108 protein-coding genes, 1 tRNA gene, 1 other RNA gene and 2 pseudogenes (1 of these 112 running past the window's edge) are annotated in these 110,762 nt (G+C 68.7%); 61 read left to right on the top strand and 51 right to left on the bottom strand.

Annotation, left to right across the window (positions count from 1 at the left end):
• Positions 1-190, top strand: the 3' portion of a protein-coding gene (locus OR37_RS04465) for an NrsF family protein (RefSeq protein ID WP_004616298.1). It extends 476 nt beyond the left edge of the window; only the last 190 of its 666 coding nucleotides appear in the window; its start codon lies beyond the left edge, outside the window; its stop codon occupies positions 188-190.
• Here the strand turns inward: OR37_RS04465 and OR37_RS04460 are convergent.
• The 6 genes from OR37_RS04460 to gap all read right to left on the bottom strand — a co-directional run bounded on the left by OR37_RS04460 (position 150) and on the right by gap (position 6,780).
• Positions 150-1,757, bottom strand: coding sequence for an FAD-dependent oxidoreductase (locus OR37_RS04460; RefSeq protein ID WP_004616296.1), 1,608 nt, complete (start codon positions 1,755-1,757; stop codon positions 150-152). The two genes, OR37_RS04465 and OR37_RS04460, sit on opposite strands and share 41 nt — an antisense overlap.
• Positions 1,758-1,864: 107 nt before the next feature.
• Positions 1,865-2,716, bottom strand: coding sequence for an SDR family NAD(P)-dependent oxidoreductase (locus tag OR37_RS04455; RefSeq protein WP_004616293.1), 852 nt, complete (start codon positions 2,714-2,716; stop codon positions 1,865-1,867).
• A 105-nt stretch (positions 2,717-2,821) separates the two neighbouring features.
• The gene (fba, locus tag OR37_RS04450) at positions 2,822-3,913 is read right to left on the bottom strand and encodes a class II fructose-bisphosphate aldolase (RefSeq protein ID WP_004616291.1); all 1,092 of its coding nucleotides are present in this window, start codon (positions 3,911-3,913) and stop codon (positions 2,822-2,824) included.
• 146 nt (positions 3,914-4,059) lie between these two features.
• Positions 4,060-5,250, bottom strand: coding sequence for a phosphoglycerate kinase (locus OR37_RS04445; protein WP_004616289.1), 1,191 nt, complete (start codon positions 5,248-5,250; stop codon positions 4,060-4,062).
• Positions 5,247-5,660: a hypothetical protein gene (locus OR37_RS04440; RefSeq protein WP_165570571.1), complete on the bottom strand. Its 414-nt coding sequence runs from the start codon at positions 5,658-5,660 to the stop codon at positions 5,247-5,249. Before OR37_RS04440 ends, OR37_RS04445 begins: the two co-directional genes overlap by 4 nt.
• A gap of 112 nt (positions 5,661-5,772) precedes the next feature.
• Positions 5,773-6,780 carry a type I glyceraldehyde-3-phosphate dehydrogenase gene (gap, locus tag OR37_RS04435; RefSeq protein ID WP_004616284.1) on the bottom strand — a complete coding sequence of 336 codons (1,008 nt, stop codon included), beginning with the start codon at positions 6,778-6,780 and terminating at the stop codon, positions 5,773-5,775.
• Between the two features lie 214 nt (positions 6,781-6,994).
• Here gap and OR37_RS04430 point away from each other — a divergent pair, with 214 nt between their 5' ends.
• The 6 genes from OR37_RS04430 (at position 6,995) to OR37_RS04405 (ending at position 10,328) form a co-directional block, all read left to right on the top strand.
• Positions 6,995-7,426, top strand: a complete 432-nt coding sequence (locus OR37_RS04430) for a hypothetical protein (RefSeq protein ID WP_004616282.1) — start codon at positions 6,995-6,997, stop codon at positions 7,424-7,426.
• A 3-nt stretch (positions 7,427-7,429) separates the two neighbouring features.
• Complete coding sequence (locus OR37_RS04425) at positions 7,430-7,756, top strand: cell division protein ZapA (RefSeq protein ID WP_004616280.1); 327 nt, start codon at positions 7,430-7,432, stop codon at positions 7,754-7,756.
• A gap of 178 nt (positions 7,757-7,934) precedes the next feature.
• Complete coding sequence (locus tag OR37_RS20925; RefSeq protein WP_131368808.1) at positions 7,935-8,531, top strand: NYN domain-containing protein; 597 nt, start codon at positions 7,935-7,937, stop codon at positions 8,529-8,531.
• Positions 8,532-8,680: 149 nt separating this feature from the next.
• A non-coding RNA gene (gene ssrS / locus OR37_RS20645) (6S RNA) lies at positions 8,681-8,842 on the top strand.
• Between the two features lie 33 nt (positions 8,843-8,875).
• Complete coding sequence (locus OR37_RS04410) at positions 8,876-9,484, top strand: 5-formyltetrahydrofolate cyclo-ligase (RefSeq protein WP_004616277.1); 609 nt, start codon at positions 8,876-8,878, stop codon at positions 9,482-9,484.
• 22 nt (positions 9,485-9,506) lie between these two features.
• Entirely contained in the window at positions 9,507-10,328 is an 822-nt protein-coding gene (locus tag OR37_RS04405) for a TIGR00282 family metallophosphoesterase (RefSeq protein ID WP_004616275.1), read from the top strand.
• Positions 10,329-10,335: 7 nt separating this feature from the next.
• Here OR37_RS04405 and OR37_RS21765 read toward each other — a convergent pair whose 3' ends face one another.
• A complete protein-coding gene (locus OR37_RS21765; RefSeq protein ID WP_165570570.1) occupies positions 10,336-10,491 on the bottom strand; it encodes a hypothetical protein in 156 nt (51 codons plus the stop codon).
• Positions 10,488-11,003, bottom strand: a complete 516-nt coding sequence (locus OR37_RS04400; RefSeq protein WP_004616274.1) for a hypothetical protein — start codon at positions 11,001-11,003, stop codon at positions 10,488-10,490. Before OR37_RS04400 ends, OR37_RS21765 begins: the two co-directional genes overlap by 4 nt.
• Positions 11,004-11,128: 125 nt before the next feature.
• On the opposite strand from OR37_RS04400, the gene OR37_RS04395 reads away from it, so the two are divergent.
• The 4 genes from OR37_RS04395 (at position 11,129) to OR37_RS04380 (ending at position 14,450) form a co-directional block, all read left to right on the top strand.
• Positions 11,129-11,542: an organic hydroperoxide resistance protein gene (locus OR37_RS04395; protein ID WP_004616272.1), complete on the top strand. Its 414-nt coding sequence runs from the start codon at positions 11,129-11,131 to the stop codon at positions 11,540-11,542.
• A 98-nt stretch (positions 11,543-11,640) separates the two neighbouring features.
• Entirely contained in the window at positions 11,641-12,396 is a 756-nt protein-coding gene (locus OR37_RS04390) for a YebC/PmpR family DNA-binding transcriptional regulator (protein WP_004616269.1), read from the top strand.
• Positions 12,397-12,574: 178 nt separating this feature from the next.
• The gene (locus tag OR37_RS04385) at positions 12,575-13,507 is read left to right on the top strand and encodes a nucleoside hydrolase (protein ID WP_004616267.1); all 933 of its coding nucleotides are present in this window, start codon (positions 12,575-12,577) and stop codon (positions 13,505-13,507) included.
• 115 nt (positions 13,508-13,622) lie between these two features.
• On the top strand, positions 13,623-14,450 hold the full coding sequence (locus tag OR37_RS04380) for a DUF4118 domain-containing protein (protein WP_035016947.1): 828 nt from the start codon (positions 13,623-13,625) through the stop codon (positions 14,448-14,450).
• Here OR37_RS04380 and OR37_RS04375 read toward each other — a convergent pair.
• The 3 genes from OR37_RS04375 to OR37_RS04365 form a co-directional block, all read right to left on the bottom strand.
• Positions 14,447-14,851, bottom strand: coding sequence for a GFA family protein (locus OR37_RS04375; RefSeq protein ID WP_004616262.1), 405 nt, complete (start codon positions 14,849-14,851; stop codon positions 14,447-14,449). The genes OR37_RS04380 and OR37_RS04375 overlap by 4 nt on opposite strands.
• A 52-nt stretch (positions 14,852-14,903) precedes the next feature.
• Positions 14,904-15,185, bottom strand: coding sequence for a hypothetical protein (locus OR37_RS04370; RefSeq protein WP_004616261.1), 282 nt, complete (start codon positions 15,183-15,185; stop codon positions 14,904-14,906).
• Between the two features lie 126 nt (positions 15,186-15,311).
• The gene (locus OR37_RS04365) at positions 15,312-16,748 is read right to left on the bottom strand and encodes a M20/M25/M40 family metallo-hydrolase (RefSeq protein ID WP_004616259.1); all 1,437 of its coding nucleotides are present in this window, start codon (positions 16,746-16,748) and stop codon (positions 15,312-15,314) included.
• Positions 16,749-16,868: 120 nt separating this feature from the next.
• Between OR37_RS04365 and ruvC the strand changes: the two genes are divergently transcribed.
• From ruvC to OR37_RS04285, 17 genes and pseudogenes are all read left to right on the top strand, one after another.
• Positions 16,869-17,390 (top strand): crossover junction endodeoxyribonuclease RuvC, encoded by a 522-nt coding sequence (gene ruvC, locus OR37_RS04360; RefSeq protein ID WP_175582092.1) that lies wholly within the window; start codon positions 16,869-16,871, stop codon positions 17,388-17,390.
• A complete protein-coding gene (gene ruvA, locus OR37_RS04355; RefSeq protein WP_004616254.1) occupies positions 17,387-18,004 on the top strand; it encodes a Holliday junction branch migration protein RuvA in 618 nt (205 codons plus the stop codon). Before ruvC ends, ruvA begins: the two co-directional genes overlap by 4 nt.
• 151 nt (positions 18,005-18,155) lie before the next feature.
• Positions 18,156-19,196, top strand: a complete 1,041-nt coding sequence (ruvB, locus tag OR37_RS04350; protein WP_004616252.1) for a Holliday junction branch migration DNA helicase RuvB — start codon at positions 18,156-18,158, stop codon at positions 19,194-19,196.
• A gap of 63 nt (positions 19,197-19,259) precedes the next feature.
• Positions 19,260-19,712: a tol-pal system-associated acyl-CoA thioesterase gene (gene ybgC / locus OR37_RS04345; RefSeq protein WP_004616250.1), complete on the top strand. Its 453-nt coding sequence runs from the start codon at positions 19,260-19,262 to the stop codon at positions 19,710-19,712.
• Positions 19,713-19,827: 115 nt separating this feature from the next.
• Positions 19,828-20,526 (top strand): protein TolQ, encoded by a 699-nt coding sequence (gene tolQ / locus OR37_RS04340; protein ID WP_004616249.1) that lies wholly within the window; start codon positions 19,828-19,830, stop codon positions 20,524-20,526.
• Positions 20,527-20,529: 3 nt separating this feature from the next.
• Positions 20,530-21,051, top strand: coding sequence for an ExbD/TolR family protein (locus OR37_RS04335; protein ID WP_035016946.1), 522 nt, complete (start codon positions 20,530-20,532; stop codon positions 21,049-21,051).
• Between the two features lie 6 nt (positions 21,052-21,057).
• Positions 21,058-21,912, top strand: coding sequence for a cell envelope integrity protein TolA (tolA, locus tag OR37_RS04330; RefSeq protein ID WP_004616245.1), 855 nt, complete (start codon positions 21,058-21,060; stop codon positions 21,910-21,912).
• 32 nt (positions 21,913-21,944) lie between these two features.
• Entirely contained in the window at positions 21,945-23,243 is a 1,299-nt protein-coding gene (tolB, locus tag OR37_RS04325; protein WP_004616244.1) for a Tol-Pal system beta propeller repeat protein TolB, read from the top strand.
• A gap of 200 nt (positions 23,244-23,443) precedes the next feature.
• A complete protein-coding gene (gene pal / locus OR37_RS04320) occupies positions 23,444-24,013 on the top strand; it encodes a peptidoglycan-associated lipoprotein Pal (RefSeq protein WP_035016945.1) in 570 nt (189 codons plus the stop codon).
• Positions 24,014-24,091: 78 nt separating this feature from the next.
• Positions 24,092-24,970, top strand: a complete 879-nt coding sequence (gene ybgF / locus OR37_RS04315; RefSeq protein WP_004616240.1) for a tol-pal system protein YbgF — start codon at positions 24,092-24,094, stop codon at positions 24,968-24,970.
• Positions 24,961-26,178, top strand: a complete 1,218-nt coding sequence (tilS, locus tag OR37_RS04310; protein WP_004616238.1) for a tRNA lysidine(34) synthetase TilS — start codon at positions 24,961-24,963, stop codon at positions 26,176-26,178. Before ybgF ends, tilS begins: the two co-directional genes overlap by 10 nt.
• A 76-nt stretch (positions 26,179-26,254) precedes the next feature.
• Positions 26,255-28,135, top strand: coding sequence for an ATP-dependent zinc metalloprotease FtsH (ftsH, locus tag OR37_RS04305; protein WP_004616235.1), 1,881 nt, complete (start codon positions 26,255-26,257; stop codon positions 28,133-28,135).
• Between the two features lie 267 nt (positions 28,136-28,402).
• Positions 28,403-28,660 carry a DUF6289 family protein gene (locus OR37_RS21620; RefSeq protein ID WP_131368806.1) on the top strand — a complete coding sequence of 86 codons (258 nt, stop codon included), beginning with the start codon at positions 28,403-28,405 and terminating at the stop codon, positions 28,658-28,660.
• Between the two features lie 86 nt (positions 28,661-28,746).
• Positions 28,747-30,946: pseudogene (locus OR37_RS04300) on the top strand (ATP-binding protein).
• Positions 30,947-31,041: 95 nt separating this feature from the next.
• Positions 31,042-31,890, top strand: coding sequence for a dihydropteroate synthase (gene folP / locus OR37_RS04295; RefSeq protein ID WP_004616228.1), 849 nt, complete (start codon positions 31,042-31,044; stop codon positions 31,888-31,890).
• A gap of 9 nt (positions 31,891-31,899) precedes the next feature.
• Positions 31,900-32,703 carry a bifunctional hydroxymethylpyrimidine kinase/phosphomethylpyrimidine kinase gene (gene thiD / locus OR37_RS04290; protein ID WP_004616226.1) on the top strand — a complete coding sequence of 268 codons (804 nt, stop codon included), beginning with the start codon at positions 31,900-31,902 and terminating at the stop codon, positions 32,701-32,703.
• On the top strand, positions 32,700-33,284 hold the full coding sequence (locus OR37_RS04285; protein ID WP_004616224.1) for a nucleotidyltransferase family protein: 585 nt from the start codon (positions 32,700-32,702) through the stop codon (positions 33,282-33,284). Before thiD ends, OR37_RS04285 begins: the two co-directional genes overlap by 4 nt.
• Positions 33,285-33,297: 13 nt before the next feature.
• On the opposite strand, the gene OR37_RS04280 is transcribed toward OR37_RS04285, so the two are convergent.
• Complete coding sequence (locus tag OR37_RS04280; RefSeq protein ID WP_004616223.1) at positions 33,298-34,893, bottom strand: ATP-binding cassette domain-containing protein; 1,596 nt, start codon at positions 34,891-34,893, stop codon at positions 33,298-33,300.
• A complete protein-coding gene (cydD, locus tag OR37_RS04275) occupies positions 34,890-36,521 on the bottom strand; it encodes a thiol reductant ABC exporter subunit CydD (RefSeq protein WP_004616221.1) in 1,632 nt (543 codons plus the stop codon). The genes OR37_RS04280 and cydD overlap by 4 nt, the downstream gene beginning before the upstream one ends.
• 123 nt (positions 36,522-36,644) lie before the next feature.
• On the opposite strand from cydD, the gene OR37_RS04270 reads away from it, so the two are divergent.
• The 4 genes from OR37_RS04270 to OR37_RS04255 all read left to right on the top strand — a co-directional run bounded on the left by OR37_RS04270 (position 36,645) and on the right by OR37_RS04255 (position 40,113).
• The gene (locus OR37_RS04270; RefSeq protein ID WP_004616219.1) at positions 36,645-38,210 is read left to right on the top strand and encodes a cytochrome ubiquinol oxidase subunit I; all 1,566 of its coding nucleotides are present in this window, start codon (positions 36,645-36,647) and stop codon (positions 38,208-38,210) included.
• Positions 38,211-38,224: 14 nt separating this feature from the next.
• Positions 38,225-39,376 (top strand): cytochrome d ubiquinol oxidase subunit II, encoded by a 1,152-nt coding sequence (cydB, locus tag OR37_RS04265; protein WP_004616217.1) that lies wholly within the window; start codon positions 38,225-38,227, stop codon positions 39,374-39,376.
• Between the two features lie 19 nt (positions 39,377-39,395).
• Entirely contained in the window at positions 39,396-39,515 is a 120-nt protein-coding gene (gene cydX / locus OR37_RS04260) for a cytochrome bd-I oxidase subunit CydX (protein ID WP_004616215.1), read from the top strand.
• Positions 39,516-39,660: 145 nt separating this feature from the next.
• Positions 39,661-40,113, top strand: a complete 453-nt coding sequence (locus OR37_RS04255; RefSeq protein WP_004616214.1) for a chemotaxis protein CheW — start codon at positions 39,661-39,663, stop codon at positions 40,111-40,113.
• 225 nt (positions 40,114-40,338) lie between these two features.
• On the opposite strand, the gene OR37_RS04250 is transcribed toward OR37_RS04255, so the two are convergent.
• From OR37_RS04250 to OR37_RS04225, 7 genes are all read right to left on the bottom strand, one after another.
• The gene (locus OR37_RS04250; RefSeq protein ID WP_004616211.1) at positions 40,339-40,908 is read right to left on the bottom strand and encodes a DUF3035 domain-containing protein; all 570 of its coding nucleotides are present in this window, start codon (positions 40,906-40,908) and stop codon (positions 40,339-40,341) included.
• Between the two features lie 97 nt (positions 40,909-41,005).
• On the bottom strand, positions 41,006-41,503 hold the full coding sequence (lspA, locus tag OR37_RS04245) for a signal peptidase II (RefSeq protein WP_004616210.1): 498 nt from the start codon (positions 41,501-41,503) through the stop codon (positions 41,006-41,008).
• A 142-nt stretch (positions 41,504-41,645) separates the two neighbouring features.
• Positions 41,646-44,675, bottom strand: coding sequence for an isoleucine--tRNA ligase (gene ileS / locus OR37_RS04240; RefSeq protein WP_004616208.1), 3,030 nt, complete (start codon positions 44,673-44,675; stop codon positions 41,646-41,648).
• A gap of 79 nt (positions 44,676-44,754) precedes the next feature.
• Entirely contained in the window at positions 44,755-44,799 is a 45-nt protein-coding gene (locus OR37_RS21955; protein ID WP_175582077.1) for a hypothetical protein, read from the bottom strand.
• A gap of 163 nt (positions 44,800-44,962) precedes the next feature.
• Positions 44,963-45,904 carry a bifunctional riboflavin kinase/FAD synthetase gene (locus OR37_RS04235; protein ID WP_004616207.1) on the bottom strand — a complete coding sequence of 314 codons (942 nt, stop codon included), beginning with the start codon at positions 45,902-45,904 and terminating at the stop codon, positions 44,963-44,965.
• Positions 45,904-46,329, bottom strand: coding sequence for a MaoC family dehydratase (locus OR37_RS04230; RefSeq protein ID WP_165570569.1), 426 nt, complete (start codon positions 46,327-46,329; stop codon positions 45,904-45,906). The genes OR37_RS04235 and OR37_RS04230 overlap by 1 nt, the downstream gene beginning before the upstream one ends.
• Positions 46,330-46,357: 28 nt before the next feature.
• The gene (locus OR37_RS04225; RefSeq protein WP_004616203.1) at positions 46,358-47,218 is read right to left on the bottom strand and encodes a TIGR01459 family HAD-type hydrolase; all 861 of its coding nucleotides are present in this window, start codon (positions 47,216-47,218) and stop codon (positions 46,358-46,360) included.
• A 172-nt stretch (positions 47,219-47,390) separates the two neighbouring features.
• Between OR37_RS04225 and OR37_RS04220 the strand changes: the two genes are divergently transcribed.
• Positions 47,391-47,957 carry an NnrU family protein gene (locus OR37_RS04220; protein WP_004616200.1) on the top strand — a complete coding sequence of 189 codons (567 nt, stop codon included), beginning with the start codon at positions 47,391-47,393 and terminating at the stop codon, positions 47,955-47,957.
• 173 nt (positions 47,958-48,130) lie between these two features.
• Here OR37_RS04220 and OR37_RS04215 read toward each other — a convergent pair whose 3' ends face one another.
• The 3 genes from OR37_RS04215 to tipF all read right to left on the bottom strand — a co-directional run bounded on the left by OR37_RS04215 (position 48,131) and on the right by tipF (position 51,075).
• Positions 48,131-48,832 (bottom strand): 2OG-Fe(II) oxygenase, encoded by a 702-nt coding sequence (locus OR37_RS04215; RefSeq protein ID WP_004616197.1) that lies wholly within the window; start codon positions 48,830-48,832, stop codon positions 48,131-48,133.
• The gene (locus OR37_RS04210) at positions 48,829-49,554 is read right to left on the bottom strand and encodes a methylated-DNA--[protein]-cysteine S-methyltransferase (RefSeq protein ID WP_004616195.1); all 726 of its coding nucleotides are present in this window, start codon (positions 49,552-49,554) and stop codon (positions 48,829-48,831) included. The genes OR37_RS04215 and OR37_RS04210 overlap by 4 nt, the downstream gene beginning before the upstream one ends.
• A gap of 246 nt (positions 49,555-49,800) precedes the next feature.
• Positions 49,801-51,075 (bottom strand): flagella assembly cyclic-di-GMP phosphodiesterase TipF, encoded by a 1,275-nt coding sequence (tipF, locus tag OR37_RS04205; protein ID WP_004616193.1) that lies wholly within the window; start codon positions 51,073-51,075, stop codon positions 49,801-49,803.
• A 189-nt stretch (positions 51,076-51,264) separates the two neighbouring features.
• Here tipF and OR37_RS04200 point away from each other — a divergent pair, with 189 nt between their 5' ends.
• From OR37_RS04200 to OR37_RS04185, 4 genes are all read left to right on the top strand, one after another.
• The gene (locus tag OR37_RS04200; protein ID WP_004616192.1) at positions 51,265-51,588 is read left to right on the top strand and encodes a FeoA family protein; all 324 of its coding nucleotides are present in this window, start codon (positions 51,265-51,267) and stop codon (positions 51,586-51,588) included.
• Between the two features lie 85 nt (positions 51,589-51,673).
• On the top strand, positions 51,674-53,518 hold the full coding sequence (gene feoB / locus OR37_RS04195; RefSeq protein ID WP_054508507.1) for a ferrous iron transport protein B: 1,845 nt from the start codon (positions 51,674-51,676) through the stop codon (positions 53,516-53,518).
• Between the two features lie 49 nt (positions 53,519-53,567).
• Complete coding sequence (locus OR37_RS04190) at positions 53,568-53,855, top strand: hypothetical protein (protein WP_004616188.1); 288 nt, start codon at positions 53,568-53,570, stop codon at positions 53,853-53,855.
• Positions 53,852-54,244, top strand: coding sequence for a type II toxin-antitoxin system VapC family toxin (locus tag OR37_RS04185; RefSeq protein WP_004616186.1), 393 nt, complete (start codon positions 53,852-53,854; stop codon positions 54,242-54,244). Before OR37_RS04190 ends, OR37_RS04185 begins: the two co-directional genes overlap by 4 nt.
• 11 nt (positions 54,245-54,255) lie before the next feature.
• Here the strand turns inward: OR37_RS04185 and OR37_RS04180 are convergent, their stop codons facing one another.
• From OR37_RS04180 to epmA, 6 genes and pseudogenes are all read right to left on the bottom strand, one after another.
• On the bottom strand, positions 54,256-55,134 hold the full coding sequence (locus tag OR37_RS04180) for a 3-hydroxybutyryl-CoA dehydrogenase (protein ID WP_004616184.1): 879 nt from the start codon (positions 55,132-55,134) through the stop codon (positions 54,256-54,258).
• Between the two features lie 164 nt (positions 55,135-55,298).
• Positions 55,299-56,333 (bottom strand): lysine-2,3-aminomutase-like protein, encoded by a 1,035-nt coding sequence (locus OR37_RS04175; protein ID WP_004616181.1) that lies wholly within the window; start codon positions 56,331-56,333, stop codon positions 55,299-55,301.
• Positions 56,334-56,398: 65 nt separating this feature from the next.
• The gene (locus tag OR37_RS04170; protein WP_004616179.1) at positions 56,399-57,100 is read right to left on the bottom strand and encodes a VIT1/CCC1 transporter family protein; all 702 of its coding nucleotides are present in this window, start codon (positions 57,098-57,100) and stop codon (positions 56,399-56,401) included.
• A 78-nt stretch (positions 57,101-57,178) separates the two neighbouring features.
• On the bottom strand, positions 57,179-57,565 hold the full coding sequence (locus OR37_RS04165) for a TerB family tellurite resistance protein (RefSeq protein ID WP_004616177.1): 387 nt from the start codon (positions 57,563-57,565) through the stop codon (positions 57,179-57,181).
• Positions 57,562-57,838, bottom strand: a pseudogene (locus OR37_RS04160) (hypothetical protein). Before OR37_RS04160 ends, OR37_RS04165 begins: the two are co-directional and overlap by 4 nt.
• Positions 57,839-57,966: 128 nt before the next feature.
• Positions 57,967-59,013, bottom strand: coding sequence for an EF-P lysine aminoacylase EpmA (gene epmA / locus OR37_RS04155; RefSeq protein WP_004616174.1), 1,047 nt, complete (start codon positions 59,011-59,013; stop codon positions 57,967-57,969).
• 120 nt (positions 59,014-59,133) lie between these two features.
• On the opposite strand from epmA, the gene efp reads away from it, so the two are divergent.
• Positions 59,134-59,700, top strand: coding sequence for an elongation factor P (gene efp / locus OR37_RS04150; protein ID WP_004616172.1), 567 nt, complete (start codon positions 59,134-59,136; stop codon positions 59,698-59,700).
• A gap of 143 nt (positions 59,701-59,843) precedes the next feature.
• Here efp and OR37_RS04145 read toward each other — a convergent pair whose 3' ends face one another.
• The 3 genes from OR37_RS04145 to OR37_RS04135 all read right to left on the bottom strand — a co-directional run bounded on the left by OR37_RS04145 (position 59,844) and on the right by OR37_RS04135 (position 67,521).
• Positions 59,844-62,330: a TonB-dependent receptor gene (locus OR37_RS04145; protein WP_004616169.1), complete on the bottom strand. Its 2,487-nt coding sequence runs from the start codon at positions 62,328-62,330 to the stop codon at positions 59,844-59,846.
• Positions 62,331-62,442: 112 nt separating this feature from the next.
• Positions 62,443-66,465, bottom strand: coding sequence for a hypothetical protein (locus tag OR37_RS04140; RefSeq protein ID WP_004616168.1), 4,023 nt, complete (start codon positions 66,463-66,465; stop codon positions 62,443-62,445).
• Positions 66,466-66,606: 141 nt separating this feature from the next.
• Positions 66,607-67,521: a LysR family transcriptional regulator gene (locus OR37_RS04135; RefSeq protein ID WP_004616166.1), complete on the bottom strand. Its 915-nt coding sequence runs from the start codon at positions 67,519-67,521 to the stop codon at positions 66,607-66,609.
• A 92-nt stretch (positions 67,522-67,613) separates the two neighbouring features.
• On the opposite strand from OR37_RS04135, the gene OR37_RS04130 reads away from it, so the two are divergent.
• Positions 67,614-68,582 (top strand): NAD(P)H-binding protein, encoded by a 969-nt coding sequence (locus OR37_RS04130; RefSeq protein ID WP_004616164.1) that lies wholly within the window; start codon positions 67,614-67,616, stop codon positions 68,580-68,582.
• A gap of 24 nt (positions 68,583-68,606) precedes the next feature.
• Here the strand turns inward: OR37_RS04130 and OR37_RS04125 are convergent, their stop codons facing one another.
• The 3 genes from OR37_RS04125 to OR37_RS04115 form a co-directional block, all read right to left on the bottom strand.
• Positions 68,607-70,319, bottom strand: a complete 1,713-nt coding sequence (locus OR37_RS04125) for an ATP-binding protein (protein ID WP_004616162.1) — start codon at positions 70,317-70,319, stop codon at positions 68,607-68,609.
• A 255-nt stretch (positions 70,320-70,574) separates the two neighbouring features.
• Entirely contained in the window at positions 70,575-71,516 is a 942-nt protein-coding gene (locus OR37_RS04120) for an electron transfer flavoprotein subunit alpha/FixB family protein (RefSeq protein ID WP_004616160.1), read from the bottom strand.
• Positions 71,516-72,262 (bottom strand): electron transfer flavoprotein subunit beta/FixA family protein, encoded by a 747-nt coding sequence (locus tag OR37_RS04115; RefSeq protein WP_004616157.1) that lies wholly within the window; start codon positions 72,260-72,262, stop codon positions 71,516-71,518. The genes OR37_RS04120 and OR37_RS04115 overlap by 1 nt, the downstream gene beginning before the upstream one ends.
• A 204-nt stretch (positions 72,263-72,466) precedes the next feature.
• Here OR37_RS04115 and OR37_RS04110 point away from each other — a divergent pair, with 204 nt between their 5' ends.
• A complete protein-coding gene (locus OR37_RS04110) occupies positions 72,467-72,730 on the top strand; it encodes a hypothetical protein (protein ID WP_004616155.1) in 264 nt (87 codons plus the stop codon).
• 1 nt (position 72,731) lies between these two features.
• Here the strand turns inward: OR37_RS04110 and OR37_RS04105 are convergent, their stop codons facing one another.
• Together OR37_RS04105 and OR37_RS04100 are read right to left on the bottom strand one after the other, a co-directional pair.
• Positions 72,732-73,310, bottom strand: coding sequence for a cob(I)yrinic acid a,c-diamide adenosyltransferase (locus OR37_RS04105; protein WP_004616153.1), 579 nt, complete (start codon positions 73,308-73,310; stop codon positions 72,732-72,734).
• A gap of 34 nt (positions 73,311-73,344) precedes the next feature.
• On the bottom strand, positions 73,345-73,551 hold the full coding sequence (locus OR37_RS04100; protein WP_004616150.1) for a twin transmembrane helix small protein: 207 nt from the start codon (positions 73,549-73,551) through the stop codon (positions 73,345-73,347).
• Between the two features lie 343 nt (positions 73,552-73,894).
• Between OR37_RS04100 and OR37_RS04095 the strand changes: the two genes are divergently transcribed.
• From OR37_RS04095 to OR37_RS04085, 3 genes are all read left to right on the top strand, one after another.
• Positions 73,895-74,125, top strand: a complete 231-nt coding sequence (locus OR37_RS04095; protein ID WP_004616148.1) for a hypothetical protein — start codon at positions 73,895-73,897, stop codon at positions 74,123-74,125.
• Entirely contained in the window at positions 74,122-74,769 is a 648-nt protein-coding gene (locus tag OR37_RS04090) for a TetR/AcrR family transcriptional regulator (protein ID WP_004616145.1), read from the top strand. Before OR37_RS04095 ends, OR37_RS04090 begins: the two co-directional genes overlap by 4 nt.
• Positions 74,770-74,848: 79 nt before the next feature.
• Entirely contained in the window at positions 74,849-75,457 is a 609-nt protein-coding gene (locus tag OR37_RS04085; protein ID WP_004616144.1) for a TetR/AcrR family transcriptional regulator, read from the top strand.
• 22 nt (positions 75,458-75,479) lie between these two features.
• Here OR37_RS04085 and OR37_RS04080 read toward each other — a convergent pair whose 3' ends face one another.
• Positions 75,480-77,087, bottom strand: coding sequence for a serine hydrolase (locus tag OR37_RS04080; RefSeq protein WP_004616142.1), 1,608 nt, complete (start codon positions 77,085-77,087; stop codon positions 75,480-75,482).
• A gap of 131 nt (positions 77,088-77,218) precedes the next feature.
• Between OR37_RS04080 and OR37_RS04075 the strand changes: the two genes are divergently transcribed.
• A complete protein-coding gene (locus tag OR37_RS04075; protein WP_004616140.1) occupies positions 77,219-77,731 on the top strand; it encodes a hypothetical protein in 513 nt (170 codons plus the stop codon).
• 3 nt (positions 77,732-77,734) lie between these two features.
• Here the strand turns inward: OR37_RS04075 and OR37_RS04070 are convergent, their stop codons facing one another.
• Positions 77,735-79,429: an acyl-CoA dehydrogenase family protein gene (locus OR37_RS04070; RefSeq protein ID WP_004616138.1), complete on the bottom strand. Its 1,695-nt coding sequence runs from the start codon at positions 79,427-79,429 to the stop codon at positions 77,735-77,737.
• Positions 79,430-79,551: 122 nt separating this feature from the next.
• On the opposite strand from OR37_RS04070, the gene OR37_RS04065 reads away from it, so the two are divergent.
• Positions 79,552-80,178 (top strand): glutathione S-transferase family protein, encoded by a 627-nt coding sequence (locus OR37_RS04065; protein ID WP_004616136.1) that lies wholly within the window; start codon positions 79,552-79,554, stop codon positions 80,176-80,178.
• A gap of 1 nt (position 80,179) precedes the next feature.
• Here the strand turns inward: OR37_RS04065 and OR37_RS04060 are convergent, their stop codons facing one another.
• A complete protein-coding gene (locus OR37_RS04060) occupies positions 80,180-81,235 on the bottom strand; it encodes an alpha/beta hydrolase (protein ID WP_004616133.1) in 1,056 nt (351 codons plus the stop codon).
• A 287-nt stretch (positions 81,236-81,522) separates the two neighbouring features.
• On the opposite strand from OR37_RS04060, the gene OR37_RS04055 reads away from it, so the two are divergent.
• Complete coding sequence (locus tag OR37_RS04055; protein ID WP_004616130.1) at positions 81,523-82,086, top strand: SH3 domain-containing protein; 564 nt, start codon at positions 81,523-81,525, stop codon at positions 82,084-82,086.
• Positions 82,087-82,184: 98 nt separating this feature from the next.
• On the opposite strand, the gene OR37_RS04050 is transcribed toward OR37_RS04055, so the two are convergent.
• Both OR37_RS04050 and OR37_RS04045 read right to left on the bottom strand, forming a co-directional pair.
• The gene (locus tag OR37_RS04050; RefSeq protein WP_004616128.1) at positions 82,185-83,273 is read right to left on the bottom strand and encodes an aromatic ring-hydroxylating oxygenase subunit alpha; all 1,089 of its coding nucleotides are present in this window, start codon (positions 83,271-83,273) and stop codon (positions 82,185-82,187) included.
• Positions 83,274-83,894: 621 nt separating this feature from the next.
• The gene (locus tag OR37_RS04045) at positions 83,895-85,373 is read right to left on the bottom strand and encodes a M20 family peptidase (protein WP_004616126.1); all 1,479 of its coding nucleotides are present in this window, start codon (positions 85,371-85,373) and stop codon (positions 83,895-83,897) included.
• 342 nt (positions 85,374-85,715) lie between these two features.
• Here OR37_RS04045 and OR37_RS04040 point away from each other — a divergent pair, with 342 nt between their 5' ends.
• Together OR37_RS04040 and OR37_RS04035 are read left to right on the top strand one after the other, a co-directional pair.
• Positions 85,716-86,012 (top strand): hypothetical protein, encoded by a 297-nt coding sequence (locus OR37_RS04040; RefSeq protein WP_035016964.1) that lies wholly within the window; start codon positions 85,716-85,718, stop codon positions 86,010-86,012.
• A gap of 155 nt (positions 86,013-86,167) precedes the next feature.
• Positions 86,168-86,479: a hypothetical protein gene (locus OR37_RS04035; RefSeq protein WP_004616124.1), complete on the top strand. Its 312-nt coding sequence runs from the start codon at positions 86,168-86,170 to the stop codon at positions 86,477-86,479.
• A gap of 89 nt (positions 86,480-86,568) precedes the next feature.
• Here OR37_RS04035 and OR37_RS20615 read toward each other — a convergent pair whose 3' ends face one another.
• Both OR37_RS20615 and ccrA read right to left on the bottom strand, forming a co-directional pair.
• Positions 86,569-87,357 carry a hypothetical protein gene (locus OR37_RS20615; RefSeq protein WP_004616121.1) on the bottom strand — a complete coding sequence of 263 codons (789 nt, stop codon included), beginning with the start codon at positions 87,355-87,357 and terminating at the stop codon, positions 86,569-86,571.
• A 112-nt stretch (positions 87,358-87,469) separates the two neighbouring features.
• Positions 87,470-88,738, bottom strand: coding sequence for a crotonyl-CoA carboxylase/reductase (gene ccrA, locus OR37_RS04025; protein WP_035016939.1), 1,269 nt, complete (start codon positions 88,736-88,738; stop codon positions 87,470-87,472).
• Between the two features lie 237 nt (positions 88,739-88,975).
• On the opposite strand from ccrA, the gene OR37_RS04020 reads away from it, so the two are divergent.
• A complete protein-coding gene (locus OR37_RS04020; RefSeq protein ID WP_004616117.1) occupies positions 88,976-89,707 on the top strand; it encodes an enoyl-CoA hydratase/isomerase family protein in 732 nt (243 codons plus the stop codon).
• Here the strand turns inward: OR37_RS04020 and OR37_RS04015 are convergent.
• Positions 89,694-90,164, bottom strand: coding sequence for a MarR family winged helix-turn-helix transcriptional regulator (locus OR37_RS04015; protein ID WP_004616115.1), 471 nt, complete (start codon positions 90,162-90,164; stop codon positions 89,694-89,696). The genes OR37_RS04020 and OR37_RS04015 overlap by 14 nt on opposite strands.
• A gap of 96 nt (positions 90,165-90,260) precedes the next feature.
• On the opposite strand from OR37_RS04015, the gene OR37_RS04010 reads away from it, so the two are divergent.
• The 5 genes from OR37_RS04010 (at position 90,261) to OR37_RS03990 (ending at position 94,088) form a co-directional block, all read left to right on the top strand.
• The gene (locus OR37_RS04010; RefSeq protein WP_004616113.1) at positions 90,261-90,707 is read left to right on the top strand and encodes a hypothetical protein; all 447 of its coding nucleotides are present in this window, start codon (positions 90,261-90,263) and stop codon (positions 90,705-90,707) included.
• Positions 90,708-90,881: 174 nt separating this feature from the next.
• Positions 90,882-92,870 carry a protein meaA gene (locus tag OR37_RS04005; RefSeq protein WP_004616110.1) on the top strand — a complete coding sequence of 663 codons (1,989 nt, stop codon included), beginning with the start codon at positions 90,882-90,884 and terminating at the stop codon, positions 92,868-92,870.
• An 88-nt stretch (positions 92,871-92,958) separates the two neighbouring features.
• Complete coding sequence (locus OR37_RS04000; RefSeq protein WP_035016938.1) at positions 92,959-93,408, top strand: hypothetical protein; 450 nt, start codon at positions 92,959-92,961, stop codon at positions 93,406-93,408.
• A gap of 40 nt (positions 93,409-93,448) precedes the next feature.
• Positions 93,449-93,739, top strand: coding sequence for a nucleotidyltransferase family protein (locus OR37_RS03995; RefSeq protein WP_004616106.1), 291 nt, complete (start codon positions 93,449-93,451; stop codon positions 93,737-93,739).
• Positions 93,732-94,088, top strand: a complete 357-nt coding sequence (locus tag OR37_RS03990) for a HepT-like ribonuclease domain-containing protein (RefSeq protein WP_004616103.1) — start codon at positions 93,732-93,734, stop codon at positions 94,086-94,088. The genes OR37_RS03995 and OR37_RS03990 overlap by 8 nt, the downstream gene beginning before the upstream one ends.
• Here the strand turns inward: OR37_RS03990 and OR37_RS03985 are convergent.
• Both OR37_RS03985 and OR37_RS03980 read right to left on the bottom strand, forming a co-directional pair.
• Positions 94,085-95,458, bottom strand: a complete 1,374-nt coding sequence (locus OR37_RS03985; protein WP_081612874.1) for an MFS transporter — start codon at positions 95,456-95,458, stop codon at positions 94,085-94,087. The genes OR37_RS03990 and OR37_RS03985 overlap by 4 nt on opposite strands.
• A gap of 84 nt (positions 95,459-95,542) precedes the next feature.
• On the bottom strand, positions 95,543-96,025 hold the full coding sequence (locus OR37_RS03980; RefSeq protein WP_004616099.1) for an SRPBCC family protein: 483 nt from the start codon (positions 96,023-96,025) through the stop codon (positions 95,543-95,545).
• A gap of 184 nt (positions 96,026-96,209) precedes the next feature.
• On the opposite strand from OR37_RS03980, the gene OR37_RS03975 reads away from it, so the two are divergent.
• Together OR37_RS03975 and OR37_RS03970 are read left to right on the top strand one after the other, a co-directional pair.
• Positions 96,210-96,974 carry an SDR family oxidoreductase gene (locus OR37_RS03975; protein ID WP_004616097.1) on the top strand — a complete coding sequence of 255 codons (765 nt, stop codon included), beginning with the start codon at positions 96,210-96,212 and terminating at the stop codon, positions 96,972-96,974.
• A gap of 162 nt (positions 96,975-97,136) precedes the next feature.
• Entirely contained in the window at positions 97,137-99,695 is a 2,559-nt protein-coding gene (locus tag OR37_RS03970; RefSeq protein ID WP_004616095.1) for a hybrid sensor histidine kinase/response regulator, read from the top strand.
• Positions 99,696-99,722: 27 nt separating this feature from the next.
• Here OR37_RS03970 and OR37_RS03965 read toward each other — a convergent pair whose 3' ends face one another.
• Positions 99,723-100,874: an aminotransferase gene (locus OR37_RS03965; protein WP_004616093.1), complete on the bottom strand. Its 1,152-nt coding sequence runs from the start codon at positions 100,872-100,874 to the stop codon at positions 99,723-99,725.
• 139 nt (positions 100,875-101,013) lie between these two features.
• Here OR37_RS03965 and OR37_RS03960 point away from each other — a divergent pair, with 139 nt between their 5' ends.
• The gene (locus OR37_RS03960) at positions 101,014-101,262 is read left to right on the top strand and encodes a GlsB/YeaQ/YmgE family stress response membrane protein (protein ID WP_004616091.1); all 249 of its coding nucleotides are present in this window, start codon (positions 101,014-101,016) and stop codon (positions 101,260-101,262) included.
• An 84-nt stretch (positions 101,263-101,346) separates the two neighbouring features.
• Here OR37_RS03960 and OR37_RS03955 read toward each other — a convergent pair whose 3' ends face one another.
• Both OR37_RS03955 and typA read right to left on the bottom strand, forming a co-directional pair.
• The gene (locus OR37_RS03955; protein WP_004616089.1) at positions 101,347-104,910 is read right to left on the bottom strand and encodes a TonB-dependent receptor; all 3,564 of its coding nucleotides are present in this window, start codon (positions 104,908-104,910) and stop codon (positions 101,347-101,349) included.
• A gap of 219 nt (positions 104,911-105,129) precedes the next feature.
• Positions 105,130-106,962, bottom strand: a complete 1,833-nt coding sequence (gene typA, locus OR37_RS03950) for a translational GTPase TypA (RefSeq protein WP_004616087.1) — start codon at positions 106,960-106,962, stop codon at positions 105,130-105,132.
• Positions 106,963-107,236: 274 nt separating this feature from the next.
• Here typA and OR37_RS21760 point away from each other — a divergent pair, with 274 nt between their 5' ends.
• Entirely contained in the window at positions 107,237-107,431 is a 195-nt protein-coding gene (locus OR37_RS21760) for a hypothetical protein (protein WP_165570568.1), read from the top strand.
• 71 nt (positions 107,432-107,502) lie between these two features.
• Here the strand turns inward: OR37_RS21760 and OR37_RS03945 are convergent, their stop codons facing one another.
• Entirely contained in the window at positions 107,503-108,429 is a 927-nt protein-coding gene (locus OR37_RS03945) for an N-formylglutamate amidohydrolase (protein ID WP_004616085.1), read from the bottom strand.
• A 140-nt stretch (positions 108,430-108,569) separates the two neighbouring features.
• Between OR37_RS03945 and cpdR the strand changes: the two genes are divergently transcribed.
• From cpdR to OR37_RS03930, 3 genes are all read left to right on the top strand, one after another.
• Positions 108,570-108,926, top strand: coding sequence for a cell cycle two-component system response regulator CpdR (gene cpdR, locus OR37_RS03940; protein ID WP_004616083.1), 357 nt, complete (start codon positions 108,570-108,572; stop codon positions 108,924-108,926).
• A gap of 133 nt (positions 108,927-109,059) precedes the next feature.
• Positions 109,060-109,134, top strand: a tRNA-Val gene (locus tag OR37_RS03935).
• A gap of 108 nt (positions 109,135-109,242) precedes the next feature.
• Complete coding sequence (locus tag OR37_RS03930; RefSeq protein WP_081612863.1) at positions 109,243-110,370, top strand: LysR family transcriptional regulator; 1,128 nt, start codon at positions 109,243-109,245, stop codon at positions 110,368-110,370.
• The last annotated feature ends 392 nt before the right edge of the window (positions 110,371-110,762 follow it).

Raw genomic sequence — 110,762 nt, 5'->3', positions numbered from 1 at the left:
GGCGCTTACGGGCCTGGCCTGCGGCCTTTTCTGCGGCGGGATCGCCGGCGCGGTGGATATCCTGCACTGCGGACGAACCACCTTCGCCTTCGTCGGCCCTTGGTTCACCCTGGCCCTGCTGATCACCGGCGCCCTGGGGGCCGGCGCGGTCAGCCTGCTGGCGCGCCGCCGGCCGCTGGCCCCGGAATAGAGGCGCCCAGCCGGGCGATCAGATGGTCGCCGACGCGCATGGCGTTGGCCACCGTCGTCAGGGTGGGGTTCACCGCGTTCGACGACACGAAGAAGCTGGTGTCGACCACATAGAGATTGTCCAGCTCGTGGGCCTTGCAGTCGCGGTCCAGCACCGAGCTGGCCGGATCGGCCCCGAACCGCGTCGTGCCGCACTGGTGGGCCGTGCCGTAGAGCGGCAGCAGCGAGTCGACCTGGAAATGGTGCTGCGAGATCGGGTGGGCGTGGTCGACGAAGCCGTCCAGCGACTGGCGAAGGATCTTCACCAGCCGGTCATGCCCCTCGAGGTTCGAGAAGGTGTAGTCCAATGAGATCTTGCCGTTTCCGTCGACCCGCACCCGGTTGTCGGGCGAGGGCAGATCCTCGGAAATGACCAGCATCGACAGCATCCGCTCGGCCGCCGCGCCCGCCAGCGGGTCGGGCACCAGGGCCGGCGGGAGCCAGTCCTCGACCTGGCCCTCCAGCGTTTGGCCGGACATGTATTCCAGCAGCTGGATATGGCCCATCGGCAGGTCGTAGCCGCCCTTGGGGTCGCCGTAATAGAAGTCGTTGACCGCCAGGGTCTTGGGGAAGGTCACCGACTGCCGCGCCGCGGTGACGCTGACCATGGCCGACGAGTTGTGGAACATGTAGTTGCGGCCGACCTGGTCCGAGCCGTTGGCCAGGCCGTTCGGATGGGCGGCGTTGGCCGAGGCCAGCAGGATCACGGCGGTGTTGGCCGCGCCGGCCGCCAGCACCACGATGTCGCCGCGCCAGCGCTCCTCGCCGTGCTCGGTCTGGCAGACCACGTCGGTGACGCTCTTGCCCGGCCCGTCGGTCTCCAGGCGCAGCACCTTGCGGCCGGGCAGCAGGGTGACGTTGGGCATGTCCAGCAGCGGCTCGACGGCCAGGGTGCGGGCGTCGGACTTGGCGCGCAGCAGGCACGGATAGCCGCCGCAGGTCTTGCACTTGATGCAGGTCGAGGTCACGGGCCGGGCCTGATCCAGCTTGACCCCCAGCGGCAGCGAGAACGGCCGCCAGCCTTGGGTCTCCCAATGGCCCTTCAGCGCCGCCACCCCGGCGTCGTGCTGGACGGCGGGATAGAAATAGGGCGGCTCGTCGCCGTTCTCGGTCGGGTCCTCGCCGCGCGTGCCGTGCACCTGCCACAGGCGCTCGGCCTCGGTGTAGTAGGGGGCCAGGTCCGTCAGGCTGATCGGCCAGGCCGGCGAGATCCCGCCCGCGTGCTGGACCTCGGTGAAGTCCCGCGCGCGCATCCGCATCAGGGCCGCGCCGTAGAAGCTGGTGTTGCCGCCTACCCAATAGTGGGTGTTGGGCGTGAACGGATGGCCGTGCTTGTCGAACCAGCGGTCCTGGGTGCGATAGCGGCGCTGGATGAAGACCGCCTTGGGGCTCCAGTTCTCGGCCTCGCGCGGCAGGTGGTCGCCGCGCTCCAGGATCAGGATCGACTTTCCGGTTGGGGCAAGCCTTTGGGCCAGGGTCGCCCCGCCCGCGCCGGAGCCGATGATCACGATGTCGAAGTGATTGGCCATGTCGTCGGCTCCGTCTAGAGCATTTTCCGATAAGTGTGGAACGGTTATCGAATCGAAAAATGCTCTAAGCTTTTGAAAGAGAGCCCTTTTTATCCGATCTGATTGGGTCAATCAGATCGGAAAGGGCTCTCGTCGGCGGCGAGGTGATATTTGGCCGAGCCGCGCATCAGGATGGCGCGGACCAGGCCTTCGGGGATCAGGCGCATCAGGGCAACGGCCAGGGCGTTCCACCAGCCGGGAATGACCACGACGCGGCCAGCGTCATTGGCCTTCAGCCCGGCCTCGGCGACCTGGGCCGCGGTCTGGAAAAGCCGCCGCGGCGCCTCGGCCATCACCTTGTCGGTGCCGTTGGCGTGGGCGAACTCGGTCAGGGTGAAGCCGGGGCAGACGGCGGTGACCTTGACGCCGGCGGCGCGGTACTCGGCGTCCAGGGCCTGGGACAGCTTGACCATCAGGCTCTTGGCGCCGGGATAGAGGGTGTGGCCCGCCACGCCGGGGGCGAAGGCCGCCAGCGAGGCGATGTTGACGATCCGCCCCCGGCCGCGCGCGGCCATGCCGGGGATCACCGCATGGGCCAGGCCGCAGGCGTTGACCACCAGCGTCAGCAGGAAGTCGCGCTGCTTGCTCCACGGAACGTCGGTGAAGCTCTGGGCGATCGAGAAACCGGCGTTGTTGACCAGGATGTCGACATGGCGGCCCCGCGCGGCGATGGCGGCCAGCAGCCCCTCGTGGGCGTCGAGAACCGCCAGGTCGGCGGGAACCGCGAAGGCCTGGACGCCATGGCGGGCGGAAAGCTCGGCGGCCAGGGCCTCCAGCCGGTCGACGCGGCGGGCGCTCAGGGCCAGGTCGCAGCCTCGCGCCGCCAAGGCGCGGGCGAAAGCCTCGCCGATGCCGGAGGAGGCGCCGGTGACCAGGGCCAGCGGACGGACGAAACCGGAAGCTTCAGAAGGCTCAGTCATCGTCCCCCGCGCGCGCCGCGACGCGGTGACTATAGCCATCGGCCCCGAACGCAAAAGGCCCCCCGGAGCGATCCGAGGGGCCTTTCGTCGGTTTGGCTTAAGCGCCTATTCGGCGGCGGCCTTGGCCGCGCCGGCGCCGAACTTGGCGTTCAGCTCGCCGGCGGCGTAGCGCTTGGCCATGGTCGCCATCGACAGCGGCTTGATCTTGTCGGCCCAGCCGGCCGAGCCGAACTCGGTGAAGCGGGCCGCGCAGACCTTGCGCATGGCTTCCTTGGCGGGCTTGAGATAGGCGCGCGGGTCGAACTCGGCGGGCTTTTCCATCAGCACCTTGCGGATCGCGCCGGTGATGGCCAGGCGGTTGTCGGTGTCGACATTGACCTTGCGCACGCCGTGCTTGATGCCGCGCTGGATTTCCTCGACCGGCACGCCCCAGGTCTGGGGCATGTCGCCGCCGTACTGGTTGATGATGTCCTGCAGCTCCTGCGGCACCGACGAGCTGCCGTGCATGACCAGGTGGGTGTTGGGCAGGCGCTGGTGGATTTCCTCGATCACGTTCATGGCCAGGACGTCGCCGTCCGGCTTGCGCGTGAACTTGTAGGCGCCGTGGCTGGTGCCCATGGCGATGGCCAGGGCGTCGACGCCGGTGGCCTGCACGAACTCGACGGCCTGGTCCGGATCGGTCAGCAGTTCGTCGTGGCTGAGCTTGCCCTCGAAGCCGTGGCCGTCCTCGGCCTCGCCCATGCCGGTTTCCAGCGAGCCCAGCACGCCCAGCTCGCCCTCGACCGAAACGCCGCAGCTGTGGGCCATCTGGACCACCTTGCGGGTGACCTCGACATTGTACTCGTAGGTCGCCGGGGTCTTGGCGTCCTCCATCAGCGAGCCGTCCATCATCACCGAGGTGAAGCCGTACTGGATCGCCGTGGCGCAGGTCGCCGGACCGTTGCCGTGGTCCTGGTGCATACAGACCGGGATGTTCGGATAGAGCTCGACCAGGGCGTCGATCAGGCGAGCCAGGACGACGTCGTTGGCGTAGCTGCGCGCGCCGCGCGAGGCCTGGATGATGACCGGCGAATTGACGGCCTCGGCCGCCTCCATGATCGCCAGACCCTGTTCCATGTTGTTGATGTTGAAGGCGGGCAGCGCGTAGTCATGCTCGGCGGCATGATCCAGCAACTGTCGCAGCGTAATGCGAGCCACGTCGTTTCTCCTGCAAGCGTGAAGTAAGGTTTAGTCGTTTCTTGTTGTTGGGGCCGTGACGCTTTTGCGTTCTCTGCCCTGGGTCATTCAGTATGGCACGTGCTGAACGCGAATCTGCACGATCCGCGCCAGCCGAAGTCATAATCTTATTGTTCCAGCGCCGCGACGCCGGGAAGGACCTTGCCTTCCATCCATTCCAGGAACGCGCCGCCGGCGGTCGAGACGAAGGTCATGTCGGCCGCGACGCCGGCGTGGTTCAGCGCCGCCACCGTGTCGCCGCCGCCGGCCACGGCGACCAGCTTACCCGATTTGGCGCGTTCCGAGACATGTTCCGCCGCCGAAACGGTGGCCTTATCGAAAGGCGGGACCTCGAAGACGCCCAGCGGACCGTTCCAGATCAGGGTCTCGCATTGGTCGATCGTGGCGTTCAGCGTGGCGACGGTCTCGGGACCGGCGTCGAGGATGCGGTCCTCGGGCTGGACCTCGTAGACGTTGCGAACGCTGGACGCGACGCCCGGCTTGACCTCCTGGGCCACGACGACGTCGGTCGGCAGCAGCAGCTTGCAGCCGGCGCTGCCGGCCAGGTCGATGATCTGGCGGGCGGTCTCGGCCATGTCGGGCTCGCACAGCGAGGCGCCGACGTCGATCTTGGCCGCGTACAGGAAGGTGTTGGCCATGCCGCCGCCGATGGCCAGGTAGTCCAGCTTGGCCACCAGGTTGCGCAGCAAATCAAGCTTGGTCGAGACCTTGGAGCCGCCGACGATGCCGATCACCGGCTTCTTCGGCTTGCCCAGGGCCGCGTCCAGGGCTTCCAGCTCGCGTTGCATCGACAGGCCCGGATAGGCCGGCAGCAGGTGGGCCAGGCCCTCGGTCGAGGCGTGGGCGCGGTGGGCGGCGCTGAAGGCGTCGTTGACATAGACGTCGCCATTGGCGGCCAGGGCCTTGGCGAAGTCGGGATCGTTCTTCTCTTCGCCGGCGTGGAAGCGGACGTTCTCCAGCAGGGCGACGCCGCCGTCGGCGAGGCCGTTGACCACTTCGGCGGCGGCCGGGCCGACGCAGTCGCCGGCGAAGGCCACCGGCTGCTCCAGCAGCTTCGACAGAGGCTCGGCCACGAAGCCCAGGCTCATTTCCGGCACGACCTTGCCCTTGGGGCGGTCGAAGTGGGCCAGCAGCACCACCTTGGCGCCTTGCTTGGACAGGTAGGCGATGGTCGGCAGGGCCGCGCGCAGGCGAGTGTCGTCGGCGACCTTGCCGCCATCGACCGGCACGTTGAAGTCCACCCGGACCAGGGCGCGCTTGCCGGCGAGATCGGCGGTGTCGAGGGTGCGGAAGGTCATTGCGGAGGCCTCTCGGCTACGGGTTCGAAGGTGTCGCCCAGCCAGGCCCGGATTTCTGGGAAGGCCTGCGGGTACGAAGGGCATACGGTCGGAGCGCACGCGGCGAAATAGACGCCGTCGACGCCCATGTGCGGTCTCCAGAGCTCGGCGGCCATTAGCTTGCCGTCAGTGCGCTCGCAAACCCAAAGGTGGAATAGCCTTTCGCCATCCTTCGGGTCGCCATCGGCGGGCGCGCGCAGCGTGCTGACATGCTTCCAGGCGTCGATCGAGCAGGCCGACAGCAATTTCCGGGCTTGCGGCTCGGCGACGCCGAAAAGCCGCTGACGCCTTTCGCCCTGCGGCCCTTCCACCTGAGAGGCGAAAGGCTTGAGCTGAGGCGCGCCGGCATAGTGGCCCAGCGCGACCTGCATCAGCCCACGTGGTTGCGTGGATCGCGTCAGGGCGGGCCAGAGTAAGATCGCGCCGGTCAGCCCTACGACCACGGCCGCCGCCAGAAGAAGGGTTCTGGCGGCGGTCATTGGCTTACAGGAACTTCGCCATCTCGAGCGCCGTGTCGCTCATGCGCGTCGCGAAGCCCCACTCGTTGTCGTACCAGCTGAGCACGCGGGCCAGCTTGCCTTCGATGACCTGCGTTTGCGGCAGGGCGGCGGTCGAGCTGGCGGCGATGTGGTTCAGGTCCGACGAGACCAGCGGATCGGTCGTCGTGGCCAGGACGCCCTTCATCGGACCGTCGGCGGCGGCCTGCAGGGCGGCGTTGATCTCGGCGACGGTGGTGTCGCGCGCGGCGACCACCTTCAGGTCGACGACCGAGACGTTCGGGGTCGGCACGCGGATCGACGAGCCGTCCAGCTTGCCCTTCAGTTCCGGCAAGACCAGGCCCAGGGCCTTTGCGGCGCCGGTCGAGGTCGGGATCATGCTCAAGGCCGCGGCGCGGGCGCGGTAGAGGTCCTTGTGCATGGTGTCCAGCGTCGGCTGGTCGCCGGTGTAGCTGTGGATCGTGGTCATGTAGCCGCGCTCGATGCCGAACAGGTCGTGCAGGACCTTGGCGACGGGGGCCAGGGCGTTGGTGGTGCACGAACCGTTCGAGACGACGATGTCGTCGGCGGTCAGGGTCTCGTGGTTGACCTTGTAGACGATGGTCTTGTCGGCGCCGTCGGCGGGGGCCGAGACCAGCACGCGCTTGGCGCCGGCCTTCAGGTGGGCGCTGGCCTTGTCCTTGGCGGTGAAGATGCCGGTGCACTCGAAGGCGATGTCGACGCCGAGGTCCTTGTGCGGCAGCTCTTCCGGATTGCGGATGGCCGTGACCTTGATCTTGCCCATGCCGACGTCGATCCAGTCCTCGCCCGAGGTGACGACGCCGGGGAAGCGGCCATGGACGCTGTCGTAGCGCAGCAGGTGGGCGTTGGTCTCGACCGGGCCCAGGTCGTTGATCGCGACGACCTCGATGTCGCGGCGGCCATGCTCGGCGATGGAGCGCAGGACCAGACGTCCGATGCGGCCGAAGCCGTTGATGGCGACGCGAAGAGCCATGGGTCTTTCTCCTGTTGCGGCCGCCGGATCGGGTTCGTCCGGCGTTTCCTAATTGCGTGCGCGTTTTGCGGGGGATAGGCGCGAAGTCAAGAGGCGAGAAACCGGGACCTGTCCGATGAATGCTGCTATGGGGTCGGGTCGCCCCAATCTCGCCCCGACGACTGGCTTAGACCGGCTCGATCTATATGTTGCGTTATATGATGGAAATCCGCCGATGATCCCGGCCGATGGTACGGCTCTCGACCTGGCCGTGCGCCGACTGGAGCGCGCCATGGGTCTTCTGGAACTGCGCCTGGCGGCCAAGGCCGCCGAGGCCCAGCGCCTGGCCGCGCTGGCGGCCGCCAAGCCGGCGACGTCCGACGAGCCGGGCCTGTTCGACAGCGAGGAGCGCGCGCGGCTGATCGCCGACCTGGAAGCCGCCCGCGAGCGCGAGAAGGCGCTGGAGGAGGCCGGCGAGCAGGCCTCGGTGGCCCTGGGTCGCGCCATCGCCGAGATCCGCGCCGCCCTGGGCGAGGAGGGCGTGGCCAATGACGACCACGCGCACGACGAGGACGAGGTGGTCTCGCCCGAGCCGGATGAGGACCAGGACCTGTTCGACGACCCCAAGTCGCCGGCGCCGAAGGCCGACGGCCGAGGGGAGGGCTGATCGATGGCGCAGGTGACCATCCAGGTGAACGGCCGCCCCTACACCGTCGGCTGCGAGGACGGCCAGGAGCCGCACCTGACCGAATTGGCCCGCCTGTTCGACCGCCAGGTGCGCCAGGTCAGCCAGGACGTCGGCCAGCTGGGCGAGACCCGCCTCTTCCTGATGGGCGCCCTGCTGCTGGCCGACGAGCTGTCGGACATGAAGCTGCGCCTGGCCCACGCCAACGCCGAGATCGCCCGCCTGAACCAGGAAGGCACGAAGGCCGAGATCGCCGCCATCCGCGCGCTGGACGCGGCGTCCGAGCGGATCGAGAAGCTGGCGGGGGAGTAGAGGCGCTCTTGCGCTTCGAAATCGCGTTAAAATTTATTGTTTTTCATATTAAACCCAGGGTATATTAGATTGACATCGGCTCGGTGAGGGGTATATTAAATCCCTTACTTATGGACCTCGGCGTTCAGCGAACGTCGAGAGACTTATTTCGAAGGGCCGTCCACATTGGGCGGCTCTTTTGCCGTCTGGCCTGGAGATTGGCATGGCGGCGTGTGCGGTTTTTCTCGATGCTGGCTATATCGAGAAGGTGCTTCAGCGTGAACATCCGGGAATTCGGATAGACTACGCCAAGCTCGCCACGAAAATGGCGGGCGATGAACCATTGTTGCGCGCTTACTATTATAACTGCTTGCCTTATCAGAGCAATCCGCCGTCGGAAGAAGAAAAGGCGGTTTATGATCGTAAAAAGAAATTTATAGATGCTTTGAAATATTTGCCTCGATTTGAGGTGCGTCTTGGCCAACTGGTCAAAGCGGGCATTGGCGCCAATAATCAGCCGATCTTCCAACAAAAACGCGTTGATCTCATGTTGGGCGTCGACATGGCGCTTCTGGCGGCCAAAGGAAAGGTGACGTCCATAGCTATTTTCACGGGTGATAGTGACGTCATCCCCGCCGTTGAGGTCGTGAAGCAGGAAGGTGTCGTGGTTCACCTATGGCACGGCGCGATGGGCGCGGGCGCGCAAAACGCGCCCAGCCGGGATCTGCATCAGATGTGTGACGAGCGATCTGCTGTCGCAACCATCATCAACGATATCGCTAGAGACGCGCCTTAGAGCCATTTAGCTTTAGATGGAGCCATCTAAAGCGCTAGACGCGGCCGCCGCCTCAAGCGCGATGTTCATATGCGGCTTTGGCGGGCGGCTCCGCGTCGCCACGCCCCCTGGCGTTCCCGTCCGCGAACCCCTATCTTGCGTGACGGCGGGTCGTGCTGCGGCTCTCGTCGAAGATTTCTAATCCCAGGGACCTTAATCGACTCTCTTGGGAGCTGTTCCCTCCCGTGGCCGTGGCCGCGGGAATACGGCGCCCACCTGGCTACCAGGTTCGAGTGGATTGAAACGTCTTCACGGTTCTTCGCGGCGCCGCCACCCTTTCTCCCCGAACGCGCTATAGACGGACGATGACCCTCGCCGATCCCAGCGCCGCCAAGACCGCCCTGCGCGTCTTCCTGCGCGCCCAGCGCAAGCAACTGGCCCTGCGATATCCCGACGCCGACCAGCGGATCGCCGAGATCGGCCGGGACGTTCTGGCGCGCCTCTATCCGAACCCCGAGGGCAAGGTCGCGGCGCTCTATCAGGGCCTTGGCTCGGAGATCTCGCCGCTGATCCTGGCCGATCGCCTGCGCGCGACCGGCTGGACCCTGGCCCTGCCGGCCGTCGAGGACGCCGAGGCCACGCATATGGTGTTCCGCGCCTGGGACCCCGCCCAGCCCCTGGTCCAGGACGTCATCGGGATGCGCGCGCCGCGGCCGGAGCAGCCGACCCTGGAGCCGGACCTGGTGATCGCGCCGCTGCTGGCCTTTCAGCGCGACGGCGCGCGGTTGGGGCAGGGCGGCGGCTATTACGACCGGGCGCTGGAAGCCTTGCGGGCCAAGAAGCGCGTCTTCGTCCTGGGCCTCGCCTACAGCGGCCAGCAGGTGGAAAATTTGCCGCACGAGGCGCACGATCAAAGGCTGGACGCCATCCTCACGGAAAAAGAGTATATCGCCGTCAATGACATGAGCCGCTGACGGCTCGACCTAAGGACTTTCGATGCGTTTCGCCTTCTTCGGCGATGTCGTCGGCAAGTCGGGCCGTGACGGCCTGGCCGACCATCTGCCCGATCTTCGCCGCCGGCTCTCCCTGGAGTTCGTGATCATCAACGCCGAGAACGCCGCCGCCGGCTTCGGCATCACCGAGAACACCGCGCGCGAGCTATTCGAGGCCGGGGCCGACTGCCTGACGCTGGGCAATCACAGCTGGGACCAGCGCGAGGCCCTGACCTACATCGTCCGCGAGCCGCGCCTGATCCGGCCGGCCAACTATCCGATCCTGTCAGACGCCCCGGGGCGCGGCAGCCACCTGTTCCAGACGGACTCGGGCAAGACGATCTTCGTCGTCAACCTGCTGGGCCGGGTGCACATGGACGCCATGGACGACCCCTTCGCCGCCGTCGACCGCGAGCTGGACAAGGCCCCGCTGGGCCAGGTGGCCGACGCGGTGATCGTCGACATGCACTGCGAGGCGACGTCCGAGAAGATGGCCATGGGCCACTATTGCGACGGCCGCGCCTCGCTGGTGGTGGGCACCCACACCCACGTCCCGACCGCCGACTGCCAGGTCCTGCCGGGCGGCACGGCCTACCAGACCGACGCCGGCGCCTGCGCCGACTATGACAGCGTGATCGGCAACCAGAAGGAAGAGCCGCTGCGGCGCTTCACCACCAAGATCAGCGGCGGACGCTACCAGCCGGCCTCGGGCCCGGCGACCGTGTGCGGCGTGTTCGTCGAGACCGACGACCGCACGGGCCTGGCGACGCGGGTCGAGCCGATCCGCGTGGGCGGGCGGCTGAAGGAAACCGTTCCGGCGGTCTGAGGAGCAATCAGCGCTTTGGCGGCGTATCGCTTTTCGCCTCGGGCGCGGATCGAGGGGGCGCGGTGCCCGACGGCATCGGCACATCGACCTTGAACACGGGGAAGCTGGATCCTGGCCACTTCTGGCGATCCTGGTCGGAGGTCTTGCGATCCACGTGTCTCACGGTTTCACCTCGCTCTCGTAAGTGATCCTAAAGTAGCTTTTTGTCTCCTGTTCCGCCAGCGCGGCCAGTTTGGCTTCATATTCGAAGCCGTCCGGGAAATGCTTATTTTCGGCCTGGAGAACCAGCTTGCGTAACTTCTGTAGTCGTTTGGTGATGTCTTGGTCGGTTAAACGCCCCGCGTAGATGTCGGTCCATTCCGCGTCCGCGTCGATCCAAATGGTTTCCATCGCCACGGTCAGGTCACTCGCTGCCCGATGCAGCTTCGCGAAAGGAAATACGCCCTTGAGCGCGTCGAGCAGTTGGGCTCCGGCGATAATGCCCGACCAAAGCAACGGTAGGTCTTTCCAAATCACCCAACCCGCTATGGCTCCGCTTGAGCCCGCGGCCTTTATCAATTCGACCGCTTTGATCCTCCGCGACAAGCGGTTGCGATACAGGCGCGAATAGATGGCGCCTGCCTTTACCTGTCGGAGTTGGGCCCAGTAGAGATCCGGAATCTGGTTGATTTTCACGGATATTCCTCAGGGTTGATTCTCTTTTATAAATATAACCTTAAGTTGATAAATTCAACAGCTAAGCTTGCGGCTGTCACGATAAGCGGTTTCAGATGCGGCTCCCCGTCCAAAGGAGCCTCCCCATGACCGACGCGATCTACACCGCCCACGCCCACGCCGTGGGCGGCCGCAACGGAACGGCCAAGTCCGACGATGGCCATCTGGACGTGAAGCTGGCCTTCCCCAAATCGATGGGCGGCGACGGCAATGGGACCAATCCCGAGCAGCTGTTCGCGGCCGGCTACAGCGCCTGCTTCCTCGGCGCGCTGGGCCTGGTCGCCCGCAACCAGGGCGTCAAGCTGGGCGAGCACAGCCTGGACGCCGAGGTCGACCTGATCAAGGACGAGACCAGCTTCCACGTCGGCGTGCGCCTGAAGCTGAACGCGCCTGATCTGGACCGCGAGACGGCCGAGAAGCTGCTCCACGCCGCGCACGAGGTCTGCCCCTATTCGAAGGCCACGCGCGGCAACGTCCAGGTCGATCTGGAAGTCGCCTAAGGGCCTTTGAGGCCGGCTTTCGGCCGGGCGGGGTGACAAGGCCCCGCCTCAGGCGCTAAAAGCCCCGCCTCCAATCGTATCAGAAGCAGAGCCTCCGAATGGCCGGCCACTCGAAATTCAAGAACATCATGCACCGCAAGGGCCGCGCCGACGCCGCGCGCTCGAAGCTGTTCTCCAAGCTGTCGCGGGAAATCACCGTGGCGGCCAAGACCGGCCTGCCCGACCCGGCCATGAACCCGCGCCTGCGCCTGGCGGTGAATAACGCCAAGGCCGAGAGCCTGCCCAAGGACGTCATCGAGCGCGCCATCAAGAAGTCGCAGATGGGCGACGCGGCCGACTATTCGGAAATCCGTTACGAAGGCGTCGCCGCCGGCGGGGTCGGCATCGTGGTCGAGGTCCTGACCGACAACAAGAACCGCGCCGCCGCCAACGTCCGCTCGTACTTCACCAAGATGGGCGGCAATATGGGCGCCACCGGCTCGGTGACGTTCAACTTCGACCGCGTCGGCCAGATCAGCTATCCGGCCAAGGTCGCGTCGGAAGACGACATGATGGAAGCCGCGATCGAGGCGGGCGCGGACGACGTCACCTCGGACATGGAAGACGAGGGCGAAGGCCACACCATCTACACCGCCTTCGAGAGCCTCAACGAGGTGGCCGCCGCGCTGGAAGCCAAGTTCGGCCCGGCGTCGAACACCAAGATCGCCTGGCGCCCGAAGATGCAGGTTCCGGTCACCGGCGACAGCGTCGCCACCCTGATGAAGCTGCTCGACATGCTGGACGAGGACGACGACGTCCAGGCCGTCTACTCGAACGAAGACATCAGCGAAGAAGACCTCGCCAAGCTGGGCTGATCGGGAAGGCGCGGCCGGCGCCTTCCGCCTTCTCGCTGTAACGTCGCCCGGCTAGAGCCCTTTCCGAACTGATTGATCCAATCAGATCAGATAAAAAGGGCTCTAAATCAAATGTTTAGAGCGTGAAATAAGCTGAAGCCGGTTCCCACTTTCAGCCTCACGCTCTAGACTGCCGGCCATGACGCTTCGCGTTCACATCGATACCGACTGCGGCGTGGACGACGCCCTGGCCCTGGCCCTGATGGCGCGGTCGCCGGAGGCCGTGGAGGTGGTGTCGGTCTCGGCGGTGTTCGGCAACACCTATGTCGACCAGGCCGCCGCCAACGCCCGGGGCGTGCTGCGGCTGGCGGGCTGCGGGGCCGAGGTCTATATCGGCGCGGGCTCGGGCCTGGCGCGGCGGCCGGTGCAGCGGATGCGGCCGGCCCATGGCGTCGACGGGCTGAACGGCGCGGGCTTCTCGCAGCGCTGGAAGCTGCCGGAATTGGAGCGGGGCCATTCGGCCAACGCCCTGGCCTTCGCCGCGCGGCGACAGGTGGCGGGCCTGTTCCTGGGACCGCTGACCAACCTGGCCAAGGGTCTGCTGGAGGATCCCGCCGCCTTCCGCCACTGGCGACCCACCGTGATGGCCGGGGCGTTCGAGGTTCCGGGCAAGGCGGCCGGCGGCGCCGACTTCAACACCTGGAGCGACCCCGACGCCCTGCAGCGCGCGCTCGAGTCCGGCGTCATGCCGCGCCTGACGCCGCTGGACGTCACCAGCCAGGTGTTGATCACCGCCGAGGACCTGGCGCGAGGCGCGGACCGGTGCGGCTCGCCCCTGTCCCAGCGCCTGACCAAGGCGGCGGGGCCGTATATCGCCTTTCACCAGCAGGTCTGGGGCGGCGAGGGTTGCCGGCCCCACGACGCGGTGGCCGCGGCCAGCCTGATCGCGCCCCAGCTCTTCACCTTCGAGCCCGCGCGCCTGCGGGTGATCGTCGACGGCGAGCGTCAGGGGCGGATCGAGCGGATCGAGGGTCCCCCCAACGCCGAGGTGTGCGCCGGCCTTGACGCGGAGGCCGTCAAGCGATTGATCCTCGGCGGCCTGTTCGGGCGCGACGCGCTCGAGGCGGCTTGACGGGCGGGCCTGGTCCCGCGACCCTGCGTTGAGCGCGAAAATGGGGCGCGGCCATCGCCGCGATAGCAGGCGGCCGGCCAAGGTTCGCGGGTCAAGTTCGGGGGCGAAGAGGCGAATGGAGATGCCGAGCGTGTTCGAAGCCTGCCGCGCCTTTCTATGGCCGGCGGACGAGAGCCGGCGCGTCCGTCGAAGCGTGACCCTGATCCTCTGCGCGATCGTGTCTCCGTTGCTGGCGGGCCTGGCGGCCGACGCCTTCTCGCCGAGCGGCGTGGCGGTGCTTTGGTTCGCGCCGCCGATCTTCCTGATCGCCCTCTGGGGCGGGCTGGCGCCGGCCGCGCTGACGATCCTCGTGTCGCTGATGGCGTTCGACTACTGGATCCTGCCGCCGCGCCATTCGCTGATCCTGACCCAGGCGTCGGACCTGTGGATGGCCGCCGGCCTGGCGCCTTGCGCGGCCCTGGCCAGCATCCTCGGCTTTCGCCTGCGCGCGCAGTGGCGGACCATTCGTCGGCAGGAGCGCCGGAGCGACGCCCTGCGCCTGCTGTCGCACGCCGTCGTCGCCCAGGGACCGGTCGAGGGGGTCTACGCCGCCGCCGCCGACGCGCTGTCTCGCGCCTACGAGGCGCCGGCCGTGGTGCTGATCGACCGCGAGGGCCAGCTGGTCCTGGCCGGCGCCAGTCGGGGCGCGAGCGTCGGGGCCGGCGACCTGATCGCCGCCCGCTGGGCCTTGGACAACAACGCGCCCGCCGGCCTGGGCAACGCGGTCGGGGCGGAGAGCCTCTACGATTTCTGGCCGCTGAGCACGCCCAACCTGTCGGCCGTGCTGGGCGTCGAGCGCCAGCCGGGCGGCTCGGAGGACGGCCTGCGCGACGGCGTGGTCGAGCTGGTCGCCGGCTATCTGCTGGCCGGCGCCCGGCAGCGGCCGTTCTACGTGGTGCGTTAGCCGGGAGGGTTACGCTCGAATTGCATCGCTCCGTCATGCGGCCGATGCCAGGGCGGCGCGCTGGCCATCCACATGTCGGCTTGAACCTTGAAGTCGGCCGCATCATCAAGCCCGCCGACCTTGATCGCCACCATGTCGCGGTTCTCGTCGGGGCGCGAGAAGACGTGCACCCCGCAGGTCCCGCAGAAATAGCTGCCGCCGCTGGTTTCGCGCGCCTTGAACACCCGGGGCTCGCCGCGCGTCACCGTCAGGGCGTTCGCCGGAAACACCATGGTCAGGTTTGGCGAACCGCCCGCCACGTACTGGCAGTCCCTGCAGTGGCATGCGATGTGGAACATCGGCGGGCTGGAAAGTTCATAGCGGATATCGCCGCAGCGACAGCCGCCGGTTCGCGTGGTCATGCGGGCTTTCCTTCCCCATTGGATTGCCGTCGGCGAGCGCGCGGACGGGACCTCAGTGCGGCAGGCCCCACTGGGCGGCGCGTTCGCGGACCAGATCGCGCATGAACTGATCCAGCTCCGCCAGGCGGCGATCCATCTCGGAGACCGGCACGCCGTTCCAGATGGCGTGGTCATAGGCCGACCGCGCCTCGCGCAGGCTGTCGCCCGCCTGGTAGCGCTCGGTGATGTAGAGGGTTTCGAGCAGCTTGGCGGGGCGGTCGATCTTCTCGTGCTTCATCGACCAGTACCCGACCATGTACTCGGCCAGGATCCCTTCGTCCGACGTACCGGCCATCGGCGTCTCCTCTGTCGTTGACGCCAAGATGGGGAGGCCGCGGCGGCGCGCAACGACCTTTGAGTGGAAATGCACGGTGTCGCGCGCCCTGGCTCGGCGGCGACCACGCGGGGGCGCCGTAAGGCCCTATTTGCCGCCCGCGTAGTCCTTGATCAGCGCGTACAGGAAGTCCCGCCCGTCATAGAGCGACTTGACCCGGATGCGTTCGTTCAGGCCGTGGATGCCGTCGCCGTCCGAGCCGCCGAACAGGCCCGAGACGCCATAGGTCGGGATGCCGGCCGCGTTGGTGTGCACGCCGTCGGTGGCGCCGGTCAGCAGGATCGGCACGATCGGAACGCCGGGCCACAGCTTGGCGGCCTCCTTCTGGATCGGACCCATGATCATCGGCGTCAGGGGCGGCGGCGGCGAGGCCGGCTTGGCCTCGTGGGCCAGGGTGACGGCGACGGCCGGGTCGGCGGCCAGCTCGACCAGCTTGGCGCGGACCGACTCGATCGGCTCGCCCGGCAGGATGCGGCAGTTGACGTTGGCCTCGGCGCGCTGGGGCAGGGCGTTCGGGGCATGGCCGGCCTTGACCATCGTGGCCACGCAGGTGGTGCGCAGCACCGAGTTCCACATCGGGTCGGCGGTGACGGTCTTCAGCGCCGCCGGATCGTTGATGTCGGCGATCAGCGCCTTCATCGCCGCCGCCTGCGCGGCGGGCACGCGGGCCTGCATCTGGGTGAAGTAGCCCCGCGTGGCGTCGTTGAAGCGGGGCGGGAAGGCGTAGGCGCCGATCCGGGTCAGCGCCGCCGACAGCTGATAGATGGCGTTGGTCGGCGTGGGGCGGCTGGAGTGGCCGCCGGGATTGGTCACCGTCAGGGTGAAGTCCTGATAGACCTTCTCGCCGGCCTGGACCTCAAGCACGACCGGCTTGTCATGCTCGTCCAGCAGGCCGTTGGCGCCTTCGTTCAGGGCGAACTCGGCGTCGACCAGGGGGCGGTGGTTCTTCACCAGGTCCTCGATGCCGTTATAGGCCTCGCTCTCCTCGCCGCAGGTCAGGGCCATCTTGATGTCGCGCCGGGGCTTGAAGCCCTCCTTCTTCAGGCGAACCAGGCTGTCGACCCAGATCGCCGCCTGGGCCTTGTCGTCCGAGGTCCCGCGTCCGAAGAAATAGCCGTTTTCCTCGACCAGCTTGAACGGATCGCGGGTCCAGTCGGCGCGGTTGGCCTCGACGACGTCGATATGGGCCAGCAGCAGCATGGGCTTGGACTTGGGGTCGGTACCCTTGAGCACCGCCGTCAGGCTGCCTTCCTTGGGATGGCCGTCGGCGACCACGACCTTGACGTCCTCGGCTGGATAGCCCGCCGCCCTGAGGCGCGCCCCCATCGCCTCGGCCGCCGCGGTGCAGGAGCCCGCCGAGAGGGTGGTGTTGGTCTCGACCAGCGCCTTGTAGAGGTCGCGGAAGGCCAGCTGATCGGGGCGGACGGTCTTGGGCGGTTCGGCGACCTGCGCGCTGGCCGCCAGCGGCGTCATCTGCGCCAGGGCCGCGAGCGCGCCCGCCATCATCCCCATCGATCGCTTCATCCGGACTCTCCCCATGACCTTGCGCGCGAGGAGAGCCCGCCCGCGCGCGGCGCGCAAGGGCCGCCGTTAACCCCTCGTTAGCAAAGGACTGGCTTTTCGTGGGGCCGAGAAAAGGCGAGAGTGCGAGAACACATGATGAACGCGAATCGCACGCCTATCCGCATTTTGGGGCTCGATCCGGGCTTGCGCCGCACCGGCTGGGGCGTGCTGACGGTCGAGGGCTCGCGCATGAGCCACGTCGCCCACGGGGTGATCGTTCCCGATGAGAAGGCCGACTTCGCCCAGCGCCTGCTGCATCTGTTCGAAGGCATCGGCGCGGTGATCGCCGAGCACCGGCCGGACGAGGCGGCGGTCGAGGAGGTGTTCCTCAACACCAACGCCCAGTCGACGCTGAAGCTGGGTCACGCCCGCGCCGCCGCCCTGATCGCCCCGGCCCAGGCCGGTCTGGCGGTCGCCGAATATTCCACCCGCCTGGTCAAGAAGGCGGTGGTCGGCACCGGGGCGGCCGACAAGGCCCAGATCGGCTTCATGATCGCCCGCCTGCTGCCGACGGCCGGCAAGACCACGGCCGACTGCGCCGACGCCCTGGCCGTCGCCATCACCCACGCCAACCTGCGTGTCGCCCATCGGAGGGTCGCATGATTGGTCGCCTGCGCGGGGCCGTCGCCGAGGTCGGCGAGGAAGAGGCCCTGATCGACGTCATGGGCGTCGGCTATGTCGTCCGCTGCGGCCACCGCACGCTGCAGCGCCTGCCGGCCCTGGGCGAGGAGACCCTGCTGCACGTCGAGAGCCAGTGGAGCGAAAGCGCCGGCCTGCGGCTCTATGGCTTTCTGACGCGGGAGGACCGTCGCGCCTTCGTGCTGCTGCAGGCGATCCAGGGCGTCGGGCCCAAGGCGGCCATGGCGGTGCTGGACGTGCTATCCCCGGCCGAGCTGGCCTCGGCGGTGGCGCGCGAGGACAAGGCCGCCGTCGGCCGCGCCAATGGCGTGGGGCCGAAGCTGGCTTTGCGTATCGTCACCGAGCTGAAGGACAAGCCGATCATCGACGGGCCGGTGCTGATGGCCGCCCCGACCGCCAGCGCGGCCGCCGCGCCGGCCAAGCCCGCGCCGACCGGCGACGCGGTGGCGGCGCTGATGGGTCTGGGCGTGGCCGAGGTCAACGCCCGCCGCGTCGTCGAGGCCGCCGCCGACCGCCTGGGCGAGGCCGCCACCGTCCAGGCCCTGATCAAGGCCGGCCTGCAGGAGCTTGGCCGATGAGCGCTCTTCAAGGCCCTTCTCCCTGGATGGGGGAAGGGTCGGGATGGGGGGGTCGCGGCCTTGGCCACAAGCGCCCGTCACAGCCGAGCGGCCGTAGTCACCCCCATCCCCGACCCTTCCCCCATCAAGGGGGAAGGGAGAGAGTTTCGCCATGACCCGTGTGATTTCCGGCGAATCTCAACTGGGTGACCAGATCCCCGCCACCGATCGCGCCCTGCGGCCCCAGACCCTGACCGAGTTCGTCGGCCAGGAAGCCGCCAAGGGCAATCTGCGCATCTTCATCGAGGCGGCCAAGGGCCGGGGCGAGGCCCTGGACCACGTGCTGTTGTTCGGGCCGCCGGGCCTGGGCAAGACCACCCTGGCCCAGATCATCGCCCGCGAGCTGGGCGTGAACTTCCGCGCCACCTCGGGGCCGGTGCTGAACAAGCCGGGCGACCTGGCGGCGATCCTGACCAATCTGGAAGCCAATGACGTCCTGTTCATCGACGAGATCCACCGGCTGTCGTCGAACGTCGAGGAGATCCTCTATCCGGCCATGGAGGACCACGTGCTGGACCTCGTGATCGGCGAGGGGCCTTCGGCGCGCTCGATCCGCATCGATCTGGCGCCGTTCACCCTGGTGGCGGCGACCACGCGGGCGGGGATGCTGGCGACGCCCTTGCGCGACCGCTTCGGCATTCCGATCCGGCTGGAGTTCTACACCCCCGCCGAGCTGCGCCACGTTCTGCTGCACGGGGCCCGCAAGATGGGCGCGCCGCTGTCCGAGGACGGCGCCGACGAGATCGCCAAGCGCGCGCGCGGGACCCCGCGCGTGGCGGGGCGTCTGCTGCGCCGGGTCCGCGACTTCGCCACCGCCGACGGGGCGGCGGTGATCGACCGCAAGGCCGCCGGCCTGGCGCTGGCGCGGCTCGAGGTGGACGAGCTGGGGCTGGATTCCCTCGACCGCCGCTACCTGCGCGCCCTGATCGAGCACTATGGCGGCGGTCCGGCCGGGGTCGAGACCATCGCCTACGCCATCGCCGAGGCCCGCGACGCCGTCGAGGACGTCATCGAGCCCTATCTGATGCAGCAGGGCTTCATCCAGCGCACCCCGCGCGGCCGGGTCGCCTGCGGCAAGGCCTATCTACACCTGGGTTTGACGCCGCCCGCCGCGCCGCCGGGACAGGCGCAGGGCGGGTTGTTCGAGCCGTGATGTCGGGCGTTTAGGGACGTTATCGAAAGATCCCTCTAGGCGGATAATATCGTAAGAAGCGGAATGACCACCCCTCCCGAACCCACAGCCGGCGCGTTCCTCGGCCGCGAGCATCAGCTGCCCGTGCGGATCTATTACGAGGACACCGATTTCTCGGGAATCGTCTACCACGCCAACTATCTGCGCTATCTGGAGCGGGGGCGCAGCGACTTCTTCCGGATGGTGGGCATCTCGCACACCGAGCTGGCCAAGGAAGACACCGCCTTCGCCGTCATCCACATGACCCTGGACTTCAAGCGCTCGGCGCGGGTGGACGACGCCCTGGTGGTGCGCACCACCTACGATCGGGTCAAGGGCGCGCGGCTCTATGTCAGCCAGAAGGTGACGCGCGGCGACGAGGTGCTGCTGGAGGCCAAGGCCGAGGCGGTCTGCATCACCCTGGACGGGCGTCCGCGCCGACCGACCGCGCGCATGCTGAGCCAGCTGGCGCCGTGGCTGGCCGACGGCGAACCCTGATATCCGGCGATTTTCCGGATCGCTTGGCGATGGTCATAGTTTCACCCAAGCGCCGCTTCATGCCATACGGCGTCTCCAAGTCCTGATCTGACGCCCCAACGGAGCCTATTCCCGCATGGACGCCTCGGCCGCCGCCCCGAATTTCTCGTTCTTCACCTTGTTCATGCAGGCCGACTGGGTCGTGAAGGGGGTGATGATCGGCCTGATCCTGGCCTCGCTGGGATCGTGGGCCGTGATTCTGGACAAGCTGTTCCGCTTCACCGCCCTGAACCGCGCGGCGGACCGCTTCGAGGAGCAGGTGTCGAGCGGTCGCTCGCTGGAGGACGTCGCGGGCGAGGCGGGCGCCCAGCCGCGCCACGCCCTGCCGCGCATGTTGCAGGCGGCGCTGAAGGAGTGGCGCGACGCCAAGGCCAAGGGCGCGATGAGCGAGAATCAGGCCGGCTTCCTGATCGCCCGGATCGACCGCATCCTCGACACCACGATCGCCCGCGAGACCAGCAAGGTCGAGGACGGTCTGGGCAGCCTGGCCATCGTCGCCACCGCCAGCCCGTTCATCGGCCTGTTCGGCACGGTCTGGGGCATCATGCACGCCTTCCAGAACATCGCGATCTCGAAGAACACCTCGCTGGCGGTCGTCGCGCCGTCGATCGCCGAGGCGCTGTTCGCCACGGCCGTCGGCCTGATCGCCGCCATCCCGGCCTATATCGCCTACAACAAGTTCTCGACCGACGCGGGCAAGTACGCCGGCCGGCTGGAAGGCTTCGCCGATGACCTGTCGACCGCGATCCAGCGCCGCCTGACGGAACGGGTCTGAGCCATGGCGATGTCGTCCAACGACGCCTTCGCCACGGGCGGCGGCCGGGGCCGTCGCCGTCGTGGCCGCCGCTCGCGCGGGGCCCTGTCCGAGATCAACGTCACGCCGCTGGTCGACGTGATGTTGGTGCTGCTGATCATCTTCATGATCAGCGCGCCGCTCTTGACCGCCGGCGTGCCGCTGGAGCTGCCCAAGACCGAGGCGGCCGCGCTGCAGAACCAGGACCAGCCGATCACCGTCTCGATCCGCAAGGACGGGAGCATCTTCGTCGGCGACAAGGAGATCCCCTTCGAGAATCTGGCGCCGCGCATCAGCGCCATCGCCGGCGACGGCTACAGCAAGCCGATCTTCGTCCGCGCCGACGGCGGGGCGACCTATGCGGTGGTGGCCCAGGTGATGGCGGGCCTCTCGAACGCGGGCTTCAGCAAGATCAACCTGATCACCGAGACCGGCGGTCCCTCGTCGGGAGCCGCGCCGAAAGACGCCCAGCCGGAAGGCTCGGCCGACCTGCGGCCGCCGCAGTAGGGCGCCATGAACGCCCGTCGCGAACAACGCGTCTCGCCGGCCCTGCTGGGCTCGGTCGCGCTGCACGGAGCGGTCGCGGCGCTGATGATCTTCGGCCTGCCGTGGCGATCGTCCAAGCCGATCACCATCGGCGAGTCGGTGCCGGTGACCATCGTCGCCAACGGCCCGACCAATGTGCGGCCGGCCGAGGAAGCGCCGGTCGAGCAGACGGCCCAGACGCCCGAGCCGACGCCGCAGGCCTCGCCCCAGCCGCCGGCTCCGACGCCCGCGCCACAGCCGACGCCCGCGCCGCCGCCCAAGCCGGTCTCGACGCCGAAGGCCGCGCCGCCGGCCCCGACGCCGCCCAAGCCGGCGCCGACTCCCAAGCCGACGCCCACGCCATCCCAGGCCAAGCCCAGCCCGGCCAAGAAGAACGACAGCGACTTCTTCAGCTCGCTGGAGGCCTCGCTGGCCAAGAGCCAGAAGGCGACCGGCAAGCCGACCGCCAACGCCCCCAAGGGCCCGGCGCGCGCGGAGACCTCGGTCTCGGCGCGTCCGGCCATGGGCGCGGCCACCGGCCTTTCCGCCGCCGCGCTGGGTCGACTTCAGGGCGAGGTTCAGGAGCGCTGGAACCCCAACTGCGAGGTGGAGGGCGGCGCCGACGTCAATGTGCGCGTGATCTTCGTGATCGGACCGGGCGGCCGGGTGGTCGGCCAGCCGGAATCGCCGGGCACGTCCTCGCCCAACCCCGTGGTGAAGGCCGCCTCGGACCGCGCCATCCGCGCGCTGTTCGCCGCCTCGCCGTTCGCCTATCTGCCGTCCGACCTGTACGGTCAGAAAATCGCCCTGAACTTCAACGCTAAGCAGGCTTGTTCGCGTTGATATCCGGAAGAGAACCGAAGAAGGAGACCCCGATGCGCCTCAAGGCCCTGGTGCTCATGGCCGCCGTCCTGCTGGGCGGCGCGGCGTTCGTCACGCCCGCGGCCGCCCAGATCGAGGTCAATATCAATTCCGGCGCGGTCAAGCCGATGCCGATCGCGATTCCGGCCTTCTCGGGCTCGCCGCGCGGGGCCGAGATCGCCCAGGTCATCACCGGCAACCTCGAGCGCTCGGGTCTGTTCCAGCCGCTGAACGTCTCGGCCGTGTCGGATAAGCTGCAGGACGTCAACGTCCAGCCGCGGTTTCCCGAGTGGCAGGGGACCGGCGCCCAGGCCCTGATCAACGGCCAGGTCACGGTCGGCGCCGACGGCGGCCTGCGCGTCGACTTCCGCCTCTGGGACGTGTTCAGCCAGCAGCAGCTCCTGGGCCTGCAGTTCTCGTCGACGCCGGACAACTGGCGCCGCGTGGCCCACAAGATCAGCGACGCGGTCTATGAGCGCCTGACCGGCGAGAAGGGCTATTTCGACACCCGCGTGGCCTTCGTCGCCGAGAGCGGCCCCAAGCTGAACCGCATCAAGCGCCTGGCGATCATGGACCAGGACGGCGCCAATCCGCAGTACCTGACGGACGGCTCGTACATCGTTATGACGCCGCGCTTCTCGTCGACCAGCCAGGAACTGACCTACATGGCCCTGCGGCCGACGGGGTCGTCGATCTATCTGCTGAACCTGGAGACCAGCCGCCAGGAGACCGTCGGCAAGTTCCCCGGCATGGTGTTCGCCCCGCGCTTCTCGCCCGACGGCGGCAAGGTGGCGTTCTCGGTCGAGAAGAACGGCAACAGCGACATCTATCTGATGGACCTGCGCAGCCGCGCGACCACGCGGATCACCACCGATCCGGCCATCGACACCTCGCCGTCGTTCTCGCCGGACGGGACCAAGATCGCCTTCAACTCCGACCGGGGCGGCCAGGCCCAGCTCTATGTGATGAACCTGGACGGCTCGGGCGTGAAGCGCATCTCGTTCGGCGGCGGTCGCTACACCACCCCGGTCTGGAGCCCGCGCGGCGACTTCATCGCCTTCACCAAGCAGACGGGCGGCGAGTTCCATATCGGCGTGATGCGGCCCGACGGCAGCGACGAGCGCCTCCTGACCACCAGCTATCTGGACGAGGGCCCGACCTGGGCGCCGAACGGCCGCGTGCTGATGTTCTTCCGCGAAAGCGGCGGCGGCGGTCCCAAGCTGTGGACGGTGGACATCACCGGCCGGATCCTGCGCCCGGCGGCCTATGCCGGCCAGGCGTCCGACCCGGCGTGGTCGCCGCTCCTGGACTAATCGCGAATTTAACGCGCTCGCGAGGCAACCTTGACCGTGCGAGCGCGTTCTTGGCCATGACGCGCGGTTGGGATAATTCCCGCCACAATTGAATTATATGGGCTCGGCCGGACCTGACATCATTGTGAGATCTTTTCAGGCATTTATCGGGTCCATTCCAAGCCTGACTTAGGTATGGGTCAGGTCCAGATTTCGTAGACTTGAGGAGAAACTGGATGAGCTTCGACACCAAGCGCGCCGTTAGACTGGCGCTCGTCGGCGTTGCCGCCGCCTCGCTCGCCGCCTGTGCTTCGCGTCCGAAGCCCCAGCCCGCCCCGACGCCGGCCCCGACGCCGCCGCCCGCCGCGCCGAGCACGCCCTACACGCCGCCGCCGGCCCCGCCGGTCGCCAGCGGCGTCCTGCCGGGCTCGGTCCAGGACTTCGTCGTCAATGTCGGCGATCGCGTCTATTTCGACACCGACCAATACGCGGTCCGCGCCGACGCCCAGCCGGTTCTGGCCGCGCAGGCCCAGTGGCTGAACCGCTATCCGGCCGTGAAGATCCGCATCGAAGGCAACGCCGACGAACGCGGCACCCGCGAGTACAACCTGGCCCTGGGCGCCCGCCGCGCCAGCGCCGTTCGCGACTTCCTGATCGCTCAGGGCGTCTCGGCCGCGCGCATCGAGACGATCTCCTACGGCAAGGAACGTCCGATCGATCCGGGCACGACCGAGGAAGCCTGGGCCAAGAACCGTAACGCCCACACGGCGATCACGGACGGCGCTCGCTAATATCGAATAGACCGGGGCGGCTGCTTGAACGAGTAGCCGCCCTAGTTTTGTCCGCGTCCTATCGGTAGATTTTCGGTCATGAAGCTGAAATCCGCGCTCCTCGCCCTCCTGTTCGCCTCGACCGCCGCCGTGGCCGTGGCCCAGACGCCGCTGCCGGCCGACGATCCTCTGGACGACCGCTCCGCCAAGCGGGTCGACCGGATGGAGAAGGTGGTGCGCGAGCTGCGCGCGATCGTCTTCCAGGGGCGCGACACCGGCAAGCCGGTCGTGGTCCAGCCCGCCGAGACCGACGCCCAGATCGCCGCGATGAACGATCGCCTGAACGATCTGGAACAGACCCTGACCAAGCTGAACGGCCAGAACGAGGTCACGACCCACGACCTGGATGTGGCGCGGCGCACCGCCGCCGAGCAGAAGGCCCGCGCCGACGCGCTGGAAGCCCGCCTGACCGCCCTGGAAAAGTCGGTGACCGACATGCAGACGGCCGCCGCCGCGCAACTGAGCGCCGGCGCGCCGCTGGCCGGCGGACCGGGCGCGGCCGGCAACGTGCCCCCGCCGCCACCCCCGCCGGCCGATCCGGCCGTGGCCTTCAAGCAGGCCAAGGACCTGCTGCTGGGCGGCGACTATCCGAACGCCGAGGCGGCCTTCGGCGCCTATGTGAACAACTATCCCGACAGCGCCAAGATACCGGAAGCGCGCTACTGGCTAGGTGAAACCCAGTTCGTGCGCGAGGCCTACGCCGACGCCGCCGGCAACTATATCGGCGCGATCCGGGGCTGGCCGCAGACCAGCTGGGCGCCCGACGCGACGCTGAAGCTGGCGCGGGCGCTGGTGGCTTTGAAGAAAACGCCCGACGCCTGCCGCGCGCTCGACGAGCTGTCCCGACGCTACCCCAAGGCTCCGGCGTCGGTGACGTCGCGCGCGATCTCGACGCGCGTCGCGGCGAAGTGCGGCTAGCGGAGGTCCAGGCCGCCCTCGACCGGCGGCTGGATCGCGCCTCGACCGCGCCCATCGCCGTCGGCTTCTCGGGCGGCGGCGATTCCCTGTTCCTGCTGAAGACCGTGCTGGCCTCGGCGCGCGAGCGGCCGGTGCTGGCCTTGACCGTCGATCACCAGCTTCAGGCCGACAGCGCGCGCTGGACCGTCGAGGCCCTGGCCAAGGCCCGCGCCCTGGGCGCCGAGGCGCTGGCCCTGAGCTGGATCGGCGACAAGCCCCGCGCGGGATTGCCCGCCGCCGCGCGCCGGGCCCGCCACGCCCTGCTGGCGACCGCCGCTCGCGCCGCCGGGGCGAGGGTTCTCATCCTGGGCCACACCGCCAGCGACCGGGCCGAGAGCGCGGCGATGCGGGCCGAGGGCTCGACCGTCTCCGACCCGCGCGAATGGGCGCCGTCGCCGGTCTGGCCGGAGGGGCGGGACATGTTCGTGCTGCGGCCGATGTTGTCCCTGACCCGCGACGAGATCCGCGCGGCCCTGGCCCAGGCGGGCGAGACCTGGCTGGACGATCCGGCCAATGTCGATCCGCGCTACGCCCGCGCCCGGGCGCGCGCCGCCGGGGCGGCCGAGGTCGCCGCGCCCGCCGCGCGCTCGCCGCCGCCGCCAAGCTTCGCCGTCGACGCCGCCGGCGCGATCCGTCTGCCGCGCGAGGCCGCCGCGGCGCATCTGGCCGCCGCCTTGCTGTGCGCCGCCGGAACCGAGCGGCCGCCGCGCGGCGAGCGCCTGGCCAGGCTGGTCGCGCGGGCGCGCGCGGGCGAGACCTTCACCGCCACCCTGGCCGGCGCGCGGGTCGAGGCGGGAGCCGAGCTCCTGATCCTCCGCGACGCCGGGGAGACCGCGCGCGGCGGTCTCGCGCCCCTCGACCTCGCGCCGGGCGAGACCGGCGTGTGGGACGGGCGCTGGGAGATCACGGCCGGCGCGCGGCCGCTGCGGGTCGAGCCCCTGAAGAGCCGGGCGGGCGCGCTGGCGCCCGCCGACCGCGCCCGGCTTTCGGCCATCGCCGCGCCGGCCCGGCCCGCCATGCCGCTGATCACGCCGGAAGGCGGCGTTCCGCGCTGTCCCGCGCTTGACGGCCCGGTTCTTGCGGAGGAAGGAGGCGGGCGCGCGCGTTTGCTCGTTCTGGATCGCTTCGAGGCCGCGATCGGCCTTCGCGACCAAGAAACCGTGACCTGACGTCACGCGCATGGCGCAAGCGCCCGCGACCGCCTATCTTGGTGGATCGAGGCTACTCGTTGGGAAGACGAAGCGTATGAATTTCAGGAACCTGGCCATCTGGCTGGTCATCGTGGCGGTGCTGGCGGGCGTGTTCGTCGTCAGCCAGAACGCGCGCACGAAGAATGGCGGCGAAGTCAGCTACTCGCAGCTGCTCAAGGAGGTCGACGCCGGCCGGATCAAATCGGCGGACATCGCCGGACAGACGGTCACGGCCCACACGGCGGACGGCCGCGTGCTGACCGTCAACGCGCCGATGACGTCCGACGACCTGGTCAACCGCATGGTGGCCAAGAACGCCGACGTGAAGTTCAAGAGCGCCTCGATCAGCCCCTGGGCCATCCTGATCCAGCTGCTGCCGATCCTGCTGGTGGTCGGCGTCTGGCTGTTCTTCATGCGTCAGATGCAGGGCGGGGCCAAGGGCGCCATGGGCTTTGGCAAGTCCAAGGCCCGGCTGCTGACCGAGAACAAGAACCGCATCACCTTCGAGGACGTCGCCGGCGTCGACGAGGCCAAGGAAGAGCTTCAGGAGGTCGTCGACTTCCTGAAGGATCCGGCCAAGTTCCAGCGCCTGGGCGGCAAGATCCCGAAGGGCGCCCTGCTGGTCGGCCCGCCCGGTACGGGTAAGACCCTGATCGCCCGCGCCGTCGCGGGCGAGGCCGGCGTGCCGTTCTTCACCATCTCGGGTTCGGACTTCGTCGAAATGTTCGTCGGCGTCGGCGCCAGCCGCGTCCGCGACATGTTCGAGCAGGCCAAGAAGAACGCCCCCTGCATCATCTTCATCGACGAAATCGACGCCGTGGGTCGCCACCGGGGCGCCGGTCTGGGCGGCGGCAACGACGAGCGCGAGCAGACCCTCAACCAGCTGCTGGTCGAGATGGACGGCTTCGAGGCTAACGAGGGCATCATCCTGATCGCCGCCACCAACCGTCCCGACGTGCTGGACCCGGCGCTGCTGCGTCCGGGCCGCTTCGACCGCCAGGTCGTGGTGCCGAACCCGGACGTCTCGGGCCGCGAGAAGATCATCCGCGTCCACATGAAGAACGTGCCGCTGGCCGCCGACGTCGACGTCAAGACCCTGGCGCGCGGCACCCCGGGCTTCTCGGGCGCGGACCTGGCCAACCTGGTCAACGAAGCCGCCCTGATGGCCGCCCGCAAGAACCGCCGCATGGTCACCATGAGCGACTTCGAGCAGGCCAAGGACAAGGTCATGATGGGCGCCGAGCGCCGCTCGATGGCCATGAACGAGGAAGAAAAGCGCAACACGGCCTACCACGAGGGCGGCCACGCCATCGTGGCGCTGAACGTTCCGCTGGCCGATCCGGTGCATAAGGCCACCATCGTGCCGCGCGGCCGCGCCCTGGGCATGGTCATGCAGCTGCCGGAAGGCGACCGCTACTCGATGAAGTACCAGCAGATGACCAGCCGCCTGGCCATCATGATGGGCGGTCGCGTGGCCGAGGAGATCATCTTCGGCAAGGAGAACATCACCTCCGGCGCGTCCAGCGACATCAAGGCGGCCACCGACCTGGCCCGCAACATGGTCACCCGGTGGGGCTATTCGGACCTGCTGGGCACCGTGGCCTATGGCGACAACCAGGACGAGGTGTTCCTGGGCCACTCGGTCGCCCGCACCCAGAACGTCTCGGAAGAGACCGCGCGTCTGATCGACGGCGAGGTCAAGCGTCTGGTCCAGTATGGCCTCGACGAGGCGCGCCGCATCCTGACCGAGAAGCTCGACGATCTGCACACCCTGGCCAAGGCGCTGCTGGAGTACGAGACCCTGTCGGGCGAGGAGATCGCCGGCGTCCTGAAAGGCGTCGCGCCCAAGCGCGACGAGGAGGAGACGAAGGAAACCATCGTCGCCCCCTCGCTGGTGCCGCTCTCGCCGGGCGCCGGGGCCAGCGTCACGGCTTAAAGCCTTGCCTTCCGCTTCTTAGATTGGGGAAGGGGTGTGGGTTGGGATGATAGCCTGCTGAGGTTGACGTACCTTTACCCCTACCCTCCCCCATCGAGAGGGGCACGACACGAAATATTTGGCTCGCATGGGTCAGCTTTTTCGTGATTTCAAGATGCAATCACGGCGATACTGAATTAAAAATTGTGCGCCGCGCAAATCAACTTATAGGTTGAAAAAACACCCTAAAGATATATTCATGGGGAGTTCAACCTTATGGGGGTTTCAATGAGCATCTTGAAAAGGGCTGTTAAGGCGATGGCCGTCGTCGGCGTGATGGCGGCTGCCCTGGCGCCGGGCTCGTCTTCGGCTCTGCCGCCCGACGCGGTCATCGTGACCTACTATAGCGAGACTGGTGAAGAGGTCGGCGGAAGTTTCACGCTTTGCAACGGCGAGCGCGGCACCTGGGGTGAGCAGACGCCCTACTTCACAACGGACACGCGCTCCTGCAACATACGACCCTGGCCAGTATTTAGTGGAAGCTGATGCCCCTGTTTCCCCCGGCTATCTAGTTTGAAAACTATGTCCATTGCCGACGAGCCGCGCGAGCGTCACCGCCTGACGCGCCCACGATCGGAACGATCAAAGCCGGCTCGAAAGAGCCGGCTTTTTTCTTGGCCGCTCCGCCGCCGCTGGAATTTTCGCGGCCAGGCTTGCAACCCGGGGGCCGAAACGGCCGTTAAGAGCTTGGCCATACGCGCGCGGCCACGGGGCTTGATTTTGGACACCACGACCACCGCCGAGTCTTCGGATTCGCCGCGATTTCCGGCCAGTGTCGCCGCGTTGCTGGACGGCGCCGGCGCGGCGCGCGCGACGCCGGACGCCTGGTCGCCGGCGCTGACGGTCGCCGCGGGCATGATGCAGGCCTCGCCGATCCCGTCCTTTCTGGCCTGGAGCCCCTCCGTCCCGCCCCTGGGCAACGCCGCCGCCCGCGCCCTGCTGGACGGGGCGGGCGCGGACGAGGCCTTTCCGATCCCCGCCGCCCGCGACGTCATCGTCCGCGCCTGGGCGGGCGAGAGCGCGGTTCTGGAGAATGTCGCCTTCACCCGCGCCGGCGAGGAGGCCTGGTGCAACCTTCTCGCCCTGCCGGTGCGCGACGAGGCGGGCGTGGTCCGGGGCGTGCTGGTCCACTGCAACGACATCACCCAGCGGGTTCTGGAGGACCGGGCTCGCCGCGAGGAGGAGCGCCGCTACCGCGCCCTGTTCGAGTCGATGGACGAGGGCTTCTGCGTCATCGAGTTTCTGGACGGTCCGTTCGGTCCGCTCAGCGACTACGTGCACATCATGGCCAACGCGGCCTACGAGCGGCACGCGGGGATTCCCAACGTTGTCGGCCAGCGCCTGCGCGAGATGGTGCCCGACGAGGCCGACGCCTGGGTCGCTCGCTACGGCGCGGTGCTGCGCACCGGCCGACCGATCCGCTTCGAGCAGGAACTGGTGGCCACGGGACGTCACCTCTCGCTGTCGTCGTTCCGGATCGAGCCGCCGGAGCTGCGTCAGGTGGCCGTGCTGTTCCAGGACGTCACCGCGCGCAAGCAGGCCGAGGCCGAGCTGCGCCATCTGAACGAGACCCTCGAGGCCCGCGTCGCCGAGGCCCTGGCCGAGCGCGAACAGACCGAGGAGGCGCTTCGCCAGGCCCAGAAGATGGAAGCGGTCGGGCAGCTGACCGGGGGGCTGGCCCACGACTTCAACAATCTGCTGGCCGGGATCTCGGGGGCGTTCGAGATGATCGGACAGCGCCTGGCCCAGGGGCGTGCGGCGGATGTCGATCGCTATCTGACCGCCGGCCAGGGCGCGGCGCGGCGGGCGGCGGCCCTGACCCATCGCCTGCTGGCCTTCTCGCGCCGCCAGACCCTGGCCCCCAGGTCGGTGGTGATCAACCGGCTGATGGCCGAGTTCGTAGAGCTGGTGCGCCGCACCGTGGGCCCCGCCATCGAGGTCGAGATGGTGGCCGCCGCCGGGCTGTGGCCGACCCTGGTCGACGCCAACCAGCTGGAAAACGCGCTGCTGAACCTGTGCATCAACGCCCGCGACGCCATGCCGGACGGGGGCAAGATCACCATCGAGACGGGCAATCGCTGGCTGGACGCCCGCACCGCCCGCGACCATGGGCTGGAGCCGGGCCAGTATGTCTCCGTCTGCGTCAGCGACAACGGCGCGGGCATCGACAAGGCGACGCTGGAGCGGGTGTTCGACCCGTTCTTCACCACCAAGCCGATCGGCCAGGGCACGGGTCTGGGCCTGTCGATGGTCTATGGCTTCGCCCGCCAGTCGAACGGCCATGTCCGGATCTATTCCGAGGTCGGGCAGGGCACCATGGTCTGCCTCTACCTGCCCCGCCACCTGGGCCAGGAAGACGTCGAGGAGGCCGAAACGCCCGTCGACGCTCCGCGGCTCGGGGCGGGCAAGACGGTGCTGGTGGTCGATGACGAGCCGACCGTGCGGATGCTGGTGGTCGACGCCCTCGCCGAGCTAGGTCACGACTGCCTGGAGGCGCCCGACGGCGCGACGGGCCTGAAGGTTCTGCAGTCCCAGGCGCGTGTGGACCTGCTGATCACCGATGTTGGCCTGCCTGGCGGGCTGAACGGGCGGCAGGTCGCCGACGGCGCCCGCGCCCTGCGGCCGGACCTGAAGGTGCTGTTCATCACCGGCTACGCGGAAAACGCCGTGCTGAACCACGGCCATATCGAGCCCGGCATGGAGGTGCTGACCAAGCCGTTCGGCATCGGCGACCTCACCGCGCGGATCGACCGTATGCTGAGCGAAGGCTGATCGGATCGACCGCTGACGTCCGCGCGGCCTTCGCGGGCCTGTCATGCCGCCGCTCCGGACGTGACCCAGGGGCTGGCAGGGGCTAACTAGGCCCCATGACCGCCAGCCTCCGCCCCCGCGTGATGGGGATCGTCAATGTCACGCCCGACAGCTTCTCGGATGGGGGGCGGTTCCTCGACCCGCGCCAGGGCTTCGAGCACGCCCGGCGTCTGATCGCCCAGGGCGCCGACATCCTGGATATCGGCGGCGAGAGCACCCGTCCCGGCGCGGCGCCGGTCTCGGCGGAGGACGAGGCCGCGCGGGTGCTCCCGCTGATCGAAGCCATCCGCGCGGTCAGCGACATCCCGATCTCGATCGACACCATGAAGCCGGCCGTGGCCCGCGCGGCGGTCCAAGCGGGCGCGACGATCTGGAACGACGTGGCGGCGTTGCGCTTTTCGCCCGACGCGCCCGAGGTCGCCGCCGACCTGGGCTGCGAGGTTGTGCTGATGCACATGCTGGGCCAGCCGGGGAACATGCAGGACGAGCCGCGCTACGACGACGTCGCGGCCGAGGTCGAGGCCTTCCTGCTGGCCCGGGCCGCCGCCGCTATGGCCGCCGGGGTGGCCCGCGAGAAAATCTGGCTGGATCCGGGCATCGGCTTCGGCAAGACCCTGGCGCACAATCTGGCCCTGCTGGCCGCCCTGCCGCGCTTCGTCGCCCTGGGCTATCCGATCCTTCTGGGCGCCAGCCGCAAGCGCTTCATCGCCGGCGTCGATCCGTCGGCGGATCAAGCGACCGACCGCCTCGGCGGCTCCCTGGCCGCGCATCTGGCCGGCGCCGCCGCGGGGGTGGCCGCCGTGCGGGTCCACGACGCGCGCGAGACCGTTCAGGCGCTGGACGTCTGGGCGGCGATTCAGGCGGCCGCCGGGACGACGGTTTCCGACGCCGCGATTCCCGCCTAAACACCCTGCATGTCCCACACCGCTCCAGGCCGCGTCCTCGTCATCGCCGGGTCGGATTCCGGCGGCGGCGCGGGGATCCAGGCCGACATCAAGACCATTACGGCCCTCGGCGGCTACGCCGCCACCGCCATCACCGCCGTGACGGTGCAGAACACCCTGGGCGTCACCGGCGTGCATCCGATCCCGCTTGAGGTGATCGCCGCCCAGGCGCGGGCAGTGCTGGACGACATCGGCGCCGACGCGATCAAGACCGGGATGCTGGGCGACGTCGGCGTGGTCGAAACCGTGGCCGCCGCCCTCGACCACGCCGGCGCGGTTCCGGCCGTCGTCGATCCGGTGATGATCGCCAAGGGCGGCGCGCCCCTGCTGGCCGAGGCGGCGATCGCGGCGGTCAAGACGCTGATGATTCCGCGCGCGGCGCTGCTGACGCCCAACGCGCCGGAAGCCGCGGCCCTGACCGGCCTCTCCGTCGAGACCCTGGACGACCAGCGTCGCGCGGGCGAGGCCCTGCTGGCCATGGGCGCCCGGGCGGTGCTGATGAAGGGCGGCCACGTGGCCGGCGAGCGGGTCGTCGACCTTCTGATGACGCCGGCCGGCGAAACCACTTTCGAGGGCGAGCGGATCGACACGCGCCACACGCACGGCACCGGCTGCACTCTGGCCTCGGCCTGCGCCGTCGGCCTGGCCCAGGGCCTGTCGCTGGAGGCCAGCGTCGCCCGCGCCTGGAACTATGTGCACGAGGCGATGCTGCGCGCGCCGGGCCTCGGCGCCGGGCATGGGCCGCTGGACCACGGCTGGACGCTGCGCGCATGAGCCAGGACCTCGAAAGCCGCCTGATCGACATCGTCCGCGCCACGCCCACCACCTGGGCGGTGCTGGAGACCGCCCGCGACCTGGACCTGCCCGACTGGATGATCTTCTCCGGCGCGGTCTACCAGCCGGTCTGGAACCACCTGACCGGCCGCGACCTGACCTATGGGATCAAGGACTACGACCTGGCCTATCACGACGACAGCGACGTCTCGTATGAGGCCGAGGACGCGGTGATCCAGCGCGTGGCCGCCGCCTTCGCGCCGCCGCTGCGCGATCTGGTGGAGGTGCGCAACCAGGCCCGGGTGCACCTGTGGTTCGCCCAGAAGTTCGGCGCCGACGAGCCCTATCCGCCGCTGGAAAACAGCGCCGCGGCCCTGAAGCGCTTCGTCGCGACGGCCTTCTGCGTCGGGGTCCGGCTGGAGCCGGACGACACGCTGCGGGTCTGGGCGCCGTTCGGCCTGGAAGACCTGTTCGCCCTGCGGCTGCGCCCCAATCCGCTGCGGATCAAGGGCGCGGGCGGCTGGGCGCGCACCACCGGCTCGGCCAAGGCGCGCTGGCCCGAGGTCGTGATCGAAGGCTGAGGGCGGGCGCGCTTTAGTCCGCCGTCGCGGCCTGCATTTTAGGCGCGCGAACCGGATTGGGCGCGGCCTCGGGCGGGGCGCCCAGGGTGATCCGCGTCGCGCAGATCGTCGCCGGCGCGGGGCGATGGCTGACCAGCAGCAGGCCCTGGCCGGTCCGGTCCAGCCGCCGGCGCAGGCGCTCGACGACCTGGGCCTCGGTGGTCGGGTCCAGGCCCTCGGTCGGCTCGTCCAGCAAGAGCCAGGGCGCGTCGCGCAGATAGGCCCGCGCCAGGGCCAGCCGTCGGCGCTCGCCGCCGGACAGCCGCTCGCCGTCGTCGCCGAGCCAGGCGTCCAGGCCCTCCGGCGCGGCGCGGACGCGCTCGGCCAGGCAGGCGTCCTCCAGCACGGCCCACAGCTGATCGTCGGTCGCCTTCGGCGCGGCCAGGCGCAGGTTGTCGCGCACCGAGCCGGCGATCAGGGCGGCGTCCTGCGGCAGCCAGGCGAAGGCGCTTCGGGGCGCCGGCGAGGCCTGGCCGCGCAGGCCCAGCAGGGTCTCGATCACCGTGGTCTTGCCACAGCCGGACGGGCCGAGGACGGCCAGGCGCTGGCCGCGCTCGAGCGTGACGCCCAGCACCGTCAGCCGGGCCGGCGGCGAGGCCGATCCCGCCGCGCGCGGCGCATGGCGCAGGATCTCGTTCAGCCGCGCGTGGGCCGCGTCGGCGGCGCCGTCCTGGTCGAAGGCCAGGGCCAGGCCCGCCAGCGCCTCGATCCCCATGCCGGCGGCCAGGCCGGCGAGGGCGGCCAGCGGCGCGCCGGCGGGGGCCGCGCAGGCGATGGCGGCGGCCACGGCCGCGCCCAGGATCGCCGCCTGGCTGGCCTGGACCAGGGCCTGGGCGCGAGCGGCGTCCAGGCGCGCCGCGTCCAGCGCGGCGGCCTTGGCGTTCAGGGTCTCGCCGGCCCACCCGGCCAGGCCGTAGGCGCGCAGCTCCGCCGAGGCGGCGACCAGGGCGGCGGCGGTATCCTTCAGCGCGCCGACCCGGGCCTGGACCTCGGTGCGGGCCGGCGCTGAATAGCGCCTGGCCAAGGCTCGGGCCGCCAGCAGGGCGGCTCCGGCGAAGACGGCGATGGCCAGGGCCGGCGCCCAGCCGGCCAGGGCGGCCAGGACTAGGGCGCAGGCCAGGCCCGCCGCCGCGTTCCACGGGGCCGACAGGCGGACGAACCGCGTCTCGACGGCGTCGACGTCCTGGACCAGCCGAGCCGAGGCCTCGCCGCGCGACAGGGCCAGGGCCTCGGCCGGCGGAGCGGCCGCCAGGCTGGCGAACAGGGCGGGACGGATCGCCGCCAGCGCGCGCAGGGCGGCGGCGTGACCGGTCAGGCGCTCGCCATAGCGGGCGGCGGTGCGGACGATGGCCAGCAGCCGGATCGTGGCGCTTGGCAACAGCACGTTGAAGGCCTGGGCCGCCGCGACGCCGGCCGCGCCGGCCACGGCGCTGGCCACGATGAACCAGCCGGACAGGCCCAGCAGGGCGGTCGAGGCGACGGCCACGCCGATGGCGCTGACGATGGCCAGCCGCAGGTTGCCGGCGTGGACGCGCTTCTGCTCGCGGATCAGGATGTCGAGGGGACTCACAGGCGCACCACTTGGTCGGCGAGGGCGGCGACGGCTTCGGAATGGGTGGCGACCAGGGTTGTGCGGCCCTTGGCGGCTTCTCGGATCGCGCTCAGCAGCTCCGCCTCCGCCGCGGCGTCGAGATTGGCCGTGGGCTCGTCCAGCAGCAGGATCGGCGCGGGCTTCAGCAGGGCGCGGGCCAGCGACAGCCGCCGCCGCTCGCCGCCGGAAAGGCCGCCGCCGCGTTCGTCCAGCACGAAGTCCAGACCGCCGGGACGGTCCAGCGTCAAGCCCACCGCTCGGGCCGCCGCCGCGATCTCGGCCCGCGAGGCGTCGGGGCGCGACAGGGCGATGTTGTCGGCGATCGAGGCGGGCAGGATCAGCGGCGACTGACCGGCCCAGGCGACCTCGCGCGAAAGATCCGTACAAGGACGACCATCCGCCAGAATGCGTCCGCCGGTCAGCGGCGCCAGGTCCAGCAGCAGGTTCAGCAGGGTGCTCTTGCCCGCGCCGCTGGCCCCGACCAGGGCGGTGATCGTTCCCGCCCGCGCCGTCAGGGTGAAGCCGTCCACGGCCGGGGCGTCGGTGTCCGGATAGCGGGCGGTGACGCCCTCGAAGACGATGGTCGGCGCGCCCGCCAGCGGGGCGTCGGCTGCTTTGGGCGCGGGCGGGACGAAGGTCGAGAGGCTGGCGGCGGCGGCCTGCGCGGCCTGGCGGTCGTGATAGGCGGCGGCCAGGCGCCGCATCGGGGCGTAGACCTCGGGCGCCAGGGCCAGCACGAAGAAGGCGCGCTTCAGGTCCAACTGCTCGGGCACGGGGAAGGGCAAGAGGCGCAGCAGGTTGAAGCCGCAATAGACCGCCACCAGGGCCACCGACAGGGCGGCGAAGAACTCCAGCGCCGCCGAGGACAGGAAGGCGGCGCGCAGCACGCGGATCGTGCGCTCGGCCAGGTCGCGGGCGGCGCGGGACAGGGCGGCGGTCGTGGTTCTCTCGGCCTCGAAGGCCAGCACCACGGGCAGGGCGCGGACGCGGTCGAGGAACAGGCCCGACAGCCGCTCCAGGGCCCGGAACTGGGCGCGGGACTCGGCGGCGGCCAGGGTCCCGGCCAGGGCCATGGCGGCGATGAACGGGATCATGGCGCCCAGCAGGATCGCGGCGCTGATGGGGCTGGCGACCGCGGCGACGGCGATCAGCAGCAGGGGAAGGGCGGCGGCGGCCAGACGGGCCGGCAGGAAGCGGGCGAAGAACCCGTCCAGCGCCTCGATCCCCTCGACCAGGGCGGTGGCGGCCGCGCCGACGGGGCGGCGCGGGCCGGTGAAGAGGGCGGCGACCAGATCGCTTCGGGCCGCCTGTTTGGTCTCCCGCGCCGCCTGGGCGCCGGCCGAGGCGGCCAGCAGCGACAATCCGCCGCGCAGGGCGCTGGCGGCCAGGACGAGGCCCAGCCAGACGGCCAGCGCGCCCGGACCCTTGCGCTCGGCGATGGCGTCGACCCCGAAGGCGAGGCCCGCGGCGAAGCCGATCGCGGCCGCGCCGTCCATCAGAACCCACAGCCCGGCCCGGCGAGCGGCGGGGCCGCCCAGCCGCGCGGTCCTGGTCAACCAGGCCTTGGCCTCGTGTTCGGAATTCAACTGTGCTGTGACGGCGCCCATGGGCAGAGTGTAGGGTGGCGGCGTCTCCGGTCCTTGATGTTGATCAAGGACCGGGTGGTCGCACGGGTCTAGAGCGGGGCTCTCGGTCGATGCGATCATTGGCCGTTCGTCTCGGAGTTGTCCATGGACCCCGCCGTCATAGACCTATCGCGCCTCCAATTCGCGCTCACCGCTCTCTACCACTTTTTGTTCGTGCCCCTGACCCTGGGGCTCTCCTTCATGCTGGTCATCATGGAGAGCATCTATGTGATGACCAAGCGCCCGATCTGGCGAACCGTCACGCGCTTCTGGGGCGTGCTGTTCGGGATCAATTTCGCCATTGGCGTCGCCACCGGCATCACGATGGAATTCCAGTTCGGCATGAACTGGTCCTACTACTCGCACTATGTCGGCGACATCTTCGGCGCCCCGCTGGCGATCGAAGGGCTGATGGCCTTCTTCCTGGAAGCGACCTTCGTCGGCCTGATGTTCTTCGGCTGGGAAAAGCTGTCGCGCGTCGGCCACCTGGCGGTGACGTTCCTGACGGCCCTGGGCACCAACCTGTCGGCCCTGTGGATCCTGGTCGCCAACGGCTGGATGCAGAACCCGATGGGCGCGACCTTCAACCCCGACACCATGCGCATGGAGGTCTCCAGCTTCCGCGACGTGCTGTTCAACCCGGTGGCCCAGGCCAAGTTCGTCCACACCGTCAGCGCCGGCTACGTGATCGCCGCGGTGTTCGTGCTGGGGATCTCGGCGCTCTATCTGCTGCGCGGCAAGTACGTGGCGGTGGCCAAGCGGTCGATGACCGTCGCGGCCGCGTTCGGCCTGGCCTCGTCGCTGTCGGTCGTGGTGCTGGGCGACGAGAGCGGCTACGCCCTGACCGATAACCAGAAGATGAAGCTGGCGGCCCTCGAGGCCATGTGGAACACCGAGCCCGCGCCCGCCGGCCTGACCGCCTTCGGCATTCCCGACCTGAAGACGCGCACGACCCATAACGAGATCAAGATCCCCTATGTGCTGGGCCTGATCGCCACGCGCAGCGTCGACAAGCCGGTCGAGGGCATCTTCCAGCTGGTGGCCAAGGCCCAGACGCGGATCGAGTCGGGCGTCGTGGCCTATGGCGCGCTGGAGACCCTGAAGGCCAATCCCAAGGACATGGCCGCCCGCGCCACCTTCGAGACCCATCGCCGCGACCTGGGCTACGCCCTGCTGCTGAAGCGCTATGTCGCCGATCCGCGTCAGGCCTCGCCCGACCTGATCAAGAAGACGGCCTGGGACGTGGTGCCGCCGGTGCCGGTGATGTTCTGGTCCTTCCGCGTCATGGCCGGCGTCGGCTTCCTGATGATCGCCCTATTCGCCACGGCCTTCCTGCTGGTCACCCTGCGCAAGCATGACACCAAGTGGTTCCTGGTCCTGGCCGTGGCCGCCCTGCCGCTGCCGTGGCTGTCGGCCGAGCTGGGCTGGGTGCTGGCCGAGATGGGCCGCCAGCCCTGGGCGGTGGACGGCGTGCTGCCCACCTTCCTGGGGGCCTCCAGCCTCTCGGTTCCCCAGCTGCTGATCAGCATCACGGCCTTCACCCTGCTCTACGGGTCGCTGGCCGTCGTCGAGATCGGCCTGATCGTTCGCACCATCAACAAGGGGCCGTTCGCCAAGCACGACCCCGTCCCCGGCGGCTCGCTCCCCGAGCCCGAACCGGCCGTGGCCTAAAGGAGCGCATAGTCATGGAACTTCCCCTCGACTACGCCACGCTGCGCGTCATCTGGTGGGCGCTGGTCGGCGTGCTGCTGATCGGCTTCGCCCTGACCGACGGCTTCGACATGGGCGTCGGCGCCCTGCTGCCCTTCGTCGCCAAGACCGACGAGGAGCGCCGGATGGTGATCAACACCGTCGGCGCGACCTGGGAGGGCAACCAGGTGTGGTTCATCCTGGGCGGCGGCGCGATCTTCGCGGCCTGGCCGTTCGTCTACGCCGTCAGCTTCTCGGGCTTCTACCTGGCCATGTTCGTGGTGCTGGCGGCGATGATCATGCGGCCGGTCAGCTTCAAGTACCGGTCCAAGCGGCCCAATCCGCGCTGGCGGTCGTTCTGGGACTGGGGCCTGTTCGTCGGCGGCTTCGTTCCGGTGCTCTGCTACGGCGTGGCCCTGGGCAATGTGCTGCAAGGCGCGCCCTTCCGCCTGGATGGCGACCTGCGGGCCTTCTATGACGGCGCGTTCATCGCCCTGTTCTCGCCGTTCGCCCTGCTGTGCGGCCTCCTGTCGGTGGCCATGCTGGTGCTGCATGGCGCGGCCTGGATCACCATCAAGGCCGAGGAAGGCCCGGTGACCGAGCGCGCCCGCCTGTTCGGCGAGATCGCGGCCCTGGCCAGCATCGTGCTGTTCGCGGCCGGCGGCTTCTGGGTGGCGTTCGGCGGCATGGGCTTCCGGATCGACGGCCTGGCCGACGCGGCCGGACCCTCCAACCCGCTGCGGGGCGTCGCCGCCGTCCGCGCGCCCGGCGCCTGGCTCGACAACTACGGCCGCCACGCCTGGATGCTGACCGCTCCGGTGCTGGGCTTCGCCGGCGCGGCCCTGGCCCTGGCCGGCCTGCGGTTCAACAAGGCCTGGGCGGCGTTCACCGGCTCGTCGGCCTCGGCCGCCGGGATCGTCGGAACGGTGGGTCTGTCGATGTTCCCGTTCATCCTGCCCAGCTCGATCGACCCGCGCTCCAGCCTGACGGTGTGGAACGCCTCATCCAGCCACATGACCCTGTTCATCATGCTGGTCGTGACCGTGGTCTTCCTGCCGCTGATCCTGGCCTACACGGCCTTCGTCTACCGGGTGCTGTGGGGCCGCAGCACCACCGGCGCCCTGGCCACCAACCCCGATCTCTACTGATCCGAAGGAGACGACTCCAATGTGGTACTTCACCTGGATCCTGGGCCTAGGTCTGGCCGTCGCGTTCGGCGTGCTGAACGGCGTCTGGTACGAGTTCAACCTCGCCGACGACGGCGACGAGGGCCTGGACGAGGCTTGAGACTCATATTGGGCGGAACGCGACAATTCGGCGCGCTCCGCCCATCTCAGCCTTAACGCTTGTTAAAGGACGATCGGGCTCTTCTAGGGACCGACCAACGCCAGACCGCTGTTCTGGTCCGTTCATTCGACCCGGGACCTTCGCCATGACCGACAACACCGCGCCCGCTCTGGAATTGATCTCGTTCTGCATCGGCGAGCAGGAGTTCTGCATCGACGTGAAGACTGTCCGCGAGATCCGCGGCTGGACGCCCGCCACCCCGATCCCGCACGCCCCGGCCTATATGCGCGGCGTCATCAATCTGCGCGGCGCGATCATGCCGGTCATCGATCTGCGCAACCGCCTGGGCCTGGGCGTCACCATCCCCGAGACCCGCCACGTGATCGTGGTCGTCGAGTGCCAGGACCGCCTGGCCGGCATCCTGGTCGACGCCGTGTCCGAGACCTTCACCGTGCCGCGCGAAAGCCTGCAGCCGGCGCCGGACGTCGGCGTCGAGGAGCTGCGCTACATCCAGGCGATCATCTCGATGGAAAACCGCCTGATCACCTATCTGCGGATGGACGACGTGTTCCCCGCCCACATCCGCGAAGCGGCCTGATCCGAGATCGAACCGACGGCGGGCCTTGACCCGCGCGGTTGATCGCCGGTCGCGCTAAAAACAACGGCCCGGAAGCATCGCCTCCGGGCCGTTCTGTATCTCAGGCTAGAGCGTGATAGCCGAAAGTGTGAGCGTTTCGGCGGTTATCACGCTCTAAATATTTGATTTAGAGCCTTATCCGCTCGAATGATTCCATTCGAGCGGATAAGGCTCTAAGGCCAGCCCTTACAGGCCCGGAAGCTTGATGCCGGTCTTCTTTTCGCGGGTGATGACCACGCCGCCCGTGCCGACCAGCTTCTTGAGGCGGGCCTCCTCGGCGGCGGCGTCGACCTCGACCGGGGCGTTGGCGCCCGAGGCGGCGGCGGTGGCCACCGTGGTCTTGGACTGGCCCTTGCGCCAGAACATCACCTTCTGGGCGAAGCTCTCGTCCTTGTGGGCCAGGTCGCCGTTCTCGTCGTCGACCACGAAGCGGATCAGCGGATCGGCCTTTTCGGAGCCGGCGCGGGCGACCAGCAGCTTTTCGCCTTCCGAGCGGTTGGCCGCGTTGCTCTGGCCGATCAGGGCGGCGCGAGCGGCGCTTTCCGGCTGCAGCTCCTGTGGGCGCGGCTCGCCGGGCGCCGGCGGGCGCAGGGCGTAGTCCGGCGGCACGGCCAGCGGGGCCTTGCTGACCACGCGGAATTCGTCGGGGACCACCTTGCTCATGCCCAGAGCCTTCTGGGCCGAGGTGCAGCCGGACAGCGCGATAGCGGCCACGGCGGTCAGGGCGCTCACGGTCGCGACCCGATTGAAACTCATCAAACCATGCTCCAGCAGGCCGACCCCCGGCCCAAATTTCGGACGCTCTCGATACGACATCCTCGCGCGGGCGCCAATCTCCCACGCGAATGCGGCGTCATTCGGTCTGGTGGGACAGCTTGCTTTCCTCGCCCAGGAAGCTGTCGAGCAGCAGCAGCGCGACGCCGACGGAGATGCCGGAGTCGGCGACGTTGAACACCCAGGGGAAATAGAGTCGCGAGACGTCGATGAAGTCGACGACGTAGCCGTACAGCACCCGGTCGATCAGGTTGTTGCCGATCGCCCCGCCGATGATCATGCCGACGCCCAGGGCCGGCAGAAGCTTGGTCATCTTGCGGGCCCAGATGGACAGGCCGACCGCCACGACGAGCGAGAAGCCGATCAGCAGCCAGCGGCCCCAGTCCCCGTTCCGCAGCAGGCCAAAGCTCATGCCGTAATTATGGACCATGGTCAGGTGGACCGGCCCCAGTAGCGGCAGGCTGGCGCCCTGCTCGCGGCCCAAGAGGCCCAGGATCCAGAGCTTGGACGCCTGGTCCAGCACGACCGTCGCGGCGGCGACGGCGTAGGCGATCCAGCCGAGGCGGGTGATTTTCAAGCGCGTCGTCCCCCGTTCTGAAATCCTCTCCCAGAGGGAGAGGAGGGACCCGCCGCGAAGGCGGCGGGAGGTGAGGGGTTACGCCGACGGCCGGCCTATCCCCTCACCCCTGCCCCTCTCCCCATGGGAGAGGGAGATTTCCTTAGCCGTGCGTCGCGTCCCAATAGGCCACGGCGTCGGCGTCGCGAAGGCTAAGCTCCGGATAGCGCGGATCGGTTCCGACCTCCGGCAGGATGCGCCACGAGCGGGCGCACTTCTTGCCTTCGGCCTTGTTCGGATCGACCGACACGCCCTTGACGTCCTCGATGCGGAACGCGCCGGCGTCGCCCGCCACAAGGGTCGCGGCGGAGGTTCGGAACACCTCGGCGGCGTCCAGGCCCTCGAAGGCGGTCAGCAGCTCGGGATCGGCGACATGCACCACCGGCGCGGCCTCCAGGGCCGAGCCGATGCGCTTTTCGCGGCGCTCGACCTCCAAGGCGCCCATGACGACGCTGGTGACGGTCTCGACCTTGGCCCAGCGGGCGGCCTCGGCGTCGTTGCGCCAGGCGTCAACGCGCTCGGGGATGACCCGCAGCGCCACCGGACCCGCCTCGGGGAAGCGCGTCACCCAGGCCTCTTCCATCGTGAAGCTGGCCAGCGGGGCCAGCCAGATGGTCAGGCGGTTGAACACCTCGTCCAGCACCGTGCGATAGGCCCGGCGCTTCAGGGCGTCGGGGCGGTCGCAATAGAGGCTGTCGCGGCGGACGTCGAAATAGAGGGCCGACAGGTCGCCCTGGCAGAACTCGATCAGCGGCCGGATCACGTCGCTGAAGCGATAGGCCTCGTAGGCGGCCTTCACCTGGCCATCCAGCTCCCACAGGCGGTGCAGGATGTACTTCTCCAGCGGCGGGAAGTCGGCGTAGTCGGTGACGCGCTCTTCCTCGGTGAAGCCGGCCAGAGCCCCCAGCAGGTAGCGCATGGTGTTGCGCAGCTTGCGATAGGCGTCGGTCGTGGTGGCCAGGATCGTCTTGCCGATCCGCTGGTCCTCCGAATAGTCGACCATGGCCGCCCACAGGCGCAGGATCTCGGCGCCGGACTCCTTGGTGATCGCCTGCGGCTCGATCGTGTTGCCCTTGGACTTGGACATCTTCTCGCCGTTCTCGTCCATGGTGAAGCCATGGGTCAGGACGGCCTTGTACGGCGCGCGGCCGCGCGTGCCGGAGCCTTCCAGCAGCGAGGACTGGAACCAGCCGCGGTGCTGGTCGGAGCCTTCCAGATAGAGGTCGGCCGGCCAGTGGCTGTCTTCGCGGCCCTCGATCGTGAAGGCGTGGGTGCAGCCGCTATCGAACCAGACATCCAGGATGTCGGTGATCTTCTCGTACTGGGCCGGGTCGTGATGGCCCAGGAATTCGCTGTCGGGCCGCGTGAACCAGGCGTCGGCGCCGCCCTCGCGGATGGCGTCCAGGATCCGGGCGTTGACCTCGGGGTCGTTCAGCGGGTGGCCGGTCGCCTTGTCCACGTACATGGCCAGCGGCGTGCCCCAGTTGCGCTGGCGGCTGATCAGCCAGTCGGGACGGGTCTCGACCATGGCGCCGATCCGGTTGCGGCCGGCCTCGGGGTGGAAGGCGGTGTCGGCCAGCGACTGGACCGCGACCTCGCGCAGGGTCTTGCCGCCCAGCGCGTCCACGGCGTGGTCCATGCGGATGAACCACTGCGGGGTGTTGCGGAAGATCACCGGCGCCTTGGAGCGCCAGCTGTGCGGATAGCTGTGCTCGATCCGGCCGCGCGCCAAGAGGTTGCCGGCCTCCTTTAGTGCTTCGATGACCTTATTATTGGCATCGCCGAACTTGCCGACCTTCTTACCTTCGGTCTCAAGGACCTTGAGGCCGCCGAACAGCGGCACGTGATCGTAATACGCGCCGTCCGCATCGACGGTTTCGGGAATGTCCCTGTGCCCGGTCTTCAGCCAGATCAGGTAGTCATCTGTGCCATGGCCCGGTGCGGTGTGAACAAAGCCCGTACCCGCGTCGTCGGTCACGTGGTCGCCTGGGAGGAGTTCTACGACCTTGTCGTACTTGTATTTCAGATCCTTAGTGAGCTGAGCTAGCGGATGCTCGCACTCAAGCGACTGAATCCTCTCCGCAGGAAGGATTTCCAGTTCAGTCCAGCGTGCCACACGCGCGTTCTTAAAGACTTCCGGGGCAAGCTTTCTCGCCAGGATTAGGAGGTCACCCTCGCTGCTCCAGTGAACGCCGCCTTCTGTCGGCTCCAGTTCATCAATCCGATAGAGGCCGTACTCGACCTGCGGATTGAACGCGATCGCGCGGTTAGCGGGGATCGTCCAGGGAGTGGTGGTCCAGATTACGATAGATGCTCGGCCAACAAGCGAGTTGGCAGCAGCGATCTCTTGCGGAGCTGGGGCGGGACCACCACGCCCATGCTCTTCAATGATCTTTCGGGCAATCTCGGCACCGCCCAGCGTATTTTTCTGATCGCGGACGACCGGGAACTTCACCCAGATCGTCGGCGAGACGTGGTCATGGTACTCGATCTCGGCGTCGGCCAGGGCCGTGCGCTCGACCGGGCTCCACATCACCGGTTTGGAGCCGCGATAGAGCTGGCCGCTGGCCAGGAACTTGTGGAACTCGGCGACGATCGTGGCTTCCGACGAGAAGTCCATGGTGGCGTAGCGGTTCCACCAGTCGCCCAGCACGCCCAGGCGCTGGAACTCGGTCTTCTGGGCCTCGATCCACATGCCGGCATAGGCGCGGCACTCGCGGCGGAACTCCTCGGCCGGGACCTCGTCCTTGCGGCGGCCCTGGCTACGGAACTTCTCCTCGATCTTCCACTCGATCGGCAGGCCGTGGCAGTCCCAGCCCGGCACATAGTCGACGTCGTAGCCGAGGGCGAAGCGGCTGCGGACCACGAAGTCCTTCAGCGTCTTGTTCAGGGCGTGGCCGATGTGGATCGCGCCGTTGGCGTAGGGCGGGCCGTCGTGCAGCACGTAGAGCGGGGCCTTGTCGGCCTGGCGACGGCTGCGGATCGCGCCGTACAGGCCCTTGGGCGACAGGGCGGCCCAGCCCTCCAGGATCTCGGGCTCCTTCTTGGGCAGGCCCGCGCGCATCGGGAACGGGGTGTCGGGAAGGAAGACGGTTTCGCGATAGTCGCGGGCGGTCGTGGCGTCGTCGGCCATGGAAAGGTGTCCGGCTTTGAAAAGGTGTCGGAAGAGAGGGCGGGAAAACCCGGCGCGCGCTGGAAATCGTCCGGCGGCGTCACGCCGGGCGGATAATTCGCGAAATCTTCCGAACGAAACTCATGGCGTTGGGGATAGCAGAGGGTTGGCGGCAAGGCCAGAGCCTGCCCCCTCCACCGGCTTCGCCGGTCCCCCTCCCCTAAAAAGGGGGAGGAGAGATCTCTCCGCCACCCTCCTGGGGGCGGACAGACCTCGCGGCGCGAGGTCAGGTGGGGGAGAATGCTGAGTCAGAACCCCGGCGCCACGATCGCCCGCGCGGTCTGCTCGTCGCGGCGGATCTGCTCGATCATCAGCTCCAGGCTGTCGAACTTCAGTTCGGGGCGCAGGAAGGCGATCAGGTCGGTTTCGATGACCTGGCCGTAGAGGTCTTCGTCGAAATCGAACAGCCAGGTCTCCAGTCGGGTCTCGACCTCGCCGGTGGTCGGGTTGTTGCCGAGGTTGGCGACGCCGGGAACCTCGCGGCCGTCGGGCAGGCGGGTGCGGGTGGCGTAGACGCCGAGCTGGGGGACCACATAGTCCTCGACCTCGACATTGGCGGTGGGGAAGCCCAGCTGGCGGCCCAGCTGCTGGCCGCGCCGGACCACGCCCTCGATCGCGAAGGGCCGACCCAGGATATGCGCCGCCCGCTCGGGCCGACCGTCGCGCAAGGCGACGCGCACGCTGGTCGAGGAGAACTTCTCGCCGCCGTCCACGCCCACCGGCTCGGCCACCGAGACGGTGAAGCCGTACTCGTCGCCATAGGCCTTCATCAGCTCGGCGCTGCCCGAGCGGCCCCGGCCGAACGAGATGTCGAAGCCGACGGCCACGTGTTTCACGCCCAGGCCCTGGACCAGAACCTTCTCGACGAATTCGCGGTCGCCGAAGCTGGCCATCTCGAAGTCGAACGGCAGCAGATACAGAAGGTCGACGCCCAGCCCGCCCAGCGCCCGGGCCTGCTGGCCGTGGGTCATCAGCTTGAAGGTCGGTTCGGTCGGACGGAACAGGCGGCGCGGGTGCGGGTCGAAGGTGACGACGCCCAGCGGCGCGTGGGTGGCCAGCGCGGCCTTGGCGGCCTGGGCGATCACCTGCTGGTGGCCGCGATGCACGCCGTCGAAATTGCCCAGCGCCACGGCGGCGCCGCGCTCTTCGGCGGGGAGGTTCTTCCAGGCGTTGACGGTCTTGAGGGGCATCAGGCGGCCTTGCGTGGAACCATGACCACGGCCTCGCCGTCGACCACCGTCTTGCCGTTGACCGTGCAGACGGTGGAGAGGGTGACCTGGGCCTTGGTCTCGTTGATCTCGGTGATGGTGACTTGCGCGGTGACCTCGTCGCCGATCTTGACCGGGCGCTTGAACCTCAGCGCCTGCGACAGATAGATCGCGCCGGGGCCGGGCAGGGTGGTGCCCAGCACCGCGGAAATATAGCCGGCCGACAGCATCCCGTGGGCGATGCGCTGGCCAAAGCTGGTCGTGGCGGCGTAGGCGGCGTCCAGGTGCACCGGATTGGTGTCGCCGGTCACCTGCGCGAACGCGACGATATCGGCCTCGGCGACCGCGCGCGTCAGCGACGCCGACTGGCCGACGCTCAGCTCTTCCAGAAACTTGCCCTGCATCACCCTACCCCTTAGTTCGTGGCCGCGCCGATCACCAGACCAGGTCGGCGATCGCGTGGGTCGCGCCCACCGCCTCGGCGTCCAGCAGCGCGTGGACCGCGTCGGGCTCCAGTCGGCCATCCGGCCCGATCGCCATGTCGCCGTGGATGCCCTTGGCGACGAACAGGCAGGCCAGCTTCTGGTCGTGGGCGCCCTTGACGTCGGTGATGACCCCATCGCCGATGCACAGCACGCGGGCGCGATCGACGGGCCGGCCCAGCAGCTCGGCCGCCTTGGCCATGGCCAGGTCGTAGATCGCGCCATAGGGCTTGCCGGCCATCTCGACCTTGCCGCCCAGGCTCTCATAGAGGTCGGCCAGGGCGCCGGCGCAGAAGATCAGGCGGTCGCCCCGCTGAACCACCCGGTCGGGATTGGCGCAGATGAACGGCAGGCCCCGGCCGGCCGCGACCGTCAGGCGGTCGCGATAGTCCTCGGGGACCTCGGTCTCGTCTTCGTAGAGGCCCGAGCACAGGATGAAGTCGGCGTCCTCGGGACCGGCCAGGGTCAAGTCGAAGCCGGCCCACAGCGGTCCGTCGCGCTCGGGGCCGATCTTCCAGACCTTGGTTCCCCGGTGCGGCTCCAGCAGCGCCCGGGTCGCGTCGCCCGAGGTGACGAAGCCTTGCCAGGCCGAGCGCGGCACGGACAGGCCGTCCAGCTGGGCGACGACGTCGTAGGACGGGCGCGGCGAGTTCGAGATCAGCACGACCGGCCCCTGGGTCCGGCCCCATTGGGTCAGGGCCTCGCAGGCGTCCGGATAGCTTCGGACCCCGTTGTGGATCACGCCCCAGACGTCGCACAGCACCACGTCGTAGCGGTCGGAGAGGGCGGAGAGGCCGTCGGGAAAGTCCATCATGACTGGGCGGTACCGGTCGCGAGCGGGAGCGTCAACAGGCGCCCTCTAGATCAAATGAGATCGGAAAGGGTTCTAGGCGTCTGGCCGTCCCGGCGCCAGTCAGCCGCCGCGCGCCGGCTTTCGGAGATCGTTGTTCCGTGATTATTCTCCGCGTGAAGAGGGGGAGGGGCTGATGACGATTCTGATCCTGGGGCTGGTCGTGTTCCTGGGCGTCCACTCGGCGCGGATCCTGGCCGGGCCGTTCCGCGACGCCCAGGCCGCCGCCAATCCGAAGCGGTGGAAGGGGCTCTATTCGCTGGCCTCGGGGCTGGGCTTCGTCCTGATCATCGTGGGCTGGATCCAGTTCCGCCCGGCCGCGCCGCCACTTTACGATCCGCCCGCCTGGGGGCGTCACGCGACCATGGCCCTGGTCTGGATCGCCTTCGTGCTGCTGGCCGGCGCGAACGGACCGGTCGGCCGGATCAAGGCGACGGTGCGCCATCCGATGCTGCTGGGCGTCATCCTCTGGTCGACCGGCCACCTGCTTGCCAATGGCGACCAGGCCTCGACCCTGCTCTTCGGATCGTTCCTGGTCTGGGCCGTGATCGACCTGTTCGCGGCCGTGAACCGCAAGGAGCCCGCTCCGGTGGCGACGAAGCCGATCGCGGACCTGATCGCGCTGGCGGCGGGGACGGGGCTCTATCTGGTGTTCGTGTTCTTCCTGCATCGCCTGCTGTTCGGCGTGTCGCCGCTGGGGTGAGTCGGGAGCGCCGCGACTCTTCCTCCTCCCCCGCCTGGGGGAGGTGTCTCGCCCGCGAAGCGCGGCGAGACGGAGGGGGTTTGTGCGGCGTAAGTCAGCGCTGGACCCCCTCCACCGGCGTTCGCCGGTCCCCCTCCCCCAGCAGGGGGAGGAAGAATAACGGCGTCGGCTGACTACGTCGCGTCGTGAAAGATCACGCCCAGCGTTCTTCGCCGTCCGCCGCGCACTTCGCTGACCCCGTGCCGCAAGATGCGCCGATGGACGCCGCGCGCGCCCCGCGCCGGGCGCTCGCGCACCGCGAAGATCACGCCTTCGCCCTGTCTCAGCGGGACGACCGCCGGCGCCGACTGCTGCCTTGGCCGCTGCTCGACGATCACGAACTCGCCGCCGTCGAAGTCGCGGCCCGGCTCGTCCAGCAGGAACGCCGCCTGCAGCGGAAAGACATGCTCGCCGTAGAGGTCCTGGTGCAGGCAGTTGTAGTCGCCCGGGCCGTAGGTCAGCAGCAGGGGCGTGGGCCGCGCCTGGCCGGCTTCGCGGCAGCGGGCCAGCATCGCGTCCAGGGTCTCGGGGAAGCGGCGCGTCTCGCCCAGCTGTTCGGCCCAGCGATTGGCGATCGCCGACAGCGGCCCGTACAGCCCCTGCCGCAGCCGCTGGACGACCTCCGGCAGGGGATAGCTGAAATACTTGTACTCGCCGCGCCCGAAGCCGTGGCGGGCCATGACCACCCGGCTCCGAAAGCCCTCGTCGCGCGGATAGAGGTCCGCGATGGCGGCGCAGGTCTCGGGCCTCAGCAGCGGGCCGGTCAGGGCCCAGCCGCGCTCGTCCAGCTCGGCGGCGATGCGGATCCAGTCCAATCTGGCTTGGGCGAGGCTCACGCCGCTTCCCGCGCCAGGAGGGCCCGCTTGCGTTCGACGCCCCAGCGATAGCCGGAGAGGCTCCCATCGGCGCGGACGACACGGTGGCACGGCGTGATCACCGCCAGCGGATTGGCCCCGCAGGCCTGGGCCACCGCCCGGAAGGCGCCGGGACGGCCGACGGCCTTGGCGATGTCGGCGTAGGAGGCCGTCCGGCCGGCTGGGATCTGGCGCAGGGCGGCCCAGACGGCCTGCTGCAGTTCGGTGCCACGGGTGTCGAGCGGCAGGGCCAGGCGGCGGTCGGGATGGTCGATCAGGTCGGCCACGGCCGTCAGCTCGGCGGTCAGGCCCTCCGCGTCCAGGACGATGCGGGCGCGCTTGAAACGCGCTTCCAGGTCGGCCCGCAGCGCCTCGACGTCGTCGCCCAGGATCACCAGGCGCAGGCCGGCCTCCGAGCGGGCGACGAGGGCCAGGCCCAGGCTGGTCCCGGTCACCGCCCAGCGCAGGGTCTCGCGGTCGACATCGGGCTGGCAGCGCAGGCAGGCGCGCAGGCCGGCGGCGCGGGCGGCCTCGCGGGTGGCGTGGAAGTCGACGTTCTTGCGCAGCGGACGGCCGCCGCAGCTGGCGACGCAATAGACGCCCGTGGTGCGCACGCCGATGTAGAAGGCGCCCTCGGCGGCGCGGTCCTTGGCGCGCAGGGCGGCCCAGCGGGCGTCGTCGTTCGGATAGGTCGGAGCGGTCATGGGGATTGATCTCCTTTCGTAGGGAGACGATGCGCCAGGCTTCGGACCGGGTCATTCCGATGCTTGCGGTCCGACGCCGGAAACTGTCAGCAGGCTGCGTTGGTAGAAGCCGCGCCACCGCCGCTTCCACTTTCCCGTCATCCCGCGCAAGAAGCGCGGGATGACGGATGAGGAGGCGTGACCCCCAAAAACGAGAGGGCCGCCGCGATCGCCGCGACGGCCCTCTTGCTTGCTTGTCCGTGGGCCTTACCAGCCCACGGCCCGGCGGCGCAGCGCGCCGCGAATGAAGTCCTGCGGCGGCTCGGCCTCGGCCAGGACGGCGTCGCGGATGGCGCGCGGTTCGCCGAACAGGTGGCCCTGCCCGTAGCCGATATCGAGATCCAGGATCTCGGCGATCTGCTTCTCGGCCTCGACCTTCTCGACGATGACCTCGATGCCGTAGCGACGGGTCAGGGCGGCGAAGTCGCTGGCGTTCAGGTCGGGCAGCGAGGTGATGACCAGCTTACCATCCTGCTCTTCCAGCTGGTCCAGCATCATCTGGGCCCCGACCTTCAGATATTTCACGTCCGCGCGCGCCAGGTCCTGGAAGTCGAGATCCAGGTCGTTGACCTTGTCCAGGCTGAAGCTGAAGCCCAGGCTGGCCAGACGGGCCATGTGGCGGGCCTCGACCGGACCCCGGCGCTCGAACGCCGCCTGGCCCAGCTCGAAGATCACCGCCCCGGCCAGGTCCTTGTTGCCCTGCATGAACTCCAGGAACTGCGGGAAGAACGTCTCGTCGCCCAGGCTGGCCAGCGAGATGTTGCAGAAGATCCCGACCTTGCGGTCCTGCTTGGCCAGCCGCCGCACGATCTGCACGCAGCGGAACAGCAGGAGGTTGTCGATGGCCGTCATCAGGCCTTCCGGCTCGGCCACGGCCAGATATTCGGCGGGCATCATCACGCGGCCGGCCTCGTCGCGCAGCCGCGAGAAGCTCTCGTAGAAGACCGTGCGGCGCTGGGGCAGGCTGACGATCGGCTGCAGGTAGAGGTCGACGCGGTTCTCGGCCAGGGCGTCCTGCACCACCTGCAGCATGTGGCTGGCGTGCGGCGCGCGCTCGCGGCCCAGGCTGGTGTGGCGGGCCGAGGCGGCGGCCACCTGATGGCTCAACTGATGCTCCAGCCGGTCGTTCATCTGCTGGATCAGGTCTTCCAGCTGGTGGACCTCGGTCGACAGGGCCTCGGAGCGACGCTGGGCGTCCTGGGCGACCGACTCCACCAGGTCGGTGACGCGCGCGTCGACCTTCTCGATCTGGTCCAGCAGGATGGCGTGGGCCTCGCGCACGGTCTCGATCTCCAGGCGCAGGGCGCCGCCCATGAAGGTCTGCGAGATCAGGCCGTGAAAGGCGAAGCAGAGCCCCAGCGCGCCGATGAACGCCGAAAGACCGACAGCCGGCGTCGCCCCCGTCCTCCACAGGAGGAGCGCGACGATCAAGGCCAGGCTGAGATACCCGCCCGTCCAGAGCGCGAACGTCAGTTTACGCATGTTTCGCCTACACGAATCGATACGGACAATCAGACCGGTCCGCGCGGCGGGAGTCGAATAGATTAACGCGCCTGCGCCATTCCGTCTCAAGACCCTGAATGGATTCAAACATATCCTACTTCAGTAGGATCCCTGAATCGACATTGGCGGCTTCGACTGATAATCGTTCGCAATCCGATCGGAGCCATTATGTCCGAAGCGTTCGCTTTGTCCCCTGATTTCAACTCGGCCGAGAGCCGCGCGGAGGTCCCGCGCTCGTTGGGCCTGGCCCGGCGCGGCGATCGCGGGGTGATCGTGAAAGTTACCGGCGTGTCCGGCGCGGCCGAGGCGATCGACGCCCAGGAACTGGAGCGCCGCCTGCTGGAGATGGGCTTCGTCGAGGGCGCGCGGATCGAGGTGCTGCACGAGGGCCTGTTCGGCCGTGACCCGATCGCCGTGCGCGTCGACGACACCCGCGTGGCGCTGCGCCGCCGCGAAGCCGGCGCGGTCGCCGTGAAGTTCGACGGACGCTAAGACCTTGGCTCTCGACACGCCTGTTCGCCAGGATCCTGGTCTTGCTTCCTCCGATCCCAAGGCTTCGGACGCCGCTCCGGCCCGCATCGCCCTGGTCGGCAATCCCAACTCCGGCAAGACCGCCCTGTTCAACGCCCTGACCGGCAGCCGCCAGAAGGTGGCCAACTATGCCGGCGTCACGGTCGAGCGGAAGGAAGGCGTGCTGACCACGCCCGCTGGCCGCCAGATGCGCGTGCTCGACCTGCCGGGCACCTATTCTCTGCGCGCCCGCAGCCCCGACGAGGTCGTCACCCGCGACGCGGTGCTGGGGAGGCTGGCCGGCGAGGCCGCGCCCGAGGCCCTGATCTGCGTCGCCGACGCCACCAACCTGCGGCTGGTCCTGCGCCTGGTGCTGGAGCTGAAGCGGGTGGGGCGGCCGTTCGTCCTGGCCCTCAACATGTACGACATCGCCCAGCGCCAGGGCCTGCGCATCGATCTGGAGCGGCTGTCCCGCGAGATCGGCGCGCCGATCGTCACCACCGTGGCGACCCGCAAGCGCGGCCTGTCCGAGCTACTGGAACAGGTCGAGCGCCTGGTCGTCCCGCGCGGCGACGCCGTCGACAGCGTCTGGCGCGAGCCCAGCGCGGCCGAGATCCGCGCGGCCCACGCCGAGGCCCAGCGCATCTTCAAGGCCTGCGTGAAGCCGCCCGAGCGGCCCGACACCATGACCGGCAAGGTCGACGGGGTTCTGCTGCACCCGGTCGCGGGCCTGGCCATCCTGCTGACCCTGCTGTTCGTGATGTTCCAGGCGGTGTTCACCTGGGCCAAGATCCCGGCCGACGCCATGGACCACCTGTTCGGCGCCTTCGGAGCCTGGACCGCCGCCCACCTGCCCCCCGGGCTTCTGGCCAGCTTCGTCTCGGACGGCCTGATCGCCGGGGTCGGCAGCGTGCTCGTCTTCCTGCCGCAGATCCTGATCCTGTTCTTCTTCATCCTGATGCTGGAGGACAGCGGCTACATGGCCCGCGCGGCCTTCCTGATGGACAAGATCATGGGCGGGGCGGGCCTGCACGGCCGGGCGTTCATCCCGCTGCTGTCCAGCTTCGCCTGCGCCATTCCCGGCATCATGTCGACGCGGGTGATCGACAACCGCCACGACCGGCTGACCACCATCCTGGTCGCGCCGCTGATGACCTGCTCGGCGCGGATCCCGGTCTATGGCCTGATCATCAGCGCCTTCATCCCGCCGCGCACGGTCTATGGCGTCCTGTCGCTGCAGGGTCTGGTGATGTTCGGCCTCTACGCCGCCGGCATCGTCAGCGCCCTGCTGGTCTCGTTCGTGATCCGACGGGTCTTCTGGCGGGGGGCGGTCGAGCCCTTCATGATGGAGCTGCCGACCTATCGCTGGCCCGAGCCGCGCAATCTGCTGATGAACCTCTGGACCCGCGCCCGGATCTTCCTGGAGCGCGCCGGTCGGATCATCCTGCCGCTGATGGTGCTGGTCTGGGTGCTGTCGACCTTCCCCTATCCGCCGCCCGGCGCGACGGGACCGGCCATCGACTACAGCATCGCCGGCCGCATCGGCCATCTGGTCGAGCCGCTGATGCGGCCTATCGGCTTCAACTGGCAGATGACGGTGGCCCTGGTGCCGGGCTTCGCGGCGCGCGAGGTGGCGGTGGCGACCCTCGGCACGGTCTACGCGGTGGGCGGCGACGCCGACTCCCACGCCGCGCTCAGCACCCTGTTGCAACACCAGTGGTCGCTGGCCACGGCCCTGTCGTTCCTGGCCTGGTACGTCTTCGCCCCGCAGTGCGCGGCGACCCTGGGCGTGGTCAAGCGCGAGACCAACGGCTGGCTGTGGCCGTCGGTGATGTTCGCCTACATGCTGACGCTGGCCTACATCGCCTCGTTCGTCACCTACCACGTGGCCGTGGCGCTGGGGGCGGGGTAGGGGCTAACGCCAGGATTGTTCTTCTTATGTTCCGTGCTATGCTGGGGGCATGACGATCCTGGTCGATATCTCCGAGTTGGCCGATCTTAAGGCCCTGGTCGCCTGCATCGATGCTGGCGAGGACATCGTGCTGACGCGCGATGGGCGGACGGTCGCGACGATCAACATCGCCAAGCCGGACGCGCATACACGCATACGGCGCGTGCCAGGACTCTTCGCCCACCTTGGGCCAATGGAAGATCCGGACCTATTCCTTCGGCCCGATCCAGAGCTTTGGGAACTGGCGGAGTCTCACGACGAGGATGAATTCTACCGTCCTCAGACGCCGAAGACGTGAGCTTCCTGCTCGATACGCACGCGCTGATTTGGTGGCTGGCGGCTCCGATGCGCCTATCCAGGTTGGCGCTCGCCTGCATCGAGGGCGAAGACGCTCAGGTCTTCGTCAGTGTCGCCAGCCTCTACGAGATCGAATACAAACGTGATCGCGACCAGTTTCTCTACAGGCTGCCGAAGGACCTGTTGCGCCTCGTGCCGATGCTGGGCTTCGAATGGCTGAGCCTCGAGCCCGACGACGCGCCTGATGCGGCGCGCCTGGCTTCAGGGCATCGCGATCCTTGGGATCGCATCATCGCGGCGCAGGCCGAGCGCCGAAGGCTGGGGCTCATTACAGCCGATGTGGCGCTGAGCCGCGCTTGCGTCGACTGGCGGGTCAAGACCGTCTGGTGACCAGACAGGCCCTACCGCGTCGGGACCGGCGTCTCGCCGCGATAGTCGTAGAAGCCGCGGCCGGTCTTCTTGCCCAGCCAGCCGGCCTCGACATACTTCACCAGCAGCGGGCAGGGGCGGTACTTGCTGTCGGCCAGACCCTCGTGCAGCACGTTCATGATGCTCAGCACGGTGTCGAGGCCGATGAAGTCGCCCAGCTCCAGCGGGCCCATCGGATGGTTGGCGCCCAGCTTCATCGCCGTGTCGATGGCGTCGACCGTGCCGACCCCTTCGTACAGCGTGTAGATCGCCTCGTTGATCATCGGCACCAGCACGCGGTTGACGATGAAGGCGGGGAAGTCCTCGGCGTTGCTGGTGATCTTGCCCAGCGACTTGGCGAAGGCCACGGCCGTCTCGTAGGTCGGGACGTCGGTGGCGATGCCGCGGATGATCTCGACCAGCTTCATCAGCGGGACGGGGTTCATGAAGTGCAGGCCGATGAAGCGCTCGGGGCGGTCGGTGGCCGAGGCCAGGCGCGTGATCGAGATCGACGAGGTGTTCGAGGCCAGCAGCGTGCCGTCCTTCAGGTGAGGCTGCAGGCTGCGGAAGATCGACTTCTTGATCTCCTCGTTCTCGGTGGCCGCCTCGATCGCCAGGTCGGCGGCGCCGACGGCTTCCAGGCCCTCGGCCGGCTGGATGCGGGCCAGCGCGGCCTTCATGGCGGCGTCATCGATGATTCCGCGGCCCACCTGGCGCGCCATGTTCTTCTCGATGACGGCGATGCCCGCCTCGATGCGCTCGCGCGACACGTCGTGGAGACGCACGTCATAGCCGCCCAGGGCGACGACATGCGCGATGCCCGACCCCATCTGGCCAGCGCCGATCACGCCGACCGTCTTGATTTCACTCATGAACGCCAAGCCTTCGCTTGAAATCGCGCCGGGCCTTCGCGCCCACGCCTCGGTATGTGTCGACTTTTCTAGCACGAGAAACAGGGCTCTCGTCTAGGATTTGCTGCAATGCAACGCGAAGCGCGGCCGCAACCCCTTGCGGGGCTTGGATCTCGGCCTCTCCGTCAGGCTTGCGGCGGATAGACGCGGACGACGCCGTTGGGATCCTCGACCCCGGTTTCCGTCAGATAGTCTGGGCCGACCGGAACCTTGCCGTGGCCGCCGGGGATATCCAGCACATAGGTCGGCTGGGCCAGGCCCGACAGGGTTCCGCGCAGGGCTTTCATGATCGCCTGGCCCTCGGCCAGGGTGGTGCGCAGATGGGCGGTGCCGGGCGCGTGGTCGCCATGATGCAGGTAATAGGGGCGGATACGCGTCTCGACGAAGGCCCGCATCAGCGCGGCCAGCGTCGTCGGGTCGTCATTGACCCCCCGCAGCAGGACGGTCTGGCTCAGCATCGGAACCCCGGCGTCGATGATCCGGGCGCAGGCGGCGCGGGCGGCCGGCGTCAGTTCGCGGGCGTGATTGGCGTGCAGGGCGACATAGACCGCCTTGGTCGAGCGCTTGAGGGCGGCGACCAGCGCCTCGGTCACCGCGTCGGGATCCACGGCGGGGACGCGGGTATGGAAGCGGACGATCTTGACGTGGTCGATCGCCTCCAGCCGGTCCATCAGTTCGGCCAGGCGGCGCGGCGACAGCACGAACGGATCGCCGCCGGTGACGATGACCTCCCAGATCTCCGGCCGGCCGGCGATATAGGCGAAGGCCGCGTCCAGCTGGGCGGGGGTCAGGTTGGCCAGGCCCTCGGGCCCGACCATCTCGCGCCGGAAGCAGAACCGGCAATAGACCGCGCAGGTGTGGGTGGGCTTGAGCAGCACCCGATCGGGGTAGCGATGGACGATTCCATCCACAGGGCTGTGGATATTGTCGCCGATCGGGTCGCCGTCCTCGCCGGGACCGACGACCAGCTCCTCGGGCGCGGGGATGAACTGGCGGGCGATCGGATCGTCGTCGTCCGCGCCGTCGATCAGCGTCGCCATCGCCGGCGTGATCGCCACCGCGTAGCGGGCGGCCACCGCCTCCAGCGCCGGCAGGCGCTCGGGCGGCACGAGTCCGGCCTGGGCCAGGGACCGCGCGTCACGGAGGGTCTTGGAGGTCATGAGGCGGCGGGATATGCGGGATTTCCGGCCTGGACGCAAATTCCAGCGCCTGGAGCCCTTTGGCTTTAGACGACGGCTCCGAAGAGCTTGCCGATCAGGGCCGTCGCGGCCAAGGCGAGCGCGCCCCAGAACATCACCCGCAGCATGGGCTTCAACGGCTTGGCGCCGCCCGCCCACGCTCCAAGGGCGCCCAGCACGGCGAGAAAGACCAGGGTGGCGATGGAGACGGCCGGCATGATCGCCGCCTGGGGCGCCAGCATCGAGACCGCCAGCGGCATGGACGCGCCCACCGCGAAGGTGGCGGCCGAGGTGAGGGCCGCCTGGACGGGGCGGGCGCTGAGGTGCTCGGAAAGACCCAGCTCGTCGCGCGCATGGGCCGCCAGGGCGTCGCCCGCGTTCAACTGGATGGCCACCTGCCGCGCAAGCTCCGGCGTCAGGCCGCGCGCGACATAGATGGCCGTCATCTCGTCCAGCTCCGCCTCGGGCTGGGTCTCCAGCTCCAAACGTTCGCGCGCGAGGTCCGCCGCTTCGCTGTCGGCCTGGGACGCCACGGAGACGTATTCGCCGGCGGCCATCGACATGGCGCCGGCCACCAGCCCCGCCGTCGCGGCCAACAGGACCGGCTCGCGCCCGGACTGGGCCGCCGCCACCCCGACGATGAGCGAGGCCGTCGAGACGATGCCGTCGTTGGCGCCCAGCACGGCCGCGCGGAGCCAGCCGATCCTTGAGACGGCGTGCCGTTCGCCGTGAGTCGAGCCATTGGCCATTCGTCGCTCCTGTCGCCGCCCCGGATAGCGCCGTTACAGGACGCTCGGCCTTGATCGCGGTCAACCGTCGCGGCGGGCCTAGAGGATGCGCGCGGGGCTGACGCCCAGCCACCGGCACAGGTCGAGGACCACCGATCGCTCGTCGGCTTCCAGCCCGCCGTCGATCGCCACCGCGGCGGCGGCGGCCGCGATCGACTCCGCCTCGGGGCGCCCCTTGAGTCGCCGGATCATCAGCTCGGCCTCGACCCAGGCCTCCTCGGGCCGCGCGGCGAAGCGCGCTTCCAGGGACTCGAACGCCTGAAGGGCCTCGTCGACGCCGACGCGCGGCGCGTCCGTCGCCAGCTGGGCGAGCATCTGTCGGCGTTCGTCGGGCGTCACCTGGCCGTCGATCTGCGCGATCAGAAGACAGGCGGCGACGAAGGCCTCCAGGCGCTCCCGGTCGTTGGGCTCGCGCGCGTCGTTCATCGCCAGCGCGCCGCCGTCGCGTTCATCTCGAGGATCCAGAGTTGCTCCTTGAGCCGTTCGCGGCGCAGGTCCCAAAGGCGAACCAGGCTCCGGTCGGGCTCGGGTTTGCGCGCTTCTTCGTACAGCGCGCGCGTCAGCCGAGCGATCTCGGCGCGCAGTTGTCGGGCGTTCAACAGGGTCAAGGCGTGCGCTCCTCCATCAGAGGGGCGCGCTCGACGGCGGGGCGGGGAAGGCGGGGAGGGGACATCCGCCAGGACCCGGCATCGAGCGCACCCGATGCGGTCCGACATCACGTTCGACGAGGGGTGTCGAAAACGCCAGAGGGGCCCGGCCCGCTTTCTGGATTTGGGCGGCGCTCACCGGGTCTCAAGAGGGGGGCGCGAAATTTTTTCGTCGGCGCGTCAGCCGGCCACGGGCGTCCAGAGCACGTCCTCGATCCGCCGCGCGCCGGCGGCCAGCAGCGCCAGGCGGTCGAAGCCCAGGGCCGCGCCCGAGGCTTCCGGCATGTGCGCCAGGGCGGCCAGGAAGTCTTCGTCGATCGGGTATTGTTCGCCGTAGATCCGCGCCTTTTCGTCCATCTCGATCCTGAACCGGCGGCGCTGTTCGGCCGGGTCGGTCAGTTCGCCGAAGGCGTTGGCCAGCTCGACGCCGCAGGCATAGAGCTCGAAGCGCTCGGCCACGCGCGGATCGTCGGCCTTGGGGCGGGCCAGCGCCGCCTCCGAGATCGGATATTCGCACAGCACCGTCGCGCGGCCCTCGCCCAGGCGCGGCTCGACCTTCTCGACGATGATCCGGCTGAAGATGTCGGCCCAGCCGTCGTCCTCGGCCACGCGGATCCCGGCGGCGCGGGCGGCGGCGGCCAGGGCGTCGCGATCCGTGGCCCCGTCGGCGGCGATACTGGCCAAGAGGTCGACGCCCGCGTGGCGGTCGAACGCCTCGGCCACGGTCAGGCGTTCGGGCTCGGCGAACGGATCGCAGGCCATGCCCCGGAAGTCGAAGCGCCGCCCGCCCGCCGTCTCGGCCGCCAGGGCCAGCAGGTCGGCGCAATCGTCCATCAGGCTCTGATAGGGCTCGCCGGCCCGGTACCACTCCAGCATCGTGAACTCGGGATGATGCAGCGGCCCGCGCTCGCGGTTGCGCCACACCTTGCCCAGGCTGAAGATCTTCGTCTCGCCGGCGGCCAGCAGCTTCTTGCAGGCGAATTCCGGCGAGGTGTGCAGATAGAGCGGCGAGGCCTCGCCCGAGGTGGTCAGGGCCTGGGTGGCGAAGGCGTGCAGGTGCGCCTCGTTGCCGGGCGAGACCTGCAGGGCGGCCGCCTCGATCTCCTCGAAGCCCCGCGCCTCGAACCAGGCGCGGAAGGCCCGCGTGATCCGGTTACGCGCCAGAAGAAACGGGCGACGGTCGGCGTGGACGCCGGCGCGCCACCAGGTCGGGGAGGTATCGGACAAGGCTAACAACCGAAGAGACTGGAGATTTCGGCCCGTTCGCTATACGAGGGCGCTCACGGATCAATAGCACGAACGCGCCCGCGGCCTCGCGCGCGCTTTCCACCCAAGGACGGTAACTACGTGAAGGTCGCAGCCAGCTCGCTCCGCAAAGGCTCCGTCGTCGATCTGGACGGCAAGCTCTATGTCGTTCTGAGCGCCGAGAACATCCACCCCGGCAAGGGCACCCCGGTGACCCAGCTGAACATGCGCCGCATCTCGGATGGCGTGAAGGTTTCGGAACGCTACCGCACGACCGAGCAGGTCGAGCGCGCCTTCGTCGACGACCGCGACCATACCTTCCTGTACCAGGACGGCGAAGGCTTCCACTTCATGAACCCGGAAACCTACGACCAGCTGGTCGCTACCGAGGACGTGATCGGCGACGCCGCGCCCTATCTGCAGGAAGGCATGACCGTCATCCTGTCGACGCACAACGACGTGCCGATCGCCATCGACCTGCCGCGCACCGTGATCCTCGAGATCGTCGACACCGAACCGTCGGTGAAGGGCCAAACCGCCAGCTCGTCGTACAAGCCGGCCGTGCTGAGCAACGGCGTCAAGACGACCGTGCCGCCGTACATCACCTCGGGCACCCGGGTGGTGATCCTGACGGAAGACGGCTCCTACGTGGAACGCGCCAAGGACTAAGGTTTCTGGCGACGCCGAAAAGACGAAAGGCCCGACGGGAAACCGCCGGGCCTTTTTCTTGCGCTGTCCTTGTCGTTCGACAGGCCCGGGTCGGAAACCTCACCCTCGGCTTGTCGAAGGGCGAGGCTTCCGCTCCCCCGGTTCTAGAAGTCCGCCGACAGGGTGACGAAGCCCTGGCGCGGCGGTTGCGGGAAGGCCGCGTAGCCGCCCGAGTTGCTGGTGACGCCGGCGCTCGAGACGCCCTTCTTGTCGAACAGGTTGGTGACATTGGCGGTGACGCGCAGGCCCTTGACCAGGCTGTCGGCCGGCATGTCGAAGGTGTAGCCGGCCTGCAGGTCCACCAGCATCAGGCCCTTCACCGACAGGTCGTTCAGATAGGTGACGTAGCGGCGGCCGACATAGTCGCCGCTGATCTGGGCGTCGAACTTGCCGAAGTTGAAGCGGGCGATGGTCTTGTTCATCCACTTCGGCGTCAGGGGCACGTACTTGCCGCCGGTGGCCACGGTGACCGGGGTCGAGACGCCGTTCACCAGGGTGGTGCCGCTCTGATAGTCCTGATCGTACTTCGACGAGTTGTACGACACGGCGTTGTAGAGCTGGAAGTGCTCGCCGAACTTCAGCGTGCCGGCCACGTCCACGCCCTTGGTCGTGACGCCGCCGACATTGGCCAGGATGGCCGGCGCCGGGTTGATGAAGTTGTAGGGCGCGATGTTCAGCAGGCGGTTGCTGAACTTGACGTCATAGGCGTTGATCTGGCCGTCGAAGCCGGTGATCACGCCCCAGTTCACGTCGTGGCGGGTGCGCAGGCCGGCTTCGTAGGTCCACGAGGTTTCCGGCTTCACCGTCGACTTGAAGAGGTCGAAGGCCGCCTGGGTGCCCAGGCTCCAAGGCGAGAAGCCGTAGAAGCCGCTGCCCGCGCCATACGGGATGATCTGGCGCATGTTCTGCTGGACGTTGACGAAGATCTGCTCGTTCGGGGTCACGTCCCACAGAACGCCGACCTGCGGCAGGAACCACTTGTCCGACTTGATCGTGCCCGACGGATAGTGGACCGGCACGGCCACGGTCGGCAGGTTCTGCTGGTTGATCGGGAACTTGCCGGTGGCGTTCTGCAGGCTGGACTTGAAGCCGGCCTGCAGAAGCAGGTTCGGCGCGATCCGCCATTGGTCCTGCAGGTGCAGCTGGACGTCGTTGGTGAAGAAGGTCGCGTAGTACTGCGTGAAGGCCTTCTTGCCGCGCGGCACGTCATAGGGCGACAGGTCGTTGTTCTCGGCCGTCATCGGATACCAGACGCGGTGCTGGGCCGGCTCGTTATGCTCGAGCCAGACGCCGCCCTTGATCTGGTGATCGCCCAGCGTCCACTCGGCCGTCGAGATCAGGCCGGGGCGGTTGATGCGATATTCGGTGGTGCGCACCGCGTAGCCGCTGCCGCCCATCAGGTTGACGATGTTCTGCAGCGTGGCCGCGCTGGTGGTCGAGCCGACGACCAGGTTCGGATAGTAGGTGGCGAACAGCCCCGGCAGGCCGGCCGTGTTGACCGGGCCGGACACGATGCCGCGACCGAAATTGTAGTGGTAGTAGGCCTGGTTGGTCCAAGTGAAGTTCGGGACCGGCTTCCAGGCGTACTTGACGTAGGACAGGATGTCCTCGCGCTGGGCGGCGCTGAAGCAGTTCGAGAAGTTGTTGCCCTGGGCCGGGGGCGGCGTGCCCGGGCCGCCCGTCAGGTTGGCCGTGCAGCCGGCCAGGTTCGGATAGATGAAGGGGCGCGAATAGGGTGTGAAACCCTGGGCCGCGGCGGTCTGCTGGTTGCCGAAGGCGGTCGCGTCCTCGTTGGGCTCCACCTTCATCTGCCAGTCGGCATAGAAGGTCAGTTGGCCGTGGTCGTCGTCGTGGACGATCTTCAGGTTCACCTGGTGGCCGCGCTGATGGCCGTCGAAGTCCCAGGCCTTGGCGTCCTGATAGACGTAGGAGACGAAGCCCTTCCAGCCATTGCCCAGATCGCCGCTGTCGGCGCGGACGAAGGTGCGGGTGGCTTCATAGCTGCCCAGGGTCTGGCGCAGGTTCAGGCCGCGCTGGGCCGACGGGTCGCGGCTGTAGGTTTCGATCGCGCCGCCCAGGTTGCTGGTCGAGGCCACGCCCAGCGAGCCGGCCCCCGACGACAGGGTCACGCGGCTGACGTTCTCGGACGTCACCGCGCGCGAGACCGACAGGCCGTTGTAGTTGCCGTAGGCCTGGTCGCCCAGCGGCACGCCGTCCATCGTGAAGCCCAGTTGCTGGGTCGAGAAGCCGTGGACGAACAGCGACAGGTTCTGCTCGTTGTTGCCCCACGGATCGGCGGTCCGATAGATGACGCCGGGCAGGAACTGGATGGCCTTCAGCGGGCTGGCGCCCGGCAGGACGCGCTGGATCTGCTCGCTCTGCATCGCCACGGCCGAGCGCGTCTCGCGCTGGCCGGTGATGACGATCTGCTCGACATTGGTCGAGTCGGTGTCGGACGGCGTCGCCGCATCGGCGGGCGCCGGAGCGGCGGGCGCCGTGGCGGCCTGGGCGCCGCCGGCGACCATTAGGGCCGCCAGGGCCGCGCCGCACCACAGGCGCGACTGAAGGCTGGAACTCTTGGTCGATTGCATCTTGCCTTATCCCCTCGGCCAATGCGGCTTCTGGGAAGGGCAATAGGATCGGCTCAAGACGGCTGGACGACAGTCGTGCGACGCCCTTGTGACGCTTGTTATGAGAACGTTATCAGAGGCCGATCGCCTGCAACTGGGCGGGGCTCATGGCGTCCAGCTGAGCGACCGTCAGCTTGTTGACCTGGGCCCGCGACAGGGTCGACAGCTGCCCCGGCGAGAAGGCCGCGATCTGGGCGCCGGTGAAGCCCGGGATCTGGCTGGGCATGATCTGGCCCATCTGGGCGGTGGTCAGGGTCTGGATCGCCGAGGTCGGCAACTGGCCGATCTGGGTCGTGGTCAGCGCCCCCAGCTGGAAGCCCGACATCCGCGACAGCCCATCGCTGGCGAAGGCGTCCAGCTGGCCGGCCGAGAACCCGCGCACCTGGGTGGCCGAGAGGCTGGCGAACTGGTCGTCGCTGAGCGCGCTCAACGCCGTGTTCGACAGGGCGCCGACCTGAGACGCGGTCAGGGCGGCCACCTGGGCCTTGGACAACTCGCCGATGTCGGCCGCCGACAGGCCTCGCAACTGCACCGGCGTCAAGGCCGAGATCTGGGCCGAGGTCAGGGCCGCCACCTGGGTGGCGGTGAAGGCCGAGATGTCGGCGGGCGAGAAGCCCTCCATCTGCGCGGCCCCCAGGGTGCCGATCTGGGTGGCGGTGATCTCGGCGATGTCGGTCGTGGTGAACCGCTCGATCTGGCTGGTGGTCAGGCCCCGGATCTGGGTGGTGGTCAAGGCCGCGAACTGGCTGGCGTTGAGGCCCGACAGCACCTCGCCGGGCAGGGCGCCGATCTGCTGCGCCGACAGGGCGGCCACTTGGCTGGCGGAGAACGCGCCGAAGGTCGCGGCGCTCAGGCTGGCCATTTCGCTGGTCGACAGGCCGGACAGCTGGGTCGGGCTGAGCGCGGCCAGGCGGCTGGCGCCCAGGGCCGCGAAGGCCGTCGTCGACAGGGACCCCAGCTGAGCGCCGCTCAGGCCGGCCAGCTCGGTGGCGGTCAGGCCGCCGATCAGGGCGGCCGACAGGCCTCCGGTCTGGGTGGCGGCCAGCTGCGAGAGCCGGCCGCGCACGACCGTGTCGGGCAGGGCCGCCAGCTGGGTCGGCGTCAGGCCCGAGAACTGCGTGGCGGTCAGGCCCGCCAGCTGGGTGGTCGACAGGCTGGCCAGGTTGGTCGGCGCCAGGGCGGCGAGCTGGCTCGGCGTCAGGCCCGAGACCTGGGTCGCGCTGAACTCGCCGAAGTCGGCGGCCGAGAGGCCCGAGATCTGGGTGGTCGACAGGGCCTGCAGCTGGGTGGTCGAGAGGCGCGCCACCTGCTCCGGGGTCAGGGCCGAGAAGGCCGTCGCGCTCAGGGCCGACAGGAAGCCGCCGGTCAGGCCGCCGACCTGGGTGGTGGACAGCGCCGCCACCTGGGACCCGCTCAACGCCCCGGCCTGGGTGGACGACAGGCCCGACAGCTGGGCCGAGCTGAGCGCGGAGACCTGGGTGGTCGACAGCGCCGGCAGGATGTCGCTGGCCGCCGCGCCAAGCTGGGTGGGGGTCAGGACCGCCAGCTGGGTGGTCGACAGGGCCGGAACCTGGCTGGGACGCAGGGCGGCGATCTGCGAGGGGACCATCGCCTTGATCTGGCTGGTGGTCAGGGCCGCCAGTTGGCCGGCGCCCAGCGCCGCGACCTCGGTGGCGGGCAGTCCGGCCAGCTGGGTTGGGGCCAGAGCCGCGACCTGGCCGGGGGTGAACTCGGCGATATCCTCGGGCGACAGACCGCGCAGCTGGGTGGCGGTGATCGCCGCCACCTGGGTGGTCGTCAGGGCGGCGGTCTGGACCGCGCTCAGGGCCGACAGGGCGGTGGGAGACAGCGCCGCGATCTGCGTGCCGGCCAGCAGCTTCAGGCGATCGGCGCTCAAGGCGGCGACGGCGTTGGCCGACAGGCCGGCGATCTGGGTCGCGCGCAGGGCGCTCCATTGGGTGTCGGACAGGCCCGCCAGGTGCGTCGGGTCGAGCGCGCCCAGTTGCGTCGTGCTGAGGCCCTGGATCTGGGTGACGCCCCACAGGGACCATTGCGTCGCCGAGAACGCGCCGATCAGGTCGGGTGACAGGGCGCCGACCTGGGTCGGGGTCAGGGCGCTGACCTGGGTGGTCGAGAGGCTGTCGAACACCGTCGTTGACAGGCCGCGCACCTGGGTGACGGTCAGGCCCCGGATCTGGCCGGCGTCGAGGCGCGACAGGGCGTCGGGCGGCAGGAGGGCCAGGATGCCGGTCGACAGCTGGGCCAGCTGGGTCGGCGACAGCGCCGCCACCTGGGTGGCGTTCAAGGCCTGGGCCATCGTGCTGGACAGATTGATCAGCTGGTCGCTGGTCAAGCCTCGGATCTGGGTCGCGCCCAGGGCCGCGGTCCTTGTTCCGTCGAGGTCGCGCAGCGCCGCCGCCGGGATCTTGGACACCTGCTGCGCGGTCAGGCCGCCGATCGTGGTCGTCGACAGATGCGAGATCATCGCGCCCAGCTGGACGCCGTCCATCGCCGCCAGTTGGGTCGCGGAAAACTGCGCGACATCGGCGTCGTTCAGGCCCTTCAGCTGGGTGGCGGTCAGGCCCTTGATCTGCGCCGCGCCAAGGCGGGCCACCTGGCTGTCGTTCAGCGCCGACAGCGCCTCGGGCGTCAGGCCCGACACCTGGGCGGCCGACAGGGCGCCGATCTCGGCGTCGCTCAGCGTCGCGACCTCGGCGGCCGAAAGCCCCTTGATCTGGGTGGATGTCACGCTCGACCACTGTAGGGACGACAGCTCGGCCACGCCGCGCAGGGCGGCGAGCTGACGACTGCTCAGCGCCCCGACCTGGGCCGCGCCCAGGGCCTGGGCCTGGGTGGTGGTCAGGGCCGCGATGTCCGAGGTCGACAGCGCCTTGATCTGCAAGGGCGTCATCACCTTCAACTGCTCGGGCCTGAAGGCGGCGAACGACGCGTCCGACAGCGCCGCCAGCCGCTCGGGCGGCAGGGCGCGGATCTGGCTGACGGTGAAGGCCTGGAGCTGGGCGCGCGTGAACTCGTTGAAGTCGTCGCCATTCAGGCTGGCCAACTGGTCGGGGCGCAGGCCGGCGATCTGCGCGGCGCCCAGCGCGCCCACCTGGGTCGTGTTCAATCGCGAGAAGCTGGTCGCCGACAGGCCGCCCAGCGCCTGCGGGTTCAGGGCCGCGATCTGGGTGGTGGTCAGGTGGGCGACGGCCGTCGCCGACAGGGTCGCGGTCTGGTTGCCGGCCAGGGCGCCCAGCTGGGCGGCGCTGAAGGCCGCCAGCAGCGTCGCGCCGCCCTGACCGATGGCCGTGACCGACAGCCCTCGGACCTGCGTCGCGTTCAGCGCTTCCAGCCGCGAGCCGCTCAGCGCCAGCACCTGCTCGCCCGACAGGCTGGACAGCTGCGCCACGGTCGCCGCCTTCCACTGGTCGGGGGTGGTCAGGGCCATGTCCGTGGCCGACAGCCCTTTCAGCGCTTCCGGCGAGAGCCCGGCGAACTGGGTGGGGCTGAGGCTCTGGAACTGGGTCGGCGTTAGCTGGCCGATCTGGGTCGCCGACAAGGCGCCGACCTGGGCGGCGGTGAAGGCCTGGATCTGCGCGGGCTCGAACTCGCCCATGTCGCTGGCGGTCAGGCCGCGCAGCTGCGTGGCGGTCAGCGCGCGGATCTGCTGGGTCGACAGCTCGCGCACCTGGGTTTCGGACAGCGACGACACCGCCGTCGCCGAGAGGGCCGCCAGCTGGGTCGAGCGCAGACCGTTCAGCTGGTCGCCGTTCAGGCCGCCGATCTGGGGCGCCGACAGCGCCTGCATCTGGGCCTGGTTCAGCACCAGCAGCTGGTTGGCGCTGAAAGCCACGGTCGAGGCCAGTCGCGGCAACTGGGCCGGGGTCAGCGCCTTGACCTGAGCGGGGGTGAAGGCCGCGAACTGCGCGGCGCTGAGACCGCCGATCGCCGTGACCGAGATCGCCTGGATCTGCTGAGCGGTCAGCTTGGCGAACTCGGACGGCGGCGCCGCGGCCAGGGCCGGGCCGCTCAGCGTCGCGATCTGCTGCGCCGTCAGCTTGGAAAGACTCGAGGCGTCGAAACTCGCGACCGCCATGACACACCACCGGGCTCGGAGCGGCGCCCGCGAACGCCGCCGACGGCCGTAAGCCGTCCGTTCGTGGGGGCCTGGCCTGGACGCCGCCTCTTCCGGGCGGCGATTCTGCTCAAGCTCACTCTAAGGGAAGTTGTGTTTAGTTCAAACTGTATTCGTCGATCGCGCATAGGCGGTCAGACCCTCGACCAGGGCGTCGAAGACCAGGCGCACGCGGCGGACGTCCTTCAGGTCTTCGTGGGCGACGACGAATGTCTCCAGATCGTAGGCGAAGCTGTCGGCGAGGACGCGCTCCAGCATGGGATCGCGCAGGGCCAGGCCCACCTGGCAGATCCCCAGCCCCAGGCCCGCCCGGATCGCCGCCAGCTGGGCCAGGTCGTTGTCCGAACGGAACGCGAAGTCCTCGGGCTTCAGACCCAGGCCCATGGCGCGGACCGTCCTGACGCCCGCCGTGTCGGTCTCGTAGCCGATCAGCGGCAGGCGGCGGGCCTCGTCCAGCGTGGCGGGGCGGCCCCAGGCGTCCAGCACGCGCTTGTGGGCGTGCATTCCCAGCGTGATGACGCCCACCCGGCGGGCGACCAGAGCCTCCTGGGTCGGACGAACCATCCGCACGGCGATGTCGGCCTCGCGGCGCAGCAGGTCCTCGTTGCGATTGGTCAGGGCCAGTTCGAAGATCAGGCCGGGATGGTCCTGGCGCAGGGCGGCCAGGATCGGCGGCAGCACCTCCATGCCCACGACCTCGCTGGCGGTGATCCGCACCACGCCGGCGGCCGCTTCCGCCTCGGCTGACGCCGCCCGGGCCAGAGCGGCGGCGGCGCTGGCCATGGCCCGGGCGTGCCGCGCCAGAGCGGTCCCCACCGATGTCGGGGTCAGGCCCGAGGGCGAGCGGGTGAACAGCGCCACGCCTAGCTGGGCCTCCAGGTCCTCGATCCGCCGCCGCACGGTCGGCTGGGCCGCGCCCAGCGCGCGGGCGGCGGCCGAGAGGCTGCCGGTGTCGATCACCGCCAGGAAGGCGCGGTGACGCTCCCAGTCGACGGCGGCGGAGAGGTCGTTGCTCATATATTTTTGATAAGCTGGTTAGTTATTCTGGGCAATTTATATCGAGCCTGTCGCGACGCATCCTGCGGTCATCGCAATGCCAGGAGCCGGACATGACCGCCCCCGCCAAGCCCTCCAAGATCGCTCTCGTCCTCGGCGCCCAGGGCGGCGTCGGCGGGGAGACCGCCGCCGCCCTGGTCCGCCACGGCTGGACCGTCCGCGCCCTGGTGCGCGATCCCGGCAAGGGCGGGCGGCCGGGCGTGACCTATTTGCAGGGCGACGTCATGGACCCGCCGGCCGTGATCGACGCCGCGCGGGGCGCCGCGATCATCGTCCACGCGGTCAACCCGCCCGGCTATCGCGGCTGGAACCGGCTGGTCCTGCCGATGCTGGACAGCACCATCGCCGCCGCGCGGGCCAGCGGCGCGCGGATCCTGCTGCCCGGCACGATCTACAACTACGACCCCGCCGACCAGCCCCTGATCGACGAGACCGCGCCCCAGCGGGCCAGGACCCGCAAGGGCAGGATCCGCGTCGAGATGGAAGCCCGCCTGGAGGCCGCCGTCGGCGACGGCGCGCGGAGCCTGATCCTGCGGGCCGGCGACTATTTCGGTCCGCGCGCCGCCAGCAACTGGTTCGCCTCGGGCCTGGTCACGCCGGGCAAGCCGGTGAAGACCATCCTCTATCCGGGCGACAAGGGCGTCGGCCACGCCTGGGCGTATCTGCCCGACGTCGGCGAGACCTTCGCCCGCCTGGCCGATCGCGAGGGCGAGCTGCCAGACTTCGCGCGGTTCCACTTCGACGGAGTGTGGGACGCCGACGGGACGGCCATGGTCCGCGCGGTCGCGCGGGCCGCCGGCCTGAAGCGCTCCGATGTCCGCCGGCTGCCCTGGGGGCTGCTGCCCCTGGCCGGACCGTTCAACGAGACCCTGCGCGAACTGCTGGAAATGCGCCCCTTCTGGCGTTTTCCGACGCGCCTGGACAACCGTCGGCTGGTCGCCTTCCTCGGCGAGGAGCCCCGCACCCCGCTGGACAGGGCGGTGGTCGAGACGATGCGCGGTCTGAACGTGCCGGTGCGATAGGGCCGACGACCGCGCGCCGGAAAACTACGCCGGCGCGCCCGCCCGCCGGTCCAGGCGTCCGATCGTCGACACGAGGGCCGCCATTTCGATGGGCTTTTCGATGAAGGCGTCCATGCCGGCCGACAGGGCGGCCGAGCGTTCCTCGTCCATGACCCCGGCCGTCAGGCAGACGATCGGCAGGTCCTTGAAGCGCGGCTCGGCGCGGATTCGCCGGGTCGCCTCCAGTCCGCCCATCACCGGCATGTTGAAGTCGATCAGCATCATGTCGAAGTCGCGGTCATTCAGGGCTTCGATGGCGTGCTGGCCGTTGTCGGCCTCGACGATCTCGCAGCCCAGCGGCGACAGCATCATGCCGATGACCTTGCGATTGACCGGATAGTCGTCGACGACCAGCAGGCGCAGCGGATTGCCGTCCTTGGGCTGGAAGCTGGCCGAGGCGCCGGCGGCGGGCAGGGCGCATCGGAAGGTCAGGGTGAAGGTCGAGCCGCGTCCCTCGACGCTGCGGGCCGTGACGGCCCCGCCCATCATCTTGGCCAGCCGGCGGGTGATGTTGAGGCCCAATCCGGTCCCGCCCGTCCGGCGGGCCGTCGCCGCGTCCGCTTGGACGAACGGCGTGAACAGCTTTTCCAGCACCTGGGGACTCATACCGACACCGGTGTCGGCGACAACGATCTTGGCCATGACCGCGCCGGCTTCCTGAGCGGGTTCGCACGACACCCGCACCTGGATCTGACCGGCGGGCGTGAACTTGACCGCGTTGGAGATCAGATTCGCCAGGCATTGGCGCACGCGGAGCGGATCGAAGACCAGCGAGCCCGGCATGGCCTCGTCGATGAGCAGGGTGATCTCGGTGCCGCGCTCGCGGGCCAGGGGGACGTTCAGGCGCACCACCCGGTCGGCCAGATGGGCGAGATCGCTGGTGATCGGCGCGATTTCCAGCTTGCCGGCCTCGATCTTGGCCAGGTCCAGCACGTCGTTCAGCAGGGCCAGCAGGGTCCGGCCGGACTCCTCGAGCAAGTCCACCTGCTCGTACTGGCTGGGCGCCAGAGGCTCCAGCTTCATGGACTGGGCGATGCCCAACATGCCGTTCAGGGGCGTGCGCAGTTCGTGGCTCATCAGGGCCAGGAACTCGGACTTGGCCTGGCTGGCCGCCTCGGCCTGGCTTTTGGCCAACTCCAGGGCGCGGCCCTGCTGGGCGTTGGTCTGCGCGGCCTTGGCCGTGTAGGTGATCAGGATGGCGGCGGAGGCGCAGAGCACGAAACGCTGCTGCGGCGGAAAGTCGTTGAACACGCCGCACAGCGCCAGCAGCAGCAGCGAGGAGCCGCCGCCGATGATCAGCAGCAGGATCCTGGATCGCGCCGCGAAGGCCTGGGCGTGGACCAGGAACGCGCACACCACGCAGAGCGCCGAAAGCTTCAAGGCGAGAATCTCCTCCCGCCAGAGCAGGACGGCCAGGGCCCACCAGACCAGGTTCATCCAGACCACGGCCGCGATATAGGCCAGGCGCTGGGCCGGGCTTGTCTTCTGGTCGCTCCTCTGGGGGATGCTGGACACCCAGACCCCGGCCTCGGCGCTGGCGACGGCCAAGCCCCAGAGCCAGCCGCCCAGGCTATCGACCGTGAATCCGTAGAGCAGGGCCGTGGCGGCGCAGATCGCCAGGCGAACGCCCAGCGTGGGCAGGCTTCGGGCCGTTACCGAGGTGGCGTCTTGATCCAGCCAATCGGTCGAACGCGACAAAACCGTTCCCTTACAATTTCGGGGTCGCCTTTCCCGTGAACGCCGGGGGCGCCGCCGTGAGACGGATAGTCAACCCATAATGGATTCCGTCGCGATGTCGAGGCTCGCGTGGTTGCGAGCGCGCCGATGTCGGCGTGCGCCGTCCTCGGTTCAGCTTTCGTAGGGCAAGCGCGTCTCGCTTTGCCTGAAGCGCGCAACAAAAAGGCCCGGAGGTAGAGCCCCCGGGCCTTTCTATCTTGGTGGATGGCGGGGCGGTTACTTGCCCGCGGCCGTCAGGGCGTCCATCAGTTCCGGCACGGCGGTCTTGTAGTCGGCGACCAGGCCGTAGTCGGCGACCTGGAAGATCGGCGCGTCGGCGTCCTTGTTGATCGCGACGATCACCTTGGAGTCCTTCATGCCGGCCAGGTGTTGGATGGCGCCCGAGATGCCGATGGCGACATAGAGCTGCGGCGCCACGACCTTGCCGGTCTGACCGACCTGATAGTCGTTCGGGGCGTAGCCGGCGTCGACGGCCGCGCGCGAGGCGCCGACGGCGGCGCCCAGCTTGTCGGCCAGCGGCTCGATGACGCGCTGGAACTCTTCGGCCGAACCCATGGCGCGACCGCCCGAGACGACGATCTTGGCCGCCGCCAGTTCCGGACGGTCGGACTTGACCATCTCTTCGCTGACGAAGCGGGTCTTGGCCGCGTCGGCGCCGCCGACGGTTTCGACCGAGGCCGAGCCCCCTTCCGCCGCCGCCGCGAAGGCGGTCGGACGGACGGTGATCACCTTCTTGGCGTCGGTCGACTGGACGGTCTCCAGCGCGTTGCCGGCGTAGATCGGGCGCGTGAAGGTGTCGGCCGAGACGACATCGATGATGTCCGAGATCGGGGCCACATCCAGCTTGGCGGCGACGCGCGGGGCGAAGTTCTTGCCGCCCGAGGTGGCCGGAACCAGGATCGCGTCATAGCCGCCGGCCAGCGCCAGGACGGCGTCGGCCTGCGCTTCGGCGATGCCGTGGCCCAGGGCGTCGGACTCGGCGACCAGCACCTTGCGGACGCCGGCGATCTTGGCGGCCTCGGCGGCGACGCCCGAGACGCCCTTGCCCAGCACCAGGATGTCGATGTCGCCCGAGATCTTCTGGGCGGCGGTCACGGTCTTGTGGGTCGCGTCGCGCAGGTGCGCGTTGTCGTTATCGGCGACGACGAGAACAGCCATTACAGCACCCCCGCGGTGTTGAGCTTGGAGACGAGGTCGGCGGCGGTTTCCACCTTCACGCCGGCCGAGCGCTTGGCCGGCTCGGCGACCTTGACGACCTTCAGGCGCGGCGTGACATCGACGCCGTAGTCGGCGACCGTCTTGGTGACGATCTCCTTCTTCTTGGCCTTCATGATGTTGGGCAGAGACGCATAGCGCGGCTCGTTCAGGCGCAGGTCGGCGGTGATCACCGCCGGCAGGTCGACGTCCAGGGTCTGCAGACCGCCATCGACTTCGCGCGTGACCTTGGCCGACGAGCCCGACACCTCGACGGCCGAGGCGTAGGTCGCCTGCGGCCAGCCCAGCAGCGCCGACAGCATCTGGCCCACGGCGTTGTTGTCGCCGTCGATCGCCTGCTTGCCCATGACGACGAGATTCGGATTTTCCTCGGCGACCACGGCGGCCAACAGCTTGGCCACGCCCAGCGGCTCGACGTCGACGTCCGAGGTGATCAGGATCCCCCGGTCGCCGCCCATGGCCAGCGCCGTGCGGATCGTTTCCTGGGCCTGCGCGGGGCCGATGCTGACGATGACGACCTCGGTCGCCACGCCCTTTTCCTTGAGACGCACGGCTTCCTCGACCGCGATCTCACAGAAGGGGTTCATCGACATCTTGACGTTCGCGAGGTCGACACCGGTCTGGTCCGCCTTCACGCGGGCCTTGACGTTATAATCGATCACCCGTTTGACCGGGACTAGGACCTTCATCGGTTTCCACCGCCTCCAGACTGCGTTTTCTCCTGCTAGGCCACCGACTTACTGGTTCGGCGTCGCATTGCAAGTTTCCTTTAACGTCAGCGTAATGCAATAAATCGTGGTTCGTTCAAACGACTGTACGATTTCGTGAGAGCCGCGCCACGGGCGCCGGGGCGGCCAATTCCCTTCCCGCCGGAAAGGCGGTAGGGAGCGGCCATGAACAAGACCTTCACGCGCCTGAAGTACATCTTCGTCGCCATCTTCCTGCTCGCGAGCGGCGGCGTCGTAGCCTACCACGCCCTGTGGGTGTGGCCGAAGCAGCGTTGCGAGGCTAGCGGCCGTCTCTGGGCCGGGCGGTGGATGAAGTGCGCGACGGTCTATTCGATCGAGACGCTGACCCGCCGACCCGGCAACGTCCCGCCGATCAACGGCGAGGCGCGTCTGAAGCCGCAAGCGCCGCCTCCGGCTCCGGCGAAATAGCCTAACGCGTCGCGCCCGGGTTCCAGAGGACGTCGGCGCGGCCCCGGTCATTGCTCCAGCGGGCCGCCACGAACAGCAGGTCCGACAGTCGGTTCAGATACTTGATCGCCGGCTGGCCGACGATCTCGCCCTCCAGGCCCGCCAGGGCCACGCAGGTCCGTTCGGCGCGGCGGCAGACGGTGCGGGCGACGTGCAGCGCGGCCGCGGCGGGCGAGCCGGCCGGCAGGACGAACGAGCTCAGGGGCGCCATCTCGGCGTTCAGCAGGTCGATCTCGCGTTCCAGGCGCTCGACCTGGCTGTCGAGAATGCGCAGCGGCTCCCATTCCGGCTTGCCATGCTGTTCCGGGGTCGCCAGGTCCGCGCCGAGGTCGAAGAGGTCGTTCTGGACGCGCTCCAGGATCGGATCCAGCACCGCGTCGCCCGCGGTATGCTGCCGCGCCTGGCCCACGGCGGCGTTGGTCTCGTCGACCCCGCCATAGGCTTCCACGCGCGTGGAAGCCTTGCTGACCGGGGCTCCGGTCGCCAGCCGCGTCGAGCCGTCGTCGCCCGTGCGCGTGTAGATGCGGTTCAGCGTGACCATGGGTCGCGGACTCCCGTTCGTCGAACCGCGCTAATCAGGCCCCGCCGCGACGCCACCAGAAGGCGGCGGCGACCAGGACGATGATGGCCATGAACTGTAGAACGACCCGCAGGCGCATCAGCTTGTTGGAATAGGAGCGCCCGAAGTCGCCCCCTCGAAACAGGGCGTAAAGACCCGCCCCCAGGGCGATCAGGACGGCCGCGAGCGCCGCGGGAACCAGAATGTCGAAGAGATGAGACATGGCCCGCAGAATAGAGGCTGGAGCTCGGCCGTCCATAGAGCGTCGCGCCGCGAGAGCGGTTCGGCGGCCCCGCGCGGGCAAACGTTATCGACCGAATCAATTCGTCGAACCTGTTCGGTGAGCGCATTTGTCGCAGTGACGCTTTGGGAGCGCTCTCATATCTAGGCCTTATCGTCCCCATTCAGTGTTTTCGGTAAGTTTTCGCGGTTGCAATGACGTCCCTCTAGCGTTATGGCCCCCGCTCCCTATTTTCCAGTGCGCGTTCGTTGAACACGATCAACTCCCCCACCGCGGATCTGTTCGACGTTTTGACTCACCCCAGCGGGGGTAGGAGATAACCGCGATGGCTCAGAGCGCGTCGCTCTTGACCGCCGCTGGGCTCTCCGCGACCGATCGCGAAGAAGCCCTGGCCGAAGTCCGTCAATTGATCACCGACCTGCGCGACGCCGCGCAGGATGGCCGTCATTTGGCCCGCCGTTACGCTGACGTTCTCCAGAACGTCGTCGATGAGTACTGCAATGAGTTCGAGAAGCGCGCCGAGGCCGCTCTCGCCCGTCTGGAGGCCGCCGCATGAGCTTTGTGTCCGTCAATATCGAGTCCGCCACCGACTCGCCGGTGAAGCTCACCCGCCGCGCCCTGGCCAAGCAGCGCACCCGCGAGCGCGTGCTCGCCGCCGCCCGCCGCCTGTTCAGCGAGCGCGGCTATGAAGGCGCCACCATCCGGGACATCGCCCAGGCCGCCGGCATGTCGACCGGCGCGGTGTTCGCCAGCTTCGCCGACAAGTCGGAGCTGTTCGAGGAAATCCTGACCGCCGACTACGAGGTCATCCACGCCCAGATGACCCAGGCGTCGCGCAACGCCAAGACCGTCGATGAAGCCCTGCTGGGCCTGTTCGCCGTCGCCTACGCCTTCCATGTCGAGCAACTGCCGCTGCTGCGCGCCAGCATCGCGGTCTCCTGGACCCGTTCGGAGGCCGCCGAGCGTCGCGCCCGCGCCGACCTCAAGCACATCTTCCGCCTGATCGGCGAAGCCCTGCGCCGCGGCGTCGAGGAAGGTCAGCTGAAGAAAGATATCGACGCCAAGCTCTTGGCGGAAATCACTTGGGATGTGTATGTCGGTAACTATCGCCGAGCCATCTATGACGGCTGGTCGGTGGAAGCTCTGCTGACGCGGCTTTCGGAACAACTAAAGGTTATTTTCGCGGGCGCTCGCGCCTGACGACATCACTGGACGCTCCGTTCGGGGGAACGGAGCGTCTTCGTTAAAAACGACGCTAGCGTGTTCGAGGGGGACGGGCGTGGGCGTAAGGGACGATCAGAAGGCGGCGACGCGCGAGAAGGTTCTCGTGGCGGCGCGGGACCTGTTCAACGAGGTCGGTTACGAGGAGACCACCATCCGCGCCATCGCCGAGCGGGCGGGTGTCTCGGTCGGCAGCGTCTTCACCACCTTCGCCTCGAAGGCCGAGGTGCTCAGCCACGTGATGAGTCATCGCCTGGCCGAGCTCTATGCCGAGTTCGACCGGGTGATTCCATACCTGCGGGGCAGTGTGGCCGATCGGCTGAGCTCGATCTTCGCCATCCATTACGAATTCGAGACCCGGCGGGTGAAGCTGTTCCTGGCCCACGTCGCGGCCTCGTACAATCCCAACGGCGATCCGGGCGTGACGCCCTATGGCCGAAACCCGCGCCTGAACCAGATGCTGCTCGACGTGCTGGACGAGGGGGTGCGCAAGGGCGAGGTCCGGCCCGACCTGGATCTCCAGCTGCTGGTCGACACGCTGAAGGCCGCCTATGCCTGGAACTACCGCATGGCGGCCGCGTCCGGCGGGCAGGTCCCGGCCAGCGAGATGTCGGCGGTGATGGACCGGCAGATCGCCCTGATCGCCGACGGCTGGCGGCCGCGATAGCTATCGCCGCCCGCTCGCCGCCTCAGCTGATCCTGGTCAACCGCAGGTCCTGATAGTCGTAACTGAAATCGGCCAGGGGCGAGACCGCCTTGACCAGGGCCGACACCGCCTTGCCGTCCTTCAGCTCGAAGGTGAGGAAGGCGTCTTCCTGGGTGCGGTCGTCGAAGACGGTCTTGAAGATCTCGCCGTCGAACGGCTCCAGCTTGCCGCGCAGCAGCGGGGTCTTGTCGAACGAGACCGACAGGCCCTGCTTCTTGCCCTTCCCGGTGACGGCGACGGTGACGGTGCCGTACCAGGGGTCGCGATAGACGCCGGCGTAGGCGGCCAACGGCAGGCTGGGCTTGGCGCCGCTGCTGGGCGTGACGGCCTTGGCGGCGTCCTTGATCGTCTGGGCGTCGGCGTCGGCCTGCAGCCGCTTGGAATAGCCGATCCAGTCGAAGTCGCTCCGCCCCTGCAGCCGGTCGGGACCGCCGTAGCGCAGGGCGCGCAGCACCGCGCTCTCCTCGGCGTTGGTCATGACCATGATGCCCGACTTCCGGCCCGGCAGCAGGCCCGTATAAGAGATGAAGCCGGCCAGGCCGCCGGTATGCCACAGGATGCGCTCGCCGCGATGGTCCTGGACGAACCAGCCCAGGGCGTAGGCCTGGATCGTCGGGCGCGTGGGGGAGTCGGGCGACGGACCCTCGGACGAGGCGGTGATCGTCTGGGGCTTCCACAGCTCCTTGGACGAGGCCTCGCTCCACAGGCGCTTGCCGTCGGCCGAGAGGCCCAGGCCCAGCTGGACCTGCATCCACTTGGCGATGTCGCGCGGCGTGGAATTGACCCCGCCGGCCGGCCCGGCCGCGTCGAAGCTGTCGTCGAACGGCAGAACCGTCTGCGGACCCAGGCCCCGGACGGGCGGACCCAGGCGGGCATGGGGCTGGGCGCGGCGGGTCCTGTCGACCAGGGCGGGGCTGGAGACGGTGTCCTTCATGCCCAGCGGCTCGAAGATCCGGGCCTTGATGACCTCTTCCCAGGACTGGCCCGTCACCGTCTCGATCAGCACCCCGGCGGCGACGTAGAGGACGTTGTCATAGGCGTAGCCGCCCCGGAACTGGCCGCCGATCGGCAGGTACTTCAGGCCCGCGACGATCTCGGCGCGCGTGTGGGTGGGCGCGGGCCAGATCATCAGGTCGCCTGCCCCCAGGGTCAGGCCGCTGCGGTGGACCAGCAGGTCGCGGACGGTCATCAGCTTGGTGACCACCGGATCGCTCATCTGGAAGGCCGGCATGTACCGGGTGACCGGCGCGTCCCATTCCAGCTTGCCCTCCTCGACCAGCATGGCGATCAGGGCGGCGGTCATGGCCTTGGTGTTGGAGGCGATGCCGAAGGCGGTGGTCTCGTCGACCCGGTCCTGGGTTCCCAGCCGCTTGACGCCATAGCCCTTGGTCAGGGTGACCTGGCCGTTCTCGACCACGGCGATCCCGAGACCCGGCTCGTCGGGGAAGGCGGCCATGACCTCTTGCGCGTACTTGTCGACGGCGGCGCCGACCGCCCCGGTCTCCCGCGCCAGCGCCCTATCGCCGAACGCCGCCAGGCCCGTGGCGGCCAGTGTCGAGACGAGGGCGGCGCGGCGGGTCGTGGTCAGCATGGGCGGTCCTTCTGAGCTTGAGGAAAGAACCTATGCCGACGCACCGGCCGGCAACAAGCGTGCAACATGGTCGTTCAAAGCTCTGGCCCCTGGTTCAGTGTGAGACAGGTAGCCACGAAGGGAGTCTTGCGATGGAGCTCAAACATCTGGCGGCGCTGGCGGCGGCGCTAGCATCCGTCGGGGGAGGCTCGGCCATGGCGAGCGGCGTCGTGCGGCCCGTTGCTGCGAGCGGGCGAACCGAGTTGACAGAGTTTCTGCTCAATCAGCCGGTGTCGGTGGCCATCCTGACACACGAGGTCCCGATCAAGCCGAGCGAGCCACCGCGCATCCGGACCGACAGCTGTACATATAGCCGGGTCCCGTGCGCCGTGGTCGACGGGGTAGACTTGTCCGTGCGCGGGCGCGCGGTGGCCGTGCCTCGGTCGGTCTTCGCGGACCTGGCCGACCTCAACACCGCCCGCCTCGAACCCGCGGGACACGGTCGCTACCGACTGGTCTTGGCGGGCGGCGACGCCGCGGAAAGCTATAGAGCCGCCATCGTCTTCGACGACCGTCGCGTGCTCACGCGAGCGATAACCGCCACGGAGGCGGGAATGGTCGAGGAACGGACGGTCTATTCGGACGTCTCAAAGGCTTTCCGTTGAGCGCTAGTTACCGCCATCCAGCAACCGCCGGGCGATCACCTGGGCCTGGATCTCGCCCGCGCCCTCGAAGATGTTGAGGATCCGGGCGTCGGCCAGCAGGCGGCTGGCGGCGTATTCCATGGCGAAGCCGTTGCCGCCGTGGATCTGCAGGGCGTTGTCGGCGGCGGCCCAGGCGACGCGGGCGGCGATCAGCTTGGCCATGCCGGCCTCGAGGTCGCAGCGCTTGCCCTCGTCCTTCTGGCGGGCGGCGAAATAGGTCAGCTGGCGCACGCCCATGATCTCGGCCGCCATCATGGCCAGCTTGTTGGCGACGCGCGGGAACGCGAAGATCGCCTGGCCAAACTGCTTGCGGTCGAGGGCGTAGCCCAGACCCACCTCCAGCGCCGCCTGGGCCACGCCCACGGCGCGGGCGGCGGTCTGGATGCGGGCGCTCTCGAAGGTGGCCATCAGCTGCTTGAAGCCCTGGCCGGGCGCGCCGCCCAGCAGGTTCTCGGCCGGCACGGTAAAGCCGTCGAAGCCCAGCTCGTACTCCTTCATGCCGCGATAGCCGATCACCCCGATCTCGCCGCCGCTCATGCCCTCGGCGGGGAAGGGAGCCTCGTCGGTCCCGCGCGGCTTGGGAGCCAGCAGCATCGAAAGGCCGCGATAGTCGGTGGTGGCCGGGTCGGTGCGGACCAGCAGGGTCATCACGTCGGCGCGGGCGGCGTGGGTGATCCAGGTCTTGTTCCCGGTCACGACATAGTGGTCGCCCTTCAGCTCGGCGCGGGTGCGCAGGGCGCCGAGGTCGGAGCCCGTGTTCGGCTCGGTGAAGACGGCGGTCGGCAGGATCTCGGCGCTGGCGATCTTGGGCAGCCAGTATTGCTTCTGCTCCTCCGTGCCGCCGGTCAGGATCAGCTCGCCGGCGATTTCCGAGCGGGTGGCGAGGGACCCGACGCCGATCCAGGCCCGCGACAGCTCCTCGGAGACCACGCACATGGCGGTCTTGCCCATGCCGCTGCCGCCATATTCCTCGGGGATGGTCAGGCCGAACACGCCCAAGGCGCCCAGCTCCTCGACCAGTTCGATCGGGATCAGCTCGTCCTTCAGGTGCCATTCGTGGGCGAAGGGCGTGACCTTCTCCTCGGCGAAGGCGTGGAACTGGTCGCGGATCATTTCGAAGGTCTCGTCGAGGCCGGTGTGCTCCAGCGTCGGGCGGCCGCGCGCCTCGGCCAGGCGCTGGGCGACGCGGCTCTTCACGGCCTGGGTGCCGCCCTCGGCGATCAGGGTCGCGGCGGCGCTCGAGGACAGGCGAGCCAGGATCGCGGGGTCCTCGACCAGATGCGCCGGGCGGATGATCTCGCCCTGGTTCATCGGCACGCCGCCGACCAGTTGGGCGCAGTATTCCGAGAAGAGGAGCTGGGCCAGCAGGGCCTCGATCTCGCCAAAGCGCCCCTCGGCCTCCAGCCGCTCGGCCCAGCCGGCGACCTGGTTCAGGAGCTCGGCATAGGCCGCGTACCAGCCATAGCCGTGCACCCGGTGCTGGTGGACGTCGGCCAGCTTGCGGTCGACCTTGCCGCCTTCGGGCGCGATATGGGCGAGCACGGCGGGCTTGGCCTCGGCCACGAACAGCGCCGTCGCGTCGGCGGCTTCCCGCAGCAGGCCGGTCAGGCCCGGAAGGACGAGGTTTTCGGCGTCGTCGCGCGCGATCGTCGTGGTCATGGCTTGCTCCCCTTGGCCGAACAGGTGTTTTACGCCAAACAATTGTTTTCTTTCACCGTGGCCCATTTCGCATCTGCGAGCAATGCGGCGGTGCAACATCCTATGGGAAAACGGGGAGACAGATGCTGAAGGTCCACCATCTCAACGAGTCGCGCTCGCAGCGCATCCTGTGGCTGCTCGAGGAGCTGTCGCTGCCCTACGAGATCGTCTTCCACACCCGCGACGCCAAGACCCGCCTGGCCCCGCCGTCGCTGACCGACGTCCACCCGCTGGGCAAGTCGCCGGTGATCCAGGATGGCGATCTGACGGTGATCGAGTCCGGCGCGATCATCGACTACGTGATCCGCCGTCACGGCGGCGGCCGCCTGGCGCCCGATCCGGCCAGCGCGGATTATGACCGCTATCAGCAGTGGCTGCACTACGCCGAGGGCTCGGCCATGCTGCCGCTGATGCTCAACATGTATGTCGGCCGCCTGGGCGAGGCCGGCGCGCCGCTGCATCCGCGCATCCAGAGCGAGATCGCCAACCACCTGGCCTTCGTCGATCAGAGCCTGGCCGGCCGCCAGTTCTTCGTCGGCGACGGCCTGACCGGCGCCGACATCCAGATGAGCTTCGTGCCCGAGGTCGCCAAGGCCATGGGCAAGCTGGCCGACTACCCCCACATGGCCGCCTGGATCGAGCGGATGCACGCCCGTCCGGCCTGGAAGACGGCGCTGGACAAGAGCGGCCCCTACGCCCTGGGCGCCTAGGTTAAGGGCTGCTGGCGCTCGGAGGGGCGCCGACGACCCCGATCTCCGCGAGCCAGCGCTCCACCAGCGAGGGCCACATCGCCACCGGATGCGCCCTGTTCCGCATCGTGAAGGCGTGTCCGCCCTTCGCGAACAGATGCACTTCGGTCGGGACGTCGGCGGCGTCCAGCGCCCGCGCGTAGAGCGTGCTGTTGCAGATCGGGTCGACCGGATCGTCCCAGGCCTGCAGCAGGAAGGTCGGCGGCGTGTTCTTCGTCACGCGGATGGTCGGGTCCCAGGCGTCGCCCTTGCGGCAAAGGTGCCCCGGATAGAGGGCGATGGCGAAGTCGGGGCGGCTGCTGATCTTGTCGATGTCGTCCGCGGGGGCGTAGGCGGGGGCGAGGATGTTGCTGGTCTGCGCGACCAGATAGCCGCCGGCCGAGAAGCCGATCACGCCGATCTTGTTCGGCTGAACGCCCAGCTCCCGCGCCCGCGCCCTGACGAGCCGGATGGTTCTCTGGGCGTCCTGCAGCGCGCGGGGGATCTTGGGGGTGATCTGACACCGGCACGCCGGGTTCCAGTAGTCGTTGCTACCCGGCACGCGGTATTTCGACAGGATGCAGGTGATGCCCTGGGCCGTGATCCAGTTGCAGATCTCGGTCCCCTCGGAGGTGATCACCACCACCCGAAAGCCCCCGCCCGGGAAGACGATCATGGCCGCGCCGGTGTTGCGGCCCCGAGGCGGATAGACGGTCATGGTCGGTTCGGTGACGTCGTAGACGCCCTCCGACACCTTGCTGGACAGGGCGTCGGGCGTGGCGGAGACCGACACCCGTTCGGGCTTGCGGGGCTGGTCGGCCATGTCTGGCGCGCCGTGTGGCCAGATCGGAATCTGTTTCAGGCCCCCCGGCGCGCGCCAGGGCCCCGTCGTCTCGCCGACGGTCACGCCGTCCGCGACGGTCGGATAGGCCTCGGACGCCGGGGGTAGAGGCTTGGCGTCCGTGCCGGTCCGGAAAGCCAGGCCGGCGATTCCCAGCGCGACGAACGCTCCGGCGACGATGATCCAACGCGACCGCATGACGCTCCTCCCCATCCAGACGCCGGTGACTTGGAGTACGGCCGAACGGAAAGAGGCCCAAAGGATATTAAGTCTTGGGAGACCCGAGATATTTTCATGACGCGTGACGACGTGACGAGGATACGTCGCGGTCTCGACCTGGGCTTTTCCCGCCCCGATCCACTTTTTTCGAACATGAACGGAATCTGTCGGCGCGGTTGGCGGGGCGGTTCAGCTTGGCCCTGCCATGGTGCGTCTCACGGGGTTGCTGACCCCGCAGACATCACGAAGGGACGAGGAGTTCTCTCATGTTCGACCAAATGACCAAGACCACCAAGACCATCGCCCTGACCCTGGGCGCCGCCGCCACGGCCCTGAGCCTGGCCGCCGCCCCGCAAGCCAACGCCGGCGTGCTCGGCTGCAAGGCCTCGGGCTCCAAGCAGGAGGTCGGCGCGGTGCTGGGCGGCCTGCTGGGCGCCGTCGCCGGCAACCAGATCGCCGGCAAGGGCGATCGCGGCGCGGGCACGGCCATCGGCGCGGTGGTCGGCGCGGGCGCCGGTTCGGCCATCGGCTGCGGCATGCAGAGGGATGACGCGGCCAAGGCGGTTGGCGGCGTCTACAAGGAGGGCGGCGTCCGCTACGCCACCAACGTCCGCGCCGCCCCGCTGGTCGAGACCAAGGGCAAGTACGTCGCCCGCTCGACCCTGAACCTGCGCGCCGCCGCCTCGCCCCGTGGCGCCAAGGTCGGCGCGGTCGCCTCGGGCGAGACCTTCCAGGCCCTGGGCCGCACCGGCGACGGCAAGTGGATCCTGGTCGGCCAGGACGGCGTCGGCGTCGGCTACGTCTCCAGCGCCTACGTCTACCGCGCGTAAACGCGGTCTCTAGTTTCGGGGGCGCGGTCGCTCCGTCCCTCTAGATCGCGCTCACGAGAGAGAGCCCGTCCGGTCCCCGACCGGGCGGGCTTTTCGTATCAGCTGCGCCACTTCAGCGTGGTTTCCTTGACCGGATTGACGAACGGCCGGCCCTCGGCGCGGCTGGCGGTCCATTCGCGCTTCAGCTGCTGGTACCACTTGGCCTGGGTGTCGGCGTCGTCGATCCAGATCAGGGCCGGGTCGTATTTCAGGCCCTCGTTCTGTAGGTTCACCATGCGCCCGTCCTGGCGCAGGAACTCGCGGGCGAAGGGGGCGATCAGGGCGCGGAACATCATCACCGGATGGTCCGACCAGATCAGCTGGCTGATCCGCGTCGCGGTGGGGCTCAGCGGCGTCAGGCAGGTCAGGGCCAGCACCTGATGCTTGCCCACCTGGATGTGCTCCCAGCGATAGCCGGGCAGGCGGAAGGTGATCTCGATCTCCGGCGCGCCGCCCAGGATGTCGTACAGGCGGTTGGCCTTGCTGCGCCCATGCCGACGCATGACGAAGCCCTCGGGCGAGGGGGCGAAGACCTTGGTCTTTTCCGACTGGCGCTTGGACGACCGCGCCCACCAGGCCTCGTGCACATAGGGGGCGTGGGTCGGGTCCATTAGGCCGACGACGGCGTGGTCCATGTGGGTCTCGAAGACCATCGAGTCGACGATCTTGGGCCCGCCGCCGACCACGCCGGGGAAGGTCGGAGGCGGCGCCGGCGGCTCGCCATCGAAGCGCGGATCCTTGCTGATCCAGACGAAGACCATGCCCTGGCTCTCGGCCACGGGGTAGCGCCGCACGCGGATGCGCGAGACCTCCAGGCTCTGGTCGCTGGTCATCGAGGGGATGGCCGCGCAGACCCCGTCCGACCCGAACCGCCAGCCGTGATAGGGGCATTCGACGCTGGGCTTGCCGTCCGCCTCGCGGGTCAGCTTGCCGCCCGACAGCGGCGCGGCGCGGTGCGGGCAGACGTCGCGGATCGCGAACACCTGGCCGTCCTGGCCCCGGCTGATCAGAACCGGCTCGCCCAGGATCTCGTAGCGCTTAAGCTTGCCGGTCTTCACCGCGCGGGAGAGGGCCACATAGTACCAGGCGTCGAACAGGAACCCCTCGCCGAACCGGGCGGCGCGGGCGGCGGTGTCGTCGGCGGGCATGGGAGCGTGGTCCTTGGGTTGGCTGGACCCACGTCTAGTCCGGTCGGCGGTTCGGGCCAAGGGCCAGGCCAATCACCACCGTCTTTCCCGCCGCGCGGATGGCTATGATCGACGCACCAAAATTGTTCGCGGCGACGATTTAAATGTCTGGATTCTGCCACCGTGCTGAGAATGGCGCGCGACCCTTGGCGGACCTGAGGGCTTCTAGATTTCGCCGCGTGCTCGCTTCGGGAGATACACCAACCACACCTTGCCCCAGAAAACCGACAGCGAAAGCGCCATCGCGACAAGTGAGGTTCGTCCCAGAAGTTTGAACTCCAAGGCCCATCGATCGAAACTCGGCGCGGCGTAGGCCCACGACGTGATCCCAAACACAAGTAAGGAGGCAGCAAAAATAGCCGCCGGACGGCGGAGGGCAAATCTTAGAGCTGCTTTCAGTACGTTCATGGTGGAAGTGTAGCACATTCAATGGCCGCAAATAGGCCGCACCGAGCGTCCGTCTTCCACCCCGAGCAGCTCGTGCGGATGTGCGCTTCCGGCGTCCAGGCGCGGCGTTGCCCGTTCCATCCCGGTCTTCAGGCGCGGAACGATGATGGAAAGGGAATAGGGGCTTTCAAACCCCTACCGCGACCCCGCCGTCTCCACGAGCCGCTGGTAGAACCGCACCATGCGGCCGACATTCTCCAGGCTGATGTGCTCGTTGGTGCCGTGGATGATCTTGGTCTCGTCGACCTTCAGGAACAGCGGCTGGAAGCGGTAGACGTCGGTCGAGACCGGGGCCAGGTAGCGGCTGTCGGTGCCGGCGGTGACCAGGCCCGGCACGACCGGGGCCTTGCTCTCGTCGCCGGCCAGGGCGGCCAGGGTCTTCCAGGCGTCGGAGCTGGTCGAGGACACCGCCGAGGGCTCGTCCGGGGTCTTGGTCCACGACAGCTTGACCGGCAGCTTGCCGACCGCGCCCTGGGCCTGGGCCATCACCTTGGCCGAGCTGTCGCCCGGCGCGATGCGATAGTTGATCCAGGCGGTGGCGTCCTGGGGCAGCACGTTCTCCTTCGGTGAGCCCTTCAGCATGGTCGGGGCGATGGTGGTGTGCAGCATCGAGGCCCCGGCCGGGGTCTTGGCGGTGACCTTCACCAGCAGCGGCGAGAACAGCCAGGTGTTGGCGGCGAACACCTTGACCACCGGGCTGGCGTGCGGGGCGATGGCCTTCAGCATGTCGGCGCCGGGGCCCTGGAACTTCATCGGGAACGGATGGTCGTTGACCGCCGCGACCGCGCGCGACAGGGTGACGACGCCGCCGCCGTCGGCCGGCGGGGCCGACGAGTGGCCGCCCGCCGCCGGCGCTACGATCTTCATCGTCGCATAGCCCTTCTCGGCCGTGCCGATGATCGCGGTGGGCTTGCCGGTCACCGGATGGTCCTCGACCACCACCATGCCCTCGTCGAGGGTGAACTGGGCCTTGATCCCGCGCGACTTCAGCAGGGCCGCGGCGGCGCGGGCCCCGACGCCGCGCACCTCCTCGTCCTGGCCGCTGACCACGATGATCGTCCGGGTCGGCTTGAAGCCGCTGGCGGCGACCGCGTCCAGCGCCTCGAACAGCGTGACCAGCGAGCCCTTGTCGTCGATCGAGCCCCGGCCCCAGACCGCGCCGTCGGCGATGACGCCGTCGAACGGCGGATGGGTCCACTGGCTTTCCGTGCCCGGCGTCACCGGCACCACGTCCTGGTGGGCCATCAGGATGATCGGCGCCAGCGCCGGGTTCGAGCCCGGCCAGGTGTAGATCAAGGACTGCTCGGCGACGATCTCGCGGGTCATCGCCTTGTGGGCGTTGGGATAGGTGGTTTGCAGCCAGGCGTGCAGCTTGTCCCACTCGGCCGGCTGGTCCTCGGCGCGGTCCTGGTGGCTGACGGTCTGGAAGCGCACGGCCTGCGCCAAATGCTCGGCGGCCTTGTTGACGTCGATCGGTCGGGCCGAGGCCAGCTTGACCGCCCCGACATCGACCTGGGCCGGCGCCTTGAACGTCACCGTCCGCACCGTCACCGCGGCCGTCGCGGCCACCACCAGACCCACGGCGGTCAGCGCGACCTTGCCCCCGACACCCATCGAAACCTCCCGGACTTTCGCCTGTTTGGAGGACTGTGCGTCGAATTTCGATACGCGGCAATCTCGTTATTGAGCGCGAAAGTTATCCACAGGGTGGTTTCCTTCTCCCCTTGCGGGAGAAGGTGGCCCGAAGGGTCGGATGAGGGGTTGAAGGACCTGTCGGAGAGACCCGCGCGACCCCTCGCCCGACCTGCTTCGCAGGCCACCCTCTCCCGCAAGGGGAGAGGGGAAATGGCGCGCAATCCCCGTGCTCTCTGGCGCCGACCTTAGCAAAATCAGCGCCTTGAAGAAAAACGCAGGTTTCTTGTCCCCGCCCTCCGACTTGGCCCCATGCTGATGCGCATGACCCAATCCGCCGTCCAAGACTGGTCCGCCCGCACCCAGGCCAAGCTGATGGCCAAGATCGACGCGCTGTGGGCCGCGATCGAGGCCAGCGACGATCCCGCCGTGATCCGCAAGGCCCGCGACAAGGTGCGCCTCTGCGGCGAACTGGCGGCGGTCGCGCGCAAGGTCGCGGCGATGACCGGCCTGAAGAAGGCGGCGCCGGCGGGCGGAAGCTTCGCGGCGCTCGTCGAGGCGGCGTCGGAGCCGGAGCCCCGGGGGCTGGACCGGCGCAAGAGCGGGCGGGGGCGGCTTTAGGGCGATGGCCAGGCTCGGGAGCGCCACACCTTAACCAAACCCTGCCGGCGTTAATCATTTTCGGAAATGATTAACCGCGAAGCTTGGGCGTTCCTTAGGACCTTCCTGCGAGAACAGTCCCATCAGTTTTGTTCACCAGAAGGGTGTTGGGGCTAATGAAATTCTCGATCGCGATCGCCGCGGGTCTCGCCGGCAGCTTCTTCGTCGCTCAGGCCGCTTCGGCCGCCGGCGGTTTCGAAGACCAGATGGGCCGCTGCCTCCAGCAGTTCGCCAATACGCATGACGCCGCGCAGGTGATGCTGGAATGCAACGCCGCCGACGGCAAGCTGTCGGGCTGCAAGGTCGTCGACAACAGCGCCGCCGGCAAGGGCTTCGACAAGGCCGCCATGTGCATCGCCGAGAAGCTGCCCATGGGCGCCAAGAGCGGCGCGGTGAAGGTTCCCTTCCGCTTCCCGGGCGGCGCGTAAGCTTAAGCGCTTAGCGCCTACCAAGCACCCCCGTCGGCCTCGCCGGCGGGGGTTCTTCGTTTTGGGAGCGGTGCGCGTGGGTGGGGCGTCTACAGCGTGGCCAGCCAGGTCACGAAGTGCTTGGTGAGCGCCACCCAGCCCGGTTGAAGGTAAAGCGCGGTGGCCAGCACCTGCCAGCCGACCGCCCAGGCCGTGGCGATCGCCACCACCGGACGGACGCGGCCCCGCGTGACGAGGTCGTGGATCGGGACCGCCAGCAGGGCGGGGATGCTCAGGCTGTTGCCGACGGCCAGGGAGCCGACGAAGCCCGCGCCGAGGGTCCGCATCACCCAGTCGCCGAACAGGGCCAGGGTCCATCGGCCAAAGCCGGCGTCGGCCACGGCGATCGTGGCCAGCAGCATCAGGCGCTTGTGGGCGGCGGGGTCGCTTCGGAAGCGGTAGCCGGCCAGAATCAGGCCGGCGAAGCTGAGGATGTCGCTCAGCGGAACGGCCAGAAACGGCGGGTCGCTCTTGGGCGTGCCCAGGGCGTGCGCCTGCATGTAGAAAGCCGTGAGCGGCCCCAGCGCCGTCATCACGGCCGCCACGCCCATGCCGATCATGCCCAGCCGGCGATGCAGCGCGACCTGGCCTCGCCGGACCAGCGCCACCTGGGCGGTGAACAGTACGAGCCAGCCGGTGAAGACCGCCGCGTGGACGTGGACGATCAGGGGGTAGGAGAGCTGTCCGGCCTTGGACAGTCGCCACATCTCGCCGCCAAAGCCGGCGATCACGCCCAGCCAGACCAGGGCGGTCATGGCCGGGAAGAACCAGGCGTCGGCGGCATGGCGCGGCGCGAAGGGCGCGGGCGCGCGGCCCAGCGCGCGGCTCTGGATGGTCATGTCGGATCGCCCCCCGGCGGATACAGGGCCGCGCTCGAAGCCCGGTCGCGGCCCTATAAAAGTCCAGCGCGCGGCGTTCGAAAAGCCGAATTCGACAGCGCCGGGCGGGCTGTCAGAGCCCCCCGCTCAGCTCCTGCACTTCCTCGAACGTCCTCAGCCCAGGACGCTGGGCGCAGACCAGCACGCCCATGTTGCCGGGCAGGTGCTGGTTGGCCAGCATCTTCTCGTGGGCGGCGGGGATGTCCTTCCAGGGGAACACTTCCGACAGACACGGGTCGACGCGGCGGTCGATGACCAGCTGGTTGGCGGCGCTGGCCTGCATCAGGTTGGCGAAGTGGCTGCCTTGGACGCGCTTCTGGCGCATCCACAGGAAGCGGGCGTCCATGGTCAGGTTGAAGCCCGAGGTGCCGGCGCAGATGGCGACCATGCCGCCGCGCTTGACCAGGAACACCGAGACCGGGAACGTCGCCTCGCCGGGGTGTTCGAACACCAGGTCGACGTCACGATTGCCGGTGATCTGCCAGATGGCCTTACCGAACTTGCGCGTCTCCTTCATGTAGTCGCCGAACTCGGGCCCGTTGACCTTGGGCAGCTGGCCCCAGCAGTTGAAGTCGTTGCGGTTCAGGACGTCCTTGGCGCCCATCGACAGCACGAACTCGCGCTTGTCCTCGCTGGACACCACGCCGATGGCGTTGGCGCCGGCCACGGCGGCCAGCTGCACGGCGAAGACGCCCAGGCCCCCCGACGCGCCCCAGACCAGCACGTTCTGGCCGGGCTTCAGCTCATGCGGCTTGTGGCCGAACAGCATCCGGTAGGCGGTGGCGAGCGTCAGGGTGTAGCAGGCCGACTCCTCCCAGGTCAGGTGCTTGGGGCGCGGCAGCAATTGTCGGGATTGCACCCGGCAGAACTGGGCGAAGCTGCCGTCCGGCGTCTCATAGCCCCAGATGCGCTGGCTGGACGAGAACATCGGGTCGCCGCCGTTGCATTCCTCGTCGTCGCCGTCGTCCTGATTGCAGTGGATGACGACCTCGTCGCCCGGCTTCCACCGCTTCACCTTCGAGCCCACCTTCCAGACGATGCCCGAGGCGTCGGAGCCGGCGATGTGGTAGGGCTGCTTGTGGCCGTCCAGCGGGCTGATCGGCTCGCCCAGCGCGGCCCAGACGCCGTTGTAGTTGACGCCGGCGGCCATCACCAGGACGAGCACCTCGTCCTCGCCGATCTCCCAGACCGGCACGACCTCGACCTGCATGGCGGTCGAGGGCTTGCCGTGCCGGTCCTTGCGGATGCTCCAGGCGTACATCGTCTTGGGCACGTGGAAGGGCGGCGGGATCTCGCCGATCTCGTAGAGGTCCTTCAGGACAGGCGCGTCTTCGGTCGCCATTGGCGTCGCGGTCGTCATCTCACTCCCCGTTCCCTGGCGGCTCGTCCCGCGCTGCAACAACGCGTGAGCGCCAAACTCGGCTCGACATGCCCATTTGTTCTGGGTCTCGGACGCGAGGCTGTGACAAGTGTCCAAGCCTGGCAAGCGGAATCTTTGTGCGACGCAACATGACGCGGGGCGAGGCGCGGACGGCGGGGAAGGTTGCGGGGCCGGGCGGGGCGGGCCACGTTGCGCGCCATGATCCATCTCTCCCATCCCGAGCCCGCGATCGCCGTCGTCGAACTGGACGTCGCGCCGGCCAATGTGCTGGCCCTGGCCGAGCGCGCGCGCCTGCTGGACGCCTTCGCGGCGGTCGAGGCCGATCCCGCCGTCCGGGCCGTCGTGCTGACCGGACGCCACGGCGCCTTCTGCACCGGCGACGACCTGGCGGAGTCGCTGACCCGCGACGTTCCGGCCCAGACGGCGGCGATCCTGCACTTCCTGGCGATGTGCGACCGCGTCGCCTCGACCCGCGTCCCGGTGATCGCGGCGGTGGACGGCTGGTGCATCGGCGGCGGGCTGGAGCTGGCCCTGGCCTGCGACATCCGCCTGGCCAGCGACCGCGCCAGCTTCGCCTGCTCGGCGGTGCGGATGGGACTGACGGCCTCGGCCGAACGGCTGACGCGGCTGATCGGCGAGAGCCGCGCCAAGGTTCATCTGCTGACCGGCGCCCCCTTCGACGCGGCGCGGGCCCTGGCCGACGGGATCGTCGCCGAGGTCCATCCGGCGGCGGGGCTGCTGGACGCGGCCCTGGCCATGGCCCGCGTCATCGCCTCGCGCGGCCCCCTGGCGACGGCGGCGACCAAGCGGGTGGCGTCGGGCGTGTCGACGACGCAGGCCGAGATCCCCGCCCTGGCGGCCTCGGCCGATCACGCCGAGGCGCGGGCCGCGTTCATGGGGAAGCGCGGGGCGGTGTTTACGGGGCGGTGAGCGCGTCGTCATCCGGGCTCAGCCCGGCGCGGAGGGCGTCCAGCACGCGCCGCGCGGCCGCCAGATCCTCCGGCGCGATGTGCCGGGCCAGGGCCTGAACGCGGGGGCGATAGAGGGCCAGAGCGGCCTCGAAAACCGTCCGACCCTTGTCGCTGAGAACGACCAGCTGAGCGCGCTTGTGGTGCGGATTGAGCTTGAACGCGACGATGCCGTCCTTTTCGAGCTCGTTGACGATGCGCTGCACGTTCTGGCGGTTGGCGCCGAGATCGCGCGCCAGCCACGAGACGGGGCGGGGTTGATCCGCATAGGCGACCGCGCCCAGCACCTGCCAGCGCGCGCTGGTCAGGCCCAGCGGCGCGACCAGGCGATCCCCCCAGGTCAGGATCAGATTGTTCACCCGGAACAGAGTCAGGATGAAGGCGGTCAGGTCCTCGTCGCTGGGCGGGGGCTTAGTCATCAGATCGCTCAAGCTATATTGACACCATGGTGTCAAATGGTAATCACTATTTCAACGCTCGCGCGGTCGAGGCGGGGCGTTGAAGGGCGACTCGTCATGAAGAAGATCATTCACCCCATCGCGGGCATGATGGCCATGGTCATCATCGCCACGTTCTGGCTCTCCAGCGTATCGGTCGAGGTGTTCGGCGCCCCCGCCGATATCGCTCTGGTCAAGACGGGCGTGGCTTGGGGGATTCTGCTGCTTACGCCGACCATGGTTCTGACGGGCCGCTCTGGCGCGGCCCTGGCGGGCGAGCGGCGGGTGGGTCTGATCGCCGTGAAGCGAAAGCGCATGGCCCTGATCGCCGCCAACGGACTTCTGGTTCTGATCCCGTCGGCCCTGTTCCTGGCGTTCCGGGCCAGGGCGGGCGTTCTGGATGCCGGCTTCTACGCCGTCCAGGCGGTGGAATTGGTCGCCGGTCCGGTCAATCTGTTCCTGCTGGCGCTGAATCTGCGAGACGGGCTGCGCATGAGCGGGCGCCTAAGGACGCGAGGTGCGTGACTCCGAGGCGGGCGCCGCCATCGCGACGCGGGCCGCGGGAGGCGACGCGAGGGCCTCCGTGGTCCAAGCTCTTCGCCGCTCAAATTCGCATCCGCGAACGCCATATTGCGTCGCAGCAAATCCCGGCTCATGATCGGCGGTAAGCAAAAGCAATAAGCCGCCCGGGAGCCCGCCATGACCTCGACGCCGTACCAGCACGCGCCCGATCCGCCGTGGATCTTCCGCACCTATGCCGGGCACTCGACGGCCGAGAAGTCGAACGCGCTCTATCGCGCCAACCTGGCCAAGGGCCAGACGGGCCTGTCGGTGGCCTTCGACCTGCCCACCCAGACCGGCTACGACCCCGACCACATCCTGGCGCGCGGCGAGGTCGGCAAGGTCGGGGTGCCGGTCTCGCATCTGGGCGACATGCGCGCCCTCTTCAGCGACATCCCGCTGGAGAAGATGAACACCTCGATGACCATCAACGCCCCGGCCGCCTGGCTCTTGGCGATGTACGTCGCCCTGGCCGACGAGCAGGGCGCCGACCGCAAGAAACTCCAGGGCACGACGCAGAATGATCTGATCAAGGAGTATCTGTCGCGCGGCACCTACATCTTCCCGCCGGGTCCGTCGTTGCGGCTGATCGGCGACATGATCGCCTGGTGCTATCGCGAGGTTCCCAAGTGGAACCCGATGAACGTCTGCAGCTATCACCTGCAGGAGGCGGGGGCGACGCCGGAGCAGGAGCTGGCCTTCGCCCTGGCCACGGCGATCAGCGTGCTCGACACCGTCAAGGCCGGCGGCCAGGTCCCCGACCAGGACTTCGAGATCGTCGCCTCGCGAATCAGCTTCTTCGTCAACGCCGGCGTGCGGTTCGTCACCGAGCTGTGCAAGATGCGCAGCTTCACCAAGCTCTGGGACCAGATCCTCCTGGAGCGCTACGGCGTCCAGGACGCCAAGGCCCGGCGCTTCCGCTACGGCGTGCAGGTCAACAGCCTGGGCCTGACCGAGCAGCAGCCCGAGAACAATGTCTACCGCATTCTGATCGAGGCCCTGGCCGTCACGCTCAGTAAGGACGCCCGCTGCCGGGCCTTGCAGCTGCCGGCCTGGAACGAGGCCCTGGGCCTGCCGCGCCCGTGGGACCAGCAGTGGTCGCTGCGGCTGCAGCAGGTGCTGGCCTACGAGACCGACCTCTTGGAATACGAGGACCTGTTCGCCGGCTCCCACGTGGTCGAGGCCAAGGTCGCCGAGCTGTCGAAGGGGGCGCTGGAGCAGCTCTCGCTGATCGACGAAATGGGCGGGGCGGCCAGCGCCATCGACTACATGAAGGGCGAACTGGTCGCCTCCAACGCCAAGCGGGTGCGGGCCGTCGAGACCGGCGATCTCGCCGTGGTCGGCGTCAACCGCTGGACCGAGACCGAGGTGTCGCCTCTGTCGGCTGGAGAGGGGGCGATCGAGACGGTCGATCCTCGGTTGGAAGCCGACGTCGTCGCCCGCATCAAGGCCTGGCGCGAGGCCCGCGACCCGGTCGCCGTCGAGGCGGCTCTAGCCGCCCTGAAAGCCGCCGCCGCCTCTGGCGCAAATATCATGGAATCCTCGATTTCCGCCGCCAAGGCCGGCGTCACCACGGGCGAGTGGGCCGGCGCCCTGCGCGAGGTGTTCGGCGAATATCGCGGCCCCACCGGCGTCGCGGTCGTGGTCTCGACCGGCGAGGCCGAGGACGTCGAGGCGGTCAAGGCCGAGGTCGAGCGGGTCTCGGCGCTGCTGGGCCGCACCCTGACCTATCTGGTCGGCAAGCCGGGCCTCGACGGCCACTCCAACGGCGCCGAGCAGATCGCCACTCGCGCCCGCGCCTGCGGCATGGAGGTCGTCTATGACGGCATCCGCTCGACGCCCGAGGAGATCGTCCGCCGCGCCAAGGAGAGCCGCGCCCATGTGGTCGGCCTGTCGATCCTGTCGGGCTCGCACCTGGATCTCGTGCAGGAGGTCATCCGGGTGATGCGCGCGCAGGGCCTGGGCCACATCCCCGTCGTCGCCGGCGGCATCATCCCCGAGGCCGACGCCCTCGTCTTGAAACAGATGGGCGTGGCGCGGATCTACACGCCCAAGGACTTCAGGATCACGGAGATCATGGGGGATGTGGTGAAGCTGGTCGAGGCGACGGCGGTGGCGGAGGCGTGAGCCGCTTGAGAAGGCGGACCCCGGCCCCCACCTAAAGCGTCGCTGGAATGACGGGGCGGTGGGAATGCTGACGTTTGTATTGGCCTGTGTGCTGGCCCTGACGGTCTTTCCGACGTCGCCGATCGGTCGCCTTCTGCGTCGATACCTCGTGGAGGCGCCGGCGCGGCGGCTCAACGCGATCAAGCCCGCTCACATGGTCATGCTGCTCGGCCTGGCCCTCGTTGGCCTGATCCTGTTCCGGTTGTTCGACGCCGAAGGCGTGCGGGTTTTCGGCATGATGGCGCCGGAGATCGGGGTCTGGTTCGGTACGTTCGAGCTTTCGCTGGTCACGGACGCGCTCGCGGTCGGCCTGGCCATCGCCGCGACAACGCGCCTCCGCGACACGTTCCTTATGGTTGGGCGAGCGATCGGGCGCGCGGCGTCCTGGCTGACGCGGCGGATCGCGCCGCGCGGGCGCGCGTCGGCTCCGCGTCCTCCGAAGACGGAGGAGGCAAGCGGCGATCCGGAGCCATGGGGTTGGGCGCCGGCCCGGGCCTGACGGCGGAGCTGATGTCCGCGCTTTGTGATATGATCGCCCCATGACCCTCGACGAGGCCCTCACCAAACTGCGCGCGGCCAAGCCGCTGCTCGACCGCTACGGCGTCGCGCGGGTCGGCGTGTTCGGCTCGACGGCGCGGGGCGAGGCGGGGCCGGACAGCGACGTGGACGTGCTAGTGGAGTTCGCGCCGGAAAAACATCCAGGCTTGGACTTCTTCCGATTGCAGGACGATCTGTCAGGCGTGCTGGCGAGCGAGATTGACCTCGTGACGCCCGACGGCTTGCACCGGCTCGTGCGAGACCGAGTGCTGCGAGAGGTCGCCTATGCGTAAGAGCGAACGGGACGCCGAGCTTCGCCTCGACGATATTCTGCAAGCGATCGAGCGCATCCGCTCCTATGTCGCGGGCGCGGATTTCGCTCGGTTCGAGGCCGAGATGATGCTGTTCGACGCGGTGTCGATGAACGTTCTGGTGATCGGCGAGTCCATCGGACGACTGCCGGATCGCCTGAAGGATCAGCTTGGCGGCCTGCCCTGGAAGAGCATCGTCGCGGTGCGTAACCTCGTCGCCCACGGTTATCCCGAGTTAGACGCCAGGATCGTCTGGGATATCGCGACGACGCGGCTTGACGCCTTGGAAGCCGTGATTGCGCCGATGCTGGCGGAGATCCAAAACCCCTAACGCCCCAACCGCCACGCCGCCAGCACGCCGGCCACGGCCAGGGGCGTGAAGGCGGCGAACAGCAGCGGGCCGTGGCTCTGGGCCAGCGCCGGATCGATCCCGTGGCTGAAGCCCAGCAGGTTCGCCATCGCCCCCGCGCCGGCCGCGCCCGTGGCGCCGCCGATCAGCTGGGAGGTCGGGACCGCGCCCGAGGCCATGGCCTGCTCGTCGGCCGGGGCGCCGGCGATCGCGCGGCGGGCGATGAAGGCGTGGCACAGGCCAAAGCCCGCGCCCAGTCCGGCGAAGGCCAGGGCGGTCTCGATCAGCGTCCCGCGCGGCGTCGCCCAGGCGCTGGCCAGGGCGCCGGCCAGGATGACCAGCGCGCCCAGGCGCACGAAGCGGCCGTCGCGCTCGGCCGGGACCTTGCCGACCAGCAGGGCGCAGGTGGTCCAGCCGGCGGCGATCGCCCCGACCACATAGCCGGCCAGCAGCGGCGAGGCGTGGTGCTGGGTCTGGATGAAGGCGGGGCCGTAGACGGTGAAGCCGATCGCCGCCGTCTCGGTCGCGAAGATCGTCAAGAGGCCCAGGCCCGTGGCGCTCGACAGGTCGGCCGCCGAGCGGGGCAACAGCCGGTGCGGGGTGCGGGCGTTGACGGCCAGCATGGCGGCCATGCCCAGCGCGCCGCCGACCGCCAGTCCGATCGCCAGATGGGGGGAGGCCACGACGCCGGCCGCGCCGATCAGGCTGACGGCCAGCACCAGCAGGGCCAGCTGCGGGACGGGGACGCGGCCGCGCGCGGCGTCGCCCTTGTCGGCCGGCAGCATCGCCATCACCGCGCCGACGAAGATCGCCGCCTGCGCCACGAACAGCCAGAACGCGCCGCGCCAGAAGCCGGCGGCGGCGAACAGGCCGCCCAGGGTCGGGCCTAGCAGGGTCGCCGCGCCCCACACGGTGGCCACCGCGCCATAGACGCGCGGCCACAGGCGCTCGGGGAAGAGGGCGCTGATGGCGACGTAGCACAGGGCCACGACCGCCCCGGCCCCCAGACCCTGCACCAGCCTGCCCAGGATGAAGGTGACGAACGCCGGCGCCAGGGCGCTCATGGCGCAGCCGATCGCGTAGACGAGGCCGCTGAACGCCGTGGCCCGTCGCAGCCCCAGCGCCAGGGACAGCTTGCCCGAACAGGCGCCGGCGACGATCGAGCCGGTCAGATAAGCCGCCACCGACCAGCCGAAATACTGATAGCCGCCGATGTCCCGCGCCACGCTGGGCATGATCGTCGCCGTCACCAGGGTGTCGGCGGCGTTCAGCCAGATGCCCAGGCACAGCAGGGCGAAGCGCGGCGCCAGCGCGCGGTCGATCAGGCGAACGGAGGCGTTGGGAGAACTCATGCCCGCCGACATGACGGTTTTTGGGGGTGTAGCCAAGAGCGGGCTGGCCGAACCCTCCCGTCATCCCGCGACGTGTCGGGAGGCCTAAAGCGTCGCCGCCAGCGCCGCTAGTTGGTCGGCGACGATACCCCAGCCTTCGTGGAAGCCCATCTGTTCGTGGGCGGTCTTGTCCTCGGCGGTCCAGTGGCGCGCGACGGCGCGATAGAGGGTCTTGCCGCCGGGGAGGTCCTCGAAGGTGACGATGGCGACCATGAAGGGCTTGGCCGAGGGCTTCCAGGTCTCGGTGAAGGCGTCGGTGAACACGATCTTCCTGTTCGGGATCACTTCCAGATAGACGCCCGGCTGCGGGACGCGCTCGCCGTTCGGGCCGTTCATGACGAGGTAGGTGTTCCCGCCGGTGCGCACGTCCATCCGCACGTCCGAGACGGTCCAGGGCTTGGGGCAGAACCACTGGGGCATCAGCTCCGGCGTGGTCCAGCACTTGTAGAGCTTTTCGGCGGGGACATCGATGACGCGCTCTAGGACGAGATCGCGATCCTCGAGGGCGGCTTCGGCGGTATGGGGCATCGGGGGGCCTTCCAGGTTGGCGTGAACTTTCGCCTCTAGGACGCCTCGGGAAAACTCATTCCGACAGCCGCCGCGAACTTTTTCGAGGTCTTCCATCCCCGGGCCAGTTGTCGACGCGCTTGACCCGAGGTCCGCCGCGCCCCAGTGTGCCGGAAATTCAAACAAGCGTTTTAGGGAGCGCGCCATGAGCCTCTTCGATCTGACCGGCCAGGTGGCGATCATCACCGGGTCCTCGCGGGGGATCGGCAAGGCGATCGCCGAGCGGATGGCGGAGCAGGGCGCCAAGGTGGTGATCTCCTCGCGCAAGGCGGGGCCCTGCGACGAGGTCGCGGCGGCGCTGAACGCCAAGCACGGCGCGGGAACGGCCATCGCGGTCCCGGCCAACATCGCGTCGAAGGAAGAGCTTCAGCATCTGGTCGACGAGACCCGCGCGGCGTTCGGCAAGATCGACATCTGCGTCTGCAACGCCGCCAGCAACCCCTATTACGGCCCGCTGGCCGGGATCAGCGACGACCAGTTCCGCAAGATCCTGGACAACAACATCATCAGCAATCACTGGCTGATCGGCATGGTCGCTCCGGAGATGCGCGCGCGCAAGGATGGGTCGATCATCATCATCAGCTCGATCGGCGGCCTGCGCGGCAACGCCATCATCGGGGCCTACAACATCTCCAAGGCCGCGGACTTCCAGCTGGCGCGGAACCTGGCGCATGAGTTCGGGCCCGACAACGTGCGGGTCAATTGCATCGCGCCGGGCCTGATCAAGACCGACTTCGCCCGCGCGCTGTGGGAGGACCCCGCGACGCTGGAGCGGGCCACCAAGGGCGTGCCGCTGCGCCGCATCGGCGAGCCGGACGAACTGGCCGGGGCGGCGGTCTATCTGGCCTCGAAGGCCGGTAGCTTCATGACCGGCCAGGCGCTCGTCGTCGACGGCGGGGCGACGATCTAGGGCGCAGTCGGATAGAGTGTAAGCAACCCGCTCACGATCCAGGCGTGCGACAAATACTCCGAAACCTCTTCGGAGGTGTGACTACTTACCGCAGCATGGGCCAGTTTAACGCCGCCTACACGCCTGTGATTCAAGTTGCTCACGACTTGGAGAGTTGGATTCTTGCGGCGTCTTCTGGCTTTCTTGACGATCGGCGTGCTTCTGGCGGCGGGCGCGGCCCACGCCAAGGACGAGCCCCCGCCGCTGGGCGCGCGCCTTGATCAGCTGAGCCGGGAGATCGGCGTCCATATTCCGCGGCATCCGCCGCGCGACAACGCCGACATCGAAAGCGCCGGCCACCGGGCCTTGCGAGAGCGCGGCGACGCGCGGCTGTACGGCCTGTGGCGGGTGCTCTACGCCTACAAGAGCAACCAGCTTCCGGCTCGGTTCGAAGCCTGGGCGACGATCGTCCGCGACGTGGCCCGACGGGATGGGGAGCCGTCGCTGACGGCGCTGGCCGACCTCGAACAACTGGCCTATCGCAACGAGACCCAGGGCTATCGGGCGTTCACCGACGCCGACTGGGATCGCTTTCTGAACCGCTCGGGCCCCGACATCCGGATGATGGCGGGCATCGAGCGCGTGCGGCAGCTTGGCCAGGTCAGCCGCTGGGCCGAGTCCGCGCGAGTGGCGGCCCAGATCACCACGGAGCTGGAGAAGCGCGGCGACGTCGCCCTGCCGGTGCTGGCCGAACTTCACCAGGTGCACAGCTACACCCTGTCGGATATCGGCGACAAGGAAGGGGCGCTGGAACACATGGCCCAGGCCGCGCGTCTGGACGAACGCGACGCCTTCTACATGCGCAAGATCGAGCGGGTGTACGACATCGCCTTCACCGCCGCCGAGCTGGGCGAGCTGAACGCCGCGGAACGCTTCGCCGCGGTCCACCATCGCATGACCCTGGCGACGGGCGACCAGGATCTGAAGACCTGGGACCGCTTCCTATGCTCCCGGATCGCGGTGCTGCGGGCCTCGCCCCAGCGCGTGCTCGATTGCCTCTCTCCGGCCGCCGCGGATCTGGCGCGTCCCGACCGGCGCCTGGAGGTGCTGATGCTGGGCGAGCGGGCCCTGGCCGAGGCCCAGCTGAAGCAGGTCGCCGCCGCCCGCGAGGACCTGGCGCGGCTGCGCGCCTCGCCCGCGTCGCTGTCGCCGCGCGATCCGCACAAGGAGGCGCTGATCGAGGCCTATATCGACCAGGCCGAGGGGCGCGGGGCCAAGGCCTTCCGCGAACTGGACGCCTGGCGGCGCGCCGACGAGATCCTGGTCCAGCGAGCCCATACGCGCGGCGTGACCGAGATGTCGGCGGCCCTGGACGCCGAGCTGCGGGCCAAGCGCGACGAGAGCCGCCGCCTGGCCGAGGAAGTCCGCCTCAGCCGCAGCCTGGCGCGCGCCTCCTTCGTCATCGCGCTGTTGCTGGGCGCGCTGGTGGCCGGCGGCGTCGCCTGGGCCGCGAACCAGCGGGCCGCCTCGCGCAAGTTCAAGGACGCCCAGGAGCGCGCCGAGGCGGCGAACAAGGCCAAGTCCGCCTTCCTGGCGATGATGAGCCACGAGTTGCGGACACCGCTGAACGGGATGCTGGGCCTCGGCCAGGCCCTGCGCGCCGGCCCGCTGAACCCCAAGCAGGCCGAGCAGGTCGACCTGCTGCTCGACAGCGGCGACACCCTGCTGGTGCTGCTGAACGACGTTCTGGACCTTTCGAAGATCGAGGCCGGCAAGCTGGAGATCGCGCCCACGGCCGGGGATATCGTCAGGACCTGCGCGCGGCTGGTCGGCGGTCATCAGCCCACGGCGCGCGAGAAGGGCGTGCAGCTGTCGTTCCAGCTGGAAAGCCCCGAGCCGGGGCCGCTGATGTTCGACGGGGTGCGGGTGCGCCAGTGCCTGACCAACCTGGTCTCCAACGCGCTGAAGTTCACGACGACGGGCAAGGTCGAGGTCTCCTTGGCCTGTTATCCCGAGGAGAGCGACGAACCGGGCGCGGCCAGGGTCCGGGTTCGCCTGCGGGTTTCCGACACCGGCATCGGCATGAGCAAGGCCACGGTCGACAAGCTGTTCACGCCCTTCACCCAGGCCGACGCCTCGACCACGCGCAACTTCGGCGGCACGGGGCTGGGCCTGAACATCACCCGGCGCCTCGTCCAGATGATGCGGGGCGAGATCACGGTCGAAAGCGAGGAGGGGCGCGGATCGGCCTTCACGATCGAAATGGTCGTCGACTCCGCCGAGCCGTCCGAGCAGCCCGCCCGCGAGATCGAGGACGGCGAGGAGGAGGCCGGCTTCGCCGCCCTGCACGGGGCGCGGGTGCTGGTGGTCGACGATCACCCGGTCAATCGTCGGGTCATCCGCCTGTTCCTCGAGCCGCTGGAATGCCAGCTGACCGAGGCCCAGAACGGTCAGGAGGCGCTGGACGCCTTAGAGGCCGGGCCGATCGACCTGGTGCTGATGGACGTCAACATGCCGATCATGGACGGGCTGGAAGCCACGCGCCGCCTGCGCCGGGACCCGCGCTTCGCCCGCCTGCCGGTGATCGCCCTGACCGCGGACGTGATGTCCTCGCAGATCAAGACCTGCCTGGCCGCCGGCTGCGACGCCCATGTCGCCAAGCCGATCGACCTGCGCAACCTGCTGTCGGAGATGGACCGTTGCCTGGCCGGGGCGGCGGCCCGGGAGTTCGTGGCGGGTTAGAGCCTCGCGCGTTCGGGAAAGGGGCGGTCAGCGCCTGGCCTTGGCCAGTCGCCCGACGGCCTCGTCCAGGGTCGCGTCGGCCTTGGCGAAGCACAGGCGGGCGACCGTCGTCACCGGATCCTCCGCGTAGAAGGCCGAGACCGGGATCGCGGCCACGCCGTGCTCGACGACGCTCCGTTCACAGAAGGTCGCGTCGTCGACCGTGACGCCCGAGGCCTGAAGGTCGACGTTCAGAAAATAGGTCCCCTGGCTGTCCAGCACGACATAGCCGGCGTCGCGCAGCCCCGCCGTCAGCCGGTCGCGCGAGCGTTGCAGGGCGACGGGCATCTCGTCGAACCAGGCGCGGTGGTTGTCCAGGCCCCAGGCGACGCCGACCTGCAGGTTCGGCGGCGTGGTGAAGGTCAGGAACTGGTGAGCGGCGGCCAGGGCCTTGGCCAGCGGCGGCGCGGCCATCAGGAAGCCGACCTTCCAGCCGGTCATGCCGAACAGCTTGCCCGCCGAGCCGATCTTCACGGTGCGCTCGCGCATACCGGGGACGGTGATCAGCGGGCGGTGACGGCGACCGTCGAAGACCACGGCCTCCCAGACCTCGTCGCACACGGCGATGGCGTCGTGACGGACGCAGAATTCGGCCAGCAGGGCCAGATCCTCGTCGGGCGTGACGATCCCGGCCGGGTTCAGAGGACTGTTCAGCACGACGAGGCGGGTGCGCTCGGTGAAGGCGGCCTCCAGCATCGCGCGGTCGAAGCGCCAGTGGGGCGGGGCCAGGCGGACCAGCCGGGGGACGCCGCCGGCCCGCCGCACCAGCGGCAGATAGGCGTCGTAGAGCGGCTGGAACAGCACCACCTCGTCGCCGGGCGAGATCAGCGCCGTGAACGCCGCCGCCAGGGCCTCGGTCGCGCCGGACGTGACGACGATCTCGGTGTCGGGATCCAGGGACAGGTCCTGCCGCCGCGCGTAGTGGCCGGCGACGGCGGCGCGCAGCTCGGGCAGGCCGCGCATCGGCGGATATTGGTTGGAGCCCTCGATCAGCGCCCGGGCCGCCGCCTGGCGCACGGGCAGCGGGCCCTGGTCGTCGGGAAAGCCCTGACCCAGATTGATCGCGCCGTGCTGGCGGGCCAGGCCGCTCATGCGCTCGAAGATCGTGGTCGGCAGATTGTCGAAGATCGGATGGACCATGCCCGATGGCTCTAAATTCTGGTGTTCGCGTCGCGTTGGCGGAAAACCGGCGCCCACTTTTCCGCGCGACGCTCTAGCATTGAACCTCTGGCATGGCTCGCGCATTTCTAAGGCGAAGCTTCAATCGGAGGAGAGGCGAATGCACGGCGTTGGGTTCATAGGGGCGATCATCATCGGGGTGTTCGCCGGGTGGATCGCCGAGAAGGTGATGAACCGCGACCATGGTTTCTGGGTGAACCTGGTGGTCGGCTTGGTCGGCTCTCTGCTGGGGGCGTTCCTGGCCGGCATGTTGGGCATTCACTTCTGGGGCTGGGTCGGCAGCCTGGTGATCTCGACCCTCGGCGCGATCCTGCTGCTGTGGCTGCTGGGCCTGATCAAGCGGGCGTGAGGCCAACAAAAAAGGCGCGGCCGAAGCCGCGCCTTTCCGAAGTGTTGAGCGGAGCCAGGCCGCGCGGCCTGGCTCCAGCCCTTGTTAGAACCGGTACTTCAGGCCGATGCCCACCGAGAACAGGCTGGCGGCCTGATCGACGGTCGGCGTGGCCAGGGTGCTCGGCGAGGCCGTCGTGTAGCTGTAGCGGTAGGCCACGCAGGTCGGATCGGCCGCGCCGGCCGCCGTCCCGTCCGCCTTGGCGCACTGGGCGTTGACCACGACGCCGCCCGAGCGGCTGTTGGTGTATTCCTTCACCACGCCCCACTTGCGGTTCAGCAGGTTGCCGACGTTCTGGATGTCGACCGTGAGCAGCAGGTTGTGGCCGGCCACCGGAGACGGGATCTCCTGGGCGTATTGGAAGTCGAAGCGGTTGACGCTCGGGTTCTTGCCAAAGCCGCGCGGCACGATCTGGCCCATCGGCAGGTTGAACTGCTTGACCAGGGCCTTCAGCTTGTCGACCGAGGCCTGGCTGTCGAAGAACACCGTCGTGCCCGAGGCGCTGACGAACTTCAGCGGGTTGGCCGCGTCGGGGCTGTTCAGGTTCGGGATATAGGCCAGGGCGTCGTCGCGCGACGTGCCGAAGGTCGGGTTGCGACCGCCGGCCGGGTCGGTCATCAGGAAGGTGATCGGACGGCCGTCGTGCACTTCGCCGAACAGGGTGAAGCGCGAGACCCAGCCCGGACGGGGCTCGAACTTGTAGCTCAGGTTCAGCTTCAGCGAGTTGCGGATCAGGTTGTTCGACTTGCCCTCGACCGCGGCGTTCGGGTCGCGACCGAAGCCCTGGTCGGGATAGTAGGCGCCGCTGGTGGTGTTGCCGCCGGCGGTGGTGCCGAACTCCGAGATGCCGCCGTACTGGTGACCATACTGCCAGGTATAGGCGCCCCAGGCGTCGACGCCGAACAGGTTGCGGTGAGCCGACAGAGCGACCGTGCGCGTCCAGTTCTTGGTCGAGGGGTTGTAGGCCTGGATGTCGCCGAACAGGCCGAGATTGGCCAGGTCCGGGTTGCTGGCGACCGGCAGGCCCAGCGCGGCGCGGTTGGCGTTGATCGCCGCGGCGTTGGCGCCGGCGATGACCAGGCCGTCATAACGCATCCGGCCGTCCGGCGTGTACTGCTGGACGCCATTGATGGTCAGGGCGCGCGCGCGGGCGTCGCGGAAGGCGACATTGACGTTCGACCAGCTGGCCACCGCGTCGATGCCCCAGTCGATGCCGAGCTGGGTGGTCTTGAACGAGACGTTGGTCTTCCAGTCCGACGGCATCTTGAAGCCGGGCGCCAGCGAGTTGGTGTAGGCGTTGCGGCGGCTGGCGCTGTCGGCGGTCAGCAGGGTCTGGGCGACGGCGGCCGGGTTGGTGATGAACGAGGCCGAGCCCTTGTTGATCGTCAGCAGCGCGTTGCCGATGGCCGGATCGACCGGCAGGTTGGTGGCGGTGTCGACGAAGGTGTCGTCGGCCGTCGAGATCGTGCCGTTGGTGTTGCGGCGGATCGCGAAGCTGTTGGTCAGGGCGCCGGTGGTGCCGCCGTAGCTGTTGCCCAGGAACACGTCCGGCAGGCCGCCCGACACCAGGCCAAAGCCGCCCGACAGCTCGAACCAGTCGCCGTTGTACTTGGCCGAGACGCGCGGCATGACGACGTTGATGCCGTCATAGGTCGTCTGGTTGGAATAGCCGTAGCGGTTGACGTAGTTGGTGTTCAGCGTCGGCTTCTTGTCGGCGGCGTAGTGGTCCCAGCGGACGCCGAAATTGACCGTCAGGTTGTCGTTGACGTCCCAGGTGTCCTGAGCCAGCAGGGTGTGGACCTGATAGTCCAGAACCGCCGCGGCGTCGGTGGCCGTGCCGGTCAGCGAGTTGCCGTAGGAGAGCTGGTTGGCCAGGCCCTGCTGGAACTCGGCGACGCTGTCGAAGTAGTAGACGCCGCGCGCGGCCTGCAGGAAGAGGTTGTAGATCTCCATCCCGCGGAACTGGTAGCCGGCCTTGATCTGGTGGTGATCGATGCCGGTGAAGTTGGCGATGAACGAGCCCGAGGTGTCCTTGGTCTTCAGGACGTTGGCCTGACGGAACTGATCCGGGCCGAAGGCGATCGACGGCACGCCCGACGAGCACGAGAAGGCCGCGCCCGTGCCGAAGTTCGGGTCGGTGCAGACCGTGACGTTGGCGAAGCCCTGGCCTTCCGGCGGCAGCTGGCCGCGCTGATAGCCGCGGAACGCGATGCGGGCTTCCGTCGACAGGGTCGGGGTCCAGCGCGAGTTCAGCTGCAGGGCGTAGTTGTCCTCGTTTTCCGGCTGGACGTACCAGTTGGTGTCGAGGCTGATCGAGGTGGCCGACGGGCTGCGCTTCCAGACCGAGCTGAAGGCGTGGCGGTACGTGGCCGACAGGCGGTGCTTGTCGTTGATGTTGTAGTCGATCTTGATCGACGACTTCTCGTCCAGGATCGGCTCGACCAGGGTCACCGCGCCCGGCTTCAGCAGCGACGAGGCCGCGTAGCCGTTCCAGTTGGCCAGCACCGCGTCGATGTCCGACTGGCTGGCGCCCGCGCCGGTCGAGACGCCCGGGATCTTGTTGAAGTTATTGGCGAAGCCAGCCCCGGCGGGACCGGTGCCCGTGGTGTCGAAGCTCTTGAACTTCTCGTAGGAGGCCGCGAAGAACAGGCGGTCCTTGATGATCGGACCCGACAGGAAGAAGCCGTAGTTGCTTTCGTGGATCTTGTTCTTGACCTTGCGGTAGCCGGTCAGCGGCGCCTGGGTCACGTCGTTGTTGACGAAGCCGACGTTCGGCAGCTCGTTACCGACCAGGCGGGTGGTGCGGTAGTTGTCGAACAGCGAGCCGTGGAAGTCGTTGCCGCCCGACCGCATGATCAGGTTCAGGGCGCCGCCGGTGAAGTCGCCGTCTTCCACGTCGAACGGAACGGCCTGGATCGAGACCTGCTCCAGCGCTTCGAACGAGACCGGGCCGCGGTTGGTCGACAGGCCGCCGGTGTTCAGGCCGTAGCTGTCGGCCGAGCGCACGCCGTCGATGGTGATGCGGTTGGCGCGCGGGGCCGAGCCGGCGATGTAGAGGCCGCCCGACGGACCGGTGCCGCGCGCGACGAAGTCCAGATTGGCCAGCGGATCGCGACGACCGATGTCGCGGATGTCGCGCTTGACCGACACGACCGCGTCGATGTCGGCGCGGCCGACCGTGGTGCGCGAGCCGACATTGGCCAGCTGGCTGGTGGTGGCCTTCTTGGTCGCGGTGATGACGATCTCGGAGACCTCGCTGGCCGGGGCCAGGGCCAGGCGCACGCGCTGGGCGTCGCCGACGTTCAGGAACAGGTCGCCCAGCGCCTGGGACGCGAAGCCCTTGGCCGTGGCGGTGATCTTGTAGGGACCGCCGACGCGCAGGCCGCGCACGTCGAACGCGCCGGCGTCGTTGGTGACGACGATCTGGTCGGTGCCGCTGGGCACGTGGGTGACGGTGATGGTGGCGCCGGCGATCGGCGCGCCCTTGTCGTCAACGGCGACGCCGCGGACGGCGGCGGTGGTCTGCTGGGCGTGGGCGGCGGGCGCGGCGAACGCGAATGCGAGCGCGCCAAGCGCCGCTCCCGCGGCCAGCTTGCGGGCGAAAGACATGAAAACCCCCTCAGGTTTGCCGCCCGAGAGAGTCGGGGCGGCTACCTCGCCCCTACTGCGTCAAGTATACAAAATGTTACTTTATTTGTGACGGTTCGATGTCAGGTCGAAGAATAGGTCAAGAGCGCGTCTTTTGGCCCACGCCGCGCCTAGGTTTTCACCATCCCCATACGGAAAGCGGCGGCGAACCTGTTCCAGTCCGCCGCCGCCCGATGGAGTCTAGTCTTCCTTCGTCCGCTTCTTGCGGAACGAGGGGTTCAGGACCTGCTTGCGCAGGCGGATGTTCTTGGGCGTGACCTCGACCAGCTCGTCGTCCTCGATATAGGCGATGGCCTGTTCCAGGGTCATGCGGCGCGGCGGGGTCAGGCGGATCGACTCGTCCTTGCCCGAGGCGCGGACGTTGGTCAGCTGCTTGGCCTTCATCGGGTTGACGTCCAGGTCGTCCGAGCGGCTGTTCTCGCCGATGATCATGCCCTGGTAGGTCTTCTCGCCGGCGCCGACGAACATCACGCCGCGCTCTTCCAGGTTCCACAGGGCGTAGGCCGCCGTTTCACCGTCCGAGTTGGAGACGAGCACGCCCTTGCGCTGCTGGTCGATCGGGCCCTTGTGCGGCTCGTAGTGGCTGAACACGCGGTTCAGCACGCCCGAACCGCGCGTGTCGGTCAGGAACTCGCCCTGGTAGCCGATCAGCGAGCGCGAGGGCGAGAGCAGCTGGATGCGGGTCTTGCCCGCGCCCGACGGGCCCATGTCCTTCAGCTCGGCCTTACGGGCCGACAGCTTTTCGATGACGATGCCGGTGAACTCGTCGTCGACGTCGATGACGACGTCTTCCATCGGCTCCAGGCGCTCGCCGTTCTCGCCGGTCTGATAGACGACGCGCGGACGGCTGATCGACACCTCGAAGCCTTCGCGGCGCATGTTCTCGATCAGCACGCCCAGCTGCAGTTCGCCGCGGCCGGCGACTTCGTAGGCGTCCTTTTCCGAGGTCTCGGTGACGCGGATGGCCACGTTGCTCTCGGCTTCCTTCAGCAGGCGGTCGCGGATGACGCGCGACTGGACCTTGTCGCCTTCGCGGCCGGCCAGCGGGCTGTCGTTGACCGAGACGGTCATCGAGATGGTCGGCGGGTCGATCGGCTGGGCCGGCAGGGCCTCGGTGACCTCCATGGCGCACAGCGTGTCGGCCACGGTGGCCTTGCTCATGCCGGCGATGGCGACGATGTCGCCGGCCTCGGCGCCCTCGTCGACCGGCTGGCGCTTCAGGCCGCGGAAGGCCAGCACCTTGGTGATGCGGCCGCGCTCGATCTCGTTGCCGTTGCGGTCCAGGGCGTGGATGGCCATGCCGGGGACGGCCTTGCCGCTGGCGATGCGGCCGGTCAGCAGGCGGCCCAGGAACGGGTCGCTTTCGATCAGCACGTTCAGCATCTGGAACGGCTCGTCCTTCTTCTCGGCCACCTTGGGCGGCGGCACGTGGCGGACGATCAGGTCGAACAGGGGCGCCAGGTTGTCGTTCGGCTGGTTCATGTCCAGCGTCGCCCAGCCGTTGCGGCCCGAGGCGTAGATGTGCGGGAAGTCCAGCTGCTCGTCCGTGGCGCCGATGGCGGCGAACAGGTCGAAGGTCTCGTTGTGCACGCGGTCCGGATCGGCGTGGGCGCGGTCGACCTTGTTGATGCAGAGGATCGGGCGCAGGCCCATCTTCAGCGCCTTGGTCAGCACGAACTTGGTCTGCGGCATGACGCCTTCCTCGGCGTCGACCAGCAGGACGCAGCCGTCCACCATGCCCAGGATCCGCTCGACCTCGCCGCCGAAGTCGGCGTGGCCGGGGGTGTCGATGATGTTGATCCGGGTCTCGCCGGCTTCGCCGTTCCACAGGACCGAGGTGCACTTGGCCAGGATGGTGATGCCGCGCTCACGTTCCTGGTCGTTGGAGTCCATCGCCCGTTCGGTCGTGGCTTCGTTGGCGCGGAAGACGCCCGATTGGGCCAGCAGCTGGTCGACGAGGGTGGTCTTGCCATGATCGACGTGCGCGATGATGGCGATATTTCGCATGTTCATGGGAACGGACGGACTTTCGGGAGAAGAATAGGAGATGACGAGTCAAGCGTCAGGCGCGCGGCTTTTACGCGACCGCGTTGAATTTATCCACCCCCACCCCGACGAAACCCATTTCGCGGGAAACCGGTGTCAAGCCCAAAGCCTTGTCCGCCTTGGGCTTGAGCGACGTTCTCGCGAGAGACGGTTTCAGGCGCAACAAATTGTGCGGCGCAACATGCCTAAAATCTAGGCGTGTCTGGAGGGCGACGCAACGTAATCCTTGTGGGGCAACGGGTTGAGCGAAATCCCTGTCAGAAAATCGACATTAAAGCTCATTTTTCCGCTTGCCTATTTTTGCGCCGCACCCTATAAACAATCCCGTGAGGCGGCGCTGCCGCTTCTGCCCTTCCTGGGCGTTTCCTCCCTAATGAACTGGCCCGGTGGTTTCACCGGGCTTTTTTTTGGCCCGCGCGGCGGCGGCCGTCGTTGATCCAGGACAAGGCCGACGGCGGGGCGGGGCTGAGAGATAAAACCCTCTCCCAAGGGAGAGGGGTCTTGGCGCTACTTCAGCTCCGCCGCGTCCAGTCCCGCCAGCACCCGCGTCAGCGTCTCGGCGTCGGCCGTCAGCGTCGCCAGCCCCTCGGTCGGCTCGCGCGTGGTCTCGTTCATATAGAGCGCGCGGTTGATCTCGATCTGCAGGGCGTGGGTGCGCTTGGCCGGACGGCCATAGTGCTCGGTGGTGTAGCCGCCCGCATAGGGCGCGTTGCGGGCGACGCGGTAGCCCAGGGCCTCCAGCTCGCGCTCGACCAGGCCGATCAGGCGGGGCGAGCAGGCCGCGCCGAAGCGGTCGCCCAGCACGATGTCGCAAGCGCCGCCGCCCTTGGCGCGCTGCCCGCGCGCGGCGGCGGCCGGCATCGAATGCCAGTCGATCAGAATCGCCAGGCCGTGCGCCCCGCGCGCCGCCGCCAGCTGCCGGTCCAGGGCGTCGTGATAGGGGCGGTGGGCCAGCTCGACCCGCTCGCTGGCCTCGGCGAAGGTCAGTTTGCGGGCGTAGATCGGACGCCCCTCGCCAGCCAGGCGCGGGATCGCCCCCAGCCCGGCGGCGACCCGCGCCGACTGGCCCCGGGCGTATTCGGGCAGGTCGCCGTCGAACATCGCCGGGTCCATCTCCCAGGGCTCGCGGTTCAGGTCGATGTACGAGCGGGCGAAGCGGGCGCGGATCACCGTCGCGCCCAGGCGCGGCGCGCCGGCGATGATCTGGTCGACGAAGGCGTCCTCGGACGCGCGCAGGGCCTCCAGCGGCAGGCGCACGGCGGCGATCATGTCCGGCGGATAGGCGCCGCCCGAGTGGGGCGAGGCGAAGACCAGCGGCGTCGGCGGCGCGACTCCGGCCGGGGCGGCGCGCGCGACCTCGAACGCCGGTCCCTCCAGGGTCTCCAGCGGCGGGGTTTCCGGCGCGTTCGCCGCGATCGGCCGCCAGGCGCTCATGTCCGCATCATCGAAGCCCCGCCGCCCGCGGTCAAACGGCAAAGCGTCCACAGGCCGCGACGTTTAGGTTCATCCCCGATTTACCGACTTCACGCTAAAGTGGGCGCCTCTTTCGACGCATTCCCCGGACACGTGACCTCATGGCCCGCATCCTCCTCGCCGAAGACGACGATTCCCTCCGCGGCTTCCTGGCCCGCGCCCTGGAACGCGCCGGCTTCGAAGTCCAGGCCTGCGCCGACGGCGAGGAAGCCGTCCAGCACCTGGAGCACCCCTGGGACCTGCTGCTGACCGACATCGTCATGCCCGGCATGGACGGCATCGAGGTGGCCCGTCAGGCCGCCGCCCGCGATCCCTCGCTACGCATCATGTTCATCACCGGCTTCGCCGCCGTCGCCCTGTCGGCCCAGGACCGCGCGCCGGCCGGCGCCAAGGTGCTGTCCAAGCCCGTCCACCTGCGCGACCTGGTCGCCGAGGTGGAAAAGATGATGGCCGCATAAGGGCTTAGCGGATCTCCCCGAAAAAATTCGGGCAAAAGTTCCGGGGCGGGTTGCGCGTCGGCCAAGCCGCCGCTATACCCCCACACCTTCCCGGCCGGGACGTCTTTTCGAAGACGCTTCGGATCGCTTCGGCGGACGCGTAGCTCAGCGGGAGAGCACTACGTTGACATCGTAGGGGTCACAGGTTCAATCCCTGTCGCGTCCACCATCTCCTTTAGTCTTTATAATCAAATCGTAGATCGTCTTCGGGCGGTGCGACTTCGCGCGACGTCGCGCGCGTCCCCCAGCTTCCCCCCAGCACGGGCGCGAAATAGCCTTGGCCGCCAGCGACGCCGGGACGGCGTCCTTGGCGCCGCTGGCGGCCAAGGCGATGTCGTTATCGGATAGCTGTCGTATCTGGCCGCGTCATACTGCTTCATCCACGTATTCGCGCCAGGCTGATAGTCCTTGGCATGTCGCGAGAACCGTCGGGAGGGAGATGTTGGACGACAGCAACGAGCCATGGCCGCCGCGCGATCGCGCTCAATTACGTCGGCTGAACACCAATCTGCTCTATGCGCTGGATGCGCTTCTGCACTCCCCGTCGCTTACCGCGGCGGCGCATTCCATCGCGCTGAGCCAACCCGCGCTCAGCGCCAAGCTTCGACAGCTGCGCGATCACTTTGGCGATGAACTGGTTGTCTACGGCGACAAGCGGCGGCTGACGGCCCTGGGCGAAGCGCTGCTGCACCGGGTCGGCCGCGTGCTGCGCGAGGTGGACGACACCTTCAATCTGACGCTCGATTTCGATCCGGCCACCGCCGAACGCGAGATCACCATCACCGCGCCCGAGGCGATCGAACTGATGTTCGTCAGCCGGATCATCCCCGATATCCGGGCCGCCGCGCCGAACATCCGGATCAACATGGCGCCCTTCAGTCACGGTTCGGTCCAGAAGCTGTTCGACGCCGGGGCGGACGTGGCGATCGTTCCCGACGTGATGGCGGATCCCAGCCTTTGCCGTCAGCCCCTATTCGAGCACAGCCTGTCGGCGCTGGTCTCGAGAAGGCATCCGATGGCCGGACGGAAAATATCCGAGGCGGAGTATCTCGCCGCGCGTCACGCCGCCCTTTCCGACGAGATGGAAAAGGCCCTGTTCGGCGACTATGGCCCCAACGATCCGCGCGCGCGCCGGCATATCGTCGCGAGGACCAGCCTGAACTCGATGCTGCCTCTGCTGGCCGTGGGATCCGACCTGGTGGTGACCACGAGCGGCTGGTTCGCGCAATACAACGCGGCCATCCTGCCGTTGACGGTGGTCGACCTGGACTTCGCGCGACCCACCTCCGCGCTGATCGCCCAGTGGCAGCCCTACCGAAGCCGGGAGCCGGTGATCCAGTGGCTGGTCGCCGAGCTGACGCGGGGCGTCGGCAAGGTCAGCTATCGCCATCCAGAAATTGGATAGGGGCATAACGGATTACAATTTGATGACGTTCAGTCTTCGGGGCAGTCTTCGAACGTCGAGGGAAGCAATGCGCCGCGGCTCCTCGGGGCCCGGAAGACAAAGACACCCGACGCCACAGTGATCGTCGCCGACCAACGGGGGGCCGGAGGCGATTGGCCGCTTCGTCCGGGGGCGAAGCTTTATCGCTGCTGTGAATGCGCCGTGAAGACCGTCCGCGGCCGCGCCTGAGGGGGCGTGGTCAAGAGGTCGCGCGTCGCCAAGGGGAGATTGGAATGTCACGTCTTGTCACCGCTCGGGGCGCGCATATCGCGACCGCCAGCATCCTGCCCATCCTGGTCCTGCTCGCGCCGATCATGGCCGACGCNCGAAGACGCGCGCGCGCGCGCGCGCGC

Origin of the sequence: Caulobacter vibrioides OR37 (assembly GCF_000372645.1) — a bacterium.
Classification (GTDB): Bacteria; Pseudomonadota; Alphaproteobacteria; order Caulobacterales; family Caulobacteraceae; genus Caulobacter; species Caulobacter vibrioides_E.
This window is presented reverse-complemented; position numbering and strand designations above follow the sequence as displayed.

What these genes read in the sequence shown, in the direction of transcription:
- OR37_RS04460 (WP_004616296.1), bottom strand. Translation starts at nt 1,757, where the DNA reads ATGGCCAATCACTTCGACATCGTGATCATCGGCTCCGGCGCGGGCGGG.
- OR37_RS04455 (WP_004616293.1), bottom strand. Translation starts at nt 2,716, where the DNA reads ATGACTGAGCCTTCTGAAGCTTCCGGTTTCGTCCGTCCGCTGGCCCTG.
- OR37_RS04445 (WP_004616289.1), bottom strand. Translation starts at nt 5,250, where the DNA reads ATGACCTTCCGCACCCTCGACACCGCCGATCTCGCCGGCAAGCGCGCC.
- OR37_RS04440 (WP_165570571.1), bottom strand. Translation starts at nt 5,660, where the DNA reads ATGCAGGTCGCGCTGGGCCACTATGCCGGCGCGCCTCAGCTCAAGCCT.
- gap (WP_004616284.1), bottom strand. Translation starts at nt 6,780, where the DNA reads ATGGCTCTTCGCGTCGCCATCAACGGCTTCGGCCGCATCGGACGTCTG.
- OR37_RS04430 (WP_004616282.1), top strand. Translation starts at nt 6,995, where the DNA reads ATGATCCCGGCCGATGGTACGGCTCTCGACCTGGCCGTGCGCCGACTG.
- OR37_RS04425 (WP_004616280.1), top strand. Translation starts at nt 7,430, where the DNA reads ATGGCGCAGGTGACCATCCAGGTGAACGGCCGCCCCTACACCGTCGGC.
- OR37_RS04410 (WP_004616277.1), top strand. Translation starts at nt 8,876, where the DNA reads ATGACCCTCGCCGATCCCAGCGCCGCCAAGACCGCCCTGCGCGTCTTC.
- OR37_RS04405 (WP_004616275.1), top strand. Translation starts at nt 9,507, where the DNA reads ATGCGTTTCGCCTTCTTCGGCGATGTCGTCGGCAAGTCGGGCCGTGAC.
- OR37_RS04395 (WP_004616272.1), top strand. Translation starts at nt 11,129, where the DNA reads ATGACCGACGCGATCTACACCGCCCACGCCCACGCCGTGGGCGGCCGC.
- OR37_RS04390 (WP_004616269.1), top strand. Translation starts at nt 11,641, where the DNA reads ATGGCCGGCCACTCGAAATTCAAGAACATCATGCACCGCAAGGGCCGC.
- OR37_RS04385 (WP_004616267.1), top strand. Translation starts at nt 12,575, where the DNA reads ATGACGCTTCGCGTTCACATCGATACCGACTGCGGCGTGGACGACGCC.
- OR37_RS04380 (WP_035016947.1), top strand. Translation starts at nt 13,623, where the DNA reads ATGGAGATGCCGAGCGTGTTCGAAGCCTGCCGCGCCTTTCTATGGCCG.
- OR37_RS04375 (WP_004616262.1), bottom strand. Translation starts at nt 14,851, where the DNA reads ATGACCACGCGAACCGGCGGCTGTCGCTGCGGCGATATCCGCTATGAA.
- OR37_RS04370 (WP_004616261.1), bottom strand. Translation starts at nt 15,185, where the DNA reads ATGGCCGGTACGTCGGACGAAGGGATCCTGGCCGAGTACATGGTCGGG.
- OR37_RS04365 (WP_004616259.1), bottom strand. Translation starts at nt 16,748, where the DNA reads ATGAAGCGATCGATGGGGATGATGGCGGGCGCGCTCGCGGCCCTGGCG.
- ruvA (WP_004616254.1), top strand. Translation starts at nt 17,387, where the DNA reads ATGATTGGTCGCCTGCGCGGGGCCGTCGCCGAGGTCGGCGAGGAAGAG.
- ruvB (WP_004616252.1), top strand. Translation starts at nt 18,156, where the DNA reads ATGACCCGTGTGATTTCCGGCGAATCTCAACTGGGTGACCAGATCCCC.
- ybgC (WP_004616250.1), top strand. Translation starts at nt 19,260, where the DNA reads ATGACCACCCCTCCCGAACCCACAGCCGGCGCGTTCCTCGGCCGCGAG.
- tolQ (WP_004616249.1), top strand. Translation starts at nt 19,828, where the DNA reads ATGGACGCCTCGGCCGCCGCCCCGAATTTCTCGTTCTTCACCTTGTTC.
- OR37_RS04335 (WP_035016946.1), top strand. Translation starts at nt 20,530, where the DNA reads ATGGCGATGTCGTCCAACGACGCCTTCGCCACGGGCGGCGGCCGGGGC.
- tolA (WP_004616245.1), top strand. Translation starts at nt 21,058, where the DNA reads ATGAACGCCCGTCGCGAACAACGCGTCTCGCCGGCCCTGCTGGGCTCG.
- tolB (WP_004616244.1), top strand. Translation starts at nt 21,945, where the DNA reads ATGCGCCTCAAGGCCCTGGTGCTCATGGCCGCCGTCCTGCTGGGCGGC.
- ybgF (WP_004616240.1), top strand. Translation starts at nt 24,092, where the DNA reads ATGAAGCTGAAATCCGCGCTCCTCGCCCTCCTGTTCGCCTCGACCGCC.
- ftsH (WP_004616235.1), top strand. Translation starts at nt 26,255, where the DNA reads ATGAATTTCAGGAACCTGGCCATCTGGCTGGTCATCGTGGCGGTGCTG.
- OR37_RS21620 (WP_131368806.1), top strand. Translation starts at nt 28,403, where the DNA reads ATGAGCATCTTGAAAAGGGCTGTTAAGGCGATGGCCGTCGTCGGCGTG.
- folP (WP_004616228.1), top strand. Translation starts at nt 31,042, where the DNA reads ATGACCGCCAGCCTCCGCCCCCGCGTGATGGGGATCGTCAATGTCACG.
- thiD (WP_004616226.1), top strand. Translation starts at nt 31,900, where the DNA reads ATGTCCCACACCGCTCCAGGCCGCGTCCTCGTCATCGCCGGGTCGGAT.
- OR37_RS04285 (WP_004616224.1), top strand. Translation starts at nt 32,700, where the DNA reads ATGAGCCAGGACCTCGAAAGCCGCCTGATCGACATCGTCCGCGCCACG.
- cydD (WP_004616221.1), bottom strand. Translation starts at nt 36,521, where the DNA reads ATGGGCGCCGTCACAGCACAGTTGAATTCCGAACACGAGGCCAAGGCC.
- OR37_RS04270 (WP_004616219.1), top strand. Translation starts at nt 36,645, where the DNA reads ATGGACCCCGCCGTCATAGACCTATCGCGCCTCCAATTCGCGCTCACC.
- cydB (WP_004616217.1), top strand. Translation starts at nt 38,225, where the DNA reads ATGGAACTTCCCCTCGACTACGCCACGCTGCGCGTCATCTGGTGGGCG.
- cydX (WP_004616215.1), top strand. Translation starts at nt 39,396, where the DNA reads ATGTGGTACTTCACCTGGATCCTGGGCCTAGGTCTGGCCGTCGCGTTC.
- OR37_RS04255 (WP_004616214.1), top strand. Translation starts at nt 39,661, where the DNA reads ATGACCGACAACACCGCGCCCGCTCTGGAATTGATCTCGTTCTGCATC.
- OR37_RS04250 (WP_004616211.1), bottom strand. Translation starts at nt 40,908, where the DNA reads ATGAGTTTCAATCGGGTCGCGACCGTGAGCGCCCTGACCGCCGTGGCC.
- ileS (WP_004616208.1), bottom strand. Translation starts at nt 44,675, where the DNA reads ATGGCCGACGACGCCACGACCGCCCGCGACTATCGCGAAACCGTCTTC.
- OR37_RS04235 (WP_004616207.1), bottom strand. Translation starts at nt 45,904, where the DNA reads ATGCCCCTCAAGACCGTCAACGCCTGGAAGAACCTCCCCGCCGAAGAG.
- OR37_RS04225 (WP_004616203.1), bottom strand. Translation starts at nt 47,218, where the DNA reads ATGATGGACTTTCCCGACGGCCTCTCCGCCCTCTCCGACCGCTACGAC.
- OR37_RS04220 (WP_004616200.1), top strand. Translation starts at nt 47,391, where the DNA reads ATGACGATTCTGATCCTGGGGCTGGTCGTGTTCCTGGGCGTCCACTCG.
- OR37_RS04210 (WP_004616195.1), bottom strand. Translation starts at nt 49,554, where the DNA reads ATGACCGCTCCGACCTATCCGAACGACGACGCCCGCTGGGCCGCCCTG.
- tipF (WP_004616193.1), bottom strand. Translation starts at nt 51,075, where the DNA reads ATGCGTAAACTGACGTTCGCGCTCTGGACGGGCGGGTATCTCAGCCTG.
- OR37_RS04200 (WP_004616192.1), top strand. Translation starts at nt 51,265, where the DNA reads ATGTCCGAAGCGTTCGCTTTGTCCCCTGATTTCAACTCGGCCGAGAGC.
- OR37_RS04190 (WP_004616188.1), top strand. Translation starts at nt 53,568, where the DNA reads ATGACGATCCTGGTCGATATCTCCGAGTTGGCCGATCTTAAGGCCCTG.
- OR37_RS04180 (WP_004616184.1), bottom strand. Translation starts at nt 55,134, where the DNA reads ATGAGTGAAATCAAGACGGTCGGCGTGATCGGCGCTGGCCAGATGGGG.
- OR37_RS04175 (WP_004616181.1), bottom strand. Translation starts at nt 56,333, where the DNA reads ATGACCTCCAAGACCCTCCGTGACGCGCGGTCCCTGGCCCAGGCCGGA.
- OR37_RS04170 (WP_004616179.1), bottom strand. Translation starts at nt 57,100, where the DNA reads ATGGCCAATGGCTCGACTCACGGCGAACGGCACGCCGTCTCAAGGATC.
- OR37_RS04165 (WP_004616177.1), bottom strand. Translation starts at nt 57,565, where the DNA reads ATGAACGACGCGCGCGAGCCCAACGACCGGGAGCGCCTGGAGGCCTTC.
- OR37_RS04145 (WP_004616169.1), bottom strand. Translation starts at nt 62,330, where the DNA reads ATGCAATCGACCAAGAGTTCCAGCCTTCAGTCGCGCCTGTGGTGCGGC.
- OR37_RS04140 (WP_004616168.1), bottom strand. Translation starts at nt 66,465, where the DNA reads ATGGCGGTCGCGAGTTTCGACGCCTCGAGTCTTTCCAAGCTGACGGCG.
- OR37_RS04135 (WP_004616166.1), bottom strand. Translation starts at nt 67,521, where the DNA reads ATGAGCAACGACCTCTCCGCCGCCGTCGACTGGGAGCGTCACCGCGCC.
- OR37_RS04130 (WP_004616164.1), top strand. Translation starts at nt 67,614, where the DNA reads ATGACCGCCCCCGCCAAGCCCTCCAAGATCGCTCTCGTCCTCGGCGCC.
- OR37_RS04120 (WP_004616160.1), bottom strand. Translation starts at nt 71,516, where the DNA reads ATGGCTGTTCTCGTCGTCGCCGATAACGACAACGCGCACCTGCGCGAC.
- OR37_RS04115 (WP_004616157.1), bottom strand. Translation starts at nt 72,262, where the DNA reads ATGAAGGTCCTAGTCCCGGTCAAACGGGTGATCGATTATAACGTCAAG.
- OR37_RS04110 (WP_004616155.1), top strand. Translation starts at nt 72,467, where the DNA reads ATGAACAAGACCTTCACGCGCCTGAAGTACATCTTCGTCGCCATCTTC.
- OR37_RS04105 (WP_004616153.1), bottom strand. Translation starts at nt 73,310, where the DNA reads ATGGTCACGCTGAACCGCATCTACACGCGCACGGGCGACGACGGCTCG.
- OR37_RS04100 (WP_004616150.1), bottom strand. Translation starts at nt 73,551, where the DNA reads ATGTCTCATCTCTTCGACATTCTGGTTCCCGCGGCGCTCGCGGCCGTC.
- OR37_RS04095 (WP_004616148.1), top strand. Translation starts at nt 73,895, where the DNA reads ATGGCTCAGAGCGCGTCGCTCTTGACCGCCGCTGGGCTCTCCGCGACC.
- OR37_RS04090 (WP_004616145.1), top strand. Translation starts at nt 74,122, where the DNA reads ATGAGCTTTGTGTCCGTCAATATCGAGTCCGCCACCGACTCGCCGGTG.
- OR37_RS04080 (WP_004616142.1), bottom strand. Translation starts at nt 77,087, where the DNA reads ATGCTGACCACGACCCGCCGCGCCGCCCTCGTCTCGACACTGGCCGCC.
- OR37_RS04075 (WP_004616140.1), top strand. Translation starts at nt 77,219, where the DNA reads ATGGAGCTCAAACATCTGGCGGCGCTGGCGGCGGCGCTAGCATCCGTC.
- OR37_RS04070 (WP_004616138.1), bottom strand. Translation starts at nt 79,429, where the DNA reads ATGACCACGACGATCGCGCGCGACGACGCCGAAAACCTCGTCCTTCCG.
- OR37_RS04065 (WP_004616136.1), top strand. Translation starts at nt 79,552, where the DNA reads ATGCTGAAGGTCCACCATCTCAACGAGTCGCGCTCGCAGCGCATCCTG.
- OR37_RS04060 (WP_004616133.1), bottom strand. Translation starts at nt 81,235, where the DNA reads ATGCGGTCGCGTTGGATCATCGTCGCCGGAGCGTTCGTCGCGCTGGGA.
- OR37_RS04055 (WP_004616130.1), top strand. Translation starts at nt 81,523, where the DNA reads ATGTTCGACCAAATGACCAAGACCACCAAGACCATCGCCCTGACCCTG.
- OR37_RS04050 (WP_004616128.1), bottom strand. Translation starts at nt 83,273, where the DNA reads ATGCCCGCCGACGACACCGCCGCCCGCGCCGCCCGGTTCGGCGAGGGG.
- OR37_RS04045 (WP_004616126.1), bottom strand. Translation starts at nt 85,373, where the DNA reads ATGGGTGTCGGGGGCAAGGTCGCGCTGACCGCCGTGGGTCTGGTGGTG.
- OR37_RS04040 (WP_035016964.1), top strand. Translation starts at nt 85,716, where the DNA reads ATGACCCAATCCGCCGTCCAAGACTGGTCCGCCCGCACCCAGGCCAAG.
- OR37_RS04035 (WP_004616124.1), top strand. Translation starts at nt 86,168, where the DNA reads ATGAAATTCTCGATCGCGATCGCCGCGGGTCTCGCCGGCAGCTTCTTC.
- OR37_RS20615 (WP_004616121.1), bottom strand. Translation starts at nt 87,357, where the DNA reads ATGACCATCCAGAGCCGCGCGCTGGGCCGCGCGCCCGCGCCCTTCGCG.
- ccrA (WP_035016939.1), bottom strand. Translation starts at nt 88,738, where the DNA reads ATGGCGACCGAAGACGCGCCTGTCCTGAAGGACCTCTACGAGATCGGC.
- OR37_RS04020 (WP_004616117.1), top strand. Translation starts at nt 88,976, where the DNA reads ATGATCCATCTCTCCCATCCCGAGCCCGCGATCGCCGTCGTCGAACTG.
- OR37_RS04015 (WP_004616115.1), bottom strand. Translation starts at nt 90,164, where the DNA reads ATGACTAAGCCCCCGCCCAGCGACGAGGACCTGACCGCCTTCATCCTG.
- OR37_RS04010 (WP_004616113.1), top strand. Translation starts at nt 90,261, where the DNA reads ATGAAGAAGATCATTCACCCCATCGCGGGCATGATGGCCATGGTCATC.
- OR37_RS04005 (WP_004616110.1), top strand. Translation starts at nt 90,882, where the DNA reads ATGACCTCGACGCCGTACCAGCACGCGCCCGATCCGCCGTGGATCTTC.
- OR37_RS03995 (WP_004616106.1), top strand. Translation starts at nt 93,449, where the DNA reads ATGACCCTCGACGAGGCCCTCACCAAACTGCGCGCGGCCAAGCCGCTG.
- OR37_RS03990 (WP_004616103.1), top strand. Translation starts at nt 93,732, where the DNA reads ATGCGTAAGAGCGAACGGGACGCCGAGCTTCGCCTCGACGATATTCTG.
- OR37_RS03985 (WP_081612874.1), bottom strand. Translation starts at nt 95,458, where the DNA reads ATGAGTTCTCCCAACGCCTCCGTTCGCCTGATCGACCGCGCGCTGGCG.
- OR37_RS03980 (WP_004616099.1), bottom strand. Translation starts at nt 96,025, where the DNA reads ATGCCCCATACCGCCGAAGCCGCCCTCGAGGATCGCGATCTCGTCCTA.
- OR37_RS03975 (WP_004616097.1), top strand. Translation starts at nt 96,210, where the DNA reads ATGAGCCTCTTCGATCTGACCGGCCAGGTGGCGATCATCACCGGGTCC.
- OR37_RS03965 (WP_004616093.1), bottom strand. Translation starts at nt 100,874, where the DNA reads ATGGTCCATCCGATCTTCGACAATCTGCCGACCACGATCTTCGAGCGC.
- OR37_RS03960 (WP_004616091.1), top strand. Translation starts at nt 101,014, where the DNA reads ATGCACGGCGTTGGGTTCATAGGGGCGATCATCATCGGGGTGTTCGCC.
- OR37_RS03955 (WP_004616089.1), bottom strand. Translation starts at nt 104,910, where the DNA reads ATGTCTTTCGCCCGCAAGCTGGCCGCGGGAGCGGCGCTTGGCGCGCTC.
- typA (WP_004616087.1), bottom strand. Translation starts at nt 106,962, where the DNA reads ATGAACATGCGAAATATCGCCATCATCGCGCACGTCGATCATGGCAAG.
- OR37_RS03945 (WP_004616085.1), bottom strand. Translation starts at nt 108,429, where the DNA reads ATGAGCGCCTGGCGGCCGATCGCGGCGAACGCGCCGGAAACCCCGCCG.
- cpdR (WP_004616083.1), top strand. Translation starts at nt 108,570, where the DNA reads ATGGCCCGCATCCTCCTCGCCGAAGACGACGATTCCCTCCGCGGCTTC.